Origin of the sequence: Cardinium endosymbiont of Oedothorax gibbosus (assembly GCF_936981045.1) — a bacterium.
Classification (GTDB): domain Bacteria; phylum Bacteroidota; class Bacteroidia; order Cytophagales; family Amoebophilaceae; genus Cardinium.
This window is the reverse complement of the sequence record NZ_OW441264.1, coordinates 1,038,086-1,137,202: the sequence shown is the minus strand read 5'-3', so window position 1 is coordinate 1,137,202 and position 99,117 is coordinate 1,038,086. Positions and strand designations below refer to the sequence as shown.

The 99,117-nt window shown below is 37.2% G+C and carries 89 protein-coding genes, 2 tRNA genes and 16 pseudogenes (1 of these 107 running past the window's edge); 59 read left to right on the top strand and 48 right to left on the bottom strand.

Annotation, left to right across the window (positions count from 1 at the left end):
- Positions 1-259 precede the first annotated feature (259 nt).
- From NBW36_RS05405 to htpG, 4 genes are all read left to right on the top strand, one after another.
- Positions 260-1,027 (top strand): ParA family protein, encoded by a 768-nt coding sequence (locus tag NBW36_RS05405; protein WP_250238263.1) that lies wholly within the window; start codon positions 260-262, stop codon positions 1,025-1,027.
- A gap of 15 nt (positions 1,028-1,042) precedes the next feature.
- On the top strand, positions 1,043-1,939 hold the full coding sequence (locus tag NBW36_RS05400) for a ParB/RepB/Spo0J family partition protein (RefSeq protein ID WP_250238262.1): 897 nt from the start codon (positions 1,043-1,045) through the stop codon (positions 1,937-1,939).
- Positions 1,940-2,014: 75 nt separating this feature from the next.
- Positions 2,015-2,572, top strand: coding sequence for a DUF5683 domain-containing protein (locus tag NBW36_RS05395; RefSeq protein ID WP_250238261.1), 558 nt, complete (start codon positions 2,015-2,017; stop codon positions 2,570-2,572).
- 464 nt (positions 2,573-3,036) lie between these two features.
- Complete coding sequence (gene htpG / locus NBW36_RS05390) at positions 3,037-4,848, top strand: molecular chaperone HtpG (protein ID WP_250238260.1); 1,812 nt, start codon at positions 3,037-3,039, stop codon at positions 4,846-4,848.
- Between the two features lie 301 nt (positions 4,849-5,149).
- Here the strand turns inward: htpG and NBW36_RS05385 are convergent, their stop codons facing one another.
- Both NBW36_RS05385 and NBW36_RS05380 read right to left on the bottom strand, forming a co-directional pair.
- Positions 5,150-5,611, bottom strand: a complete 462-nt coding sequence (locus tag NBW36_RS05385; protein WP_250238259.1) for a type I restriction enzyme HsdR N-terminal domain-containing protein — start codon at positions 5,609-5,611, stop codon at positions 5,150-5,152.
- A 17-nt stretch (positions 5,612-5,628) separates the two neighbouring features.
- On the bottom strand, positions 5,629-6,498 hold the full coding sequence (locus NBW36_RS05380) for a metal ABC transporter permease (RefSeq protein WP_250238258.1): 870 nt from the start codon (positions 6,496-6,498) through the stop codon (positions 5,629-5,631).
- 408 nt (positions 6,499-6,906) lie between these two features.
- Here NBW36_RS05380 and tmk point away from each other — a divergent pair, with 408 nt between their 5' ends.
- Positions 6,907-7,563: a dTMP kinase gene (tmk, locus tag NBW36_RS05375; protein ID WP_250238256.1), complete on the top strand. Its 657-nt coding sequence runs from the start codon at positions 6,907-6,909 to the stop codon at positions 7,561-7,563.
- A 207-nt stretch (positions 7,564-7,770) separates the two neighbouring features.
- A complete protein-coding gene (uppS, locus tag NBW36_RS05370) occupies positions 7,771-8,682 on the top strand; it encodes a polyprenyl diphosphate synthase (protein ID WP_250238254.1) in 912 nt (303 codons plus the stop codon).
- Positions 8,683-8,847: 165 nt separating this feature from the next.
- Here the strand turns inward: uppS and NBW36_RS05365 are convergent, their stop codons facing one another.
- Positions 8,848-9,576: a BPL-N domain-containing protein gene (locus NBW36_RS05365; protein WP_250238252.1), complete on the bottom strand. Its 729-nt coding sequence runs from the start codon at positions 9,574-9,576 to the stop codon at positions 8,848-8,850.
- A gap of 158 nt (positions 9,577-9,734) precedes the next feature.
- Between NBW36_RS05365 and NBW36_RS05360 the strand changes: the two are divergent.
- Positions 9,735-10,064 (top strand): annotated as a pseudogene (locus NBW36_RS05360) (IS982 family transposase); the annotation flags it as partial.
- Between the two features lie 142 nt (positions 10,065-10,206).
- On the opposite strand, the gene NBW36_RS05355 reads toward NBW36_RS05360, so the two are convergent.
- Positions 10,207-10,371: a hypothetical protein gene (locus NBW36_RS05355; RefSeq protein WP_250238250.1), complete on the bottom strand. Its 165-nt coding sequence runs from the start codon at positions 10,369-10,371 to the stop codon at positions 10,207-10,209.
- A 95-nt stretch (positions 10,372-10,466) separates the two neighbouring features.
- A pseudogene (locus tag NBW36_RS05350) lies at positions 10,467-11,162 on the bottom strand (DUF4158 domain-containing protein); the annotation flags it as partial.
- A gap of 290 nt (positions 11,163-11,452) precedes the next feature.
- On the opposite strand from NBW36_RS05350, the gene NBW36_RS05345 reads away from it, so the two are divergent.
- The 4 genes from NBW36_RS05345 (at position 11,453) to NBW36_RS05335 (ending at position 13,152) form a co-directional block, all read left to right on the top strand.
- A complete protein-coding gene (locus NBW36_RS05345) occupies positions 11,453-11,917 on the top strand; it encodes a recombinase family protein (RefSeq protein ID WP_250238248.1) in 465 nt (154 codons plus the stop codon).
- Complete coding sequence (locus NBW36_RS05675; RefSeq protein ID WP_369127319.1) at positions 11,917-12,030, top strand: helix-turn-helix domain-containing protein; 114 nt, start codon at positions 11,917-11,919, stop codon at positions 12,028-12,030. The genes NBW36_RS05345 and NBW36_RS05675 overlap by 1 nt, the downstream gene beginning before the upstream one ends.
- 121 nt (positions 12,031-12,151) lie before the next feature.
- Positions 12,152-12,334: a hypothetical protein gene (locus tag NBW36_RS05340; protein WP_250238246.1), complete on the top strand. Its 183-nt coding sequence runs from the start codon at positions 12,152-12,154 to the stop codon at positions 12,332-12,334.
- 110 nt (positions 12,335-12,444) lie between these two features.
- A complete protein-coding gene (locus NBW36_RS05335) occupies positions 12,445-13,152 on the top strand; it encodes an IS6 family transposase (protein WP_250239027.1) in 708 nt (235 codons plus the stop codon).
- 69 nt (positions 13,153-13,221) lie between these two features.
- Here the strand turns inward: NBW36_RS05335 and NBW36_RS05330 are convergent, their stop codons facing one another.
- Together NBW36_RS05330 and NBW36_RS05325 are read right to left on the bottom strand one after the other, a co-directional pair.
- A complete protein-coding gene (locus NBW36_RS05330; RefSeq protein WP_250238245.1) occupies positions 13,222-14,439 on the bottom strand; it encodes a trans-sulfuration enzyme family protein in 1,218 nt (405 codons plus the stop codon).
- Between the two features lie 88 nt (positions 14,440-14,527).
- On the bottom strand, positions 14,528-15,235 hold the full coding sequence (locus tag NBW36_RS05325) for an IS6 family transposase (protein ID WP_250239181.1): 708 nt from the start codon (positions 15,233-15,235) through the stop codon (positions 14,528-14,530).
- Between the two features lie 61 nt (positions 15,236-15,296).
- On the opposite strand from NBW36_RS05325, the pseudogene NBW36_RS05320 reads away from it, so the two are divergent.
- Both NBW36_RS05320 and NBW36_RS05315 read left to right on the top strand, forming a co-directional pair.
- Positions 15,297-15,485 (top strand): annotated as a pseudogene (locus NBW36_RS05320) (IS4-like element ISWosp8 family transposase); the annotation flags it as partial.
- Between the two features lie 45 nt (positions 15,486-15,530).
- Positions 15,531-16,238 (top strand): IS6 family transposase, encoded by a 708-nt coding sequence (locus NBW36_RS05315; protein WP_250239181.1) that lies wholly within the window; start codon positions 15,531-15,533, stop codon positions 16,236-16,238.
- Positions 16,239-16,494: 256 nt separating this feature from the next.
- On the opposite strand, the gene NBW36_RS05310 is transcribed toward NBW36_RS05315, so the two are convergent.
- Both NBW36_RS05310 and ppa read right to left on the bottom strand, forming a co-directional pair.
- Complete coding sequence (locus tag NBW36_RS05310; protein ID WP_250238244.1) at positions 16,495-18,990, bottom strand: DNA gyrase/topoisomerase IV subunit A; 2,496 nt, start codon at positions 18,988-18,990, stop codon at positions 16,495-16,497.
- A gap of 181 nt (positions 18,991-19,171) precedes the next feature.
- Entirely contained in the window at positions 19,172-19,699 is a 528-nt protein-coding gene (gene ppa / locus NBW36_RS05305; RefSeq protein WP_250238240.1) for an inorganic diphosphatase, read from the bottom strand.
- A 426-nt stretch (positions 19,700-20,125) separates the two neighbouring features.
- Here ppa and NBW36_RS05300 point away from each other — a divergent pair, with 426 nt between their 5' ends.
- From NBW36_RS05300 to lipA, 4 genes are all read left to right on the top strand, one after another.
- Positions 20,126-21,052 carry a deoxyribonuclease IV gene (locus NBW36_RS05300; RefSeq protein ID WP_250238239.1) on the top strand — a complete coding sequence of 309 codons (927 nt, stop codon included), beginning with the start codon at positions 20,126-20,128 and terminating at the stop codon, positions 21,050-21,052.
- Positions 21,053-21,167: 115 nt separating this feature from the next.
- On the top strand, positions 21,168-21,704 hold the full coding sequence (locus tag NBW36_RS05295) for a phosphatase PAP2 family protein (RefSeq protein WP_250238238.1): 537 nt from the start codon (positions 21,168-21,170) through the stop codon (positions 21,702-21,704).
- 204 nt (positions 21,705-21,908) lie between these two features.
- Positions 21,909-22,616: an IS6 family transposase gene (locus tag NBW36_RS05290; protein WP_250239180.1), complete on the top strand. Its 708-nt coding sequence runs from the start codon at positions 21,909-21,911 to the stop codon at positions 22,614-22,616.
- Between the two features lie 67 nt (positions 22,617-22,683).
- The gene (gene lipA / locus NBW36_RS05285) at positions 22,684-23,547 is read left to right on the top strand and encodes a lipoyl synthase (protein WP_250238237.1); all 864 of its coding nucleotides are present in this window, start codon (positions 22,684-22,686) and stop codon (positions 23,545-23,547) included.
- A gap of 96 nt (positions 23,548-23,643) precedes the next feature.
- On the opposite strand, the gene NBW36_RS05280 is transcribed toward lipA, so the two are convergent.
- Complete coding sequence (locus NBW36_RS05280; RefSeq protein ID WP_250239178.1) at positions 23,644-24,351, bottom strand: IS6 family transposase; 708 nt, start codon at positions 24,349-24,351, stop codon at positions 23,644-23,646.
- 300 nt (positions 24,352-24,651) lie between these two features.
- Between NBW36_RS05280 and NBW36_RS05275 the strand changes: the two genes are divergently transcribed.
- The 6 genes from NBW36_RS05275 (at position 24,652) to NBW36_RS05250 (ending at position 30,745) form a co-directional block, all read left to right on the top strand.
- Positions 24,652-24,936, top strand: a complete 285-nt coding sequence (locus tag NBW36_RS05275; RefSeq protein ID WP_256465617.1) for a group II intron maturase-specific domain-containing protein — start codon at positions 24,652-24,654, stop codon at positions 24,934-24,936.
- Positions 24,937-25,465: 529 nt separating this feature from the next.
- A complete protein-coding gene (hisS, locus tag NBW36_RS05270) occupies positions 25,466-26,839 on the top strand; it encodes a histidine--tRNA ligase (RefSeq protein ID WP_250238236.1) in 1,374 nt (457 codons plus the stop codon).
- A gap of 2 nt (positions 26,840-26,841) precedes the next feature.
- Positions 26,842-27,678: a metal ABC transporter permease gene (locus NBW36_RS05265; protein WP_250238235.1), complete on the top strand. Its 837-nt coding sequence runs from the start codon at positions 26,842-26,844 to the stop codon at positions 27,676-27,678.
- A gap of 139 nt (positions 27,679-27,817) precedes the next feature.
- A complete protein-coding gene (locus NBW36_RS05260; RefSeq protein WP_250238234.1) occupies positions 27,818-28,117 on the top strand; it encodes a DUF3127 domain-containing protein in 300 nt (99 codons plus the stop codon).
- A gap of 430 nt (positions 28,118-28,547) precedes the next feature.
- Entirely contained in the window at positions 28,548-29,189 is a 642-nt protein-coding gene (locus NBW36_RS05255; RefSeq protein ID WP_250238233.1) for a peroxiredoxin, read from the top strand.
- A 113-nt stretch (positions 29,190-29,302) separates the two neighbouring features.
- Complete coding sequence (locus tag NBW36_RS05250; RefSeq protein ID WP_250238231.1) at positions 29,303-30,745, top strand: Npt1/Npt2 family nucleotide transporter; 1,443 nt, start codon at positions 29,303-29,305, stop codon at positions 30,743-30,745.
- A 273-nt stretch (positions 30,746-31,018) separates the two neighbouring features.
- Here the strand turns inward: NBW36_RS05250 and NBW36_RS05245 are convergent, their stop codons facing one another.
- The 4 genes from NBW36_RS05245 to mutS all read right to left on the bottom strand — a co-directional run bounded on the left by NBW36_RS05245 (position 31,019) and on the right by mutS (position 34,241).
- The gene (locus tag NBW36_RS05245) at positions 31,019-31,303 is read right to left on the bottom strand and encodes a SemiSWEET family sugar transporter (RefSeq protein ID WP_250238229.1); all 285 of its coding nucleotides are present in this window, start codon (positions 31,301-31,303) and stop codon (positions 31,019-31,021) included.
- A gap of 30 nt (positions 31,304-31,333) precedes the next feature.
- A tRNA-Leu gene (locus tag NBW36_RS05240) sits at positions 31,334-31,416 on the bottom strand.
- A 107-nt stretch (positions 31,417-31,523) separates the two neighbouring features.
- Positions 31,524-31,596: transfer RNA gene (locus tag NBW36_RS05235), tRNA-Gly, on the bottom strand.
- A 71-nt stretch (positions 31,597-31,667) separates the two neighbouring features.
- Positions 31,668-34,241 (bottom strand): DNA mismatch repair protein MutS, encoded by a 2,574-nt coding sequence (gene mutS, locus NBW36_RS05230; RefSeq protein ID WP_439099471.1) that lies wholly within the window; start codon positions 34,239-34,241, stop codon positions 31,668-31,670.
- A gap of 264 nt (positions 34,242-34,505) precedes the next feature.
- Between mutS and NBW36_RS05225 the strand changes: the two genes are divergently transcribed.
- Positions 34,506-35,654: an ankyrin repeat domain-containing protein gene (locus NBW36_RS05225; RefSeq protein ID WP_250238225.1), complete on the top strand. Its 1,149-nt coding sequence runs from the start codon at positions 34,506-34,508 to the stop codon at positions 35,652-35,654.
- A gap of 711 nt (positions 35,655-36,365) precedes the next feature.
- Complete coding sequence (locus NBW36_RS05220) at positions 36,366-37,073, top strand: IS6 family transposase (RefSeq protein ID WP_250239135.1); 708 nt, start codon at positions 36,366-36,368, stop codon at positions 37,071-37,073.
- Positions 37,074-37,161: 88 nt separating this feature from the next.
- On the opposite strand, the gene trhO is transcribed toward NBW36_RS05220, so the two are convergent.
- Positions 37,162-37,968, bottom strand: coding sequence for an oxygen-dependent tRNA uridine(34) hydroxylase TrhO (gene trhO, locus NBW36_RS05215; RefSeq protein WP_250238223.1), 807 nt, complete (start codon positions 37,966-37,968; stop codon positions 37,162-37,164).
- 329 nt (positions 37,969-38,297) lie between these two features.
- Positions 38,298-39,410: a DNA-processing protein DprA gene (dprA, locus tag NBW36_RS05210; RefSeq protein WP_250238221.1), complete on the bottom strand. Its 1,113-nt coding sequence runs from the start codon at positions 39,408-39,410 to the stop codon at positions 38,298-38,300.
- A gap of 218 nt (positions 39,411-39,628) precedes the next feature.
- Here dprA and NBW36_RS05205 point away from each other — a divergent pair, with 218 nt between their 5' ends.
- Positions 39,629-40,162: an SLC5/6 family protein gene (locus NBW36_RS05205; RefSeq protein WP_250238220.1), complete on the top strand. Its 534-nt coding sequence runs from the start codon at positions 39,629-39,631 to the stop codon at positions 40,160-40,162.
- A 228-nt stretch (positions 40,163-40,390) separates the two neighbouring features.
- On the opposite strand, the gene NBW36_RS05200 is transcribed toward NBW36_RS05205, so the two are convergent.
- Positions 40,391-40,729 (bottom strand): reverse transcriptase domain-containing protein, encoded by a 339-nt coding sequence (locus NBW36_RS05200; RefSeq protein WP_250238217.1) that lies wholly within the window; start codon positions 40,727-40,729, stop codon positions 40,391-40,393.
- A gap of 752 nt (positions 40,730-41,481) precedes the next feature.
- Here NBW36_RS05200 and NBW36_RS05195 point away from each other — a divergent pair.
- From NBW36_RS05195 to NBW36_RS05150, 10 genes and pseudogenes are all read left to right on the top strand, one after another.
- Positions 41,482-42,135 carry an ankyrin repeat domain-containing protein gene (locus tag NBW36_RS05195; protein ID WP_250238215.1) on the top strand — a complete coding sequence of 218 codons (654 nt, stop codon included), beginning with the start codon at positions 41,482-41,484 and terminating at the stop codon, positions 42,133-42,135.
- A gap of 725 nt (positions 42,136-42,860) precedes the next feature.
- Positions 42,861-43,580, top strand: coding sequence for an outer membrane lipoprotein periplasmic chaperone LolA1 (gene lolA1, locus NBW36_RS05190; protein WP_250238213.1), 720 nt, complete (start codon positions 42,861-42,863; stop codon positions 43,578-43,580).
- Positions 43,581-43,838: 258 nt separating this feature from the next.
- Entirely contained in the window at positions 43,839-44,399 is a 561-nt protein-coding gene (gene frr / locus NBW36_RS05185) for a ribosome recycling factor (protein ID WP_250238211.1), read from the top strand.
- 81 nt (positions 44,400-44,480) lie between these two features.
- Positions 44,481-45,230, top strand: a complete 750-nt coding sequence (gene sufC / locus NBW36_RS05180) for a Fe-S cluster assembly ATPase SufC (protein WP_250238209.1) — start codon at positions 44,481-44,483, stop codon at positions 45,228-45,230.
- Complete coding sequence (locus tag NBW36_RS05175; RefSeq protein ID WP_250238207.1) at positions 45,227-46,501, top strand: SufB/SufD family protein; 1,275 nt, start codon at positions 45,227-45,229, stop codon at positions 46,499-46,501. The genes sufC and NBW36_RS05175 overlap by 4 nt, the downstream gene beginning before the upstream one ends.
- Before the next feature lie 35 nt (positions 46,502-46,536).
- The gene (locus NBW36_RS05170; protein ID WP_250238205.1) at positions 46,537-47,766 is read left to right on the top strand and encodes an aminotransferase class V-fold PLP-dependent enzyme; all 1,230 of its coding nucleotides are present in this window, start codon (positions 46,537-46,539) and stop codon (positions 47,764-47,766) included.
- 1 nt (position 47,767) lies between these two features.
- Complete coding sequence (locus tag NBW36_RS05165) at positions 47,768-48,241, top strand: SufE family protein (RefSeq protein WP_250238203.1); 474 nt, start codon at positions 47,768-47,770, stop codon at positions 48,239-48,241.
- 12 nt (positions 48,242-48,253) lie between these two features.
- Positions 48,254-49,735: a replicative DNA helicase gene (dnaB, locus tag NBW36_RS05160; protein ID WP_250238202.1), complete on the top strand. Its 1,482-nt coding sequence runs from the start codon at positions 48,254-48,256 to the stop codon at positions 49,733-49,735.
- A 569-nt stretch (positions 49,736-50,304) separates the two neighbouring features.
- Complete coding sequence (locus tag NBW36_RS05155) at positions 50,305-51,126, top strand: IS982 family transposase (protein WP_439099469.1); 822 nt, start codon at positions 50,305-50,307, stop codon at positions 51,124-51,126.
- Positions 51,127-51,251: 125 nt separating this feature from the next.
- A pseudogene (locus NBW36_RS05150) lies at positions 51,252-52,489 on the top strand (IS256 family transposase).
- Positions 52,490-52,523: 34 nt separating this feature from the next.
- On the opposite strand, the pseudogene NBW36_RS05145 reads toward NBW36_RS05150, so the two are convergent.
- A pseudogene (locus tag NBW36_RS05145) lies at positions 52,524-52,876 on the bottom strand (IS5-like element ISCca5 family transposase); the annotation flags it as partial.
- A gap of 64 nt (positions 52,877-52,940) precedes the next feature.
- On the opposite strand from NBW36_RS05145, the pseudogene NBW36_RS05140 reads away from it, so the two are divergent.
- The 13 genes and pseudogenes from NBW36_RS05140 to rnr all read left to right on the top strand — a co-directional run.
- Positions 52,941-53,474, top strand: a pseudogene (locus NBW36_RS05140) (IS6 family transposase); the annotation flags it as partial.
- Positions 53,475-53,548: 74 nt separating this feature from the next.
- Entirely contained in the window at positions 53,549-54,574 is a 1,026-nt protein-coding gene (locus tag NBW36_RS05135; RefSeq protein ID WP_250238200.1) for an IS5 family transposase, read from the top strand.
- 136 nt (positions 54,575-54,710) lie between these two features.
- Positions 54,711-54,932: pseudogene (locus NBW36_RS05130) on the top strand (DDE-type integrase/transposase/recombinase); the annotation flags it as partial.
- A gap of 153 nt (positions 54,933-55,085) precedes the next feature.
- Positions 55,086-55,967: pseudogene (locus NBW36_RS05125) on the top strand (IS982 family transposase).
- Positions 55,968-56,058: 91 nt separating this feature from the next.
- Positions 56,059-56,295 (top strand): DDE-type integrase/transposase/recombinase, encoded by a 237-nt coding sequence (locus NBW36_RS05120; RefSeq protein WP_439099468.1) that lies wholly within the window; start codon positions 56,059-56,061, stop codon positions 56,293-56,295.
- A gap of 108 nt (positions 56,296-56,403) precedes the next feature.
- A complete protein-coding gene (locus NBW36_RS05115; protein WP_320412886.1) occupies positions 56,404-57,222 on the top strand; it encodes an IS256 family transposase in 819 nt (272 codons plus the stop codon).
- Positions 57,223-57,473: 251 nt separating this feature from the next.
- On the top strand, positions 57,474-57,608 hold the full coding sequence (locus tag NBW36_RS05110) for a transposase (RefSeq protein ID WP_250238198.1): 135 nt from the start codon (positions 57,474-57,476) through the stop codon (positions 57,606-57,608).
- 140 nt (positions 57,609-57,748) lie between these two features.
- Positions 57,749-57,889: a hypothetical protein gene (locus NBW36_RS05670; protein ID WP_369127318.1), complete on the top strand. Its 141-nt coding sequence runs from the start codon at positions 57,749-57,751 to the stop codon at positions 57,887-57,889.
- 90 nt (positions 57,890-57,979) lie between these two features.
- Positions 57,980-58,087 (top strand): annotated as a pseudogene (locus tag NBW36_RS05105) (IS6 family transposase); the annotation flags it as partial.
- An 80-nt stretch (positions 58,088-58,167) separates the two neighbouring features.
- Positions 58,168-59,178 (top strand): DNA polymerase III subunit delta, encoded by a 1,011-nt coding sequence (gene holA, locus NBW36_RS05100; RefSeq protein ID WP_250238196.1) that lies wholly within the window; start codon positions 58,168-58,170, stop codon positions 59,176-59,178.
- A 78-nt stretch (positions 59,179-59,256) separates the two neighbouring features.
- Positions 59,257-59,667, top strand: a pseudogene (locus tag NBW36_RS05095) (IS6 family transposase); the annotation flags it as partial.
- A gap of 201 nt (positions 59,668-59,868) precedes the next feature.
- Positions 59,869-60,210 (top strand): DDE-type integrase/transposase/recombinase, encoded by a 342-nt coding sequence (locus NBW36_RS05090; protein ID WP_256465616.1) that lies wholly within the window; start codon positions 59,869-59,871, stop codon positions 60,208-60,210.
- Between the two features lie 106 nt (positions 60,211-60,316).
- Positions 60,317-62,410, top strand: coding sequence for a ribonuclease R (rnr, locus tag NBW36_RS05085; protein ID WP_250238194.1), 2,094 nt, complete (start codon positions 60,317-60,319; stop codon positions 62,408-62,410).
- Positions 62,411-62,593: 183 nt separating this feature from the next.
- Here the strand turns inward: rnr and NBW36_RS05080 are convergent, their stop codons facing one another.
- The 4 genes from NBW36_RS05080 to NBW36_RS05065 form a co-directional block, all read right to left on the bottom strand.
- Complete coding sequence (locus NBW36_RS05080; protein WP_250238192.1) at positions 62,594-63,715, bottom strand: DNA polymerase III subunit; 1,122 nt, start codon at positions 63,713-63,715, stop codon at positions 62,594-62,596.
- A gap of 278 nt (positions 63,716-63,993) precedes the next feature.
- A complete protein-coding gene (locus NBW36_RS05075) occupies positions 63,994-64,263 on the bottom strand; it encodes a type B 50S ribosomal protein L31 (RefSeq protein WP_250238190.1) in 270 nt (89 codons plus the stop codon).
- Positions 64,264-64,592: 329 nt separating this feature from the next.
- Positions 64,593-65,333, bottom strand: a complete 741-nt coding sequence (locus tag NBW36_RS05070) for an adhesin (protein WP_250238189.1) — start codon at positions 65,331-65,333, stop codon at positions 64,593-64,595.
- Positions 65,320-69,096, bottom strand: coding sequence for a baseplate J/gp47 family protein (locus NBW36_RS05065; protein WP_250238188.1), 3,777 nt, complete (start codon positions 69,094-69,096; stop codon positions 65,320-65,322). Before NBW36_RS05065 ends, NBW36_RS05070 begins: the two co-directional genes overlap by 14 nt.
- Positions 69,097-69,286: 190 nt before the next feature.
- Between NBW36_RS05065 and NBW36_RS05060 the strand changes: the two genes are divergently transcribed.
- A complete protein-coding gene (locus NBW36_RS05060; protein ID WP_250238185.1) occupies positions 69,287-69,793 on the top strand; it encodes a hypothetical protein in 507 nt (168 codons plus the stop codon).
- A 186-nt stretch (positions 69,794-69,979) separates the two neighbouring features.
- Here the strand turns inward: NBW36_RS05060 and NBW36_RS05055 are convergent.
- The 3 genes and pseudogenes from NBW36_RS05055 to NBW36_RS05045 all read right to left on the bottom strand — a co-directional run.
- Positions 69,980-70,087, bottom strand: a pseudogene (locus NBW36_RS05055) (IS6 family transposase); the annotation flags it as partial.
- A gap of 164 nt (positions 70,088-70,251) precedes the next feature.
- Positions 70,252-70,836, bottom strand: coding sequence for a group II intron maturase-specific domain-containing protein (locus NBW36_RS05050; protein ID WP_250238134.1), 585 nt, complete (start codon positions 70,834-70,836; stop codon positions 70,252-70,254).
- Positions 70,787-71,563, bottom strand: a complete 777-nt coding sequence (locus NBW36_RS05045; RefSeq protein ID WP_250237548.1) for a reverse transcriptase domain-containing protein — start codon at positions 71,561-71,563, stop codon at positions 70,787-70,789. Before NBW36_RS05045 ends, NBW36_RS05050 begins: the two co-directional genes overlap by 50 nt.
- A 166-nt stretch (positions 71,564-71,729) precedes the next feature.
- On the opposite strand from NBW36_RS05045, the gene NBW36_RS05040 reads away from it, so the two are divergent.
- Positions 71,730-72,437 (top strand): IS6 family transposase, encoded by a 708-nt coding sequence (locus NBW36_RS05040; RefSeq protein ID WP_250239174.1) that lies wholly within the window; start codon positions 71,730-71,732, stop codon positions 72,435-72,437.
- 57 nt (positions 72,438-72,494) lie between these two features.
- Here the strand turns inward: NBW36_RS05040 and NBW36_RS05035 are convergent.
- The 7 genes and pseudogenes from NBW36_RS05035 to NBW36_RS05005 all read right to left on the bottom strand — a co-directional run.
- Positions 72,495-72,635, bottom strand: a pseudogene (locus NBW36_RS05035) (IS256 family transposase); the annotation flags it as partial.
- Positions 72,636-72,874: 239 nt separating this feature from the next.
- Positions 72,875-73,243 carry a 30S ribosome-binding factor RbfA gene (gene rbfA / locus NBW36_RS05030; protein ID WP_256465578.1) on the bottom strand — a complete coding sequence of 123 codons (369 nt, stop codon included), beginning with the start codon at positions 73,241-73,243 and terminating at the stop codon, positions 72,875-72,877.
- Positions 73,224-74,003, bottom strand: a complete 780-nt coding sequence (tpiA, locus tag NBW36_RS05025; protein ID WP_250238181.1) for a triose-phosphate isomerase — start codon at positions 74,001-74,003, stop codon at positions 73,224-73,226. Before tpiA ends, rbfA begins: the two co-directional genes overlap by 20 nt.
- A 16-nt stretch (positions 74,004-74,019) precedes the next feature.
- On the bottom strand, positions 74,020-75,000 hold the full coding sequence (locus NBW36_RS05020; protein WP_250238180.1) for a pyruvate dehydrogenase complex E1 component subunit beta: 981 nt from the start codon (positions 74,998-75,000) through the stop codon (positions 74,020-74,022).
- 84 nt (positions 75,001-75,084) lie between these two features.
- On the bottom strand, positions 75,085-75,600 hold the full coding sequence (locus NBW36_RS05015) for a diadenylate cyclase (RefSeq protein WP_250239173.1): 516 nt from the start codon (positions 75,598-75,600) through the stop codon (positions 75,085-75,087).
- A 30-nt stretch (positions 75,601-75,630) separates the two neighbouring features.
- Positions 75,631-75,876 (bottom strand): annotated as a pseudogene (locus NBW36_RS05480) (TIGR00159 family protein); the annotation flags it as partial.
- 106 nt (positions 75,877-75,982) lie between these two features.
- Entirely contained in the window at positions 75,983-76,183 is a 201-nt protein-coding gene (locus NBW36_RS05005) for a hypothetical protein (protein WP_250238179.1), read from the bottom strand.
- A gap of 142 nt (positions 76,184-76,325) precedes the next feature.
- On the opposite strand from NBW36_RS05005, the gene NBW36_RS05000 reads away from it, so the two are divergent.
- The gene (locus NBW36_RS05000) at positions 76,326-77,396 is read left to right on the top strand and encodes a ubiquitin carboxyl-terminal hydrolase family protein (RefSeq protein WP_250238178.1); all 1,071 of its coding nucleotides are present in this window, start codon (positions 76,326-76,328) and stop codon (positions 77,394-77,396) included.
- 40 nt (positions 77,397-77,436) lie between these two features.
- Here NBW36_RS05000 and NBW36_RS04995 read toward each other — a convergent pair whose 3' ends face one another.
- The 4 genes from NBW36_RS04995 to rpsF form a co-directional block, all read right to left on the bottom strand.
- Positions 77,437-78,201, bottom strand: a complete 765-nt coding sequence (locus NBW36_RS04995; protein WP_250238177.1) for an RNA methyltransferase — start codon at positions 78,199-78,201, stop codon at positions 77,437-77,439.
- A gap of 392 nt (positions 78,202-78,593) precedes the next feature.
- A complete protein-coding gene (rplI, locus tag NBW36_RS04990) occupies positions 78,594-79,037 on the bottom strand; it encodes a 50S ribosomal protein L9 (RefSeq protein WP_250238176.1) in 444 nt (147 codons plus the stop codon).
- A gap of 7 nt (positions 79,038-79,044) precedes the next feature.
- A complete protein-coding gene (gene rpsR / locus NBW36_RS04985) occupies positions 79,045-79,296 on the bottom strand; it encodes a 30S ribosomal protein S18 (RefSeq protein WP_144086916.1) in 252 nt (83 codons plus the stop codon).
- Complete coding sequence (rpsF, locus tag NBW36_RS04980; RefSeq protein ID WP_250238174.1) at positions 79,293-79,652, bottom strand: 30S ribosomal protein S6; 360 nt, start codon at positions 79,650-79,652, stop codon at positions 79,293-79,295. Before rpsF ends, rpsR begins: the two co-directional genes overlap by 4 nt.
- A gap of 160 nt (positions 79,653-79,812) precedes the next feature.
- Here rpsF and NBW36_RS04975 point away from each other — a divergent pair, with 160 nt between their 5' ends.
- A complete protein-coding gene (locus NBW36_RS04975) occupies positions 79,813-80,475 on the top strand; it encodes a uracil-DNA glycosylase (RefSeq protein ID WP_250238172.1) in 663 nt (220 codons plus the stop codon).
- A 13-nt stretch (positions 80,476-80,488) separates the two neighbouring features.
- On the opposite strand, the gene argS is transcribed toward NBW36_RS04975, so the two are convergent.
- The 3 genes from argS to lptB form a co-directional block, all read right to left on the bottom strand.
- Positions 80,489-82,273, bottom strand: a complete 1,785-nt coding sequence (gene argS / locus NBW36_RS04970; RefSeq protein ID WP_250238171.1) for an arginine--tRNA ligase — start codon at positions 82,271-82,273, stop codon at positions 80,489-80,491.
- Between the two features lie 161 nt (positions 82,274-82,434).
- Positions 82,435-83,892, bottom strand: coding sequence for an Asp-tRNA(Asn)/Glu-tRNA(Gln) amidotransferase subunit GatB (gatB, locus tag NBW36_RS04965; RefSeq protein WP_250238170.1), 1,458 nt, complete (start codon positions 83,890-83,892; stop codon positions 82,435-82,437).
- Positions 83,893-84,082: 190 nt separating this feature from the next.
- Positions 84,083-84,814 (bottom strand): LPS export ABC transporter ATP-binding protein, encoded by a 732-nt coding sequence (gene lptB, locus NBW36_RS04960; protein ID WP_250239172.1) that lies wholly within the window; start codon positions 84,812-84,814, stop codon positions 84,083-84,085.
- 352 nt (positions 84,815-85,166) lie between these two features.
- Here lptB and tgt point away from each other — a divergent pair, with 352 nt between their 5' ends.
- The 5 genes and pseudogenes from tgt (at position 85,167) to NBW36_RS04935 (ending at position 89,379) form a co-directional block, all read left to right on the top strand.
- Positions 85,167-86,291, top strand: coding sequence for a tRNA guanosine(34) transglycosylase Tgt (tgt, locus tag NBW36_RS04955; RefSeq protein WP_250238168.1), 1,125 nt, complete (start codon positions 85,167-85,169; stop codon positions 86,289-86,291).
- 5 nt (positions 86,292-86,296) lie between these two features.
- The gene (locus NBW36_RS04950; protein ID WP_256465577.1) at positions 86,297-87,370 is read left to right on the top strand and encodes an LptF/LptG family permease; all 1,074 of its coding nucleotides are present in this window, start codon (positions 86,297-86,299) and stop codon (positions 87,368-87,370) included.
- 432 nt (positions 87,371-87,802) lie between these two features.
- Positions 87,803-88,333 carry an NAD(P)H-dependent oxidoreductase gene (locus NBW36_RS04945; protein WP_250238164.1) on the top strand — a complete coding sequence of 177 codons (531 nt, stop codon included), beginning with the start codon at positions 87,803-87,805 and terminating at the stop codon, positions 88,331-88,333.
- Between the two features lie 80 nt (positions 88,334-88,413).
- Positions 88,414-88,632: pseudogene (locus NBW36_RS04940) on the top strand (IS6 family transposase); the annotation flags it as partial.
- A 246-nt stretch (positions 88,633-88,878) separates the two neighbouring features.
- Entirely contained in the window at positions 88,879-89,379 is a 501-nt protein-coding gene (locus tag NBW36_RS04935; RefSeq protein WP_250238162.1) for a pyrimidine dimer DNA glycosylase/endonuclease V, read from the top strand.
- A gap of 249 nt (positions 89,380-89,628) precedes the next feature.
- Here NBW36_RS04935 and NBW36_RS04930 read toward each other — a convergent pair whose 3' ends face one another.
- The 4 genes from NBW36_RS04930 to NBW36_RS04915 form a co-directional block, all read right to left on the bottom strand.
- Positions 89,629-90,336: an IS6 family transposase gene (locus NBW36_RS04930; protein WP_250239072.1), complete on the bottom strand. Its 708-nt coding sequence runs from the start codon at positions 90,334-90,336 to the stop codon at positions 89,629-89,631.
- Positions 90,337-90,483: 147 nt separating this feature from the next.
- Positions 90,484-92,715 carry an ankyrin repeat domain-containing protein gene (locus NBW36_RS04925; protein ID WP_250238160.1) on the bottom strand — a complete coding sequence of 744 codons (2,232 nt, stop codon included), beginning with the start codon at positions 92,713-92,715 and terminating at the stop codon, positions 90,484-90,486.
- Between the two features lie 129 nt (positions 92,716-92,844).
- Positions 92,845-94,029: a phosphoglycerate kinase gene (locus tag NBW36_RS04920; RefSeq protein ID WP_250238158.1), complete on the bottom strand. Its 1,185-nt coding sequence runs from the start codon at positions 94,027-94,029 to the stop codon at positions 92,845-92,847.
- 55 nt (positions 94,030-94,084) lie between these two features.
- Positions 94,085-94,432 carry a hypothetical protein gene (locus tag NBW36_RS04915; RefSeq protein WP_250238156.1) on the bottom strand — a complete coding sequence of 116 codons (348 nt, stop codon included), beginning with the start codon at positions 94,430-94,432 and terminating at the stop codon, positions 94,085-94,087.
- Positions 94,433-94,628: 196 nt separating this feature from the next.
- Here NBW36_RS04915 and NBW36_RS04910 point away from each other — a divergent pair.
- Positions 94,629-95,450: pseudogene (locus NBW36_RS04910) on the top strand (IS982 family transposase).
- Between the two features lie 8 nt (positions 95,451-95,458).
- On the opposite strand, the pseudogene NBW36_RS04905 reads toward NBW36_RS04910, so the two are convergent.
- The 5 genes and pseudogenes from NBW36_RS04905 to prfB form a co-directional block, all read right to left on the bottom strand.
- Positions 95,459-95,943 (bottom strand): annotated as a pseudogene (locus NBW36_RS04905) (transposase); the annotation flags it as partial.
- 143 nt (positions 95,944-96,086) lie between these two features.
- On the bottom strand, positions 96,087-96,380 hold the full coding sequence (locus NBW36_RS04900) for a DciA family protein (protein ID WP_250238154.1): 294 nt from the start codon (positions 96,378-96,380) through the stop codon (positions 96,087-96,089).
- Positions 96,381-96,547: 167 nt separating this feature from the next.
- Complete coding sequence (locus NBW36_RS04895; protein WP_250238152.1) at positions 96,548-97,927, bottom strand: LysM peptidoglycan-binding domain-containing protein; 1,380 nt, start codon at positions 97,925-97,927, stop codon at positions 96,548-96,550.
- A gap of 181 nt (positions 97,928-98,108) precedes the next feature.
- Entirely contained in the window at positions 98,109-98,816 is a 708-nt protein-coding gene (locus NBW36_RS04890) for an IS6 family transposase (RefSeq protein ID WP_250239171.1), read from the bottom strand.
- A gap of 42 nt (positions 98,817-98,858) precedes the next feature.
- Positions 98,859-99,117 (bottom strand): peptide chain release factor 2 gene (prfB, locus tag NBW36_RS04885; RefSeq protein ID WP_250238150.1) (it continues 831 nt past the right edge of the window). Within the gene, positions 98,859-99,117 belong to an annotated coding region that runs on past the window's edge; the region does not span the whole gene.

Here is a 99,117-nt window from a genome sequence, read left to right as displayed (position 1 = left end):
TTTTTGATATATTTTTATTTTTTCATAGATTGGGGTGATTAACACAGCATATGGTATGATAATCATAAGGTAATGAGATCCCTTTATGGTTTAATGCCCATTTTATTTTTTCGATATGTTTATAACATTGGTTTTATTTTTTTTACTTGATTTTTATTTTTTCAGGTACTGAATGCCCTTGTAATCGGGAAATAGAAAAACGGGGATTTGGGAATAATCTGATCATTAGTAAAATTTATGCGAGTAAATCGCAGTGTTTATGGGAAAAATCGTAGCGATTGTAAATCAGAAAGGTGGCGTTGGCAAAACTACTACTGCTATAAACCTGGCAGCAAGTCTTGCCATATTAGAAAAGAAAACCCTTCTTATTGATATTGATCCACAGGCAAACGCAACTTCTGGAGTAGGTATTAAGCCGGAAGAAGTGGAACACAGCATCTACGAATGCATTGTGGAGGCTGTAGACCCCAAACTATTGATTCAACCAACCAGTATACCTAATTTGGATCTTTTGCCTTCCCATATCAACTTAGTGGGTGCAGAAGTGGAAATGGTCAACTTTAAGAATAGAGAAGGTCGCATCAGAGAAGCCCTAAAGCCTATAATGCGAACTTATGACTACATTATAGTGGACTGTGCGCCCTCCTTGGGCTTAATCACCATCAATGCGCTTACCGCTGCAGATTCTTTAATCATACCGGTTCAGTGTGAATACTTTGCATTAGAAGGGTTAGGAAAGCTATTAAATACAACTAAGATCATCCAATCTCGGCTGAATCCTAATCTGGAAATCGAGGGTATATTGATGACGATGTATGATGCGAGGCTCCGTCTGGCCAACCAAATTGTAGCAGAGGTTAAGAAGCATTTTCAAAGCATGGTCTTTGAAACCATTATTCCAAGAAATATCAAATTAAGTGAAGCACCAAGCTTTGGTATGCCGGCCATTATTTATGATTCGGATAGTAAAGGAGCGGTTAGTTATCTTAGTCTTGCTGAAGAAATTGCTAGCAGCGCTAAGAAGTAATTTATGATTTAAAATATGGAGCCTACAAAAGGAAAGCGAGTCCTAGGTAGAGGGTTAAGTGCTCTGTTGCAGGGGGCACATACAGAAGCCCCTTCTGATGCTACTGAGCATTTTTTTAAAATGATTCAGATCGCATCCATTGCCATCAATCCTTTCCAACCTCGACAAGACTTTAACCAAGCAACACTCAATGAATTAAGCTCATCCATAAAATTACATGGCATTATACAACCGCTTACTGTACGCAAAATAGACCATCACGTCTACCAGTTAATATCTGGAGAACGACGCTTACGTGCTGCTAAATTAGCGGGCTTAGAAGAGGTACCAGCTTATATACGTACTACTGAAGATCTGCATATGCTAGAGGTAGCACTTATTGAAAACATCCAACGTCAATCATTAAATGCAATTGAAATCGCGCTGAGCTATCAACGCTTGCTAACAGACTGTAAACTAACGCAGGAAGCATTAGCAGAACGGGTGGGCAAAGATAGAACAACTGTTAACAATTACCTTCGGTTGCTTAAATTGCCTCCTGATATTCAAATTGCGCTTCGAGACCAAAAAATTTCTATGGGTCATGCAAGGGCTCTGATTAATCTTCAGACGCCAGAAACACAGTTAAGTGTATTGAAAAAGATCCTAGAAGGAGCCCTTTCTGTACGAGAAGTGGAAAAATTGGTGCAAGATCTGTCTACTACCAACCATTTGAAAAAGCCAACGATTAAAACACAACTTAATCCTTCTTTTAAAGCCAGTCTAAAAAATACAACCACGCAATTAACCCAACAATTCAATGCAAAGGTAATTATAAAAGCAGATGCACAAAAGCAAGGTGAAATTAAAATTCTATTTGATTCTGAAGAAGAATTAAGAAGAATTGTTGCTATGATTTCGAATACAAAATAAGATATGAAGGTGCGCTATAATTTCTCTTTAATGGTAATAGGATGTTTACACTTTTCCTACCCTAGTCAGGCTGTTATGCTGCCGCACAAGCCTATTGTACCGGATTTTTCCAACGGATCTCCTAGGTTGTATACCATACAAAATGGGTACAATCGTTCAACTTCTAGTAAGGTAGATGAAGTGGAATTATTGCGTAAAACTATGCATATAGAGGCTATGGTACAACGTTCTTGGATTGGTTCCATGGTGGTTCCTGGCTTGGGGCAAGTGTATAACAAAGATTACTGGAAAGTGCCTTGCTTTTATTTGGGTTTTGCCTTGGTTGGCCATAGGATCTATTCAGAACACCAAGAAATGAATAAACATAAGCGAGATTTACTTATAAATGGTGGTGATAAACCAAATCCTGCATACACCGAGAAACGTATTCAAGAATGTAAGCGTACACGTGACCTATTTATTATAATTGCAAGTGCTTGGTACTTATTGAGTATATTGGACGCTTATGCAGGAGGACATGACAAAACGGTTAATTTTAAAGACGATATTGGAACAAAATCCACTTCAAAATCCACTGCTGTTCTGCAGCCAACTGCTACTACGTCAATAGATAAGCGTTCTTTGCCGCAATAGGACCAATCAGGTCATAGATTGGATAACAGCATTTTATAATCCCCCCAAATAGATAGGCTGTCATAAAAGCATGTGTATGATACATTGGCATGGTTTTTGTCGCTCAATAGCTAGTAAGGTTGCGTAAAAGCTAGAAAGTTCACTACTAACGTGAGTTCGGGGTTTATTTGACTGATTTACAACAATTTAATATCAATTATTTAGTTAATATTTGCACCTATTTAACAAGTTTTTATATCTAATTTTATAAATATAATATATATAATAAACTGATTACCAGAATTATTTGTTATTCAACTACCTATTTAACTGTCTATAAAATAAATTTTATAAATTTTTATTGATATTGATTATCAAATGAAAAAATAATCTATCCCGAACTTAGGTTGCTAGTGTAGATACTTAACCAGGCCTCATACTATACAATACAGCATAAATAGATTTAACCTAAATAAATATCAACCATGAACGAAAAAGGAACCATATCGGTACATACTGAGCACATCTTTCCGATTATTAAAAAATTTCTTTATTCCGATCAAGACATTTTCCTAAGGGAATTAGTAGCCAATGGGGTAGACGCGGTTCAAAAGCTTAAAAAGCTAGGCGCTATGGGCCTCTATGAGGGTGCTATAGATACATTACAGGTAGAGGTACTGCTTGACGCATCTGCCAAAACACTGACGATTAAAGACGATGGATTAGGCATGACGGCCGATGAAATCAAGCAATATATCAACCAAATTGCTTTTTCTGGTGCTGCTGCATTTGTAGAAAAATATAAAGAACAAGTAGATCAACACCAACTCATTGGCTTTTTTGGGTTGGGCTTTTACTCAGCCTTTATGGTAGCTAAAAAAGTTGAAATTATTACGAAATCATATCAAGCAAGTTCCCAAGCCACCCATTGGAGCTGTGATGGCAGCACCAATTTTGAAATACATCCTACTGAAAAAAGTGAAGTAGGCACAGAGGTTATTTTGCACCTTGCCGAAGATGGCGAAGAATTTTTGAAACCAAAGCGCATTCACGCTATTTTAGATAAACATTGCCGCTTTTTACCGATAGAAATCGTATTCGATAAAAAAGTGATCAATGATACCATGCCATTATGGATCAAACGACCATCAGATTTACAACCAGAAGACTATCTTAAATTTTATAAAGAACTCTATCCTTTTGCAGAAGAGCCGCTTTTCTGGATTCACCTAAGCATTGACTACCCATTTACATTAACAGGCATACTTTATTTTCCTAAAGCGGCCAATTATTTTACGCAAAAAGAAACCATTCAACTTTATGCAAGACAGGTGTTTATTACCAATGATGTAAAAGAAGTTATTCCAGACTTTTTACGCTTGCTACATGGTATTATTGACTCACCTGATATACCGCTAAACGTATCCAGAAGTGCTTTACAAGCAGATAGCAATGTTAAAAAAATTAATACATACATTGCTAAAAAGGTAGCAGAAAAGCTCGAAACACTTTTTGGGAAAGATCGTAAAGCTTACGAAGCCAAATGGAATGATATCTCCCTATTTATCAAATATGGTATGATAACCGATCCTAAGTTTGATGAAAGGATAAGGGAAATTGTACTATTGCAAAACACAACGGACCACTACTATACCATAGCCGAGTACAAAGATAAAATAGCTAAAAATCAAGTTGATAAAGACGGAAATTTGGTCTTACTCTATACAACAGATCCTAACAAACATGCTACCTATTTACAATCCGCACAACAAAAAGGATATGATGTGTTGGTCCTGAATGGCCAGATTGATGCAAACTTTATTAATTTTTCTGAACACAAATTAGACAAGGTTATATTCAAAGGTATTGACACCGATACCATCGGTAACCTCATTCAAAAAGAAGAAGTAGTTGCACATACCCTTACAGAAGAAGAAAGAGAAAGGTTAAAATCTATTTATGAAACCACTATTGGCACTGAGCAAACTACTTGGAATGTAGCCGCCATGTTACCAGAGGAGCTACCTGTGGCCTTTATAACTTCCGAGCATTTGAAGCGTATGGCACAATTTACACGAGGAAATGAGGGTAAACAAAAGACTTTCCGTTCCATACATGCAGCCATTAACGGAAATCATCCTTTGGCAAAAAAAATCCTCACTATTAGTGATCAAACTGTACAAAAAGCATTGGTAGAACAGGCCTATCACTTAGGCCTACTGGCACAGGGTCTTTTAGAAGGTGCATCGCTTGCTGCGTTTATAAAAGGTTATACAGATAGCTTACTAAATGCATAGCCATCAGTGGATAGATTAACTTTTCGAAGCCTGCGTACCTATTATAGCCCCTTTTTTCCAAGGGGCGTTTTTGCACCTTATTTTGTAGGATTGCCATGTAGCTGAATGGATCCTTAACTTTTTATTGAATTATTTTTTAATTTCGATCAAAAAGTATTAAACTTGATAGGGCAAGCCGGTACGGCTAGCTCCTACTGAATCCCCCAGGTCTGGAAAGAAGCAATGGTAAGGTGGTTGTAGCAGCGCGATACTCGGCTTGTTTTTTATGCACCCATATAGTACTCGTTCAGCTATAAGCAGGCTAACCAGTCATTGCACAGGTTTGATAGGTTGGAATATTTCTTATTGCCTGAAATTGGCCTCGGTTTGCTTCCCACTTCCAACAAAAATGGTCTATACCATTGGTAACTAGTAGATAATCTACAGCAAGCTGTCGATTGTATTGCATCATTTGCCCTAGGGTTTTGTTGGTCAGTGTGATGTAGGGGGCTTTACATTCTACAACCATTTTAGCAACTCCAAGTTTATCGCGCAGTATGATATCAGGTCTATAATACCTTGTGCCTCTATATATTCTTTTTTCCAAACAGCACAATCCCTTGGGATATGAACGGTGATGAATCAAGTAATGCAACATATGCTGGCGTACCCATTCTTCTGGGGTAAGCAATACATATTTTTTACGCACCAGGTCTAAAATATACGTTTTATCTAATACTTGTTTGGTCTTATAATCAAAGCAAGGCAAGGTAAGTAGCATCATATACAATTACAATATATTTACGCATTTTTTCTGGACACTCGACAATACCAAGAAATAAGAAAAGAAAAATAGGCTATCAGTGACATAATGAGTACAATCCAAGGCCCAGTAGGCATAGAAGGTATCATATAGGAAATAAAGGTGCCTGCTAAGGAAGAAAGCAGCGCCATCAAAGTAGCAAATAGCATGATGTAGGCCATCTTAACCGTCCAGAATCGTGCAGTAGCAGCTGGCGTAATGAGCATAGCACTCATCAATACTACACCTACCGCCCTTATGCCAATTACAATGGCAAGCACCATTAAACTAGTAAACAAAAAATCTATTTTTTTAACAGGCAGTCCTATCGACTGGGCAAAAAGGCGATCAAAGGCAATGACCATAAATTCCTTGAAAAACAAAAATAAAACTAAAACGATGATGCAACTCAACCAGAGCAATACAATAACATCCTCCTGCAGTAGGGTGGCGGCACTGCCTAATAAAAATGATTTCAACCCTCCTTGATTTGCTTGACCACTATTTTGCAACATAGATAGTAAAAAACTACCAAATCCAAAAGCTACGGAAGACACAATAGCAATGGCTGCATCTTGCTTTATTTTTGAATGAGCTGTGATTTGATTGATCACTATGGAGGCCAACCAACCTGTAACAAAAGCACTTATAATAAGCCAAATGGAATTTTTCTCTCCGGTTAGCAAAAAAGCCAAACAGATACCGGGCAGTACGGCATGCGCAATGGCATCACTGATTAAGGTCTTTCTTTTTAGAAGGGCGAATGCACCAATCATAGCGCTACTAGTACTCAGCAAAATGGTTCCCAATAACACGTTGCGCACATTAGGGTCAGAAAGGGAAAAAAAATCTTGAATAGCGCTCATCATTTATAAAATTATTCCCGCACTACTTTATCACTGAATGGCCGGGCTACAATATACCTAATTTTAAGGGAAACTGAATTTTTTAATAGGTAGTGGATTTATTTGTATTTTTAGGTGGTACATTTTTAGCCTTAATCGTAAAACTAGTATATGGGTATCTATTCAGCGGTATGGCCATGCTACGAAAAAAATAAAAAACGCCCCTTGTAAAAAGTTGCAATCAGAAAGCATACCTTGCAGCTGATCAAAAAAACAGTTTAATGAAGGCCACAGGGTCGCTTCTGTTTTTCCAGCTGTAAGGGGGGATTGTAGCAACTTTTTGCACAGGGCTTGATTTTTCGCACACTTCTTTATCAAGAAAAAAGTGTGATATAAATGCCTTTTTTACCACTGACTTGAACAGATACGTATATGGGACATTTAATAAACCGTAAACGACGTGACCAATTTATTCTAGTTATTGAAGGCGTAGACTTTTCTGGGAAAACGACTTTGGCGCACCAAATCCAATCTATCTTAACCAATCAATCTTATCGTGTAAAGTTGCTACACGACCCTAAAGGGAGTAAAAATTCGGAAGTGATTTGGGAAACCATCTTAGCCCTTAAAAATAAAGATGCCCATCCTATTACAGAATTCTTTCTCTTTTTAGCAGCACGCCATGAACTGATCTACAAAGAAGCATTGGTAGCTGATGTAGATGTAATCATATTCGATCGATTTATTTTTTCTACTATAGCCTATCAACTAACGCATAAACCTGATTATTGGGAGCCCTTTTTAACAATGCACCGTATTTTTTCTGGCTTAATACCAGATCTATGTATATACTGTGATATCGGCTTTAATAGCTTCCAATCGCGCAACCAGATCAGAAACAAGCAGGACTCATTTGATCAAATGTCCCAAAAGCGCTTTGAATCCATTAAACAGGCTTACAAGCAAGCGCTCCAACTGAAACTATGTCCCTATCTTCAGATCAATCAAGAGGAGGATGATATTTCTGAATTCATCAAAACCATTATAGCACATATTTCAATGCAACGACCACACTTACGATCAAGCTAAATCATTCTTCCTATCAACTACTGTGCACAATTATACAGGAAAATATATCAAATTACCTTTTGGCCGCATTATATTTTTTATTAAATTGCGCCTGCTTCCTCACCAGTAGTTCATGAGACCCTACCTCTATACTTTTTTTGTGTTGGATAATGTTGATTTAAGATAAAAAGAAGATACTTATATTAGATGCGTAACCCGTTTCCTATCATGGCAGATAAAAAAAAATCATTTTCCCTTATTTCAGCGAATCTATTTAGCAAAATTTTTATAATTTGCATATTACCACTCACACTACTGCCTGGGTATACCTCTTCTTCTAAATGTGATGCAAACCCATCACACAGCTTACAAAAAAAGCCAAAACATATTGCGATTATTATGGATGGTAATGGCAGATGGGGAAAAAAAGAAACAGGAGATAGATCTTATGGACATAAAAACGCAAAAAAGGCTGTAAATGAGGTAATAACTGCATGTTTAGAAGAAGGCATTTCCTATTTAACGCTCTATGCTTTTTCTACTGAAAATTGGAACCGACCAGAGCAAGAAATAAATACCATTTTTAGAGTGATTACTGAAGGTATTGATGAGAATATCGACCTTTTTACTGAACATAACATTAAATTTCGTGTTGTAGGAGATACAGAAGGGATACCTAGTTTTTGCTGGAGTAAATTAAAAGAGGCAATAGAACTTACAAAGGATAATACTAAGTTACACTTAACGGTTGCCATCAACTACGGAGGGCAAGCAGAAGCAGTAGCTGCCTCAGAGGCTATAGCAAAGGATTGCTTAATGAAAACAATTCATGCATTTCTAAATAAGGGATTTAATCGTAATGCTCGTTTTGAAGACTTTATACAATTTGCACATGATTATCATGTTAAGATTACACCAGATATATATAAGGAACATTTAAATACAGGAGAATTACCCGATATTGACCTACTAATACGTACAGGTGGGCAAAAACGCATAAGTAATTTTTTACCCTGGCAATCTGCTTATGCAGAGCTATATTTTACAGATGAATATTGGCCGGCCTTCACAAAAGAGCGACTGACAAAAGCGGTAATCTTCTACCAAAAGCAGAAGCGGAACTTCGGTCGCGTGTTGTAAAATACTCCAGCAAAAAATAAAGCCCTGTGCAAAGCCGCGCAGTTTTTCAAAAAATTACCCAGGGGCCGCAAAGATATCGTGTTGTTTTGCAGCTTTTAGATGGATTGGTGTTTTTGCTTATTGCTTGGGTAGTGTTTCCCGAAGGTTGAATAGAATACAGTAGGATTACCCAACGGACAATAGGGCCAATATATGTTTAAACAGCTTCACTCTTTGTTCATTATACTGCTTTAAGGTGTTCCGAATATGCTTAAGGGCTTGGTGTTGCATCATACAAGGATCATACTCCAGGTGGACACCGCTTAAAACTACGCTACCTAGACCATAACTGCACTTGATTATAGCTGCTTTTCCATTTGTATAACCAGCTATGACTACTGTATCTGTTATGTTTTCCGCATCAACAAAATAGCCTCCACCATTATAATAGACATAACAATCTTTTTCATCTGTACTATAAGTGATTAGAACACGTGCAGCAGATGCGCCTTTATGCGATCCATAATAATAGGGCGCTAATACGGGTCCCTTTACGACGCCTTGAAATAAACCAAGCGCTCTGGGACCTACTACCTCAATTGGGGTAGCTTCCGCAAACACTACATATGTCCCACTATAATAACCACCTGCACAGATTCCTAGAAAGTTGCCACCACCTGACACATAATCTTGTATGCGTTTGTTACCTTTACCTGCTAAGCTTTCTATATAACAGAGATCTCTTCCTCCTGGCAGAATGAACAAACGGGTACCTTCAAGCCCATTCCCTTCTATAATTTCTAACGCAGAAACATACTCTACTGAATAACTTTTAGGTATATAAAACTTTAGGCTATATAAACAATGCTGCGCACTTTCTTTAGAAACCCCTATATCATTATAGATTTTTATCACCTTACCTCAAGATCAATCTCTATAGCCTACATAGACTTGCATCATGCTTATAACCTAAGTTCGGGATTAGCTTGTTAAAAAATAGCTTTAAAAAGCTCCTTTGTGTTTTAAATTTGGAGATAAAAAAATACTAACCAGATTATCCAAAGGAGCCAGTTATGAATGTAGAAAAATTAGTTGAAATATATTATGCTGTTGATGAATTTTTCATAAAGTTTATGCCGTATATGGAAAAACAACTGTTAACCAACTCTAAAAGAAAACCCACTAGAACTTGTTCATTAACTTTGGGTGAAATAATGACTGTTCTTATTGCCTTTCATGTGATTGGTTTTAGAAATTTTAAGTCTTATTATATTCATTTACAGCAATTTCATTCTAGTAAATTTGGAAAGTTAGTAAGCTAGAATAGATTTATAGAACTGATCCAAAGAACGTTAGTTCCCTTGTACTGTTTTACACAAAGTCTTTCTAAAACAAAAACAGGTTATTAACGTGAGTTCGGGATTAGATTATTTTTTCATTTGATAATCAATATTAATAAAAATTTATAAAATTTGTTTTATAGACAGTTAAATAGGTAGTTGAATAATAAATAATTCTGATAATCAGTTTATTATATTTATAAAATTAGATATAAAAACTTGTTAAATAGGTGCAAATATTAACTAAATAATTGATATTAAATTTTTGTAAATCAATTAAATAAATCCCGAACTCACGTATATACGGCATAAACTTTATGAAAAATTCATCAACAGCATAATATATTTCAACTAATTTTTCTACATTCATAACTGGCTCCTTTGGATAATCTGGTTAGTATTTTTTTATCTCCAAATTTAAAACACAAAGGAGCTTTTTAAAGCTATTTTTTAACAAGCTAATCCCGAACTTAGGTTATTAATATGTTCGAGCATATGACGTGAATTCGGCTTGGATGGAGATTTCCGTAACCAAGACAGCCAAGTCATTTTACTCTCCTCTTTGCGCTTTAGCAGTTCATCCAAACGAAGGAGATGAGATGGCAGTAAAGAATCAGTTAACGATGCATAAATACGCCGGTTAGCACGAGATACAGATTCTGAGCAAATTCGGTCTATAGCGTTTATAACTGGCAGGATTATGCTCTTTTTCCGAAGAGTTTCGATCAACAAGCTGGCCAAAATGATCCCTTTGTCTGTCTGAAGGGCTAACTCCGTTAAGGTATCCAACGATTCTCTATAGTGACTCATCTTGAAAGGTTTAAATCTAAAAATAACTTGTAAATCAATCAAATGATCCCTTCTTGTCTGTTCGCTCTTACCATACTTATTCCAATTTTCTTCTGAAATCTTCAGTTGAGATGCAACTATTTGCAATAAGGTGTTAGACGGGCGCTCACCAACTCCCAAAATGATGCCAGGAAATCGCAAGTAAAAAAGTTGTACAGCGAAACCCAGTCGATTAGCCGAACCACGATGGTGATGGATAACAGATAAGTCATGAGTATCCAACGTATAATACTGGATCAGTGTTTCTTTGTCATCTGGAAGTGCCAGAAGAGTTTCACGATCAATGGTAGAAAGGATTGAGCGGCGTGGCATGTTTAGTTTGATTAAATATACTGGAATAAGGTTTCTCAACTGATATCAAATTGACCAACTAGGAATAGAGGGACAAAATCAGCCAAAAATTATAATTTCTACTGCATCCCTAAATTCATTATAGATTCCTGAATAAGCTTCCCTATTTTGCGAATAGATTTATCTTAACAAACGAGCGTTTATTGAGACACCTAAAACAGCCTCCTAAAATAGCTCATTAGTTGTATCATATTGCGATCGTAAAAAAAAAAATACTATAAACTCATTTTTTTTAGTATTTTTAAGAAAATATGGCAAAATTAGTTGGCTATGTCAGAGTCAGCACCCAAGATCAGGAAGTGCATCCTCAAGTTGACGCGCTTGCAAAAGCAGGTTCTGCAACAAATATGATTTTTATAGAAAAAATCTCAGGTGCTAAAGCGGAACGTCCAGGGTTAAAGAAATGTTTGGCCAGTTTAACTTCGGGTGATACCCTATTAGTCTGGCGATTAGATCGGCTTGGTCGCTCGATGCCTCATTTAGTTCATCTTATTGAACACTTATGTCAAAAAGGTATTGGATTTAGATTCTTGTGTGACGGGGCTATTGATACGACAACCGCTTCTGGAGAGTTAATCTTCAATATCTTTTCCTCTTTAACGCAATTCGAACGCCGTCTTGTCCAGGAACGAACGCGAGCAGGTTTAGAGCAGCACAAGCGCGTGGCAAGCAAGGTGGCCGAAAAAAAGTATCCTCTACAGATCCTAAAGTATTGATGGCTAAAAACATGCACAAGAATCATGGTATGGCCATTAATGATATCTGTAAAACATTAAAAATGTCTAGAGCAAGTTTTTATAGATATATTAATATCTATGATAATCAATAATATTGTTCAATAAATATATAACACTTTCAATTTCGTTGGCTATATAACACAAACTCACTTTTAATAAAAGTACCATATCTAAGGAAATTTAGGCGGATAAGAATATTAGCAGCTCCTTAACGTGCTTTATTTTCCTTTTTCTGAGGGGACCCCAAAAAGAAAGAGTCCAACAAGTGGCAGAAATAGCATTTATGTATTTCCAACGAAACAATCCCAACAAAGCATCCGTAATAGACTAAAATACCTGACTTGTAGAAGAGCACCAATCAAATCTCAAGCATTCATCGAGCAAATAAAACAGTAGTGTTACGATGGGTTAACTATTTTAAACATACGAATGCGAGTGAAGCGGTTCTGTCGCGTTTATTCTAAAAAATGATTATTTTAGTATCGATATTTAAAAAAGTAGTTATTATGTTTAATATTTCTCCCGAGTTATTACCATATTTTAAAGGTTATTGTTCTTCATCAGAAGTCATCCTGTTATTTGTATACATGAAGTGTCGTTTTTCCTTGAGCTATAGAGATTTGGAAGAGATGATGCGTATGAGAGGCGCAAGAGTTGATCATTCTACGCTACAGAGATGGGTTATTAAGTTTGTTCCTCTGATAGATAAAGCAGTAAGAAAAAGAAAACGACCAGTTGGTAGTAGTTGGAGAATGGATGAAACCTATGTTAAACTAAACGGGAAGTGGATCTATTTATATAGAGCAGTAGATCGTTATGGTGATACAGTTGACTTTTTTCTATCTGATCATAGAGACAAGTCTTCAACGCTTTCTTTTTTTCGCAAGGCGATCACAGAAAATAATATTCCTAAGAAAGTAGTAATTGACAAAAGCGGTAGTAATAAAGCTGCCCTTGATGCGATCAATACAGATCTTGATCAAGATCATACCATTCAAATATTGCAAAACAAATATTTGAATAATAGAGTTGAACAAGATCATAGGTTTATCAAAAAACGGATAAAACCTATGCTGGGTTTTAAGAATTTTTATTCTGCTTCCATTACTATTTCAGGGATAGAAAACATTCGTATGATTCAAAAAGGACAAGTAAGAGGAGCTAAAAATCATCTTTCTACTTTTGAGAACTTTGCTATCTTAATGGCCGCATAATATCCAAAATTTGACTTAAACGAAAAACCTATACTAAGAAAACTATAGACGCGACAGAACCCATCTCTTTTAGCATGCATTAAAGGTTGCTTCAAGTGCATCAATAAGATCTTGGATATCTTCAATCCCACAAGATACGCGTACAAAACCCTCGCTTATACCAATGGATTGAAGTTGTATAGCATCCATTGTCCCATTAGACATTACAGCAGGATAAGTAATCAAACTCTCTACTCCACCTAAATTGGCACCAAAACTCCATGGACGACGCAGTGCCTTCATAAATTTGCTGCTTGCATCCGCTCCTCCTTTCAGTACAAAGTATAACATACCACCATGTAGCCCATTACTATGTTGTCTATCTGCCAATGATTTTTGCGGAAAATCCGCCAATCCCGGATACCCCACCTTTGCTACCTTAGCATGTCCTGCTAAAAATATGGCAATCTGCGCGGCATTTATAGACTGTTCCCGTATGCGTAAGTGCATGGTCTTGATAGATTGTAAGGTCAAAAAGGCAACCATAGGACTCATAATACTCCCATGCCTATTCCTATAAGAAAAAATTGAAAGACCATCTTCTGCAGATGCACAAGCTGCTGCGCCACCAATAGTCATATTATGTCCGTCATAGTATTTAGTGGTAGATTGAATCACTATATCTGCACCAAATGTTAATGGACAAATCACCATAGGCGAGGCCAGTGTACTATCACAAACATGTTTCGCACCTACTTGCTGGGCCAATGTACTAACCGCAGCTAAATCGGTTAAAGTAAGCGTTGGATTGGTCGGATACTCTGAAAAAAGTACTTTCGTATTGGGTTGTATGGCAGCTTCTATTACAGCTAGATTGGTAAAATCTACAAAAGAACAGGTTACGCCAAGTTGGCCAAAAAGGTCACGTGCCACTTCTTGTGTAGTGGCATAACAACTATTTGAGAGTATACAGTGGTCCCTATGGCGTAAAAAAGTTGCCATGGTCGTGACAATGGCAGCCACCCCTGAACCAAAACAATAGGCAGTTTGTGCTTTTTCCAAAGTAGCAATCTTGGCTTCAAGTACTGCAACAGTAGGATTTCTTGAACCAGAATAGGAATGCCCCTTTGCTAGATAGGTTTCAATTGATTCTTGTACAAATACGGATGATTGAAAAATAGGTGTAAGAATGGCACCGGTATGTGATTCTGGACTAACACCAGCATGTACTACTTCAGTAGCTACCTGTAAATCGCTACTAGCCCATCTGTGCGTGCCAGAAGTGGAAGGTGGTAATGGATTGGACATGGCAAAAAAATAAAGTGAAATAAGATCGGTTCTGTCGCGTCTATAGTTTTCTTAGTATAGGTTTTTCGTTTAAGTCAAATTTTGGATATTATGCGGCCATTAAGATAGCAAAGTTCCCAAAAGTAGAAAGATGATTTTTAGCTCCTCTTACTTGTCCTTTTTGAATCATACGAATGTTTTCTATCCCTGAAATAGTAATGGAAGCAGAATAAAAATTCTTAAAACCCAGCATAGGTTTTATCCGTTTTTTGATAAACCTATGATCTTGTTCAACTCTATTATTCAAATATTTGTTTTGCAATATTTGAATGGTATGATCTTGATCAAGATCTGTATTGATCGCATCAAGGGCAGCTTTATTACTACCGCTTTTGTCAATTACTACTTTCTTAGGAATATTATTTTCTGTGATCGCCTTGCGAAAAAAAGAAAGCGTTGAAGACTTGTCTCTATGATCAGATAGAAAAAAGTCAACTGTATCACCATAACGATCTACTGCTCTATATAAATAGATCCACTTCCCGTTTAGTTTAACATAGGTTTCATCCATTTTCCAACTACTACCAATTGGTCGTTTTCTTTTTCTTACTGCTTTATCTATCAGAGGAACAAACTTAATAACCCATCTCTGTAGCGTAGAATGATCAACTCTTGCGCCTCTCATACGCATCATCTCTTCCAAATCTCTATAGCTCAAGGAAAAACGACACTTCATGTATACAAATAACAGGATGACTTCTGATGAAGAACAATAACCTTTAAAATATGGTAATAACTCGGGAGAAATATTAAACATAATAACTACTTTTTTAAATATCGATACTAAAATAATCATTTTTTAGAATAAACGCGACAGAACCGGATTTAAAGAATTATTGAATTTAAGCCTTCAAACAGCTTATCAAGGTGATACCTCATATGGAACATGGAGAGGTTATAGAGTTATTGCTGGAGATGGCTTCTCAGTTCGCTTGCCTGGTTCTCAAGAAATCGTCTCTAAGTTTGGTCGCCTTAACCCGAATGGAACGGTTCTGTCGCGTTTATTCTAAAAAATGATTATTTTAGTATCGGTATTTAAAAAAGTAGTTATTATGTTTAATATTTCTCCCGAGTTATTACCATATTTTAAAGGTTATTGTTCTTCATCAGAAGTTATCCTGTTATTTGTATACATGAAGTGTCGTTTTTCCTTGAGCTATAGAGATTTGGAAGAGATGATGCGTATGAGAGGCGCAAGAGTTGATCATTCTACGCTACAGAGATGGGTTATTAAGTTTGTTCCTCTGATAGATAAAGCAGTAAGAAAAAGAAAACGACCAATTGGTAGTAGTTGGAAAATGGATGAAACCTATGTTAAACTAAACGGGAAGTGGATCTATTTATATAGAGCAGTAGATCGTTATGGTGATACAGTTGACTTTTTTCTATCTGATCATAGAGACAAGTCTTCAACGCTTTCTTTTTTTCGCAAGGCGATCACAGAAAATAATATTCCTAAGAAAGTAGTAATTGACAAAAGCGGTAGTAATAAAGCTGCCCTTGATGCGATCAATACAGATCTTGATCAAGATCATACCATTCAAATATTGCAAAACAAATATTTGAATAATAGAGTTGAACAAGATCATAGGTTTATCAAAAAACGGATAAAACCTATGCTGGGTTTTAAGAATTTTTATTCTGCTTCCATTACTATTTCAGGGATAGAAAACATTCGTATGATTCAAAAAGGACAAGTAAGAGGAGCTAAAAATCATCTTTCTACTTTTGGGAACTTTGCTATCTTAATGGCCGCATAATATCCAAAATTTGACTTAAACGAAAAACCTATACTAAGAAAACTATAGACGCGACAGAACCCAAAAGACCCGCGACAGAACCACTCAGGTTATTAAGTTATTAATATTTAACGTAAACACCTAAGCACATAGGACATTTTTCTTTTCAAAATAGCGTGAGAAACGTTGTGTTTACATTAGATACTAGGCTAGATAGCGATTTCTATATCAATATCAAAACTGAGTTGGCTTAAACCACATTTACTGAATATACAAATCACTCATTCCATAAATCTACTGCTGTAATCTTATATTTAGAAAGCAAGGCTCCCTTTGCTCTAATGGTTTTAACAGCAACTTTTTCTAAATCATAGATAATCGATCGTTTGTCATTACCAGTAGCATCTACTAAATAGTGCAATTGTAATTTAGGCGTTTCAGAAGACGTAACCAATTTTAAAATGCAACCATGTGGTTCTGAAAGAAATAGATTATATTTTTTATCTAAAACCCCCATCTCTACCATAAAACGTTTTACAAAATAGTTTTGCTGTAGATTGTTGTAATAGACAACCGAAAGCAGATGGGTATTTCTTAATGGCTCTATAAGGGCAATGCGATCAGGGATTGGTTGAAAGGAGAAAGTAGTTACCAGATAGTACCCCTCCTTAAAGACCAAAAGGATTTTATCCGTTGGACCCAAAACGCCTAGTAATTTTCCTTTTCCACGAGGCGCTATTTGACCTGTAGACGCATCATACCAGAGCTCCACTTTAGCTAGTGTAGAACCGTCTTTTCCTTTTTGTTGCACCTTATAAATGGCATGCTTAGTCAGGATATTGCCTCTGGTAGCACGTCCTTTTATGGATAAATCAGCAAAATTAAATTCAAATTTCTTTTTAGTCGTCCTACTGATAGGAGAAAGTAAAATGGTAACAGTTTCTGTCGCTCCATTGGGCTCTGCACTTAAATAAACTACTCTAGAGCCGGGTGTGCCTAAGGTTAAATCATAGGTTTTATCACGTGTAATCGCCAATACTTGAAACCGTTTGACAAAGGAAATACCAGTAGCACCATCTACATAAATTACATTATAATAACGTTTAGTATCTTTTTTATCATAAACAGAAACATATATAATGTCTTTTCCTACAAAGAGCTTATCTGCTATTTTAGTAATGACATATTTGCCATCTTTTCTTATTACAATGATATCATCTATATCTGAGCAAGCCTGGACAAATTCTTCTCCTTTAAGCCTGTAACCTATAAAACCTTGTTTACGATTTACATAAAGCTTATAATGTTTTACCATTACATCATGTAGCGGAATAGGATCAAAGCTGGTTAAAATGGTTTTTCTTTCTCGGCCCTTTCCATATTTTTGAAGCAGGCCGCTATACCAGGCTATGGTGTAATCCTTTAGGTGCTGTAAATGATGTATGGTAGTAGCTAAATGGGTTTGAAGTTGGGTTAATGTTTCCTGCGCACGGAGGCTATCATATTGTGAGATGCGTTTGATCTTAATCTCTGTTAAACGGACTAAATCTTCTTCTACAATGGGCCGATAAAAATCATAGGGTTTAAGATGGTCTGCTATGGTCATCAGTAGCTCCTCCCAGGTTGTACATGCTTCTATCTCCCTATAGATACGGTTTTCAATAAATATTTTTTCCAAACTGGCAAAAAATAATTTTTCTTTTAATGCCTGCTGTTCTAAAAGCAACTCTTGTTCCAACAAATCGGTCGTACGGGCTACCGCATAGGCCAAGAGCTCATGAACCGTTACAAAAACAGGTTTTTCATCCTGAATCACACAAGCATTAGGCGCATAACTTCCTTCACAATCTGTGAAAAGATAGAGTGCATCTATAACGGTTTCTGCTGGTTGACCAGAGAGCAAGTGCACAAGGATTTCAATATCCTCTGCCGTGTTATCCACCACATTTTTAATTTTTATTTTCCCTTTTTCATGTGCCTTTAGGATAGAATCAATTAAACTAGTAGTAGTAGCCGCGTAAGGTATTTCGGTTATAGCCAATGTTTGCTTCTCTCGGGCTACTATACGGGCACGTACCCGCACCTTCCCTCCCCTTTTTCCCTCATTATAATGGGTACAATCTGCTAATCCACCTGTGGCAAAATCTGGAAATAAGCTAACAGGTTTACCCTTAAGCAGATCTATAGCGGCTTCTACCAGTTCTATAAAATTATGGGGTAAAATTTTAGTCGCCAGTCCTACCGCAATGCCCTCTACACCTTGGGCAAGCAATAGCGGAAATTTAACCGGTAAGGTACGGGGCTCTTTTTTTCTGCCATCGTAAGAGAGTTGCCAGGTTGTAATCTGTGGACTATACAAAATCTCCTTACTGAATGGAGCTAGACGGGCTTCTATATAGCGGGCAGCAGCCGCACTATCCCCGGTCCGCAAGTCTCCCCAATTCCCCTGCGTATCTATCAACAATTCTTTTTGGCCTATAGCTACAATGGCCTCTGTAATAGATGCATCTCCATGGGGATGGTATTGCATCGTTTGCCCTACAATATTGGCTACTTTATTGTAACGACCATCGTCAATCAGCTGCATGGCATGGAGAATCCGACGCTGCACAGGCTTAAGACCATCTTCTATAGCAGGCACAGCTCGCTCCAAAATTACATAAGAAGCATATTCTAAAAACCACTGTTCATACATTTCCTCCATAGGAGGTAGGTCAGACGCTTTATGATCCGGACCATTAGAGCCGTTTGCAGCGTCGCATGTTTGGTGCATAATTTTCAAGAAAGTAACACTATTATTCGACTGATTAGACCTCTTTGGGAACTCGATTTCTAATGGCAATTTTTTGGTTAAAGTTTGTCTATACTCCTGAAATACATCTGAGTATGATGCGGTGCTCAACTGCTCTTCTCCTAAAAATTGGTCATCACAAATAGGTTTCGAAACAGTTCTATTAGCTTTTAACCCTTTGCGCGGCTTCTGTTAAAAGTTCCATAGCCTTTCCCTTCCCTTCAAATCCCTTTACTTTAACCCATTTTGCCGCATCTAAATCCTTATAGTGACTAAAAAAGTGTATAATACGCCCTTGTAAAAGCGTATTTAATTGTTCAATATGATCAATATGCGCAAATTCAGGCGCTACTTTTTTGATAGGTAGTGCAATAACTTTTTCATCAAAACCAGATTCATCTTCCATCAATAATACGCCAATAGGTCTAGCTTTAATCACCGCACCGGATATAATAGGGTAGGTGGTTACCACCAAGACATCAGCAGGATCCCCATCTCCAGAAGAGGTATGTGGGACAAATCCATAGTTACAAGGATAATACATAGCCGTTGGCATAAATCTATCTACAAATAAAGTACCAGAGGATTTATCCATTTCATACTTTACAGGATCATGATGCATCGGAATTTCAATGATGACATGCAGCTCATTTGGAAAATCATCCCCTAATGATATCTTTTCTATATTCATTCCCTTTCAGATTTAAATACATAATTAGCAATATGCCTATTAGACCTCATCGTCTAATGGGCTAGACAATACATAAATTACAAATTTGCTAGCAATCTAGTAACAAACCTAAGCCAGTGCTTAAATTTTTCCTACTAACGTGAGTTCGGGATTAGATTATTTTTTCATTTGAAAATCAATATTAATAAAAATTTATAAAATTTGTTTTATAGACAGTTAAATAGGTAGTTGAATAAAAAATAATTCTGATAATCAGTTTATTATATATATTATATTTATAAAATTAGATATAAAAACTTGTTAAATAGGTGCAAATATTAACTAAATAATTGATATTAAATTGTTGTAAATCAGTCAAATAAATCCCGAACTCACGTTACTACAACAGATTAGATAGGTTGTGTATAATGGTGTATCTTTATCTTCATGCTTCTAGATATCACTAAACCCACACCCTATATGGTAGAGATAACGACAGAAATAGATGCCACTGTACCATTGATTGGTGCCCATACCTCTACCCAAGGGGGGCTCCACAATGCGTTACTGCATGGTGCAGCAATAGGTGCGACTACTATACAACTTTTTACCAATAATCAACGCCAATGGGTAGGTAAACTACCGAATAAAGTAGCGCTAGAGGGATGGCACCATGCACTAGAGACTACCTCTATGAAACAGGTGATGAGCCATGCGAGTTATCTGATCAACCTTGGTTCTAACAAAGAACCGTTGTTGGCAAAAAGTCGTAACGCTTTTGTGGAAGAAGTAACACGTTGTTTAGCTTTAAAAATCAATTATTTAAACTTTCATCCAGGTGCTGCAACGGGCGATAGCATGGAAGCTTGTTTAGACCGAATTGTGGAAAGTTTATGGGCACTTAAGCCACTTTTCCAACAAGAAACGACTTTACGTTTGCTGGTAGAAACCACCGCAGGTCAAGGCTCTACGGTTGGCCATTCCTTTGAACAGTTGGCCTATATAATCGATCGAGTCAAAGAAGTAGTTCCTATTGGGGTTTGTATCGATACTTGTCATATTTTTGCAGCAGGGTATGACATTCGTACCCTTGATAGATGGGAGGATACATTGACCAAATTTGAATCAATCGTTGGTCTACACCATCTCTATGCCCTACATGTGAATGACTCTATGACGCCACTTGGTTCAAGAAAGGACCGACATGCTAACTTAGGCAATGGGGAAATAGGGATGGCTTGTTTTCAAACCATCATGCAGCATCCAAAACTTCGGATGATTCCTAAATATTTAGAAACACCCAATGGTGCAACCATGTGGACAAAAGAAATACAACGCTTGCAAAGTTTTTATTTGCAGCCGGATGTAATATAAATACTTTATTACTGCCTAGGTGGCGGAATTGGCAGATGGGCTGGTCGCAAAGGCCAATGATAGTGACATCGTGCCGGTTCAATCCCGGACCTGGGTACTTTGCATATTGTCGATGATGCTTACACCTATCAAAGCGTTAGACCAGGCATTATTTTTTATATTAAATAACGTTTCTCATCCATCTATGGACCTACTTTTTAAGTGGATCACCTGTACAACTTTTTGGATCCCGTTGTATCTTTTTTTATTTTTTTTCATCAAAACAAATCTAGGGTGGCGGGGCCTCTTATCATTGAGCCTAGCCATTCTTATTGCTGACCAATCTACTTCTTCTTTATTGAAGCCTTTTTTTGCAAGGTATCGTCCATGTTATGCACCCAACTTACCACCTATTCACTTAGTGGGAGCACATATAGGCCTGTATGGATTTCCTTCATCTCACGCAAGCAATACTTTTGCATTTGCAATATTTTTCTGGAAATCTTTAAGAAAAAGGTATAAATATACCTATTTATTCTTTCCATGGGCTACGCTTATCTCTTACGGAAGAATCTATGGAGGCATGCATTACCCTTTGGATGTGATTTGTGGTGCATTATTGGGCATAGCAATAGGCTTATTGTCTGCTACCATACTGTCTGGGGATAGATAACTTCAATTTGCGATATAACCTGAGTTCGGGATTAGCTTGTTAAAAAATAGCTTTAAAAAGCTCCTTTGTGTTTTAAATTTGGAGATAAAAAAATACTAACCAGATTATCCAAAGGAGCCAGTTATGAATGTAGAAAAATTGGTTCTGTCGCGTTTATTCTAAAAAATGATTATTTTAGTATCGGTATTTAAAAAAGTAGTTATTATGTTTAATATTTCTCCCGAGTTATTACCATATTTTAAAGGTTATTGTTCTTCATCAGAAGTCATCCTGTTATTTGTATACATGAAGTGTCGTTTTTCCTTGAGCTATAGAGATTTGGAAGAGATGATGCGTATGAGAGGCGCAAGAGTTGATCATTCTACGCTACAGAGATGGGTTATTAAGTTTGTTCCTCTGATAGATAAAGCAGTAAGAAAAAGAAAACGACCAGTTGGTAGTAGTTGGAGAATGGATGAAACCTATGTTAAACTAAACGGGAAGTGGATCTATTTATATAGAGCAGTAGATCGTTATGGTGATACAGTTGACTTTTTTCTATCTGATCATAGAGACAAGTCTTCAACGCTTTCTTTTTTTCGCAAGGCGATCACAGAAAATAATATTCCTAAGAAAGTAGTAATTGACAAAAGCGGTAGTAATAAAGCTGCCCTTGATGCGATCAATACAGATCTTGATCAAGATCATACCATTCAAATATTGCAAAACAAATATTTGAATAATAGAGTTGAACAAGATCATAGGTTTATCAAAAAACGGATAAAACCTATGCTGGGTTTTAAGAATTTTTATTCTGCTTCCATTACTATTTCAGGGATAGAAAACATTCGTATGATTCAAAAAGGACAAGTAAGAGGAGTTAAAAATCATCTTTCTACTTTTGAGAACTTTGCTATCTTAATGGCCGCATAATATCCAAAATTTGACTTAAACGAAAAACCTATACTAAGAAAACTATAGACGCGACAGAACCATTGTCATGAAACAAAAAACCTCACCGACTACAACTACTCAACGTCCAGATTGGTTGCGGGTTAAATTACCGATAGGTAAGCACTATATCACTGTACGTGATATAGTAGATCAACACAAGCTACACACCATTTGCACCAGTGGTAACTGTCCCAATATGGGTGAATGTTGGGGAGTAGGTACGGCTACTTTTATGATATTGGGTAATATTTGCACGCGAAGTTGTGGCTTTTGTGCGGTAGCTACTGGCAGACCTACTGTTTATGATAAGGAAGAACCGAAACGAGTTGCACAAGCGATTCATCTAATGGGGGTTAAACATGCGGTTATTACTTCGGTAAATAGAGACGAACTAAAGGACTGTGGCGCAGAAATTTGGTATCAAACCGTTAAGGAGGTCAAGGCCTTGAATCCCTCGATCACTATAGAAACCTTAATTCCAGATGTTAAGGCGATTTGGTGGGCACTAGAGCGGATGATTAGTTCGGGTCAAGAGGTTGTCTCTCACAATATGGAAACTGTAGAAAGACTGTATAAAACAGTCCGTCCACAGGCTAAGTATGCACGCAGCTTAGAGCAACTTAGACGAATTAAAGCATATGGCAAACGATCTAAATCGGGTATTATGCTCGGATTAGGCGAAACAGATGCGGAGGTCTATCAAGTTATGGATGACCTTCTGGAGAATGGTTTGGATGTTTTAACGCTAGGTCAATATCTACAACCTACTAAGCAACATCTTGAAGTGGCTACTTTCGTACATCCAGATAAATTTGCGCATTTTAAAAATGAGGCGCTCAAGCGTGGCTTTTCTTATGTGGAGTCAGGTCCACTTGTACGTTCCTCTTACCATGCAGAACGGCATATTTAAAATGCTAAAGTCCTAAACTATACGTCTGGCATTAGGGTTCTGTCGCGTCTATAGTTTTCTTAGTATAGGTTTTTCGTTTAAGTCAAATTTTGGATATTATGCGGCCATTAAGATAGCAAAGTTCTCAAAAGTAGAAAGATGATTTTTAGCTCCTCTTACTTGTCCTTTTTGAATCATACGAATGTTTTCTATCCCTGAAATAGTAATGGAAGCAGAATAAAAATTCTTAAAACCCAGCATAGGTTTTATCCGTTTTTTGATAAACCTATGATCTTGTTCAACTCTATTATTCAAATATTTGTTTTGCAATATTTGAATGGTATGATCTTGATCAAGATCTGTATTGATCGCATCAAGGGCAGCTTTATTACTACCGCTTTTGTCAATTACTACTTTCTTAGGAATATTATTTTCTGTGATCGCCTTTCGAAAAAAAGAAAGCGTTGAAGACTTGTCTCTATGCTCAGATAGAAAAAAGTCAACTGTATCACCATAACGATCTACTGCTCTATATAAATAGATCCACTTCCCGTTTAGTTTAACATAGGTTTCATCCATTCTCCAACTACTACCAACTGGTCGTTTTCTTTTTCTTACTGCTTTATCTATCAGAGGAACAAACTTAATAACCCATCTCTGTAGCGTAGAATGATCAACTTTTGCGCCTCTCATACGCATCATCTCTTCCAAATCTCTATAGCTCAAGGAAAAACGACACTTCATGTATACAAATAACAGGATGACTTCTGATGAAGAACAATAACCTTTAAAATATGGTAATAACTCGGGAGAAATATTAAACATAATAACTACTTTTTTAAATACCGATACTAAAATAATCATTTTTTAGAATAAACGCGACAGAACCGTTTTACTCGTTACTCCCTATTTGGACGATAATTCAACTAGTGTTCAATCTTCTTTTAGTAAAGCGAATACTATTTTAGTCTTTTCTTCCGAACTAAAATTTCTAATCTTATTTCTGACCATTAGATAGCTCTATTTTAATATCATTAAACTAAAATATACAGAAACAAATTATCATCTTTTTTGTCCGAATTTTTCAGTCCAGTATAATAGACGCGACAGAACCGACTAAAATACCTGACTTGTAGAAAAGCACCAATCAAACCTCAAGCATTCATCGAGCAAATAAAACCAGTAGTGTTAGGATGGGTTAACTATTTTAAACATATGAATTCCAGTGAAGCTTTTGTTAGATTGCAGGACTTTATTAATAACCGATTTCGCAGATACTTAACCCATAGAAGAAAAGGCCGTGGGTGTGGGTGGCAAAGCTATCCCAATAGCAAACTCTATACAATGGGGATGTTGTACATTGGTAGTGGAATGATTAAGTATCCTGAGAAAGTTGTGCAAGGTTTATGAAGAAGACTGTCGGACCGCCGTATTCGGGAAAACTGAACGTACCTTGGGATGAGAAGGGAATGGGTAAACAATGAACGTGAGTTCAGGATTTATTTGACTGATTTACAACAATTTAATATCAATTATTTAGTTAATATTTGCACCTATTTAACAAGTTTTTATATCTAATTTTATAAATATAATATATATAATAAACTGATTATCAGAATTATTTGTTATTCAACTACCTATTTAACTGTCTATAAAACAAATTTTATAAATTTTTATTAATATTGATTATCAAATGAAAAAATAATATAATCCCGAACTCACGTTTAAAAGAAAAGACGTTACTAACGAAAATATAGACGCGACAGAACCAAGTTTATCATAATTTTATGTTATGGCAAAATCATTGTAGGGGTATTTCGTTTAAATGGCCCGCCCATCAATGGTTGATCAACTATTGTGAATCATCCAATGATCCTGTAAATTAGCAGCTGTTGTAGGTCCAAATGGAAACCTATCTTTCACCCATTCGCAAAAGTAGATGGCCCTATTACCCAGTCTTGTAAAAGGTATGCGCGACTACAGCACCCTGCAGGTCTACCGGCGCAATTATATGTTTTCCATTATACAATCTATCTATGCACGCTATGGTTTTGAGCCACTGGAGACCCCTGCACTGGAACAGCGTGCTACCCTTACAGAAAAATATGGCCAGGAAGGAGAGCAATTGATGTTTAACGTACTTAAATCTGGTAACTTCCTAGAAGGAATGGAGTCAGGTATAAACGCCATAGATTACAAAAAACTGAAACCGCTGATCAGTGACAAAGGGCTGCGCTATGATTTAACCGTGCCCTTAATGCGGTATATTGTAGCGAACCAACATCAAATATGCTTCCCATTTAGACGCTACCAAATGCAACCCGTATGGCGGGCAGACAGGCCTCAAAGAGGTCGCTATAGAGAGTTTTTACAGTGTGATGCGGATATTATTGGAAGTAGCGCTTTATTATGTGAAGCGGAAATTTTAAAATTAATTTATGACGTATCTACCGAGTTGCAGATACGAGATTTCTGCATCAAAATCAACCATAGAGGAATACTATCCGCTATTGCTGACCCTGAAAAAGAAAAGGTATTTTGTACCATTGTAGATAAATTAGAGAAAATGGGTCTTGAAAAAGTTATGACTGCCTTACAAGCAGCAGACTTTAGCAGCCAAACCATTGCATCACTGGCTCTATTGCAAAACTTTAAAGGGAACAATAGTGAACTTTTGATGCAATTACAAGCAGCTATTGGTCACACAGATCAAGGATCCAAGGCAATAGAAGCCTTGACAGGCATACTCACACAAGCCCATGGTCTTGGTTTACCAGATGGCATATGTTGTATTGAACCAACCTTAGCACGAGGCTTGGCCTATTACACCGGGCTCATTATGGAATTAACCGTAGCCCATACACCTATAGGAAGCCTAGGTGGAGGGGGCAGGTATGAACATCTTGGAGATCTATTCGGGACAACTGGATTGGTTGGCGTAGGATTTTCTTTTGGGATAGATAGGCTGTACGACCTTATGGAGACGCAAAATCGCTTTGAATCTATTACCACCTACACAACAGAGGTATTGTTAACCAACATCGAAGCAAAAGTAGAAATGCAACTGCTTCATCTATTAAATCAGTTGCGTGTAGATGGATTTAAGGCAGAACTATACCCTGATCAGGTAAAAATCAAAAAACAATTAAGCTATGCCCATAAAAAAAATATCCCTTTTGTGATTATACTAGGAGCAACAGAATGTGCTATGAACCATTACACACTAAAAAATATGCAAACAGGCGCACAAAATAGTTATAGTTGGTCTGATCTCTGTGGCCTATTAAGGGCAGCCTTAGTCGCAAGATCTTAGCTATGGATGTACTCTGGACCATTATTATTGCTGCACTCGCCAGTATAAATTGTGCCTTAGTAGGTACCTATTTGGTATTGCGGAAAATAGCCATGATGGGAGATGCCATTGCGCATTCTACACTACCAGGCATTGTATTGGCCCTCCTGATCACTGGATCTAAAAATTCCCCTGTACTCATCGCTGGAGCGGGTATAACAGGCCTATTGGTCACCTTCCTAATCGCATTTTTAGAAAAAAAAATAAGCATACAAGCAGATGCGGCCATAGGGATCAATTTCACCTTTCTCTTCGCTTTAGGGGTCATTTTAATCTCTTTTTTTAGCAGAAAAATAGACTTAGACCCCGAATGCAGTTTATATGGGGAATTGGCAACTGTTCCATTAGATTTGTGGCGTACAGCTAGTGGCATCAACCTAGGACCCAAAGCATTTTACATTTTATTAACCGCTTTAAGCGTCAATGTAACCTTTTTGATCATGGGCTATAAACAGCTATTTGTAAGCACCTTTGATCCACAATTTGCCCAAAGCATTGGCGTGCACACGACCCGTTGGCACTATTGCTTAATGGCCATAACCTCATTGACAACCGTTTCTGCATTTGAAGTAGCAGGAGCGATTTTAGTGGTGGCCCTTTTAATTGTTCCAGCTGCAAGCATCTATTTGGTTACAAAATGTCTTAAACGTTTGTTATTTTACAATATACTCTTTGCTATATTAACGTCTATTAGCGGATATTATATCAGTTTCTGGTTGAATAGCTCTATGGCGGCTACAATGGTTACCATAGCAGGGCTATTATTCTTAGTTGCTTTTGTATTTTCCAAAAATAATTAAGATAATCACTAGTAGACTGCATAAAGAAGCGATCTGGATCATCCAGTCTGTTTGAGAGACGTATCATTTTTATTTCACTAAACCCATACATACCATGCATATAACTGGAAGATTATTTGAAATTAGTCCGCCACAGCAAGTGTCTGAATCATTTAAAAAAAGAAATTTTGTGGTAGAATATGTAGAGAATCCACAATATCCAGAATACATCTCCTTTGAGTTGATTCAGGACAAATGTGATCTACTAGATGGATTCATGGAGCAAGAAGAGATAACCGTTCATTTCAATCTACGGGGTAGAAAATGGACCAATCCAGAAGGAGTCGTAAAATACTTTAATGCGTTGCAAGCATGGCGTTTAGAAAAAGGCAATAAATTAAACGAATCACCTCCATCCAATCCATCTCCTGCCGATGTAGAAGATGATTTACCGTTTTAAACATAAGACGTTTTGATCTTACTTTTTGACGGATTAAAAGGAAGTGCTATGCTACTTTTTGCTGGATCAAAAAACAAGCAAAAAATCAAGCGCTGTGCAAAAAGCTGTTGTAAGTTTACGCTGAAAGCTGGGAAATCAGCAGCCGCCTCGCGGCCCCATTAAACTGATTTTCTGCTCAGCTTTCAGCGTAGACCTGCCAGTTGCAATTTTCTACAATGCAGGGTCTTTTTGATAGGAATGGCTATTAGATGCCTAGAGTAGGATATGGTAAACCAATCTTTATTTCTTAATTTAAAGGTATGGTACTATTAGGATTTATTAAAAAAAGTATAAATTTGCAGTGTAAGGCTTAGCCTCATCTAAGCTTCTAAAAATGATAAGGTTAGAAGCATAGACGGCGCATTTTATTTTTTAATTATTCGTATATACCGTGCATTTATTAGGAACAAAGGCCCCTATTTTTAAGGCGCCTGCTGTCGTAGATGGTGGAAACGTCACAACTGACTTTTCACTGGAGCAGTTTTTAGGAAAAAAAGAAGTACTCTTTTTCTTTTACCCAAAAGATTTCACTTTTGTTTGTCCCACTGAATTATTGTCCTTCCAACAACATTTACCCCAACTTATAGAACGCAACGTAGCACTGGTAGGTTGCTCTACCGATACAGAAGAAACGCATGTGGCTTGGTTACATACACCCAAAACAAAAGGGGGCATTGCTGGCCTAACCTATCCATTGGTTGCAGATACCAGTAAGGCCATTGCTTCCAACTATGGTGTATTAGGAGGCAACTGGAGCTATAATGAACATAACCAGTTGATTTTCACGGGTATTCCTGTAGCGTATCGTGGAACTTTTTTAATTGATAAAGAAGGTATCATACGTTATATGGCCATTAATGATTTGCCATTAGGTAGAAATATTAATGAAATACTACGCATTATTGATATGTGGCAACATGTCGTCAAATTTGGAGAGGTTTGTCCAGCTAACTGGGCAAAAGGCGATATGGCTATGGAAGCTACCCCTGAGGGCGTATGCAACTACCTAACCCTAAATTCAGAACAACTATGAAAACAGCATGATTAATATTTTCCAAAAGCATTTCATAACACTATAAAGTATATGATTGACCTATCATTTTATTTTATACTTTATATTTTAACTAAATTAAAAACACAATGAGCATGAAAAAAGAATTTGGTGACACACGTGGGATCGTATTTCCCATTCACAAAAGTGAGCTACGTAAATTTTTGCCAATGGCCTTTATATTTATTCTTATATCTTTCTGTTACGCGCTTACACGCTCCCTTAAAGATATGAATCTCATTAAAGAAATAAATGTTACAGCTATTTACTGGTTAAAAGCAGTAGCCATCACGCCTAGTATGATTTTCTTTACCATTCTTTATGGAAAAGTGAGTCGTGCTACAGGAAGGGATGGAAGGTTCAATGCAGTTATGATTTACTTTCTTGCCTTTTTTACCCTTTCATTGGTTTTTTTGCTCCCTAAAAAAGAGTTATTGCAACTAAATAGCCTCTCTAAAATGCTTGAAGCAAAATTTCCAAGCCTTATAGGACTGTGGGGAGCTATTTGCCATTGGCCTATTTCCCTCTTCTATATCCATGCTGAAGCTTGGGGAACTTTTGCATTAAGTGTAGTATTTTGGACCTTTGTAAATGAGATTACTACTGTAAATCAAGCTAAAAGATTTTACAGCTTCTTAAGTATGTTTGCTGCCGTTGGCAGCATCTTGGCTGGACTCATTCTTAAGCTGGATAGTGTGCGTACCAACTTCGATCAGGGTTTACAGTTTGTGATTACAGCGATTATTTTGATTCTAGTAGTGTACAACTACTTTACTTCAGATATAAAAGCGAATCCAGCCTACTATCAGATTGAACAAAAGCCTAAAAAAGCAAAGGTAAAAATGTCTTTTATGGATTCTATAAAGTTCCTAGCTCGCTCTAGGTATTTGACGTTGCTTTCCATATTGGTAATTGGTTACGGATTAGTGATTGCGCTTTTTGAAGCCGTACAAAAAGAGCAAATTAAGCAATATGTAAAGGTTGCTGGGGATGATACCATTTTGGCAAGTATATACTCAGATCAACAAGTTGCAGTAGGGATCATCTCTATTTTAGTAACACTTTTCCTTGCCACACCTATACGAAAAAGAGGATGGCGTTTTGCTGCATCTGCCACACCCGTTACGGCATTGGTGATGACAGCCTTATTTTTCACCTTCCTTCGATTTGGTGATGTTTTGGATAATTTTTTAAAGAGCTTTAATCTCACGGCTTTGCATCTCTCTGTTCAAGTAGGTCTCTACAATGTGGTGTTGATTAAGTCGGTTAAATATGTCCTTTTTGATCCCACCAAAGAAGCGGTGTATATTCCATTAGATGAAGAAACTAAAGTGCGTGGAAAAGCAGCTGTAGATGGGGTAGGTTCTCGTTTGGGAAAGAGTTTAGCATCTGTATTGGTTACAGGTATGGCCACCTTAGTGGGTGGTGGGAATATTGCAAATATTCGTACGCCAATTGTGCTCATGATCATAGCTGTGATTGTGCTTTGGTTAATAGCTGTTCGAACTCTAGCAAAGTTAAAAGCAGCAGCTGAGTAAAAACATGAAGCAGAACTTGCAGATGCACATAAAGTGCAGGTAAGTAAATAAATAGAAGGGTTGTGTATGTTACTTTTTGATCAAACAAAAAGTGTATCCATTCAAGTCAGTGGTAAAAAAGGCATTTATAGCACACTTTTTTCTTGATCAAAAAGTGTGCAAAAAGTCAAGCCCTGTACAAGAAGTTGAGCAACTTTTTACAAGGGGCGCTTTTTTATTTTTTTGCATGGCCGTACCGCTCAATAGATAGGTAAAAAGTAGCATACAAAGTCCTTATGGACGTTCAGCTGAACAGTATTTTCGTTTGAGCCACACCATAATCAAAGAACCAATTGTGAGCAACAAATTGGTTAGCAACAATGGTTTATCAGCGGTCATTGCTCCATAAAGGGTCCAGCTGACCGAAGAAACGGTTAGGTTTAAGAGCATCAACATGGAAACATCATGAACAGATTTGGTTCTATATGACTGTATAATCTGCGGAAGAAGAGAAAGTACTGCTGTAGATGAAGCGATGCATGACACAACATCTAAAAAGGAAATAGCGCAAAAGTCCATCAATACAACAAGCAAAAAGAGTAGAATGTGTACCAGGAGCGGGAATCGAACCCGCATGGCCAAAAGCCACAAGATTTTAAGTCTTGCGTGTATACCAGTTCCACCATCCTGGCAAAGCTGCATGGCTGTGAAGACAGCACACACAAAAATAAGTGCACCATCCGCTCAACTACTAGTAATAGCAAGAAATAGTTGATGGTTTACCCAAATAGATCAGACGAGCGAGAAACGGGACTCGAACCCGCGACCCCGACCTTGGCAAGGTCGTGCTCTACCAACTGAGCTATTCTCGCTTATACACTACATAATAGGTCGAATTTACTTAAAGATTCTTTGTTTTCAAAATAGTTATCCACTTTTGTGGCTAGCTTTTAAAACCTTTAACCATATTTTTGAGGTCATTCAATTTTAACAAGGCTTCTATTGGAGAAAGGGCACTGATATCAATAGCTTCTAAGAGTGCTTTGAGGCCACTTAAGTCCTCATCTGGACCAAAAAGTTTGAGCTGATATTGCCCTTTTGGAAACGCTTCTATCTTTGCATGCATCTTACCGCCTACTTGCGATAGGTGCGCCAATACTTCCCTGGCCCTTTCCAAAATCATAGAGGGCATACCAGCCATTTGAGCAACATGAATGCCAAAGCTATGCGCACTACCTCCAGCCACCAATTTATGGAGAAATAGAATCTTTCGATCTATTTCTTGCACCGCAACATTAAAGTTTTTAACCCTAGGAAGTTCTTTTGCAAGCTCATTCAACTCATGGTAATGGCTAGCAAAAAGGGTTTTAGGCCTATACTGTGGGTGATTGTGCAAATATTCTACCAATGCCCAGGCAATAGAAATGCCATCATAGGTACTGGTACCACGGCCTATCTCATCCATCAATACCAAACTACGGTCACTAAGGTTGTGCATAATACTGGCAGTTTCGACCATTTCCATCATAAAAGTAGATTCTCCTTGGGCCAAGTTATCCGATGCACCTACTCTTGTAAATATTTTATCTACCACCCCAATATGGGCCCAGGCCGCTGGTACAAAAGAACCCATTTGCGCCATTAATACGGTTAGCGCAACCTGACGCAAGAGGGCTGATTTACCAGCCATATTAGGCCCTGTAATCACTATGATTTGCTGTTCTGATGGGTCTAAACAAATATCATTGGGCGTATAGGTTTTGTCTACAGGTAGTCGCTGCTCAATAACAGGATGCCGGTTCCCTTTAAGATGCAGCAGGGTACCCTCATCTATGATAGGCTTGCTATAATGCTGCTCACAGGCCTGTTTGGCAAAGGAAAGATAGCAATCCAATTGTGCGATATGCTTTGCATTTTCTTGAATCTGTGGAATATATGCTACTGCCTCCTCTACCAATGCTTGATAGAGTTGTTGTTCCAACAGCTGCGCCTCTTCCCCTGCATGTAAGATCTTTTCTTCATACTGTTTTAACGTGTCGGTAATATAGCGTTCTACACCAGCTAAGGTTTGTTTGCGAATCCAATCTGGGGGCACTTTGTTTTTATGCGCATTAGGTACTTCAAGGTAATAGCCAAATACGCGGTTATAAGAGACTTTGAGGGAAGGAATATTGGTACGCTTGCTTTCTTTTTGTTGCAGCTGGACTAAATAATCTTTACCCTCGTAAATAATTTTATTTAACACATCCAGCTGATCGTTGACATGCGGCCGAATGAGTCCCCCTTGATGGGTAAGGATAGGCGGATCTTCCTGAAGGGTATGGTGGATACTTTCCACCAAAGAGGGACATCCATGGAGCTGTGCATTCAGTTTTTGTAATAAAGAAGACGAAGTCGCTTGCAGCGTTTTTTGTATGCATTGTACTTGTTCCAATGCCCTTTTTAAGGCCACCATTTCCCGTGGATTCACTCTACCCACCGCTACTTTGGAAATAAGCCGTTCTATATCACCTATTTTTTTCAAATAGCTGACTAATGATGCTGCCCATTCAGCATCTTCTGAAAGGTATTCCACTATAGCCAGCCGTTTTTGAATCGGTACCACCGCCTTAAGCGGAAACAGCAACCATTTTTTAAGCAGTCGTGCCCCCATAGGGGTCACCGTTCTATCTAATATTTCAATCAATGCGGTTCCCCCTACTTGCTGCGGCACCATCAACTCCAAGGCCTTAACAGTAAATGGATCCATCCAAACATACTGGTGTTCTTGTAGTCGGACAATCGAACGAATATGTTTGATTTCTTTATGTTCCGTTTCAGATAAATAGTGTAAAACAACACCAGCTGCTACAATAGCGGCAGGATAGTCTGCGATGCCAAAACCTTTTAAGGAGTGGGTTCCAAAATGGCTATTCAGCAAACCATAGGCATACTCCAACTGAAATACCCACTCATCTAGGGCATAGGTATGAAACAGATTCTGCGTAAAATTATTCCATACATTTTGCTGTTTTTTATTAAAAATAACTTCAGATGGCGCCAAATGATGCAAGACTTTCTGTATGTAATCAGAGGCGCCTTGCGTTACAAAAAATTCCCCTGTAGAAAGATCCAAGAAGGCCATACCCAGTATCCCTTTGTCAAAAAAAATGGATGCTAGGTAATGATTAGCCCTTTTATCTAAAACTGCTTCACTAAAAGAAAGACCAGGCGTAACCAATTCGGTAACCCCCCTCTGTACAATGCCCTTGGCTTGTTTAGGATCCTCTAATTGATCACAAATGGCTACCCGATAGCCTGCTTTTACCAGTTTGGGTAAATAAAGATCCAAAGCATGGTGGGGAAAACCAGCCAGTTCCACACTAGCAGCCGAGCCATTAGATCGCTTCGTAAGCGCAATACCTAAGACTTTACTAGTCTTAACCGCATCTTCTAAAAAAGTTTCGTAAAAATCACCCACTCGAAACAATAACAATGCCCCAGGATATTTTCCCTTAATGGCAAAATACTGCCGCATTAATGGTGTTGGCTCAACTGGTTTTGACATAGGACATAAAATAATAGCATCTAAATATATTAAAAACTTTAACGTTTTGATCCAGATGCAAGCACCCTAAAATCAAATGCGCAACCGCAATCTACCTTACAATTGCAAAATAATTAGATACAATCTAGTTTTTTTAGAATGGATTGCTTATTAATGAAGTAAAGGAAAGTAAGCTTCCCTTGATCTAAAGAGGAAGCAGGGGGGTTATCAAAAAACAATTAAACAAATTTAGATATGAAAGAGGTTAATGTAAATAGTAAAAATAAACGATCTGGCCTATTTGTACAAGGGATTACCGCTTTATCGCTATCACTTGCTTTGCAAGGCAGGGCTTGCCACTCAGGTGGAACATATAATTACACATTAAATCATACAAATGACAACCAATTCTTGAAAGAAATAGAGGATAGAAAAGATATTAGTAAAACAGATGAAACAGGCAAGAACTGGCTATACGTTGCAGTAGAACACAACGATCTTCAAAAAGTGAAAGGCATTGTAGCACGCATTAATAAGGATTTGGAGGACCATGCAAGTCATAGTGATCCTAACTTCCCAAATTCATATAATACCAGTAGCAAAACAACTGCATTGGGTATAGCTATAATAAATGGTTATACAGAAATTGTCAAACTGCTCGCTACATGCCCATACATTGACATCAATAAAGCAACAACAACTTCAAAATCACTTTTCGTAGCCCTATCTAGGGGCAAGAAAAATATAGCTGGGATCTTATTGAAGCATCCCAAGATAAAGATTGGGGAAAAAGACTTACCTTCAGGTGCCTATCCACTACACTTGGCAATTGAAAAAAAGTTTGAAGATATAACTCTATTACTAATTGATAAGCTCCCTGAGGAAGGTTTAAAGGTAAAAAATAAAAAATTAGAGACACCTCTCTACTTAGCAACTAAACATGGTCTTAACACTGTAGTAACACGTCTAGTCAGCAAGCTTACTACCTTAAACGATTTCTATGTGATGGATCAAAAAGGAAAGGGACTACTACATATAGCTGCGCGTGATAATAATCAAAATGCATTTAAGGCATTATTTGAAAAAATATGTAGTTTAAGTAATAAGACAACGGCCATTACTAAACTTTTTGATAAAGATAAAAAAGGGTATACTGTGTTGGCTAGTGCTTATTTACCTAAGCATATTAAACAAAAATGGGTCCACATCCCTAACGAAAACCGCAATATGTTCAAAATTGTCTTATGGGCTGTAAAAGATAATTTGAATAGAAACCAGTGGGCAATTATTACTAATGAAATTAATGTATTAGAAAATAATGGCACAATCAAGAAAGGCTATGCTGATATATTGCGCGGGATAGTAGATTCAATAGCTTCTTCTGGAGGAGCAGCATCTGCATAAATCTAACACAATTTCAATAGATAAAAACAAACACCCACGTTGCTACGTAATGGAAAAAGCGCGTTATTTGAACTGAAAGGACAGACAGCAGGTTTATGCCTATAACCCTGCTGCTGTTCTTCCAGCCTTTCCTTCCTTATTTTAAGCCTCTGGGAGGTTACCGTTCTTGCTTTAATAAAATGCAATATAAAGAAAAGGTGTACCCGTCCAACCTTGTGGCAATGGTATCTATGCAGCAGTATGGCAAGACTACCCCAAAACAAGAAAACCGCTGCTTGTAAAAAGGTGCGATCAGAACGCACACCTTGCAGCCAAGTCTTTTGTTTTAAGTGTGTAAATATATTTCGGGTTATATATTTAGATAAACTAAAATACTTAAAACAATGAAAAGAAAAGAGACAGTTAAAGATGGGATAAGCAAGGGTTCTGTCGCGTCTATTATACTGGACTGAAAAATTCGGACAAAAAAGATGATAATTTGTTTCTGTATATTTTAGTTTAATGATATTAAAATAGAGCTATCTAATGGTCAGAAATAAGATTAGAAATTTTAGTTCGGAAGAAAAGACTAAAATAGTATTCGCTTTACTAAAAGAAGATTGAACACTAGTTGAATTATCGTCCAAATAGGGAGTAACGAGTAAAACGGTTCTGTCGCGTTTATTCTAAAAAATGATTATTTTAGTATCGGTATTTAAAAAAGTAGTTATTATGTTTAATATTTCTCCCGAGTTATTACCATATTTTAAAGGTTATTGTTCTTCATCAGAAGTCATCCTGTTATTTGTATACATGAAGTGTCGTTTTTCCTTGAGCTATAGAGATTTGGAAGAGATGATGCGTATGAGAGGCGCAAGAGTTGATCATTCTACGCTACAGAGATGGGTTATTAAGTTTGTTCCTCTGATAGATAAAGCAGTAAGAAAAAGAAAACGACCAATTGGTAGTAGTTGGAAAATGGATGAAACCTATGTTAAACTAAACGGGAAGTGGATCTATTTATATAGAGCAGTAGATCGTTATGGTGATACAGTTGACTTTTTTCTATCTGATCATAGAGACAAGTCTTCAACGCTTTCTTTTTTTCGCAAGGCGATCACAGAAAATAATATTCCTAAGAAAGTAGTAATTGACAAAAGCGGTAGTAATAAAGCTGCCCTTGATGCGATCAATACAGATCTTGATCAAGATCATACCATTCAAATATTTCAAAACAAATATTTGAATAATAGAGTTGAACAAGATCATAGGTTTATCAAAAAACGGATAAAACCTATGCTGGGTTTTAAGAATTTTTATTCTGCTTCCATTACTATTTCAGGGATAGAAAACATTCGTATGATTCAAAAAGGACAAGTAAGAGGAGCTAAAAATCATCTTTCTACTTTTGAGAACTTTGCTATCTTAATGGCCGCATAATATCCAAAATTTGACTTAAACGAAAAACCTATACTAAGAAAACTATAGACGCGACAGAACCAGCAAAAATGTAATATAAGTGCCTGATCTATTTGTCTTTTAGACAAAATTTGCATCGAATACCAGATTGGTAATTTTCATCTAGATCTTCTGTAGTTAAAGGCATACGGCAGCCATAGCAAAGCAGGCTACTGCCTTTTTTTAATCCATGACCTAGGGATATGCGTTCGTCAAAAACAAAACATTCCCCTTTCCATCTGGATAGCGCTTCTTGCGTATGGGCTAAATATTGTAGAATGCCACCACTTAGTTGATACACCTCTTTGAAGCCACTAGAAAGCATATAAGCAGAGGCCTTTTCACATCTGATCCCTCCCGTACAAAACATAGCAATAGGCTGATCTTTATAGGGGGTTAAATTTTGTTCAACAAAGGCAGGGAATTGGCTAAAGTAGGTTGTTTTAGGATTTAATGCCCCTTCAAAACTTCCCAATCGATGTTCGTAATCGTTGCGAACGTCAATTACAACAGCTGACTGATCCATCCTATTGTTCCAGTCTGAAGCTAAGACGCAGTGGCCACGTCGTAGCATGGATGGGACCTCCGGTTGGTGCATGGCTATAATTTCCTTTTTAATCCTAACCTTTAAGAGACGAAATGGCTTATGGTTAGCTTTGGAATATTGATACCACAAGTCACCAAATGATGGAATGGCTTCTATCTGGGCGATGGCATCGTCTAGTAGATCAGGCAGGCCAGCAATGGTACCATTAATCCCTTCTGAAGCAATCAGCAGTGTGCCGGTTAGTGCTTTGCATATAGATTGAAGTTTCTTCTGTAGCGCTACTAGGTCATCTAGGGGCACAAATTTGTATAAGGTAGCTACTTTAAACATATATACGTGAGTTCGGGATTAGATTATTTTTTCATTTGATAATCAATATTAACAAAAATTTATAAAATTTGTTTTATAGACAGTTAAATAGGTAGTTGAATAAAAAATAATTCTGATAATCAGTTTATTATATATATTATATTTATAAAATTAGATATAAAAACTTATTAAATAGGTGTAAATATTAACTAAATAATTGATATTAAATTGTTGTAAATCAGTCAAATAAATCCCGAACTCACGTTATATGGATGGTGTTGATTCTATTTTAGATGCTTCAAATTTAGCTAAATTCTTGCCATAAATCATACTTTATGCTTTGGTAACATCTATTGTTTATAGATAGGGGCTAATGTAAAACGGTTACCTGGTAGTGCACGTAATAAGCCTTGTAATTCTAGTGACAATAATGCTGCTTGTAATGTACCGGGTGGCAAAGCAGTAGTAAAGGTTAGCGTCTCAATAGTGATGGGTTCAATGGCTTGCTGCAGCTGTTTTAAGACCATTTGTTCTGATGCTGTAAGTGGATAGTTCGCGTAAGCATCTGCTTGGCGTTGATGGTGCACTGTCCAGTTCATGATATAAGCTAAGTCATCTATATGGGTCAGGAGGTGTGCTTGATTTCTTTTAATCAATCGATGGCATCCTGCAGAAGTAGCTGCGTAAATACTACCCGGCAATGCAAAAACCTCCCGGTGGTAATTATTGGCATGGTAGGCGGTGATTAATGCACCGCTTTTTTCTTTGGCCTCCATAACTATGGTTACATCTGCTAGACCAGCTAAAATTCTATTGCGTGCCACAAAGGTATGGGGGCCTAGTCCACTTTCTATGGGGTACTCTGTGAGTAAGCCACCTTTTACACCACACATTTCCAGGGCTATTTTTTTGTGTGCAGTGGGGTAGATGTGCTGCAAGCTTGTTGGCAATACGGCTACTGTAGTTAGCCCCATTTCCAATGCTTGCTTATGGGCCCATATATCTGTTCCATAGGCTAGGCCACTGACTACAAGCGGATGATAGGGAAGGAGTTGTTCTAAAAATTTGGTAATCGATGCTTGTCCATAGGATGTTAATTGCCTAGTACCTACAACGGTCACGATACGTTGTTGGTTCAATGTCGCTTGCCCTTTATAATAAAGCAGGGAAGGACGATCTGGTAGCTCTAGCAACCGTTTGGGATAGGTCTCTTCCTCTGTTGTCAGCAATTGGATGCCTTCTGTTTCATACAATTGGAGGATCTTTTCTGCTTGGGAAAGGCTACTGCTTGCGGTAATAGATTGGGCTATTTTGTAGGGTAGTAACGTGTTACCTTTATGTGCAGCTGCAAATACTGCTTGGGCACTTCCGAAATAAGCTAATAATTTTCTTAACCAGGCACAGCCTATACCGGGCACTAATGAAAGTGCCAATCGATAGTGTTTTTCAGTGAGGGGAACCATTGTTTTGTATAACTGTAAGATACAATGGCTAATTTAAACTATTTTTGATCCAAAACGGTTGTAATGCCTTCCATTTTATCGCACCATGCCTAGTTGATGCATCACCTAACGCTTAAATGTTTGTACCAAACAACGAAATCACTTGCATGCGTAGTAAAAATTACTCAGTATAATGTTTAATTCAATATTGGTTATTATTTTAGCATGTACATGATATGATGCTACTCAATACACCTTTTCTAAATGAAAAGTACTTGATTACCACTACGTATATGGATTTAATGGATCGTAAAACCGTTACTATATTGTCCACTTTAGTGCTTATTGTTTATGCGACTTTGGGGGGCATTCGTTCTGTTACCAATACCGATGTATGGCAATTTATAACCTTTATTGCTATTATTTTCCTTATTGCTAAGCTTATGTTTATAAAAACAGGTAAATCTGTTTTAGAAATTGTATCCTTGCTGCAAAAGCAAGCAAAATTTCAACTTAGTAGCCTGTGCCATTCTAATGGGCAACTATTGCATTTGCTTTTATTCATCCCATTTCCTTTTTCTGAAGTTTCTGATTGCCGAACTATACATAGGGTCTACATGTGTTCTGGTCCCATTGAAACCAAAAAAGTTTTCTTGTATAGCAGTTTTTGTCATCTCATTATAGTATCTTTTATATGCATAATGGGCCTATTTGTTTTTGTAGGCGATGCAATGTTACCAGTAGCAGAAATTTGGAACTATATAATAACGTGAGTTCGGGATTAGATTATTTTTTCATTTGATAATCAATATTAATAAAAATTTATAAAATTTGTTTTATAGACAGTTAAATAGGTAGTTGAATAAAAAATAATTCTGATAATCAGTTTATTATATATATTATATTTATAAAATTAGATATAAAAACTTGTTAAATAGGTGCAAATATTAACTAAATAATTGATATTAAATTGTTGTAAATCAGTAAAATAAATCCCGAACTCACGTTATGAAGTTAAAACCTTCTTTCAGTTTCGTTATTCGTGTCTTTCGGTGGTTAATAATGAGCGATAACCTCTTTGCTAATTCTGTGAATTTCTCCAGCGCTAAGCTAGCACTCTTACGACATACCAAAATTGCATCATCACAATACCTATGCAAGGTTGCGCTTAGCTTTTCTGGATACCCCCTTGAGTGCCACACTTGGTCTATAACATTTAGGTAGATATCACTATACAACGGTGATATTGGTGATCCTTGCGGTACTCCAACTTTCTTGCATGTAATTTTACCTTGTTTTGCTATTGACGTTGTTAGGGTTTGTTTAATTAGCTTCAACATACTGCCATTTGCTATCCTTTTAACGTGAGTTCGGGATTTATTTGACTGATTTACAACAATTTAATATCAATTATTTAGTTAATATTTGCACCTATTTAACAAGTTTTTATATCTAATTTTATAAATATAATATATATAATAAACTGATTACCACAATTATTTATTATTCAACTACCTATTTAACTGTCTAATAAAACAAATTTTATAAATTTTTATTAATATTGATTATCAAATGAAAAAATAATCTAATCCCGAACTCACGTTGATAGGTTTCATATAAAGACAACAATGGCCCTATGGATATTAAACAAAAAAATATATACGGATCATTATATTACCAATGTTTCGGTACCCATTCAGCCTTTTGGCCATACTGCCTAAAAACAAGAAAAATCGTCCCTTGCAAAAAATTAGGACTAGAAAGTGCAGCTTATAGCTGAACAGAAAAACAGTTGAAGTGGAAGCTGTAGGACTACTGGCCTGAACAGATACTAGATGGGTGGCCTCTATAGGCTTGATCCAATTTAATCTGATTGTATTTTAATGCCATAAAAGGATTTTTTATAAAGATTTACTAAATTAAAAGCACTAACCAAATGCGTAAGTTATTTTGCTAATGTTTACTAGTGCACAAAATAGGCATAGGGATAGGTTAGTTGCCTTTGACATTTTTCAAGTTGCTAGCTTAGGTTGTTATACTTAGGGAATGTACCCATTAATAATTTAATGCAGTGTAAACTATTGAACATATTTTGGAACAAAATTCAGGTATCGATATGAGTATAGATCAAAGGAATAAATATGGAGACACTCCCCTGCATGTGGCAGCTTTTGAAGGTGATTGGCAAAAAGTTCAATTGTTGTTGCAAGACAAAAGAAATGATGTAAATGCAAAAAATAACTATGATAACACGCCAATACATTATGCCGTGGTTGAGGAGCATGTAGAGGTACTTAAAGTACTGCTAGCAGGGTCAACTACTATTAATGTAAATGCAATAGATAAAGATACCTATGCCCCACTTCATTATACATCATACACAGGTCATTTAGAGATGACACAAGCGTTGTTGAAGGATGTAAAGATTAATGTGAATGTCAAAGATAAGTACAAAAACGCTCCGTTGCATTATGCAGCATTTGAAGGTCATGTAGAGGTGCTTAAGGCGTTATTGGCCAACAAAGGCATTGATGTCAATATAAAAAATCAGCATGACAACACCCCATTATACTATGCAGCCTCTAAAGGTCATCTGGATGTCGTTAAAACATTAGTGGATGCTACAGGTATTCAGATAATGATAAAAAATAAGTATGGGAACAGCCCACTTGATACAGCTAACTGGAATAACCACCCTAGGTGTCTTGATGTATTATATAATGCAGTTCATAAAAACGAGGTATAACGAAGCCTATATGCTCCTTTTGCATTAGAAGTGTTTTCTCTTGTTTCGTGTTGCCAGAAGGCTGAAGGGGTGTTTTTTATTTTGTTTTGAAAAGCAAGTTATTAAGTCTAAGTCTTAATTTATTATATCTGGCTCGCCCTTTAAGGGCACAATTTTGGAAACTTTTTGCACTAGGACTTGATTTTTTGCTTACTTGTTGATCAATCAAAAAGTAAGCAAAAACGTTCCTTTAAATCCCTCAAAAAATTTCTATAACTTAAGGTTTACAATTAACTTTATATGAATGGCTTTGGTTTGTAAGCTACTTTACATCTATACTTAGCGCATTGTTTGATGGCACCTCTTCTTTTATGAAATATGTATAAGTATGGAGGGGTTGAAACTTCAGAAAATAAACTTATAAAGTTGCAATTATTTGATAGAAAGAGGGGCTGACCATTGGGATCTGGTTGGGGTGCGCAAGTACCATTAATGGTGTGTACGGTTTAGGTATAATTTTAAAAAACAGCTACCTATACCATGCGATTGGCACATTTTATGCGTCAAGATATTTTAATAGGTATAGCGTGTGTAGTACTTAGCATAAAGCCTCATGCCAAGACCAATAATGGGTCCCGCCTATTATAATTTTAGAGTGCAGGAGTCTAGAAAATAGTATAATGGAGTTTTGCATTGTTTAGATGCAGCTTTTTTCCTTATACCTGGTAATAAATTATGTTGTATGAATGGTTATGCTCATCGCTAAGCTTTGGCACTTTCTAGTAGTACTATTTAGGTCGCTGTTATGGTGGTTTGTTGCAATGACCCCTATTTTTGCAGCGATAGATGAAAAAGCACTTGAAATTCTCGAGAAAACTTCTGCCTACTACCAAGGACTAGAAAATTTTAGTGCCATCTATAATTTGACCATTAAATATCCAGAAGAGGACATGGTTCGGTACGATAAAATGCACATCACAGCTCGAGGGCAACAATATAGGGTATCCTATGACCAAAAAGAGACGATAACAGATGGGGAAACCGTTTGGGTATACGATAAAGCGCTAAAAGAAGTGACCATTAGCGAATATGCTAAAACAGATTCCGATTTGAATTTTGCTGAATTATATAATCTCTATCAACAAGGCTATCTATTCGTTTATATTGGAGAACGTATAGTATATAAAACCAAAAATATAATACGAGATATTGTCCAGTTAACGCCTATTCATGAAGAGAGTAGTTTTAAAAGTATTACCCTTGAAGTTGATCGTGCCACCTCACAAATTCATAGATGGGAAGTAGTACAAAACGAAGAAACAAGGTATATTTGTACAGTTTGTAAGTTCTCTGTCAACATACCTCTATCAGATGGTTATTTTACATTTGACATAGGTGCGCATGGCGACTTGGAGGTAATAGATTTACGGGAAAGTGAAGAAGAGGCTGATTTAGATGAAGTGTAATAGGTACATGATCATCTCGTTGCCTCCATCTAGAATTAAAGGGCTCATTAGACTTCTTTCATAACGCTACCTCTGCTGGTAATTTGCACGTTGATTCGGTGCTCAAATCCTCACGTACATCTAGTACGCTCCGGTTTTGCGCTCCGTGTTTCCTACAAATTCCAGAGCATAAGCGCATTATGCAAAAAGTCTACTGTAGAGTAACGGATCGAATAACCTATTCAGACGGGTTTTTTAGTGCTATATAATTTAACGTTTATGGAAGTCATTCAACAATATTTAGATCAAGCTGAGCGCAGTATGGATAAGGCTTATAGCCATGCACAAGATGCTTTTGCAAAAGTTAATGTGGGGCGTGCATTACCTACCATATTGCACCATTTGATGGTGGTCTACTATGGGAATCCAACACCACTCCACCAAGTAGCTGCTATTACTACCGCTGATCCGCGTACTTTGACTGTTCAACCATGGGAGCAAAGTATGATTCCCCATATAGAAAAAGCGATTGCAGAAAGTCAGCTTGGATTTTCTACTAGAAATGATGGACGCACCGTTATGGTTACCTTTCCTCCTCCCTCTGAAGAGCGGCGCAAGAGTTTGGTAAAGCTCATTAAAAGTGAAGCAGAAAAAGGAAGGGTGGTGATTCGCAATCTTCGCCGTGACTATAAAGAAATACTAAAAGCTATGCAAAAGGATGGCATACCAGAAGATGTCATCAAAAGGGCAGAGCAAAAATTACAAGACCTGACAGATGGCTACATTGATAAAATCAACCATCTTTTAACTTTGAAAGAGGCAGATGTGATGGCTATATAGTACTTCTTCTACCTTGCAGCTTTAAGGAAACCCAACAGCTACATCATCTGATTTACTTTAAACCAATTAAGACAATAGATCATGCTCACAATAGAAGATTTACATGTAAGCATAGGCGGTAAAAAAGTACTGAATGGCATAAATCTTCAAGTATATGCAGGTCAGGTACATGCCATTATGGGGCCCAATGGTGCAGGTAAAAGTACCTTAGCGGCTGTTTTAGCTGGTAAAGCAGGTTATGAAATTACAAAAGGGCGTGTCCTGTTGCATGATCAGGATCTGTTGCAGCTAGCGCCAGAAACTAGAGCGGCACTTGGTCTTTTTTTAGCCTTTCAATATCCAGTTGAAATTCCAGGCGTCACGACCACTAATTTTCTGAAAACAGCTATCAACCAAATAAGAAAACAGAGGACATTGCCCCCTTTAGATGCCGTTGCTTTTTTAGAACGTTTAAAAGAGAAGCGCAAGCTATTGGGTATGGATCACGCCTTGGTACAGCGTTCACTCAATGAAGGCTTTTCAGGAGGTGAAAAAAAAAGAAATGAAATGTTACAAATGGCCATATTGGATCCATCTTTGGCTATTTTGGATGAGACCGATTCTGGTTTGGATATTGATGCCTTGACCATTGTAGGACAAGCCATCAATCAGTTGCGCCGGGCAAACAATGCTATGGTATTGATTACCCATTACCAAAGGCTATTGGATCATGTTGTGCCAGATGTTGTGCATGTTTTCTATGATGGGAAGATTATGCAATCCGGCGATCATGCACTTGCCAGGCGGTTGGAAAAAGAAGGGTATGCCTGGATTACACAACTTCATCTATGATGGCATTTATAAATTGGTTGGCAGAGGCCTTTGCAACCTTTTCTGCTACGGATCCTTTTTATATAGGGCGCCTATGGGCATTTAATAAGTTGAACCAGCCTACTTTTATAGCCAACCAAAAAGAAAACTATAACAGCCTTCGTGAAATCCTTCAGTTATTGACGCGCCAGGCCTACCATTTTAATATGCCCAATCAGCCTTTTCCACCGGTGGAAGTGGGTGGTTATCGCTATGTTCCTGAGGGAGTGACCTTAACCTTTGTGAATGGCATAGGGTCCCCATCTAATAGTGTCCATCAGGGGATTCAGTTGCGCAGGCTAGCAGATCTACCACTGTTGGAACAAAAAGAGGTATTGACCCCTTATATGACTGATGTTGAATCAAGCGATGATCTTTTTGTTATGTTGAATAGGCTGTTGGCTCAAGAAAGCCATCTACTGGAGATTGCAGCAGATAGGCAGCAAGTGATTACCCTGCAACATATTGTAACCGATTCTGTGGGCCATGTAATGCCCCAGCTAATGGTTAAAGTAGGTGGGGCCAGCCCAGTAACCATAATAGAAAACTGGTATATTGTACCGTACAAAGTGCAGCCTTTTGTAAACAATTTTACCCATATCCTACTAGAAGAAGGTACGCATCTAGCTTACCATACCCTGTATACCGATGATCCATCATGTTATCAAGTCAATACCCTCTATTGTCATCAAAAGGACCATAGCACCTTTAGCCACCATACTTTTGCCTTTGGTGCTGCTATGTTGCGTATGTACATTAGGGCTCAAATAAATGGCAGTCATGCGTGTGCTAGCCTATATGGTTTGTCTACGCTTGCTGCAACAGAAAAAGTAGAACAGCAGATCCAAATAATCCATAGTGCGCCCCATAGTCTTAGCAAACAACATTACAAATCCATCTTAGGCGGTCAGTCAATAGGCAGTTTTAGTGGTAAAATTTACCTTACATCTGCTGCACAGCAAACCAATGCCTATCAAACTAATAATGTATTGCTTCTATCTGATGCAGCCCACCATTATGCCAAACCACAATTGGAAATTTATGCAGATGATGTCAAATGTTCCCATGGTGCAACAGCTGGACAGTTAAATGAAGAACAACTATTCTATTTGCAAACACGTGGTATAGCAACGCCCTTAGCTAAAAGGTTATTATTGGAAGCTTTTGGTAACGAAATCATTGACTCCATTACGCTAACCACATTACAGGATTATTTATACGATCAGCTCATAGCAAAGCTTGTAAAATTGTAGTATCTTCAGCCTATTAACCTAATAAACTGCCCTTGATGTTTGTTGCGCGTCCTTTAGATATAGGTCAGATTAGGCCTTTTTTCCCTATTCTCAATCAACAAGTGTATAACAAGGCCTTGGTCTATTTTGACAATGCGGCTACGGTCCACAAACCTCTTTCAGTCATAGATCGTGCCACCCACTTTTATCAGCGCGATAATGCCAACATTCATCGTGGTATGCATGCCTTAGCGGCTCGTTCTACTGGAGCTTTAGAGCAGACACGTCTGGCGGTACAACAATTTATACATGCTCCTGAGATAGAAACCATTGTTTTTACCTCAGGTACTACAGAAGGGATTAACTTAATTGCGGCCACCTATGGTGCGATGGTGGTGGGTGAAGGGGATGAAGTAGTCATTTCTGAAATGGAACATCATGCCAACCTCGTTCCTTGGCAATGGCTTTGTAAGCAGCAAAAAGCCATTTTAAGGGTGATCCCCATAGATGATAAAGGGAAATTGGATCTAACCCATTTTTCCTTTACGAACCGCACTAAGATCGTTGCATTAAGTTATGTGTCTAATATATTGGGCACCATTAATCCCATTAAAACTATTATAGGCCAAGCACATCAAAAAGGTGCCATTGTAGTCATCGATGGGGCACAAGCAGTAGCCCATATGCCCATTGATGTTACCGATTTAGATTGTGATTTTTTTGTCTTTTCTGCCCATAAAATGTATGGGCTTACGGGGCTAGGCATTTTATATGGTAAAAAAAAGTGGTTAGAAGCCATGCCACCCTATCAAACTGGTGGTGCAATGGTCAAACAAGTTACCCTAGCAGAGACCATCTATCATGGTCCGCCCTATAAATTTGAAGCAGGAACCCCACCATTGGCTGCTATTATCTCTTTTCCAGAAGCACTCAAATTTATTGTAGGGATAGGCTACGCCAAACTAGCTGCCCATGAAGAAAGTTTGTTGGTCTATGCATTGGCTGGCTTGGCCCGTATGCCAGCAGTAAAATTGGTGGGTACCACTACTCATAAGGTAGCGATTATTGCTTTTAATGTGGCCAATATGCACCATTTAGATGTAGGTCTATTTTTAGATGCCAAAGGGATTGCCGTTCGTACAGGTCATTGTTGTACCCAGCCACTTATGGAAAGATTTGGTATAGAAGGTGTAGTACGTATTTCTTTTGCGGTCTATAATACCATTGAAGAAATAGATCTATTTTTAGAGGCATTGCAAGAGATTATTGATCAAGGAAACCGCTAATATGGTACAAATAGCATTTAAGACAGTTGATCAACACCAAGACGAAATCATAGATGCCTTTGCTATGTTGTCTGGTGATAGAGTCGCTACGCTGGACTATCTTATTGATTTAGGAAACACATTAGCTCCCATGGATCCCTTGTATAAGACGGATGCCTATTTGGTGCAAGGCTGTATGTCTAAAGTATGGGTAGTGGATACACTTATACAAGAACGACTATTTTTTCAAGCCGATAGCAATACAGTCATTACAAAGGGATTAATTAGTTTATTATTGAAGGTATTTTCTGGCCAGTCTGTACAAGCTATTGTAGAGGCTAAGCTCTATTTTACAGAAGCCATTGGCATAAGCGCGTTGATTGGATTTCAGCGCGCCAACGGGTTGGCACACATGATTAAAACCTTGAAAATAAGAGGTTTATCTAGATTTAGTAGAAGCAATTCATCTATCATGCCTGATTTTGGGCTAGTTTAAGTATCACCTAGTATGAAAACATATACTAAAGACTTAGAAGCGGCACCATCTAATCCGTCTGACACGTTTGCGATCAATGCAAAATATCCTCCACATGCCTTAGATTTAGAAGAGGGCGTATTGGGTGCATTGATGTTAGAGAAAGAGGCGTTAGTGAGCGTCATTGATCTTTTACGGCCTGAGAGTTTTTATAAAGAATCCCATCAAGAAATTTATCGAGCCATCGTACAACTGTTTAATGATTCAGAGCCCATAGATATGCTTACGGTAGTCAATCAGTTGCGCAAAGATGGTAAATTGGATGCAGTAGGCGGAAGTTATTATGTAAGTTATCTAACGACGCGCATTAGCTCTTCAGCCAATATTGAATTTCATGCTAGGGCTATTCTAGAATATGCCATGCGCAGAAAGTTAATAGAGATTTCCACTATGGTTCAGAAGTATGCCTATGATCCTACTATGGATGTTTTCAATACTTTAGATCGTACTGAACAGGCACTATTTGAGATTTCGGATGGCAATATGCGCAAGCGTTATCTAGAGATACGTTCATTATTGGTAGAAGCCTTTGATAGTTTACATAACCGTCGCATGCGCACTAATGGGCTGACTGGTATTCCAAGTGGGTTTACCGCTTTAGACCGTATTACCTCTGGTTGGCAAAAGTTTGATTTGATTATTATTGCAGCTAGACCTGGTATGGGTAAAACCGCTTTTGTACTCTCTGCTTTACGCAATGCAGCTATAGACCATAAGTTACCCGTAGCTATTTTTTCCTTAGAAATGGGTGCATTACAATTGGTCAATCGATTGATATCAGCTGAAGCAGAGTTAGCGGGTGAAAAAATAAAGCAAGGTAAATTAATGGACCATGAGTGGGAACAATTGCTTCATAAAACGGCCGAACTCTCCAATGCTCCGATCTACGTAGATGATACACCTGCCCTCTCTGTTTTTGAACTACGCACCAAATGTAGAAGGCTTAAGGCCAAACATGATATTCAACTGGTTGTTATTGACTATTTGCAGCTTATGTCAGGCGATCCTAATAGAGGAGGGGGCAACCGTGAACAAGAGATTGCTTCGATTTCACGTGCGCTTAAAAACATTGCCAAAGAGTTGGACATTGCAGTGGTGGCACTTTCTCAATTAAGTAGGGCAGTAGAGACACGTGGAGGGAGCAAACGGCCTCAATTATCTGATTTACGTGAGTCGGGTTCTATTGAACAAGATGCGGATCTAGTCCTATTCTTATATAGACCAGAATATTATGGCTTAACAGAGGATGAGTTGGGTAATCCTACACAGGGGCTAGCAGAGGTTATTGTTGCCAAGCATCGGAATGGTGCATTAGATCAGGTTCATCTGCAATTTATGGGCCGATATATGAAGTTTATAGATGCGGATATGTCCCCTTCTACCGCTCAACCGGAACAGTTTGTCATTCATTCGAGCAAGGCCAATGCGTTAAATGATTCATTTGAATTGTCTTGATGGATTTGTATGCTATTTTTTGCTGGATCAAAAACTAGCCAAAAAATCAAGCCCTATGGCAAAAAGTTGCTGAAACCACACCTTACTGCTGGAAAAACAGAACTTGCCCTCTGCGCGGGCTTCAAACATGCTGTTTTTCTGATCAACTGCAAGATGTGATTTCTCATCGTAACTTTTTACAAGGGGTGGTTTTATTCGTGGGCCACGTTCTAATCAACCTGGCCTTTGGGAAGGTGTATATTACCCTGATACGTACCCTTCGTCTACTTCGCCAACACGACTTCCTCCACCATATTGGCCCTAGATACCAGCGACAAGGCGTTTGTCCCGGCCTCTACACTCCTGAACTTCTTTTGAAGTGCGACCATATTTCTGCTCGATATAGGGGAGGTTTCTTTCATAACCTGAGTTCGGGATTAGCTTGTTAAAAAATAGCTTTAAAAAGCTCCTTTGTGTTTTAAATTTGGAGATAAAAAAATACTAACCAGATTATCCAAAGGAGCCAGTTATGAATGTAGAAATAATTAGTTGAAATATATTATGTTGTTGATGAATTTCTCATAAAGTTTATGCCGTATATGGAAAAACAACTGTTAACCAACTCTAAAAGAAAACCCACTAGAACTTGTTCATTAACTTTGAGTGAAATAATGACTGTTCTTATTACCTTTCATGTGATTGGTTTTAGAAATTTTAAGTCTTATTATATTCATTTACAGCAATTTTATTCTAGTGAATTTGGAAAGTTAGTAAGCTACAATAGATTTATAGAACTGATCCAAAGAACGTTAGTTCCCTTGTACTGTTTTACACAAAGTCTTTCTAAAACAAAAACAAGTTGTTATTTTATGGATGCAACAGCCATCAAGGTTTGCCATATCAAAAGAGCCTATACGCACAGGGTTTTTAAATCGATTGCTACTAAAGGTAAAACCAGCATCGGTTGGTTTTTTGGATTAAAGTTGCACTTGATAGTCAATGATTTAGGAGAAATTATGAATTTTCAACTGACCACAGGTAAAACTAATGATAGGCTTCCTGTAGAAAATTTATGTAAACACTTGATGGGTAAAATGTTTGCCGATAAAGGTTACATAAGCAAAGATTTATTTGAAAAACTGATCGAGAAAGGCGTGGAACTCATTACCCAGATTAGAAAAAATATGAAAAATGCTTTTATGCCACTCTGGGATAAACTGATGCTTAGAAAACGATCTATAATTGAAACTATTATAGATCATCTCAAAAATATTAGCCAGATAGAACATTCCAGGAATAGAAGCATACCTAATTTTCTAGTCAATTTGATAACTGGAATTACAGCTTATGCACTAAAAGAGAAAAAACCTTCTATAACTAATATATATATGACTGGTTCACAATACGTCTAATCCCGAACTGAGGTTGACAGACTCATACCTTTAGCATATAAAGATTAAGATGGAAGTGTTCTATAAACTGTGTCAAGGCGATAAAAAGTTATAAATTAATTAAATAAACATTAAAGGTTTTAGACATGGAAGAAAATAAGAACAATTCCTATGTTGGTTTAGTAGATTACAAATTTCTGGAGGAAAATATTTTGTGCTCCATCCGTTTAGGTAAGCCTTTAACAGGAAAAGGTGGTGCTTTAACGCCTCTGATAAAAAAGCTTCTAGAGGCAAGTCTAGAAGGTGAAATGGCACACCATTTATCTAGTGATTCAACAGAAAATAATAGAAGAAATGGCAAAAGCTCTAAAACTTTACGTACAAGTTCTGGTTCCTTTGATCTGCTAACTCCTAGGGATAGGACAGGTAGTTTCGATCCACAAATAGTTAAAAAGCGTCAAACAAGCCTACATCCTGAGCTGGAAAGCAAGATCTTAAGCATGTTTTCTAGTGGTATGAGCTATAAATCTATAGCCGTTCATGTTGAAGAGATCTATGATCATAAAGTATCAGCTGCTGAAATATCATCTATTACAGATAGCTTGTTACCGATAATAAATGAATGGCGTAACCGCCCTCTTCAATCAGTTTATCCGATAGTTTTCATGGATAGGATGTTTTTTAAGGTAAAAGAAGATGGCAGATGTGTAAGCAAATGCATGTATACCTTATTAGGCATAGATCAAGAGGGTAAAAAAGAAGTATTGGGATTTATTTGTCTGAAAGTGAGTGGGCTAACTTCTGGTTGGGTGTACTTAACGAGCTTAAGGAAAGAGGTGTAGAAGATATCCTTATTGCCTGTGTTGATGGCCTAAAAAGCTTTCCTTCAGCCATAAATAGCGTTTTCCCTAATGCACAAGTGCAGGTCTGTGTAGTACATCAGATACGAAACTCACTCAAGTATGTAGCTATCAAAGACGTAAAACGTTTTTTAACTGATTTAAAGCAAATATATCAAGCTTCAAGTAAGGAAGTTGCTGAGCATTATCTATTGGAATTAGAAGAAAAATGGGAGGGGAAGTATCCAATGGTTACCAAATCTCGGCAAAATAATTGGGAACATTTGTCTGGTTATTTTAAGTATTCAGATTCTGTCAGAAGGCTAATTTATACCACCAATCCTATAGAAAGCTTGCATAGGCAGATTAGGAAGTTTACTAAGACAAAAGGAGCGTTTACCAGTATAAATGCTTTGTATAAATTAGTATATTGTGCCATAAAGAAGATCGAGGATAAATGGACTATGCCGCTGCGAAACTGGGCGTTGACCATATCTCAGATAGACATCTTTTTTTCCGGTAGATTAAAAGAGACGTTGAGATGAACAGGAGATGTGACACAGTTTATAGAACACTTCCAGCAGGTGTTATCCCTTTTTTAGAGCCGCTTATAAATATAGTACATGCATTACTAGGTATATTATGTCCTTTATAGCCCTTATCTACAAAGGCACATTTCACCTTAGTACCATATAGTTTTTCTGCTTGTAATAAACTCCTCTGCAAGGTATGTCCATCATATACATTAGGATGTAAAGCTTCCGTGGATACAATTAATCCCTGTTTATGGGTTAGTGTAAATTGTACCTTGCAACCATATTCATAGAGATGGGAAGCCTTACCTTTACTGACACAGTAGACAGCAGGCTCATGGATACTATAAACTTTATTTTTACTTTTTTTGATTGGTTGATAATTCTTTTGCTTAGAGAGGTTTTGTCGCGTTTATTCTAAAAAATCATTATTTTAGCATCTGCAGTTAAAAAAGTAGTTATTATGTTTAATATTTCGCCCAAATTATTACCTTATTTTAAGGGCTATTGTTCTTCAGCAGAAGTCATCCTGTTATTTGTCTAGATGAAGTGTCGTTTTTCCTTGAGCTATAGAGATTTGGAAGAGATGATGCGTATGAGAGGCGCAAGAGTTGATCATTCTACGCTACAAAGATGGGTTATTAAGTTTGTTCCTCTTATAGATGAAGCAGTAAGAAAAAGAAAGCGACCAGTTGGTGGTAGTTGGAGAATGGATGAAACCTATGTTAAACTAAACGGGAAGTGAATCTATTTATATAGAGCAGTAGATCGTTATGGTGATACAGTTGACTTTTTTCTATCTGAGCATAGAGACAAGTCTGCAGCTTTTTCTTTTTTTCGTAAGGCGATCACAGAAAATAATATTCCTAAGAAAGTAGTAATTGACAAAAACGGTAGTAATAAAGCTGCCCTTGATACGATCAATACAGAACTTGATCAAGATCATACCATTCGAGGTTGTTGCAATAGAGTTTTAAGCTTTGTTATAAAAAGTGACTTTTAGTGTTATACAATGGTTAAATTAGGTTGATTCTTTAATCGTTTAAACTTAAGCTTTTTAATAATATTGTTATGGCCGTCAAAACAAATAATCAATTAAGTTTTGCAGATATTTCAGCCAGTCGACGTAAGTGTAAGCATACTTTTTTCGATCAGCTTAATAAGCTGATTACTTGGAAAGTAATAGAAAAAGAACTTTTCTTGTATTATCCTAAAGGTTTGTGTTTATCAGGAAAGGCAGCTTATAGCCCGCTTCTTTTATTTAAAATGCTGTTGCTTCAAACATGGTATGCTCTGAGTGACTATCAAGTAGAAGAAGAAGTAAATGATCGTATCACTTTCAGCAGATTTTGTCGTATTTCCATGGATAGTTCTGTTCCAGATCATAGCGTATTAAGCAGGTTTAGGACTGCGCTTACGGAGAAGCAGGTCCTAGAAAGGTTATTGAAAATAATTAACGATCAACTATCTAGTCATGGTGTATTAGTTCAACATGGTGCAGTTGTTGATGCCTCTATTACGCCTACCGCTAGGCGCCCTAAAGGTAAAAAAAGCTATGATCTCCATGAAGATGGCACTATAACTGTAGCCGAAAGTTATCAAAAAGGTGTAGATCCAGAAGCGAGTTGGACAAAAAAAGGAGATAATCTCTACTATGGGTATAAGCGTCACATCCTTGTGGAAAGTAAAGAAGGCTTAGTCCTAGCAGTCAGTACCACAAAAGCATCTAGTCATGATAGTGCTCATTTACAAGTCTTATTGGATAAAGTAGAGCTAAAAGTAGGTAGTAGGCTATATGCAGATAAGGGCTATAGCGGATCACCTAATGAAACCTTATTAAAGAATAAAGCCTTAAAATCAGCTATTCAGAAGAAAGCTACTAGAAATAATCCTTTATCACCTACTGCTAAACGGTTTAATACATTGGTAGCTAAAACCAGGTATAAAGTAGAACGTGTATTTGGAAGTATTAAAAGTTGGTTCCGAAGCTCAGGAGCTCGCTACATAGGACTTGCTAAAACTCATACGCAACACATTATCGAAGCAATAGCCTATAACTTATACAGGTCGCCAAATATCATATTAAGAGGTCTTTAGGGGAATGGTCTGTCTAAAATGCAATAAAAGTACATAAAAATCAATAAATAATAAAATTAATACCACTTTAATACCAAAAATCAGTCTAAACAACCCTAAAAATATTATAATAGAAATCTATCACAACGGCCTCACTATTCAAATATTTCAAAACAAATACTTGAATAATAGAGTTGAACAAGATCATAGGTTTATCAAAAAACGGCTAAAACCTATGCTTAGTTTTAAGTGTTTTAAGTCTGCAGCCATTACCATTGCAGGGATAGAAAACATTCGTATGATTCAAAAAGGACAAGTAATCGGAGCTAAAAATCATCTTTCTGCTTTTGAGAATTTTGTTATGCTAATGGCCGAATAATACCCAATATATATCCAAAACTTCACTTAAAAGAAAAGACGCTACTAACGTGAGTTCGGGATTAGCTTGTTAAAAAATAGCTTTAAAAAGCTCCTTTGTGTTTTAAATTTGGAGATAAAAAAATACTAACCAGATTACCCAAAGGAGCTAGTTATGAATGTAGAAAAGTTAGTTGAAATATATTATGCTGTTGATGAATTTCTCATAAAGTTTATGCCGTATATGGAAAAACAACTGTTAACCAACTCTAAAAGAAAACCCACTAGAACTTGTTCATTAACTTTGAGTGAAATAATGACTATTCTTATTGCCTTTCATGTGATTGGTTTTAGAAATTTTAAGTCTTATTATATTCATTTACGGCAATTTCATTCTAGTAAATTTGGAAAGTTAGTAAGCTAGAATAGATTTATAGAACTGATCCAAAGAACGTTAGCTCCCTTGTACTGTTTTACACAAAGTCTTGCTAAAACAAAAACAGGTTGTTATTTTATGGATGCAACAGCCATCAAGGTTTGCCATATCAAAAGAGCCTATACGCACAGGGTTTTTAAATCGATTGCTACTAAAGGTAAAACCAGCACCGGTTGGTTTTTTGGATTAAAGTTGCACTTGATAGTCAATGATTTAGGAGAAATTATGAATTTTCAACTGACCACAGGTAAAACTAATGATAGGCTTCCTGTAGAAAATTTATGTAAACACTTCATGGGTAAAATGTTTGCCGATAAAGGTTACATAAGCAAAGATTTATTTGAAAAACTGATCGAGAAAGGCGTGGAACTCATTACCCAGATCAGAAAAAATATGAAAAATGCTTTTATGCCACTCTGGGATAAACTGATGCTTAGAAAACGATCTATAATTGAAACTATTATAGATCAGCTCAAAAATATTAGCCAGATAGAACATTCCAGGCATAGAAGCATACCTAATTTTCCAGTCAATTTGATAGCTGGAATTACAGCTTATGCACTAAAAGAGAAAAAACCTTCTATAACTAATATATATATGACTGGTTCACAATACGTCTAATCCCGAACTGAGGTTAGTAGTAAAAAGAAAATAGAAAGAAATAGTAAATTTTAAACAAAATGCTGATAATCAGTAAATATTAATTCAATAGATGCTCAAAAAGAACAGAAAAAAATCAGTTAGTACTAGTTGGAGGCTAGATGAAACTTATGTCAAGTTAAAAGGGAAATGGGTCTATTTATATAGAGCAATAGATAGTGCTGATAATACGATAGATTTTTTATTTCGTGAACATAGAAACAAAGAAGCGGCACTTGAGTTTTTCCGTAAAACGCTCGGAGCGCATAAACTTATTGATAAATTAGTAAATGGTAAAAAGAAGAAATAATAAGGACGCTGTAGAAGCTATACAAGATCCTGCATCTGAGTACGAGATAAACCGGTGGGTCTTTTGTTTTAAGTGTGTAAATATTTTTTAGGATTTATCTTTACCTAAATCATAACACTTAAAACAATAAAAAGAAAAGAGACAGTTAAAGATGGGATAAGCAAGGCCATAGATGTACTGATAGAATCAGGTGTAGACCTTTCCAGACTTTTTGATCAAGACGGCTTACTCAAACAATTAAGTAAGCGTCTTGTAGAAAAAGCATTACAGTCAGAAATGGATGACCATTTAGGTTATAATAAGTATGCACGTAGTGATTCAGAGAATGTACGTAATGGATTATCCAGTAAGCACGTTATTACTGATAATGGCGTTATATCGGTTGAAGTACCCAGAGGTAGAGCATCGACTTTTGAACCTATTTTATTGCCTAATCGTCAAACAAGAATTTCTGGTTTGGATGATAAGATCTTATCTTTATATGCTAAAGGTATGAGTCTGTCAGATATTCAGATTCAAATACAGGGATTATATGGCGCAGAAGTAAGTGAAAGCCTGATAAGTAACGTCACAGACTCTGTTATTGAAGATGTTAAGATATGGCAAAATCGTCCCTTAGAATCAGTCTATTCTATTGTTTTTTTTGATTGCTTTGTAGTTAAAGTTAGACAAGATAAGCGTATCATCAACAAGGCAGTCTATGTCGCTTTAGGTATAGATAGATCTGGCATAAAGGATGTTTTAGGGCTTTGGATGAGTGAAAATGAAGGGGCTAAATTTTGGTTAGGCAATTTAACAGAACTCAAAAATCGGGGTATGAACGATATGCTCATTGCATGTACAGATAATTTGTCAGGCATGTCTGAGGCCATTGCTGCTGTATACCCAAAAAACCTGAGTTCGGGATTAGATTATTTTTTCATTTGATAATCAATATCAATGAAAATTTATAAAATTTGTTTTATAGACAGTTAAATAGGTAGTTGAATAACAAATAATTCTGGTAATCAGTTTATTATATATATTATTTTTATAAAATTAGGTATAAAAACTTGTTAAATAGGTGCAAATATTAACTAAATAATTGATATTAAATTTTTGTAAATCAGTCAAATAAATCCCGAACTCACGTTAAAACGGAACATCAGCTCTGTATTGTTCATGCAATTAGGGGTAGTTTGCAGTATGTTTCTTATAAACATAGAAAGGTATTAGTTGCTGATTTAAAACCAATTTATACAGCAGTTACCGAGCAAGAAGCATTGATGGCCTTAGAAGCTTTTGCTACTAAGTGGAATCAACAATACCCATAAATAGCCCAATCTTGGTATGCTAACTGGGATAATCTGATGGTATTTTTACAGTACCCTAATGCCATACGTAAGGTCATTTACACAACAAATGTTTGGAATCTGTAAATAGCCAATTTCGTAGAGTTACCAAAAATAAAAGAGTGTTCCCTAACGATCTAGCTGTTTTTAAAACATTATATCTAACTATTAACTACATGACTAGAAAATGGACCACCTCTATTCATAACTGGAGCGAGGCTATGGCACATTTTTTAATTAAATTTGAAAACAGAATTGAATAAAACCAAAAAATAATTTACACACTTAAGTGGACAGAGCCGAAGCAATAGATATGCTTAATTTTAAGTGGTCCAACCATTTCTTTACTCTAGACCATTGCAGGGATAGAAAACATTCCTATGATTCAAAAAGGACAAGTAATCGGAGCTAAAAATCATCTTTCTACTTTTGAGAATTTTGTTATGCTAATGGCCGAATAGTACCCAATATATATCCAAAACTTCACTTAAAAGAAAAGACGTTACTAACGAAAATATAGAAGCGACAGAACCTACGCCATATGATGCAATCCGCACAAACTGTTTTAGACAACTTGCAAAAAAGCATATATGTCCCTATTTATTTTTTACAGAGTGAAGAAGCATACTATATTGATGCAATTACACAATATATCGAAGAAAAACTGCTCACACCAGCTGAAAAAAACTTTAACCTCACCATTGCCTATGGAAAAGAATGCAGCATGGCCACATTGCTTACCCAAGCACGTCGTTTTCCAATGGCCGCTGCGCTACAAGTGGTTATTGTCAAAGAAGCACAAGAGATGGCAGATTTAAAAAACACTGCGGGTCAACAGTTATTGTTGCATTACTTACAACATCCACAGCCTACTACTTTATTGGTTTTTGCACACAAATATAAAACAATAGATGGCCGAAGTACTTTTGGCAAAGCATTAAGCAAACACAATGTCCTGGTTACTGCTAAAAAGCTATATGATCAACAATTGCCTGCTTTTATCAAATCCTTCGTGCAAAACTTGGAATTGTCTATAACAGAAAAAGCCATTTGCTTAGTCGAAGCCTATATCGGTAATGATTTAACAAGAATCGCTAGTGAACTTCATAAGTTGCGTATCAACCTTAGGCCAGGTAGCACCATTACGGATAACATGGTAGAGGCCTATATAGGCTTACATAAACCCTTCAATGTATTTGAACTACAAAAGGCCATTATGCAAAAAGATTACCCAAAGAGCTACCAAATCATTAGTGTTTCCCTGGAACATGCTGCCCTGCCCATGGTAACCATTTTATACAATCTTTTCTCTAAGCTACTTGTATTGCATCAAACAAAAGAAACCCTTCCTACTAAAATTGCCCAGCAAATTGATATAAATCCCTACTTTATACAAGGGTATCTGCATGCGGTTCAAGCCTATACCTTGCATCAAACCATGAAAAATATAACTTATCTACATCAAGCTGATCTACAATTAAAAGGCATTGATTCTAATATAAGTGATGACCAGATTATGAAAGAATTAATCTTTAAGTTAATGCACCCCTAAAGGGATTTATAAAAGGTTCTGTCGCGTTTATTCTAAAAAATCATTATTTTAGTATCTGCAGTTAAAAAAGTAGTTATTATGTTTAATATTTCGCCCAAATTATTACCTTATTTTAAGGGCTATTGTTCTTCAGCAGAAGTTATCCTGTTATTTGTCTAGATGAAGTGTCGTTTTTCCTTGAGCTATAGAGATTTGGAAGAGATGATGCGTATGAGAGGCGCAAGAGTTGATCATTCTACTCTACAGAGATGGGTTATTAAGTTTGTTCCTCTTATAGATGAAGCAGTAAGCAAAAGAAAACGACCAGTTGGTGGTAGTTGGAGAATGGATGAAACCTATGTTAAACTAAACGGGAAGTAGATCTATTTATATAGAGTAGTAGATCGTTATGGTGATACAGTTGACTTTTTTCTATCTGAGCATAGAGAGAAGTCTGCAGCTTTTTCTTTTTTTCATAAGGCGATCACAGAAAATAATATTCCTAAGAAACGTGAATTCGGGATTAGATTATTTTTTCATTTGATAATCAATATTAATAAAAATTTATAAAATTTGTTTTATAGACAGTTAAATAGGTAGTTGAATAAAAAATAATTCTGATAATCAGTTTATTATATATATTATATTTATAAAATTAGATATAAAAACTTGTTAAATAGGTGCAAATATTAACTAAATAATTGATATTAAATTTTTGTAAATCAGTCAAATAAATCCCGAACTCACGTAAAGAAAGTAGTAATTGACAAAAGCGGTAGTAATAAAGCTGCCCTTGATGCGATCAATACAGAACTTGATCAAGATCATACCATTCAAATATTTCAAAACAAATACTTGAATAATAGAGTTGAACAAGATCATAGGTTTATCAAAAAACGGCTAAAACCTATTCTTAGTTTTAAGTGTTTTAAGTCTGCAGCCATTACCATTGCGGGGATAGAAAACATTCGTATGATTCAAAAAGGACAAGTAATTGGAGCTAAAAATCATCTTTCTACTTTTGAGAATTTTGTTATGCTAATGGCCAGATAATACCCAATATATATCCAACTTCACTTAAAAGAAAAGACGTTACTAACGAAAATATAGAAGCGACAGAACCCTATCCCCTACTCATAAGACCAAACGTACAAGAGCAGTGCAAAACTATACTACACCTATTGTTACTACCTTACAACAGGATCCAAATCAAGCCTACACCCTACAACAACTCTATAGGGTGCTAAAGGTCACAGGCAAATCAGATAGAGCAAAAGTGAAAAAGGCTTTATTAGATCTTTTACATGAGGGTACCATTAAAAAAGTAAGCAAAGGAGGTTATCTACATGCTGGCGCACCTATTTACATCACAGGCCGAGTAGATTATGTGCGTGCTGAATATGCTTATATTGTGGCACCGGATCAACCCAAAGATGTATTGGTACGTCAAAAAGACCTGCTATCTGCATTAGACAAAGATTTGGTTAAAGTTTGCTTGTTTCCAAGCCGACGTGGTAAGCGACCAGAGGGTGTGGTAGTGGAAATTATTGAACGCAACACGGCATCTGTAATTGGGCGCATCACTGTTTCTGGAAACCAACCCCAAGCCATAGTTCAACAAAAACGCACTGCTTACACCGTTTTATTAGAACAGGAAAATAGCTCTATGCTTCAAGAAAATGATAAAGTGGTCATTGCGTTCACTTCTTTTCCTAATGCCCATAATCAATTGACGGGTAAAGTAGTGCAACATCTAGGTGAGGCTGGTCTACATGAGGTAGAGATGCATGCCATTATGGCTGAGTTTGGTTTAAAGGATACCTTTCCAGAAAGTGTTCTTGAACATACCAAAAACATACCTACGGTTATTACTGAAGCGGAAATAAGTAAAAGAAGAGACCTTCGGCATATACCTACCTTTACCATAGACCCAGTAGACGCCAAGGATTTTGATGATGCCCTCTCCTACCAACCATTAGCCAATGGCGCCCATCAAGTAGGGATTCATATTGCAGACGTAAGTTATTATGTTTTACCAGACAGTCCCCTAGATCGGGAAGCCTATGCGCGCAATACCTCTGTTTATCTAGTAGATCGTTGTATTCCGATGCTTCCAGAACTACTTTCTAATGAACTATGTTCTTTACGCCCAAACGAAACTAAATTAACCTTTTCAGCAATTTTCGAATTGGATGCACAAGGAAAAATTTATGACAAATGGTTGGGAGAAACCATTATTTATTCTAATAAAAGATTTACTTACGAAGAAGCCCAAGCGGCAATAGATGCACAAACGAGAGATTGTTACCAAGCGCTTACAGTATTGAATAACCTAGCCAAACAGCTTCGAGCAAAACGCTTACAAAAAGGAGCGATTAATTTTGAAACCAGAGAACTAGTGTTCGAACTGGATGCCAATGGCAAACCACTAGATATGGTGCCAAAGGTCCGTACAGATGCGCATAAGCTTATTGAGGAGTTTATGTTACTGGCTAATAAAGAAGTAGCCACCTATGTAGCCAAACTAAAACAAAAACAGGAAAAACTAGGACCTACTTTTATATATAGAACCCATGACCATCCGGATCCAGATAAGTTAGATGAATTCTTTTTATTTGTAATTCAACTAGGCTATAAAATAAATACAGCACCTATATATAAAGCCATGCATGATCTAGAACGGGCCATTCAGGGCAAGCAAGAAGAGAATATTATACAATCACTAGCCATTCGGTCTATGGCCAAGGCGCTCTACACTACAAAACCCAATCCGCACTTTGCATTGGCCTTTGCACATTATACCCATTTTACTTCCCCGATTAGAAGATACTCAGACGTATTGGTACACCGTCTTTTGAAAAAATATTTAAAAGGTGAACGCATCTATGATGTAGCATTCTATGAAAAAAAATGTCAATATGCTGTAGAACGAGAATACCTTGCTGCAAATGCAGAAAGGGCATCTATAAAGTATAAGCAAGTAGAGTTTATACAAAACCTAAAAGACGAAATATTTGAAGGCATCATCAGCGGCCTAACCGAATGGAATATCTACATAGAAATCCTATCTAATGGCTGTGAAGGTATGGTGCGCTTATCAGACCTTACTGATGATAGCTATACCTTTAAAGAAAACAACTTTCAAGTAATTGGAAAACACACTAAAAAATGTTACCGATTAGGGGATATCGTAAAGGTCAAAGTCAAAAATTGCGATTTGGACAAACGACATATTAATTTTTGGTTATGCTAGTGGAAGGGCTTATAAAAAAGGAATTTATATCACACTTTTTTCTTGATAAAGAAGTATGCAAAAAATCAAGTCCTGTGCAAAAAGTTGCTGAAAGTGTTCCCTTAAAGCTGGAAAATCAGCAGCCGCCCCGGGGCCCCATTAAATTGATTTTCTATGCCTTTCTAAGTGTAGCCTTTCTAAAGGCTACACAGAACCAAAAATATTTACGATTTGAATAGAGGCATGGGCATAAACCATTTTTGCATTGGCATTTCGTTCTAAATAAGCATAGGCCTGAGCCAATTCTGCTATAATATCTTTTAGTTGACTCATGGTCACATTAAGGCCAAATTTTTTGCTAAACGCTTCCTCAGCGGTTAAATGTATTGGCAGAAGGGGGCACTCCAACTTGCTTAATAAAGTAACCCTGGTCAGTTGTAGTGCGTAAGTAAAAAAACTTTTTTGTGTATCAACAGATAGCTTGTAAAATGTTTCAGACTGTTCCACCAACTTAATCAAATCACCACTATAGCAACTACGCATCCAATGGCTAAAACGTTCAAAATTATCCTCAACGCCTTGGTTGATCAATTGAAAAGCTTTAGACAGATTTCCTTGAGCCAAAAATGTGATTTCTTTGCATCGATGCACGTCTAAGTCTCTATATTTATGCTGCAGCACCTGCTGAATAGCTTCTTCGGAACACGGAGGAATGGTGTGCTGTTGACTGCGGGACCTAATGGTGGATAAAATTTTGTCTCTATTGGAACTGACCAACAAAAAGACAGTATCTATAGGTGGCTCTTCTAGGGTTTTCAACAGTGCATTAGCCGCTGTATGATGAAGATATTCTGGTAGCCATATGCAGACGATTTTATAGGGCCCCATAAAAGGTTTTAAGCTAAGTTGTTGGATAATCTTACTGACCTCTTGTCTACTAATTTGGCACTGTTTACGATCATAATGCATGGCACTAACCCACTCCTCTAGGGTCAAAAAAGGATTTTCCTTAAGGCAATTACGGAATGCTTCTAAATAGGTTGATTGCGTTTCCGAAACAGCACTACTCGCCTTTTTAGGAAATACGAGTTGCAAATCTGGATGGGTAAACTGCGCCATGCTCGCACAAGAAAAACAATTCCCACAGGCATCAGCTTCCTGGCGGCCACTGCAATTTAAATAAGTAGCAAAAGCTAATGCTAAAGCAAGACTTGCAGAACCAGCAGGACCTGCAAAAAGCTGTGCATGAGCCACCTTACCTGTAACCGCCATTCTTATTAAAGTGTTTTTAAAAGCATGGTGCTTAGGTATCTCTGCAAATTGCATTTCAAATGATAACTTTAAGGCATCTGTTTAGGCAAGTGGTTTTGTACTGATTCAGCTACCTGGCCACACTGCGTAAAAACAAGAAAAATATCCTCTGTAAAAATTGCCAGTAGGAAGGTTATCCTTAAAGATAAGTAGAAAACCAGTTTAATGGGGCCCCGGGGCGACTTTTGATTTTCCAACTTTAAGGACAGCTTGTCAGAAAATTCTTGCATAGGGCTTGATCTTTTAGCTAATTTTTGATCCAGCAAAAAGTAGCATATAAATGACTGCATTGTTTACTGCTCTATTTTAATGGCAACATTTTTCTTTTTGTATTTTTGATTGAAACGTTCAATCCTACCTGCTGTATCTACAAAAATTTTCTTACCTGTATAAAAAGGATGGGAAACATAGCTAACTTCCACTTTGAATAAAGGATATATTTTTTTATCCTCCCACTCAATAGTTTCTGAGGTAGATATAGTAGAACGGGTCATAAACTTGGCACCGCTAGAAGTATCCAAAAAAACAACTGGCCTATATTCCGGATGAATCTCTTTTTTCATGGGTGTATAAAAATAGTATAATTTCTTACATAGAACGATACCGGTAATTTAAGAAAGTTTCTTAGTTTTCTAAATAGCTCTTTATCTAGAAAATAAGTGTTTACCTATCTTATTTTTTATTACCCGTTCACGAAATGGTGCCAGAAACATAGTATCTGTTGAAGTCAGTGGTAGACACGGGGGCCGTTCGGCGGGTTCTGATTTTCCAGCCTTCTGGGTAGACTTGCAACAGTTTTTTACATTAAGGATTTATTTTTTGTTCTTTGTCAAGAAAAAAGTAGCATACAAATGCCTTTGATCAAACAAAAAGTAAGGCAAAAATTCCTTTGTTATTGATGTACGGCCTCATGCTCTTCTTCTTCCCACCATAAATTGGTCACATAATATTTAATCATACTATTTTCTCCATAATCACGTTGTGTTCTTATTTGCAACGTGTAATTAAAGGTATCGCCCGTCCAGCGAAGGTTAATTTTATTTCTGAAACTGCCATAATAGGCCTTTACAGTATTAATCTTATTATTGGAATCTCCAAATGTACTCAGTGCTATAGCGTGGGTCATAGCATATAACCCACGCCCCTGTTTACCAATTTTAGCAATTACTTCAAATGCATGGCATGCATTTAATGGAGGCGTAATATTATACCAATTACCATCACCGGGGACTGTACCAGCAGCATAAGCGCCCCTACGTCCATGTATGCTGATGTTACCATTTACGGTTAATCTTTCGAATGGATTGGTAGTACCTATACCAACATATCCATTTGTTTGAATAAGCAGCTTACTCTCTCCTTGCTTATCCACAAGATTAAATCCAAAATTTGGCGTGTTTTTAGGATATTGTTCAATACTCCAAGTAGGTTTAAAATCATTCAAATTATTGAAAAACGTTATCAACTTAGCGGAGCTCCCTTTAGGAGATAAACTTAAGCCATGATCCTGAGAAATAATCTTATCATCTTGTTTGTGAAACATTGAGTCTATCAAATCCTCAAAATCACGTTGGGTAGGGATAGATCCTTTTTCAAAGCTTTTCTTTAGTGCCTCTCTACTAGTGATTGCCATGATCGGTGCTAATATATTTTTTAGTGATTAAACAGTATTCTGCTAAACTTGGTATGGCTGCATCTTTATCCACGCATGGTGTAGATTCCTCTTCCTTAGGATACTCCCATGGACCTACTATAAAATCTTCAGAAATAGCCATATCGCCTATACTACCATGACGTAATTTGACAGCAGCATCGAATTTATCCACAACAGACATCTTATGATTTTTTGAAGAAACCATAACAGACCACGGATACCCGGCAAATAAATGACTATCATAGGTTGTCACCTTATCTAGCTTTAAGTCTGGGGGCTTACCAGAATACTTTAATATAGAAAAATTTCCTATGCCTTCTACATAATAACGGTTATTAATGAAGTCTATAATTTTAGAAGTAGGTATATTCCCACCCAACTGGACATCCGCTGATGGATTAAATATCCATGGAGAAAAAAAGTTATGTAAATCCTGGTATAGCAAGTTTAGGAATAATCCTTTTTCATATCCCGGTTTGAACTTAACGGTAACGTTAACTTTAACATCTTCATAAACAGGATTTATTACTTCACATTTTATAAATGGTGTACTTACACTTTGGATATAAGTTTTAATTTCAGTTAACAGCTGTCTACTAACGAAAGGCATACCTAGACTAGGATCTGTTTTAGCCATGACCACAAGGGTTATATGGCCAGGATTGACCATATTATTTGTGCTTTTTGATGTATGGTTAATACATTTTACCTTGAAAATTTCTGGAAATCTTTCAAGAACCATTCGTTCATAATCCCACACCGATATGGCTCTATTTTTATGTCTTAAGCGCTCACTCACCCGTCTGTAAAAAGCTTGATGATTTTCGAACTGCCTTCCACCAAAGGTTTGAAAAGGTTGTTGGACCCATTCAATACCCTCTATAGGATCCTGAAGTTCTTGAATTGCTTTTGCAGGTAGTACCGGAGCAGAAAAAACACCATTTTTATCCATAACCCTTGAGACAGCAACTGCTTGCGTATAGACCCCAACTATAGTAGGCAATGCGCCTTTTTTATCCATAAATTGTGCTTTAACCCAGGTTAATCCTGGGGTCATACGGGTATTGTTGCCATTAACCTGGCCGGGTAAATTAGATAAATCAAAAATTATAATACCAGATTTAGATAATCCATTGGTGCCATCTACAACAATTGCCTCCTCAAACGGTAACCAAACATTCTCAGACAAATAAAACCATTTTGGTCGCTGGGTTTCTTGATCTGGGTTGTTTTCACCAATAGCTACATGCATAAACAGATGGGTGCTATTTAGATATGCTATGCCAAAAGCTATAAATGATTGTTTCTGTTCTACCAATGGCAACAATGTAGCTGGAGTAGCTAACTTGCTGGGAAATGTCTTTAAATAGCCAAAAGAAGAAATATGAAAAAAGCTGTTTAAGTACTTTTCTTCCTCTTCCCCAGGAGGGGACGTTAATACCATAGACTCCTCTGCCTCGTAATCAACCGTAATGGATTTGATACGAGGGGTGTAGGGCTCATTCAATACAGTTATAGCTTCGTTTTCCTTTTTCTGAGCATTTTTAACTAGTACACTGCTCATCAAGCTGGGGTAAATGGCATGGCCAAAGGCTTGTTCTGGTGCACATAATTGTAATTTTAAAAAGCCAGCTACTGTTTTAGGGTCATAGACGGAAACATCTAATGGATGGTTTGATTTAGTGACCCGTAATGCAGCTACGTCAATATCACTAATGGTTCTAAGGCAATCCAATTGCTCACTACCTTGGTTACTTTTTGTAACCTGAAAAAGAGGTACAGTTTGTCTCTTTTGGGCATAAAATGGATTCCAATGCTGATGATTTAAGTAAGCAATATTTACGTTGAAGTCATGGTTATTTACCTTGGTAGGATAAGCATCATAATAAGCCTTAAAGCCCCCTTCTACGGTAGGAATGCTATCCCATTTGATATGTATTTTTAAATCAGTTAGGTTCTTAGAGAAAATTTCTCCACTACCTATATAAAAACTACTGTCCAGTTTGGCTAATGGACCAAAAGGTTCAAAAATTTGACTATTATCAATAATACCGAGTTGATTCTGAAGCACTAATCCACGATACCCCTGCACACTAACCTTTAGATCTATTGTTTCAAGCAATAAACCGTTTAAGAGATACAAGCCAGTAAGTGATGTTTCATTACGTAGGCCAACAGATACGGCAGGGGTACCAGGATTCATTACTTCACCCTTGTATCCAGGAGGCAGCATTTCTATTGGAGGTACTGCTGTATTTAAAGATATAGTCATATGTAGGCAACGCGCTTCATCAATAAATTCCAATGTTACAGACGCTTCTGGTATGCTTAACCATCCATCTTTAGTAGTAATTTGTATCTGTGACATGGTATACAGCATACCTGCCACTTGTTTTAAAAACTTTGCAGTAGGAATCTTCTTATTTGGGTTACGATTGATTAATACCTGAAAGGATTCAAAGGTAAATTTCCATTTTACATAAATGGTACGCATACCTTCAGAAAGGAAAAATAATGGTGAGCCTACTAATACGGCCAATTGTTCGTTCGACTGTGTTTTGACTATTTCATGATTGTTTGGCGTAGGGAACAACTGAAAAGGAAGCGCTTTTAGTAGCTTTCCATCATAGGTAGTAGTAGATATTTCAACTGTTTTATAACCTTCTTGATCAAACTTTTTAGTAATCAATAGGGTATTAATCTGAGCAATCTTAGCCTTATTAACCGTTATACTTCTTTGTGTTTCAAATAAAATATCCTCCCCATTAACTGGATGTTTTGCAACTAAAAGAGTCCCCTCTCGTACAAAAGCAAAGGGATGATTAGGACTAAGCAAAAAATGGACATAAGCCTGATCCGGCATGGAAGGATTATTATTAAATTTTAGTACATGTCTATAATAGTGATCTAGTGTTCTTTGTGGAATATAATTAAGATGCGCATCTGCATACTGAAGTAGCTGTAGAAAAGCGATCAAAAGTGCCACATGTGGTTCTTTATTTTGAGAGGAAAGGGTATCAAAATAATCACTAGCAGATAGCTCCTTTAACTTATAAATAGTATTAAAAACAGCATCAAAAAAATCATCAAAGATATCGATCACTTGTTCATCATTAGGTTCTGTACCATTGATTTCATCATAAATTAAATCGGTTCTTAATCGCCATAAGGAAGCGTTATGACACTTCTGATAGAGAAAAACAGAAAAGTTTATAAAAGGTTGCATAGAACTGGCTTTACGATGCTGTTGTAGAACCTTATATATTTTACTGATATTGGTATTGATTTCTTCATGTATAATGGCATCTAATTTTGCGCGCACCACATCTTCATTAGACAAATTCTTATACCAATAATCCAACAATATGATTAATTCTTGAGCCACTACCAAGATAGTATTCATAGAGTGGGTATCTGAAATCCCTGTAGCATTCTTGCGTAGTGTTAAAAAATGTTTATGGATACTTTTTTTTAAAGTATCGATATTGGTGTGTAGAATTAGAGACCGTATAACGGTATCATCCTGCTCTAAAAACTTTCGCCAGACATTTTGATCTATGCGTTGATTATTGTTGTCATAGTAGGCTAGTAAGTCGGTGTATAAATAGAGGAATCGAAGGTGATCACTAAATTGTCTATCACTAATCAATAGGTTATTTTCTACCAATTCAGGCAGTAATCGTTCAGTGTGGCAAGTGCCTCTTCCGGCAAATAAAATGTTAAGCTTTTCTTGAATATTCATATACCTAAACTATGATTTTTTTCCAAAAATTAAGATATTGAGCAAAGGAACGTGATCAAGTAGACAATCGACATGCCTTGACATTAATCTAACCTAAAAACCACTTATAAAAAATTAATTAAGCTTAAAACTTATGCGTTTCTTATCCTATTTATTCAGTACGGTTGTGTTTATAACAACCAATTTTAAATTGAATCATGCTGGTGCATGTTGGTACAAGGGAGAGGTAGTGGCCCAAACCTTGCAAGCTACAGAGCCGGACACTACTCATGAGACAGATAGGCCCTCTGATTCGCTAGACGAGATACTAAAAAAAGATATCCATTCAGAGGGAGCCATTCAAAACATATTAGGTGGGTTGGCACTTTGCTATAATGTTTTAGCCAATCTTCTTTTGTATCCAATATTTTCTTTTTTATTGTTGCTATTGTCATTGGGTGGTATTGTACTGGTTGGCCTTTGGATTAAAAAAATAAAGGATGACAAATCGCTTTCCACAGTGTGGATTTTATGTACTTGTTTGTATTTTCTTTTTTACTTGGATCTATTTTTAGTAGTCTACCAGAAAAGAGAAGTGCTTTTTTTATTTCTAGCATTAGAAAAGGATCTGTTTTTAACGGTAGTTGCAGCATGCATTGGTTACGTGGTCGGTAAGTTCTTTTCTAGTAAATTCTTTGAAGAAAAAAAACTGCCTTAGTATGCATATCCAATTGTTTACTACTATCATTCGCAGATTAATCTAAGCTATTTGCCTATGTTTGAGTATCTGTTCAGGCCAACGGTAAAAAAGGCATTTATATCACACTCTTTTCTGGATAAAAGGTTCTGTCGCGTCTATAATTTCTTTTTGTATAGCTCTTCTCTTTACCTTAAACTTTGAATATTATTCGGCCATTAGCATAACAAAATTCTCAAAAGTAGAAAGATGATTTTTAGCTCCGATTACTTGTCCTTTTTGAATCATAGGAATGTTTTCTATCTCTACAATGGTCTAGAGTAAAGAAATGGTTGGACCACTTAAAATTAAGCATATCTATTGCTTCTGATTGCTCGCAATACAGTAGCTGACTAACTTGATTCTTCATTGTTTACCCATTCCCTTCTCATCCTAAGGTACGTTCAGTTTTCCCGAATAGGGCGGTCCGACAGTCTTCTTCATAAACTTTGCACAACTCTCTCAGGATACTTAATCATTCCACTACCAATGTACAACATCCCCATTGTATAGAGTTTGCTATTGGGATAGCTTTGCCACCCACACCCACGGCCTTTTCTTCTATGGGTTAAGTATCTGCGAAATCGGTTATTAATAAAGTCCTGCAATCTAACAAAAGCTTCACTCGCATTCGTATGTTTAAAATAGTTAACCCATCCTAACACTACTGGTTTTATTTGCTCGATGAATGTTTGAGGTTTGATTAGTGCTCTTCTACAAGTCAGGTATTTTAGTCTGTTACGGATGCTTTGTTGGGATTGTTTCGTTGGAAATACATAAATGCTATTTCTGCCACTTGTTGGACTCTTTCTTTTTACAAAGTAAAAACCTATGAAGTTAAAGCCTTCTTTCAGTTTCGTTATTCGTGTCTTTTGGTGGTTAATAATGAGCGATAACCTCTTTACTAATTCTGTGAATTTCTCCAGCGCTAAGCTAGCACTCTTACGACATACCAAAATTGCATCATCACAATACCTATGCAAGGTTGCGCTTAGCTTTTCTGGATACCCCCTTGAGTGCCACACTTGGTCTATAACATTTAGGTAGATTACTATACAACGGTGATATTGGTGATCCTTGCGGTACTCCAACTTTCTTGCATGTAATTTTACCTTGTTTTACTATTGACGTTGTTAGGGTTTGTTTAATTAGCTTCAACATACTGCCATCTGCTATCCTTTTACTAATAAGTTTTAATAACTTTTCGTGTGAGATGCTAGTAAAGTATGATTGAAAATCAATCTCAACTACGCCCCATGCCTGCTGGTATAGATCTTCTCGGATCACTAAACTCGCTTGTTTGGCTCCTCGTTTCGGTCTATAGCCGTATGAACATTCATGAAAATCAGCTTCGAAGATCGGTTCAATGACTATTTTCATTGCTGTGAGCACTATGAGATCTTCTACGGTCATTACCTCTAGTGGCCTTGTTCCACCTTTAGCTTTGGGTATTTCTACCAACCTGCTTGAGGTAAATTTGTATAGCTTTGCGCGTAGTTGCTGCTGCAATTTATTGATAATCTTTGCCTCACCTTGATCTATTATATCACTTATGCTTTTACCATCAATCCCTGCTGAACCTTGATTTGCTTTGACTTGACGCCAAGCTTCCCAAAGTACATCTTTTAGATAAATTTTATCATATATACTATAAAATCTGACTTCCTTACATTGCTTGGATTTGAGATATAGAGTTCTTTGGAGTTGCTGAACTTTTAATGTTCCGTTCATAGCTTTAGGGCAATCAGACATTCTCAACTCTTTTAAACTCGTTAACTGAAGTAGGGTCCCTTTCCTCTTGAGTGGTTTCCCAATCAATACGAACGGTATTATAGACCCCGCGGACTTCTGATAGGTTCTGTCGCGTTTATTCTAAAAAATGATTATTTTAGTATCGGTATTTAAAAAAGTAGTTATTATGTTTAATATTTCTCCCGAGTTATTACCATATTTTAAAGGTTATTGTTCTTCATCAGAAGTCATCCTGTTATTTGTATACATGAAGTGTCGTTTTTCCTTGAGCTATAGAGATTTGGGAGAGATGATGCGTATGAGAGGCGCAAGAGTTGATCATTCTACGCTACAGAGATGGGTTATTAAGTTTGTTCCTCTGATAGATAAAGCAGTAAGAAAAAGAAAACGACCAGTTGGTAGTAGTTGGAGAATGGATGAAACCTATGTTAAACTAAACGGGAAGTGGATCTATTTATATAGAGCAGTAGATCGTTATGGTGATACAGTTGACTTTTTTCTATCTGAGCATAGAGACAAGTCTTCAACGCTTTCTTTTTTTCGAAAGGTGATCACAGAAAATAATATTCCTAAGAAAGTAGTAATTGACAAAAGCGGTAGTAATAAAGCTGCCCTTGACGCGATCAATACAGATCTTGATCAAGATCATACCATTCAAATATTGCAAAACAAATATTTGAATAATAGAGTTGAACAAGATCATAGGTTTATCAAAAAACGGATAAAACCTATGCTGGGTTTTAAGAATTTTTATTCTGCTTCCATTACTATTTCAGGGATAGAAAACATTCGTATGATTCAAAAAGGACAAGTAAGAGGAGCTAAAAATCATCTTTCTACTTTTGAGAACTTTGCTATCTTAATGGCCGCATAATATCCAAAATTTGACTTAAACGAAAAACCTATACTAAGAAAACTATAGACGCGACAGAACCAGCTTTTTTATCAGAGGCGTTAAAGCACCACCTTTTCCTGTTAAAGGCTTACCTAAACGGATAGAGCACAAAATATTTTCCTCCAGAAATTTGTAATCTACTAAACCAACATAGGAATTGTTCTTATTTTCTTCCATGTCTAAAACCTTTAATGTTTATTTAATTAATTTATAACTTTTTATCGCCTTGACACAGTTTATAGAACACTTCCGAACAATCTCTTTTTTCCATATTCTTGTAAGTCACAAGTAATAATTCTTTTGCATTAAAGTGCTTTTTATAGAAATGTATGGCTTCTTGTGCCCTACCATTCATGGAAAGAAAAATAGCAATTTCTAGTGTTATACTCATATTATGAATCTATCTTTTTATATTCTTATGTTTCAATACAATCCAATTGGTCAATCAAATCGGTAACATGCGCACCTTCCAGAACCGAACGATCGACCATAAACGTTAAATTTGGTATCTTATGCATTTTACCACCGACACTTTTTCCTAATAACCTTCTAATGGTATGCTTATGACCATCAATCTTTTGTAATAATGCTTCCTGGTCGTCATGAAGGACAAAACTTAAATAAACTTTTGCCAAACTCAAATCACTACTTAAGTCAACTGCTGTAACCGAGATGAACGCATTACCAAATAACCTAGCTGTTTCTGTTAAAAAAAGCATGCCTAGCTCTTTTTGAAGCATCTTAGCAATTTGCTTTAGTCTAATACTATCGGTGGCCTGTACCATCTTTTCCAAGTAATGCAATAACTATTTTCATAAATTGATCTACCTTCAGTGAAGCACTCCCAATAAGTCCACCCGCTACATTAGGAGCGTCAAATATAGCTTTTACATTTTGTGCATTACAGCTCCCGCCATATAGAATGGGGACTTTTGCGCCTTCACATTGGTCCGATAAGATTTCCCTTATAAGGGTATGCATTTCTATGATCACTTCTAGACTAGCTACTTGTCCGGTACCAATTGCCCAAACCGGTTCGTAAGCAATGCCTAATTGTTCGATTTCCTTTGGTGTGAGGCCAACCAAACTTTCCAGCAATTGTTGTTGAACCATTGCTTTATGTCTACCGCTCCTGCGCGCTTCTAAACTTTCTCCACAACAAAGTAAGGGTTGCATACCTACCTCCAATACCCTTTTAATTTTTTTAGCTAAAAGTAGATTATCCTCTTTTTGATAGCTTCTTCGTTCACTATGCCCAATCAATACACCCCCTACACCTATAGCCGCCAGCATAGCAGCAGATACTTCGCCTGTAAAAGCACCTTCCGTCTCATGATGACAATTTTGAGCAACCAATTGAATAGATTTGTAATCGTCTATTAAGGCTGCTATAGTCGACAAATGCACAAAAGAAGGCGCAATAGATAATGCTAATGGACGGGTATCAATAGCTTGCAACTGAGGCAATAATTGTTGCATAAAAATAATGGCTTCTTGTACCGTTTTGTACATTTTCCAATTACCTATAAGGTATTTTTTTTGCATCGCTTCTCTTAACTTATTACGTTAGATACAAAACCGTTTTAAGTGCATCCACAGTTTTGGCTGCATTGGGTAAAATAGCCTCTATTAAAGTAGGAGCATAGGCAAGCGGTACATCCAAGCTATTGACTTTTTGAATGGGCGCATCTAAATAATCAAACGCATTCTTTTGCACCTGGTAGGCTATTTCAGAGGCGATGGAAGCCAGTGGCCAGGCTTCTTCTACAATTACCAAACGATTGGTTTTTTTTACCGACTGAATAATGGTAGATAAATCTAGTGGGCGAACGGTACGCAAATCAATTAATTCTACTGTAATACCTTGCGTTTTCATGACTTGTGCTGCTTCACTTGCCACCTTAATCATTTTACCAAAAGAAACCAAGGTTACATCAGTTCCCTCCTGTATCAGATTGGCTTTACCTATTGGCAGTAAATAGGTTTCTGTAGGCACCTCTCCCAAGTCGCCATACATTAATTCTGATTCCATAAATACCACAGGATCGTCATCTCTAATGGCACTTTTAAGCAACCCTTTCGCATCATAAGGATTAGAAGGAACGATCACTTTTAGTCCTGGACAATTGGCATACCAATTTTCAAAATTTTGAGCGTGTTGAGCGCCTAACATACCAGCATTACCAGTTGGACCTCTGAATACAATAGGCACATGGTATTGCCCACCCGACATGGCATACATTTTAGCAGCTCCGTTTACAATCTGATCTATCGCTACTAAGGAAAAATTAAAAGTCATAAACTCTATAATAGGACGCAAGCCATTCATAGCAGCACCTACACCTAGGCCCGTAAAGCCTGATTCGCTAATAGGGGTATCTATCACCCTTTTAGGCCCAAAACGTTCCAGCATACCTTGACTTACCTTATAGGCACCGTTGTATGCAGCTACTTCCTCACCCATTAAAAAGATCATTTCGTCTCTTTGCATTTCCTCTACCATTGCCTCTCGCAATGCTTCTCTAAATTGTATGGTCCGCATCTCCTAGCATTTTATTAAATAGAATAAATCCTATCAAAGTAGGACGCATCAAGAAAAAAACACCGCACCCTTAAGCATTGGATTTCAATCATTACTGAGATAATCTTTTAGGGCACTTCTAATTTCTTGAGCAGATAAATTGTTTTCCATTACGCCCTTTCTAGCTATGGATATCTGGCCAGATTCTTCTGAAACGACCAAAACTAAGGTATCTGTTATTTCGGTCAGCCCAATAGCTGCCTTATGGCGTAATCCAAAACGGTCAGCCATATTGGGACGCTCCGTCACAGGTAAGATGCACCTTGCTGCTACGATCCTATTGCCGTGAATAATCACTGCACCATCATGCAATGGGCTATATTTATTGAATATAGCAATCAATAATCGAGCGGAAACTACTGCATTAATCAAATCACCAGATTCTTCATAATATCGCAGATCTGCATCTTTTGTAAAAACGATAAGCGCACCTGTATTACTGCCTCCCAATGCTTGAACAGCTTTTACCACCGGTGTTACATCCACCTCATCCATTTTACGAGCCAACCAAGGAATCATCTGTATAATCATTGCCTTACCACCCACAAGGCTTGTGCTCAAGCTAAACAAAAAATGGCGAATCTCCCTTTGAAATAGAATAATCGGTACTATAGGACTTGTCAATATGCTCAAAATAGACCCTAGTACTTTCAGATGTAAGGTTTGAACGATCGAGTAAAAAAGATATACGATCAAGAAACCGAAGATGCGCTTTACAGCTATACTACCCTTCACCAATTTATATACCCAATAGACCAAGCAACCCACTAATGCCATATCAACGACAAGCCTAAAACTAATGTCCAAGCTCCCAAGATATAATAGGTTAAATGGCATGGATTAAATGGTTTTTAAGTTTATAATCAAAACAATTTACATAAATTAGGCGTGTAAAAATCTATAGTTCCGTATGATCATCAAGCTATTTTAGACTAATTTTGTGTTAAAAAAATTTTGTTAGCAAAAAAGCAAATTTAAAAATAATTAAAACCTTCACACCAATCTGCCCAATACAGTCATTGAACGCCATACTGGTTTGCCCATCTTGTTTTCGAACCGCAACGCTTTTACCAACTATTTCTTTTTCCCGAACCGCTGCAATATAGGGGACTTTGTGCAATATAGCCTCACGATTTTTTCCCAATCGTTTTATTTCGGATAGCTAATAAGGAGCTTTTTTAGTAATTTAGTATTACTTGCCAAGTAGAGTAAGATTTAAAAATTATTTTTTACAATAAAGTAATACGCTGGTGTTTAAAAATTTCATATTCAACCAAACAACCTGGTTGAGCATACTCATTGTAACCTATACAACAACAAGTAGTTGTACACCCAAAAAAGCACGACCTTTTTCTAAATCATCTACTGCTACTACGGCTCCTGCTGCTTCTTCAACAGATAGCATTCAGCCAGACTTGAATGGCTCTACAGGTAGTCTTAATTCTGACTCCTCAAGTGTTTCTAGTGGGAATGCTTCCCCAGGCGTTTCTAGTGGGAGTGCTTCCTCAGACGTTTCTAGTGGGAGTGCTTCCTCAGCTCTATCACCACCTCCTGCTCCTACCGCGTTTGCTGGTCTTCCCAATATTATGGGAAAAACTTGCTATATGAATGCAGTATTGCAAATTATTGCAGCGTTGTACGCAGATAAGGTGCAGACTCCTTTAAAGGATATCATTACTAAAATAAACACTACGCACCAGCCATTAAAGGAAGAGGATATAATGCTATTTATACGCTCTTTACCAGAGGAAAAGGCGAAAAAAATGGCAATATCAGGTAGGCAGCAGGATGCTGAAGAATTTATTAGTCCTCTTAATAGTCTATACAAGTTTCTAGACCCTATCACGATTATTCCATGTGACTATATACTAACGAAACTTAATGCCAAAAATTGCATAAGCGCGTCCCCCTTATACCACAACAAAAGAACAGTATCTTTCTTGACTATACTGTTTCGAAAGGAACACTCCCTGAGTGAAATGATTAACCGGTGCTCAATAACGGCCTCTATGTCAGACTGTGATTGTGCTGAGAGAGATATATATAAACTTCCTGATAGATTATTTATAAAATTAAACCGAGTCACAGAGTCTGGCTCCAAAATAATCTGTGAGGTTAATGACACAATGCATATTACTATTCAGTCAGATTTTAGCAAGCAGTCTACTAATGCGTTTGATTTAAACGGATTTATTGTACACCAAGGAAATGAGAGTGGGGGCCACTATATTGCCTATGTAAAGCGTGAAGGAAAATGGTATGAAGCAAACGATCTCAGCGTAACAGAAATTCGGGAGCCAGAGGTGCGCCAACAATCTCAACAAGCTTATCTATTGTTTTATACAAAAGTAAAATAGACGACCGGTTTTAATGCACTTACATTTTTTTATTCACAGATTATCCAGCACATATGCGTTTCCAATTGTCACATAAAATGGCCGTAGCAGTGGCTGCATTTAAGGAATTAGCATGGCCATATCTAGGAATTGAAATAGCGGCTGTAAGGGTTTCTTTTACGGCAGGCTGAATTCCATGGGACTCGTTCCCAATAACCAATACCCCATAGTTTGGAAATAAAAAATCATGTAAGGGCTTTCCATCCAACGTAGCACCTAGAATAGGTAGGTTTAAACCTTGTAAATAGTGGGGTAAATCTACATAATGTAGGTTGACCTTTACAAAAGATCCCATACTGGCTTGTAGTACCTTTGGGTTGTATAGGTCTACGGTTGTTTGGGAACAAAGTATGGTAGCTATACCATACCAATCTGCTATACGGATGATCGTGCCTAAATTCCCAGGGTCTTGGATACTATCTAATGCAAGGGTCATACCACTGGGTGATAAACATGGTGCAGTGGGCCTGGGTATAGCAGCTACTGCTAGTACTTCATGGTTGTGAACAAAGGAGCCTAACCTAGAAAGTAGCTCTTTTTTGACCTCAAATAGCTCTGTTTCTTTACGAATAGAAGCAGGAATATCCTGATTCTCTTCAAAAAAAGTAGATGTCCCTACTATATATTTTATAGCATAATCAGAAGCCAACAATGCTTGAATACCTTTTTTCCCCTCTAAGACAAAAGCAGCCTGGGCTAGGCGGTATTTTTTAAGCGCGAACTGACGGATGGCTGTAGCTTTTTTTTTGCTTAAAGTAGAATACATATGATAGACATACGCTCAGGCATTTGCATGATCGCTTATAAAAAAAACAATCAAAAAACTCAAGTACTGATATAAAAAGTTGCCACTAGCCTAAAGAACAAGGCTTGCCTTACGTTTGGCCTGCTTGCTTACGCTTACACCTATCTTTTACGTAGTGCAATAACAAATAATGCATTGCCACCACTCATGGCACCATTATAAGCTTCAGTAACATCGAATATATAGGTATTGATTTATCAAAAAGTAGCATATAAATTCTTTAACAACAAGTAGGGAAGGGGCCCCTATAGCTTTTATCAAAAAAAACAAAAAAAAATGATACTGCAAAAGAGTTCCTAGCAACAAACCCCCTTTCACACGCTATACGAAGCCCCAAGATTACAGCAGTTCCCCTAAGCAGGAACTACATCAAAAGTTAATGTATAGGAAACCGTTTCATGCAAAGACAACACCGCCTGATAAGTCCCTATTTGCTTAATAGGTGATTCAATAGCTATTCTAGTATAGTCTACTATAATACCCTGTGCTTTAAGCGATTTAGCAATTTGCAAAGGAGTGACAGAACCAAATATTTTACTACCCTCACCTACCTTTGCAGCCACTACTACTTTAGCAGCTGTTAAAAGAGGCAAAAGTGCTTCAGCATCGGCTTTTAATTTTAACATTTTGTGGGCTGCTTGTTTTGCATTTTCACGTGCAACCTTTGTATGCACAGCATTAGCCACAACAGCAAGCCCTTCAGGAATCAGATGATTCCTAGCATAACCAGCTTTAACCGAAACGATATCACCTTTGTTCCCTAATGTTTTATGTGCACGCTTTAATATTACTTCCATCTTTGGTTTACTTTAAGTTATCTGCTACATAAGGAAGCAAAGCAAGCTGCCTGGCACGCTTTACCGCACAAGCCACTTTTTTTTGATACTTTAAACTATTACCACTAATGCGTCTAGGTAGTATTTTCCCTTGCTCATTGAGAAACTTCATTAAAAACTCAACGCACTTATAGTCCACATACTTGATGCCATACCGCTTGAAGCGACAAAATTTCTTAGTGATCGTTTTTTTTTGTATCGATTCGTTTACTAAAGTCATAGCGCTACTGCTTTCTTAGGTTCTTCTTTCCCAGCATCCGACCTCCTTGCCATATTATGCGCCAAGGCATGCTTGTCTAAAGCAAATGTTAAAAAACGCAACACCTGCTCATCTCGTGCATAAGTAATTTCCAACTCCTTAATCAAGCTGGGATCACTTGCAAATTCTATCAGGTGATATACACCGCTTTTTTTATGCTTTATTGGGTAAGCTAATGGCTTTAAACCCATCTCCTCTTCATGTACTATTGTTGCATTACGCCCCACTAAAAAAGATCTGTACCTACTTATAGATGCTTTTATTTGATTGTTAGAAAGTACTGGTGATAGTATAAATACGGTTTCGTAATGTCTCATGTTATCATTAAATAATCCCTAACCTTAGATCCTGGGTAACAAAAGCGAAGCTATAAAAAGAAATGGATAAAGTCAAGTTATTTGTATAATTTTAATGCATTGTATTGTATCCATGTTATAAGTTTTATAAGCTTATGCGTATGATTGAACGCTTACAAACATGAACGTACGAATAGAATCATCCTGGAAAGACGCACTTACCACAGAGTTTGAAAAGCCTTATTTTAAAAAGCTAACGGATTATGTAAGAACAGCCTACCGAAATCGTATGGTTTACCCAGCAGCTAAAAATATATTTAGGGCCTTTGAGCTCTCTACTTTTACCCATACAAAAGTGGTGATTTTAGGGCAAGACCCCTATCACGGCCCAGGTCAGGCAGATGGATTGGCTTTTTCTGTTCCTTTGGGCATCTCTTTTCCACCTTCGTTGAGGAATATTTTTTCGGAACTACAAGCAGATGTTGGGACCCCAAAGCCAACATCTGGCGCATTAGATGATTGGGCCAAGCAGGGCGTATTGTTATTAAATGCCACTTTAACTGTAGAAGCGCATAAAGCAGGGTCTCATCAAAACCAAGGCTGGGAACTTTTTACTGACGCAGTGATAAAAGCCATTGCGAAAGGTAAACAACAGGTTGTCTTCATACTATGGGGGAGTTATGCCGGGCAAAAGGAGGGGTTGATTGATGCCCAGAAACATCTCATACTCAAATCGGCACATCCTTCTTCGCTATCTGCGCATAGGGGATTTTTTCAATGCAAACATTTTAGCAAAGCTAATGCCTATCTATTGGCTACAGGCCAAACGCCTATTGCATGGTAGAAGGAATTGGGTACTACATTTTCTCTGGCAGTTCAATGGTTAAGAGTGTCATGCTCTTTTTCAGTACCCTACCCACACAAATGGAAAGCCATAGCCTAACTGCACTCATATTAAGATTAGGCTCCCGCAATATCGGACAACTTGCATAAAATCTATTATAGGCTTTGGCTAATTCTAAAGCGTAATTGGCGATTACAGAAGGCATGTAGGTGGTTGCCGCCTCCTCTATTGCTTCTGGTAACCTATACAGTTGGAAAATAAGGGCCTGCTCCAGCTGACTTAGTGGAGCGCTTAGGGGATCCAATGAAAGGGCTTGGTCTTCCTTAGCCTTTCGCGCTAGTGAAGAGATTCTAGCATAGGTGTATTGAATAAATATACCCGTATCACCTTGAAAATCAATAGATTCATTAGGATTGAATAACATCCTTTTTTGAGGTGCTACCCGTAGTAAGAAGAATTTTAAAGCGCCCATTGCTAAGGTATGATGCAATTTTTCTAGTTCCTCTCGAGATAATCCTTCAATCTTATGGGTGTTTCCCATATAGTGGCGCACCGTACCCACCATTTCTTCTATCAGGTAATCGGCATCTACTACGTTTCCCTCTCTGGATTTCATTTTACCATCTGGGAGATCAACCATGCCATAGGGAAAATGGTGCATAAAAGATGCATATGGCCTATCCAATTGGGCCATAATGGCAAATAAAACCTTAAAGTGATAGGCTTGCTCATTGCCCACGACATAAATCATTTGATCAAAATAGTAATCTGCATAACGAAAATCGGCTATACCTAGGTCTTGTGTAATATAGACAGCTGTTCCATCGCTGCGCAAGAGCACCTTTTCTCCTAAACCTTGTTTAGATAAATCAACTGCAATTGCGCCATCTGTTCTTCTATAGAATATTTTTTTATGCAACCCCTCTTTTACAATGGTTTTACCAAGCAGATAGGCCTCAGATTCATAATAGGTCTTATCAAAAGTGATGCCCAATTGGGCATAGGTCACGTTGAATCCATCATAGACCCATCGATTCATTTTTTTCCATAAAGCCATCACAGCAGGGTCCCCTTTTTCCCATTCCACCAACATTTTTTGTGCCTGTTGCAAAATAGGAGGGATCTTCTCCCCATTTTTTTCCATAAGGGCCAGTTCTGCTTTATATACTTGGTCAAATTTTACATAGTACTTTCCTACTAAGTGATCGCCCTTTACGCCAGTACTTTCTGGTGTTTCATCCCTACCAAATTGTTGGTAAGCAACCATAGACTTGCAAATATGAATGCCGCGGTCATTGATCAGGTTCACTGTATTTACAGTATAGCCAGCGGAATCTAAGATAGCTCCCAAAGAGCTGCCTAAAAAGTTATTACGCAAATGGCCCAAATGTTGAGGTTTATTGGTATTAGGGCATGAAAATTCTACCACTACATGCCGCCTTTGTTTAGGCAAACGGCCATGGGTTGGATCTTGTGCAATAGATCTTAAAATAGTTATCCAGATGGCATCATCTATCACAAGGTTTAAAAAACCACCCATAACATTATAACTGGCTATTAGATCGGTATGGGTTTGCAGCCATTGGCCTATTTTTTCTGCTAATTCGGCCGGTTGTGCATTGCATCTTTTACAAAAAGGAAATACAGGAAGTGAAAAGGTACCGTGGAATTCTTTTCTGGTAACTTGTAAGCTGCATGCGGCTTCTGATAAGGGTAGATTGTAGAGTTCTAAAAATGCTTCCTGTATGGCTAATTTAAGTTTGGGTTCGAGCTGTATGGAGTCTGTGGGCAAAGGCATAGGTTAAAATTTTGTCTGATAAAACTTAAAATTAAAAATTTATAAGCATAATCTAGTTTGGTCAGCTCATGCAGGTAAAGGATTTTACAATTAATTAAGAAGCAATATAGTTGGTTCTCCGAAAGATCTAAGTATAACAAATATAAAATCAAGGCTTAAGACTAATTATTTAAAGCTTCTTCTAATAACTTACTTACCAGTGGTGCGTTGGCTTTTCCCTGGCTCTTTTTCATAATTTCTCCCATAAACATGGCCAGTAGCCCTGACTTGCCATTTTTATATGCTTCTACTTTGTCTGGATAGGCTGCTAATACTTCTGTAACCAGTGCTTTTAAGTTGGCTTCATCACTGTCCTGTATCAGGTCTATCTTTTTTGCCAGTTCCATAGGTGTTATATCTAATTGTTGTAGCAATAGGGGAAAGATTTGGCTGGCCGCAACGGAAAAACTAACCATGCCACTTTCTACTAATGTGATCAGTGCAACGAAACGGTCTATCGTAAGGGGAAAATCTTCCAAGGAAAGAGATAGCTCATTAAGATAGCCTTTGACAGGGCCCAGCAACCAATTGGCTGCAGCTGTATAGTAAGTGGTATGCTGGCATAGCGCATCAAATAACATGGCAAAGGCTTTATTTTCAGTAAGAACAGAAGCGGTATAGTGCGAAAGACCATATTCTTCTATAAATTTTTTGAAATAGGCTCTTGGCAATAAAGGCATGGTCTTGCGAATGCTTTCTATCCATTCCTGCGAAACCCATATAGGGGGAATATCTGGCTCTGGGAAATAACGGTACTCACTGGCTGTTTCTTTGGCACGAAGGCTAACCGTTTCCCCTGAAGCAGCTTGAAAATTTCTGGTTTCTGCAATCACTGATTCACCTGCTTCTAATCGTGCGATTTGTCGATCGATCTCATAGGCTATGGCCAGCTGAACGTTGCGCATAGAATTCATATTTTTAACCTCTACTCTAGTGCCAAGGCGCTGAGATCCTTTGGATGCTACTGAAATATTGGCATCACAACGCAAAGAAGCCTCTTCCATATTACCGTCACAGATGTCTAAATAGCGAAGCAATTTCCGGATTTCAGCTAAAAATTGATAGGCTTCCGCTCCTGTGGTGATCTCTGGAGCTGTTACCAACTCTAATAAAGGGGTACCTGCTCGGTTATAATCCAATAAAGTAATATCCTCCACTATACCATGTAAAGATTTACCTGTGTCTTCTTCTAAGTGCATTCGAATCAGTGGAATTTTTTTCCCCCCCCCCCCATTAGAATAAATGGTTACAAATCCACCTCGGCAAATAGGGGTGGTATCTTGTGTAATTTGAAAGCCTTTGGGTAAATCTGGATAGAAATAGCTTTTTCTTGCAAAAAAGTTTAAATCTGTAATGGTGGATGCACACGCTAATCCTAACTTTATAGCATAGTCAAATGCTTTTTTATTTACCCTAGGCAACGCACCAGGGTAGGCCAATGTTATAGGACTCAGGTTCGTGTTAGGAAGGGCACCATATTCAGCTCTATCTGAGGAAAACATTTTGCTATCGGTAAGCAATTGAATATGGATCTCTAACCCAATAACGACTTGATACTGCTCTTTTATAATCTCATGCATAGGTTTTTTTCAATATGCTATACGCTGCAGTAATCACAAATATTTTTTCTTAACTTAGTGCCATTGACTGCACGTATACATTAGATTGCGTATAAAACGCAGTATATATCTAATATAGATCGTAGAACGACTTTTTTACTGCTACTGTTTTGCCACTTACAAAGTGTCTATGCAGGTTGTATCATACAGGTTATTCGTAACGCTTTAATTCAAATTTTTCGCCAAGATAAAGCCTCCGTACCTGTTCGTCTTCTGCCAATTCTTCTGCAGTACCTGCTTTAAGCAATGTACCCGCAAACATCAAATAAGCCCTATTCGTAATGGAAAGCGTTTCATCTACGTTATGGTCTGTAATCAAGACGCCAATATTATTACGCTTCAGTTTGACGATAAGCAATTGGATTTCTTCTACAGCAATAGGATCTACACCTGCAAAAGGTTCATCTAGTAACACAAACTTAGGGTCCGTAGCCAATGCTCTAGCTATTTCCGTTCGACGACGTTCTCCACCAGAAAGTACATTGCTTTTGCTTTTTCGTATATGCGTAATACTAAACTCTTCTAATAAACCATCTAATTTTTCTTTGCGTTCCTGTTTGGAAAGACCACGCATTTCCAATACTGCCATGATGTTTTCCTCTACCGTTAATTGTCTAAAGACAGAGGCCTCCTGAGGCAAGTAACTAATACCTTTTTGGGCACGCTTGTATAGGGGTAAGGGGGTGATGCATGTTTCATCTAAATAAATATTTCCACTATTTGGCTTTATAAGCCCAACCATCATATAGAAGGTAGTGGTTTTGCCTGCCCCATTGGGACCTAGTAACCCTACAATTTCACCAGACGCCACCGTAAGTGAGATGTCTTTTACTACCTTACGGCCCTTGTATTCTTTGATTAATGAATCAGCACGAAGTTGCATAGAAATGTTTGTATTGAATGTATCCTCTGCCATTGTGGTTCCCTTCACCCCCTTCCCCGCTAGATTAAATGGTATGGCCGTTTAACTGAATGATAAAAAGCAAATGCACCATCACATCATTTGTTGCAATGATGACATAGACATGTACGATACGTAGATCTGCTCAAAGCGCTAATTTAAGGGAAAATATGGATTTATTACTACTTTACAGATGGCCCTAGCAACACTTCATGCAGGATAAAGGTAAAAAAGCATATATTTGACCTGAAATCCAAAAGGGATGCTAAGTAAGTAGGGATTGCCTACGTTTTTTATAGATACCTATATTTTAAATATATTCATCCATACTTCATTGCAATTTTTAGTAGAACATGAAGACCCCCATTCCAAAGCTAGGGCAGGGCTGATCACTACTAGTAAAGGAACCATTCGTACCCCTATCTTTATGCCAGTAGGTACAATCGGATCGGTAAAATCCATTCCACAGCAAGTATTACAGGACCAGGTCGATGCGGATATTATCTTGGGCAATACCTATCATCTCTATCTGCGTCCAGGCACCAAGGTATTGGATGCAGCAGGAGGGCTCCACGCCTTTATGGGATGGCATCGTCCGATATTAACCGATAGTGGGGGCTATCAGGTCTACTCTCTGGCAGGCAATCGTAAACTTACAGAAGCAGGTGTTACCTTTCGTTCGCATATAGATGGATCCAAGCATCTATTTACACCAGAAGGTGTCGTAGATATTCAACGCAGTATTGGTTCTGATGTGATGATGGTATTGGATGAATGTACACCTTACCCTTGTAGTTATAACTATGCCAAAGATTCTATGGAACGTACCCATCGCTGGCTCAAAAGGAGCATAGATTATTTTGATGCTACCTTAACGGAGCAGTATGCGCATCAAACCCTTTTCCCAATTGTGCAAGGCAGCATTTATAAAGATTTACGTATCCAATCTTCGGAAACCATCGCTGCAGCGGATAGGCCTGGTAATGCGATAGGGGGGGTATGCCATCCTACTGGTCAACTCTATGAAATTACAGCATTGGTTTGTTCGATTTTGCCCAGATCCAAGCCGCGCTATTTAATGGGGGTTGGTACACCGCTGGATCTTTTGGAATGCATTGCCTTAGGTGTAGACATGTTTGACTGTGTGATGCCGACTCGAAATGGGCGCAATGGTACTTTATTTACCACGCAAGGCATATTAAACATTAAAAACAAAAAATGGACGTATGACTTTAGTCCCATAGATGCGGCACTAGGCGGCCCAGTTAGTGGCTATTATTCAAAAGCCTACTTGCGCCACTTGATTACTTCTAAAGAACTATTAGGCGCTCAATTGGCCAGTGTGCATAACTTAACTTTTTATCTATGGTTGGTTCGTCAAGCTAGGACGCAAATTCAGCAGGATAACTTTGTTGCATGGAAAAACCATATACTTAGAACCATCATGGAAAAAATCTAATCAAAATGAAGTTACTAGATCGATACATTTTCAAGAAGTTCTTTTCCACTTTTTTTGTTGTGCTTATCATCGTTACCTTAGTGATTATCGTTATTCACGCAGCGGAACATGTAAGTGATTTTAAAAAACACCACCTGCCCTTTTATCAGGTATTTAACTATTACTGTGTACTGATTCCTTACATAGTGAACCTTTTAGCACCTATTATTGTCTTTTGGACAACCATCTGGGTGACGACTAGACTTGCAAAGCGGTCAGAGATTATTGCCCTATTAAGCAGTGGTGTTAGTTTAGATCGTATCATCACACCTTATATAATCATTGCATTGCTACTTGCTGGAGCCAACTTTTATCTAACGGGTTGGTTATTGGCTAGTGGGAATAAGCCACGTGTTCAGTTTGAAACAGAGTATCTCGACATGGGTTTCTTTGCTCGATCAGACTACCTACAGCTCAAGGTAGGCGCTGATCAATATCTCCATATCACTAAATACCATAGTTACAATAATACGGGCTATGATGTAACCTTAGACACTTTTAAAAATAATGCTCTAATAGAGCGATTGCATGCTGAAAAGATACAATGGCGTACAACGGACCAAACTTGGATGGTGCGATCTTGGCAAAAGCGGGTCCTTTTCCCAAGACATGAAGAACTTACCGCAGGGGATCGCCTAATCATTGCTTTAGCAGTACATCCAGAAGATTTTTCCATTAACCCCAATCTAAAAGACGGGCTGACCTTACCTGAACTAGAGTTACATATTCAAAAATTGATCTATAAGGGTAACGAAACTGTACGTTTTTTCACAGCAGAGAAACATATTCGGTATATGGCACCTTTTGCCATTATCATTCTTATTGTCTTGGGTTTCTTGGTGGCATCACATAAGCTTAGGGGTAGTGTGGGAAGGCGTATTACTTTAGGTAGTATACTCGCTTGTTTGTATATAGTGCTCTTTTTATCTGCCAAAATTGTAGTAGAAACGCAAAGTGAACACCCACTACTTAACATATGGCTCCCTAATATTATCTTTTTTATCTTATGTATGGCCTTCTATCGCCTAGTACCTAAATAATCGTGCTGAGGCCATTGACTATATAGTATAGCATACCAAAGCAAAACGCCTAATAACTAAGGATATTACGTTATTTGCACAAATAATTGCTATATTCGTGCAAATCTTGTTGCTTCCGGGTTATTTTTTAATGGTCTACCATTTGTGTCTATCAACGTGAGTTCGGGATTTATTTGACTGATTTAGAACAATTTAATATCAATTATTTAGTTAATATTTGCACCTATTTAACAAGTTTTTATATCTAATTTTATAAATATAATATATATAATAAACTGATTATCAGAATTATTTATTATTCAACTACCTATTTAACTGTCTATAAAACAAATTTTATTAATTTTTATTAATATTGATTATCAAATGAAAAAATAATATAATCCCCAACTCACGTTATCAAGTTTAAAGAAATGCCGCAGCATGAAAACTAAGGTGCTTATTCTCACTACAACCGAGCCTGGTAATCCCTTTCCAGAAAATTTTAGTTGTTGGTGTGCTGGTGCATTGGAAGCAAAGGGGTGTGATACAGCATTAGAAACCATCAGCTTAGAAAAGTTAATACAATGTTCGTCTAGCGAACCTTTAGAAATTCAACAAGAAAAGTTAACAGCATTACAAGATACCCTGTCCATAATAGAAAAGTTAGTGCTCATTCTTCCTGAACATAACCATATGATACCAGTTGGTTTAGATAACTTTATGGAATTGGCTTCTACCATGAAAAATAAATATAAGTTATGTAAGTTAATAGCCATTGTGATGGATCTCACTACTGATAAAGATAAAGATAAGGATGGCCATTTGTTGTTTCGTTATCCACTCCACAAATTGGACACGCTTTTTGGTTCAACCTTTAGTGCCAACCGTATACAAATTAAAAATAGTCCAACTGGAAATATGTGTCCGCTCTTTGCAGAATCTTATAGCGATCTTTGTCAACTGATTCAACAAATTTTAGCGTAATTCCTTAGTATCTACTCAGCGGTATGGCCATGCTACGAAAAAAATACAAAACCGCCCCTTGTAAAAAGTGGTTCTGTCGCGTTTATTCTAAAAGCGGTAGTAATAAAGCTGCCCTTGATGCGATCAATACAGATCTTGATCAAGATCATACCATTCAAATATTGCAAAACAAATATTTGAATAATAGAGTTGAACAAGATCATAGGTTTATCAAACGTATGATTCAAAAAGGACAAGTAAGAGGAGCTAAAAATCATCTTTCTACTTTTGAGAACTTTGCTATCTTAATGGCCGCATAATATCCAAAATTTGACTTAAACGAAAAACCTATACTAAGAAAACTATAGACGCGACAGAACCCACTTACGTCGACTGGCTGAAATATCTGCAAAACTTAATTGATTATTTGTTTTGATGGCCATAACAATATTATTAAAAAGCTTAAGTTTAAACGATTAAAGAATCAACCTAATTTAACCATTGTATAACACTAAAAGTCACTTTTTATAACAAAGCTTAAAACTCTATTGCAACAACTTCAATTTATGAATATTTTTGTTACTAATAACTGTCCTATAATATCTGCCCAAGCCTTGGATAACAAACGTGTAATTAAAATGGTCTTAGAGACGGCACAGTTGTTAAGTACCGCAATATTCATTAATAGTGGCGTTAGTTATGATAATATTTATAAACCAACTCACATCAAACACCCATGTACTATTTGGGCTGCATTGAATATTGGTAATTGGAACTGGTTATTCCACCATTTTGTAGCATTATGTGAAGAGTATAGTTTTCGTTATAACAAAAAACATGTTTCCACAAATTTATTACCATATTTGTTAGAACACAGCTCTGATATTCAAGATGGTATAATAACTCCATTTCCTAATTGTACTAAATCAGAAATCATGCAGGTAGATTTTAAGCATATTAGCGATCCTTGTGAAGCTTATAAAAAATATCTCAATGCAAAATGGCACCATGATAAATTATCACCTAAATGGATTAACAGAGAACCACCTTTATGGTATAATCACTGATTTTATAGTATAAATATTATACTGGACTGAAAAAATCGGAAGTGTTCTATAAACTGTGTCACATCTCCTGTTCATCTCAACGTCTCTTTTAATCTACCGGGAAAAAAGATGTCTATCTGAGATATGGTCAACGCCCAGTTTCGCAGCGGCATAGTCCATTTATCCTCGATCTTCTTTATGGCACAATAAGTTCTGTCGCGTCTATAGTTTTCTTAGTATAGGTTTTTCGTTTAAGTCAAATTTTGGATATTATGCGGCCATTAAGATAGCAAAGTTCTCAAAAGTAGAAAGATGATTTTTAGCTCCTCTTACTTGTCCTTTTTGAATCATACGAATGTTTTCTATCCCTGAAATAGTAATGGAAGCAGAATAAAAATTCTTAAAACCCAGCATAGGTTTTATCCGTTTTTTGATAAACCTATGATCTTGTTCAACTCTATTATTCAAATATTTGTTTTGCAATATTTGAATGGTATGATCTTGATCAAGATCTGTATTGATCGCGTCAAGGGCAGCTTTATTACTACCGCTTTTGTCAATTACTACTTTCTTAGGAATATTATTTTCTGTGATCGCCTTTCGAAAAAAAGAAAGCGTTGAAGACTTGTCTCTATGCTCAGATAGAAAAAAGTCAACTGTATCACCATAACGATCTACTGCTCTATATAAATAGATCCACTTCCCGTTTAGTTTAACATAGGTTTCATCCATTCTCCAACTACTACCAATTGGTCGTTTTCTTTTTCTTACTGCTTTATCTATCAGAGGAACAAACTTAATAACCCATCTCTGTAGCGTAGAATGATCAACTCTTGCGCCTCTCATACGCATCATCTCTTCCAAATCTCTATAGCTCAAGGAAAAACGACACTTCATGTATACAAATAACAGGATGACTTCTGATGAAGAACAATAACCTTTAAAATATGGTAATAACTCGGGAGAAATATTAAACATAATAACTACTTTTTTAAATACCGATACTAAAATAATCATTTTTTAGAATAAACGCGACAGAATCCCCACATGTGGTCGAGTTGCTCCAAAGAGAAGGTATAAGTTGCAAGTAGAAAGTGTCCCCTTAAAAATGAGTAGAAAGTTCGTTTAATTGAAGCAGCATGGCGGCTTTTGATTTTCCAGTTTTTTTTCTTGATGTGCAAAGTAAACGTTTAACAATTGATAACACTTTATATATCCATTCTGTAGCGCCAAATAACCAGGTGTCTTATTAAACTTATTTTTCTTTAATAAAGCACCTGCTTGTATGAGCTCTTGTACCACTTTAATATGGCCATTTTGAGCAGCAAGATGTAAAGGTGTGTTTTTATGCTGGTCTAATGCATTAATTTCTGATTTTGCACCTAGAATAGCCCTTAGACAGACTTCACAACCATTTTGAGCAGCAAGGTGTAAAAGGGGCTTCCCCTTCTTTTTTTTAATATTTACCTTTGCACCATAACGTATAAGCAATAAAACACAATCAACATGTCCATTCTTGACTGCAGCATACAAAGGGGTCTCATTAAATTGATTGGCCATATCTAGTTTAGGCTTGCTTTTAATAACCTTATTCAGGAGCGGTTGACCTGAAACTTTGCTTTTGAGCTTTTTAGTTATAGAATGCTCATTCTGATCGGCTTCAATCAATGCCTCTACACAATCCAAATGGCCATTAGCAGCTGCTAGATAGAGAGGGGTTTCCTTAGCCTTATTGTAGACTCTAACCTTTCCACCTGCTTGTATCAATGCTTTCAAACAAGCTATGTATCCTCTTTTTGCCACTACATGCATGGCTGTAGCACCTGATTTTTTTGCAACATTCACTTTAGACTTTGCTTGGATAAGTGCTTGCAAAGCAATCAAGTTCCCCGCTTTTGCAGCTATATGCAGGGGTATTACCCCCCATTGATTGGCTGTATTTACTGGCGCACCAGATTTTATAAGCTCTAAACTAGCATCTATATTTTGATATGCAATAGATAAATGAAGGGGGGTGTTTTTAAACCTATCGACAATAGAAGGGTTGACACCAGCTTCTAGAAGTGCTTTTAAACACCTTATATTACCGCTTTGGGTAGCCATATGTAATGGTGTACATCCTATGTGGGTTGTGGCATGGGGATTTGCACCAGCTTGTAACAACCTACCTAGACAGGCATCGTGTCCATAGAAAGCACTTAGATGAAGAGGGATTTTGTTGTGGAAATCTGGAACATTTATAGCCGCTCCTGCCTGAATAAGCTGCTCCACACAAGCAAAATGGCCTGATCGAGCAGCCCAATGCAAAGGGGTACGCTTCTTTTCACCCATTAGCTGTACATATGTTTCATTGATGGCTATCAACGCTTTTAAACAATCGCTTTTACCATACCGAGCCGCTAAGTGTAAAGGGGTATTTTCGCCTTTATCGCGAACAGATGGATTACCACCTGCCTTTAACAATAGATTTAAACAATCCAAATGACCACCTAACACGGCAGCATGTAAGGGTGTATTGAGCCCTTCTACTGCATGGATATCTGCCTTATGATGTAGTAGCTCCTTTAACGCGGCCAGTTTGCCATGTTGAGCGGCTAAGTAAAGGGGTGAAATGCCACTGGGTGTTAAGGCACTTACATTAGCATAGTGATGGACTAATAAACGTATAGAGGCCACATTACCACTTTGCGCAGCAGCATGTAGCGGGGTTAACTTATGCTGCTTGGTAAATACCTGCACTTTTGCACCTGCCTTTATTAGGGCTTGAACAGATAAAGGTGAACCTGATAAAGCAGCACAATGCAAAGGTGTACAATCATCCTTATCAAATCCATTTACATTTGCTCCTTTTCGAATGAAGTAGTAGATAGCTGGCGCTTGGCCAGCTTCTGCAGCAACGTGAAGGGGGGTCCTACCTTGATAATCGGAGAGCTGAATGGTGGCACCAACCGCAATAAGCTCTCGAATAACGGGCAGGTGTCCATTCTGAGCAGCAAGATAGAGCGGTGTTCTACCCAGATAATCAACTATATTTACCTTAGCACCTACATTAATAAGCTCTTGTAGACAAAGCAAAGAACCTCTGGCGGCGGCAATATGCAATGCACTAATGTTATTTTTGTCCAATACCTGAATATTTTTACCAGAAGCAATTAAAGAACGAATATGGGCTACATTCCGCTTGGCAGCTGCTAGGTGCACCTCTATAGGCGATATATGCTTTATAGGTATGGATTTAGCTATTGTAATCTGATCAACTGATTGGACCGCTTGTGGTCTATTTCCATAAGCAGAATATATGCCACTCATACACAACCCCATACAAATTCCAAATAGTAGGATTTTTTTGTTAAGCATATAATAATTCTGTTTTTGTAAATGGCTAGATTGTAGCTATGGTACTTCAAAAAATTAAACAGTATACTGTACCACAACCATGACTCTACAAACCAGCTACAGGTGTAAAGCAATAAAAATATTGCTGAGCTATTCCTTAAGTGCCTCTAAGCTTGGTAGTTTTCTATCTGCTGCAATATAGGCCAACAATGCCCCTCCTCCTGTAGAAATATAGGAAACCTGATTTTCATATCCTATTTGCTTAATAGCAGCAGAGGTATCTCCACCCCCTACTATGCTGTAGGCACCATGCTGAGTGGCTTGTGCAATGGCCTGGGCAATAGCCACTGTACCAGCGGCACATTGATCCCATTCAAATACCCCCATAGGCCCTGCCCATAATATGGTCTTAGCCTCTAGAATCCACGCAGAAAAACGTGCTTGCGTAGCTGGCCCAATATCTAAAATATTGGCACCACATGGCATATCTGCAAGCGATAAGGTAGATGGCGCAACCTGTGCATGCATTTCAGGGGCCGTTAGGGCATCTGTTGGCAACCATAACTGACAGTGGCTATTGCACATTAGCGCATCAAACAACCTACTGGCAATCGCCTCTGGTTCGGTATAGGAAAGGTATCTAGCCTGTTTTGCATGGTAAAAAGGTAGTACAAGCCCTCCGCCAATCAATATATGGTCTACGTAACGCATTAAGCCTTCAATAGGTTTTGCCTTATCTACCAGTTTATTGCCACCCATAATGGCTACAACGGGAGATTGTTCTTTTGAAAAAAGCTTATCAATAGCCGCTATCTCTTGCTGCAATAAGTAGCCCGCATATCGTTCTTTAAAATAAGCAGGTAGCAAACTAGTAGAAACATGCTTTCTATGAATGGTTCCAAAAGCTTCATTAATATATACATCTGCCAATGCAGCCAATGCTTGCGCAAAGTGCTTATCCTCTAATGTTTCTTCTGCATGAAAACGAACATTTTCGAGTAATAAGATGCCACCTGGCGCTAGCGTGTTTATCTGTTCTTGTACCGCTGCTCCTATACAATTGGGCGCAAACTGAATAGGTTGTTTCAATAAACTAGATAATGTAGGTAAGAGCCTGCTTAACGAATAACGTGCTGCATATCCATGTTTAGGCCTTCCAAAATGAGAGAGTAAAATGGCTATGCCGCCATCCTTTATTACTTTTTGAATGGTTGGTACACTCCTTCGAATACGTCGGTCATCAATAATGACACCTTGGTCCGTTATGGGTACGTTAAAATCAACCCGTATAAGGACTTTTTTATCCTGAAAAGAAACGTCTTGAATACCAACCACAAAATTTATATTTTAATAGTCTAGTAGGTGCTAGAACATTTGCTTACAGGCCCAATTAGAATCTTCGATTTATATGTTCCAGAATATCGTCCAACTGCGTGGAATAATCTAATCGATGACAGTATCCCCAAAGGGCAAACACATCTCCTCCTTTGCCCGTTTGATAGCATATAAATTGACATGTTTTACTTACCTTTCCAAAATAAACGAATACTCTCAAAGAGGATCTAGATTGGTAATTTCCTTCTATATTAACGGGATCAAAGCCAGAAACAAGAGATCCAATTAAAGATACTTCACTGATTCTTTGGAGAATCATTTCTTTTGTTATTCGCTTCTTTACTTTACCCTCTACCACAGGATTTTTCTCTTTTTCTACTACTGGTGCTTTTTCTACTGGCATACTCATTCTTTTAAAATTCAGCATTGGTAACCTGAGTTCGGGATTAGCTTGTTAAAAAATAGCTTTAAAAAGCTTCTTTGTGTTTTAAATTTGGAGATAAAAAAATACTAACCAGATTATCCAAAGGAGCCAGTTATGAATGTAGAAATAATTAGTTGAAATATATTATGCTGTTGATGAATTTCTCATAAAGTTTATGCCATATATGGAAAAACAACTGTTAACCAACTCTAAAAGAAAACCCACTAGAACTTGTTCATTAACTTTGAGTGAAATAATGACTGTTCTTATTGCCTTTCATGTGATTGGTTTTAGAAGTTTTAAGTCTTATTATATTCATTTACAGCAATTTCATTCTAGTGAATTTGGAAAGTTAGTAAGCTACAATAGATTTATAGAACTGATCCAAAGAACGTTAGTTCCCTTGTACTGTTTTACACAAAGTCTTTCTAAAACAAAAACAGGTTGTTATTTTATGGATGCAACAGCCATCAAGGTTTGCCATATCAAAAGAGCCTATACGCACAGGGTTTTTAAATCGATTGCTACTAAAGGTAAAACCAGCATCGGTTGGTTTTTTGGATTAAAGTTGCACTTGATAGTCAATTATTTAGGAGAAATCATGAATTTTCAACTGACCACAGGTAAAACTAATGATAGGCTTCCTGTAGAAAATTTATGTAAACACTTGATGGGTAAAATGTTTGCCGATAAAGGTTACATAAGCAAAGATTTATTTTAAAAACTGATCGAGAAAGGCGTGGAACTCATTACCCAAATCAGAAAAAATATGAAAAATGCTTTTATGCCACTCTGGGATAAACTGATGCTTAGAAAACGATCTATAATTGAAACTATTATAGATCAGCTCAAAAATATTAGCCAGATAGAACATTCCAGGCATAGAAGCATACCTAATTTTCTAGTCAATTTGATAGCTGGAATTACAGCTTATGCACTAAAAGAGAAAAAACCTTCTATAACTAATATATATATGACTGGTTCACAATACGTCTAATCCCGAACTGAGGTAGTTATAGTGCGATCTTCATGGAGATCATAGCTTTTTTTACCTTTAGGCCGTCTAGGCGTAGGGGTAATAGAGACATCAACAACTGCACCATGTTGAACGAGTACTCCATGTGCAGCTAGCTGATCATTAATGATTTTCAATAACTTTTCTAGGGCCTTTTGTTCGGTAAGGGAAGTCCTAAATCTGCTTAATACACTATGATCTGGAACACAACTATCCATCGAAATACCACAAAATCTGCTAAAAGTAATACGATCATTTACTTCTTCTTCTACTTGATAGTCACTGAGTGAATACCAGGTCTGAAGCAAGAGCATTTTAAACAAAAGCAGCGGATAGGGTAATATGAGCGGAGTAATTTTTCTACTGATGACCAATTAACTAGCTTATTAATTTGATCAAAAAAGGTATGTTTGCATTTACCCCTGTTCGCTGAAATATCTGCCAAACTTAACTGACCACTTGTTTGAATTGCCATAACAATACTATTAAAAAGCTTAAGTATAAACGATTAAAGAAGTAACATAATTTAACCATTGTATAACACTAAAAGTCACTTTTTATACCAAAGCTTAAAACTCTATTGCAACGGCCTCATCACTTAGATCAATAAGATGGTCATTACAAAAAAACAACATCCCGCAACAGCGTATTAGGCATGTCTGCATGAAGCATCATAAGGATTTTATCTTTATTAAACTTTAACTCATGCCGTAAAGGTGCAGAAGTTATTTTTAAAAAAATCTTGTTATGGTGCACATAAAGATTTTCCGTTCTATCACAAACTACCTTAGGCATCGTTTTATGCCATGCAGAACGTACCATAGCCGCTGTTAGTTGTTTCTGAAAAGGAGAAGTTTCAAGAAATATGTTCATCAATTCCTTAAGACTTCTTGTCTGATGCGCATCATGCATAATGAATAGAATTTTAAAATATAGCCCTGACAATGATCAGAAAATCATATTCGTTCAACCAATGGTGTCAACTTAAGGATGATACCCCTCAGCAAATCCAAGCCATAAGGCATTTGTATACTACCTTACTTATCAAGCAAAAAGTAGCCTTCTGACCATTTCTCCCTTTAAAGTGGATCTACATTATAGTATTCCACTGGGACCTTACGAGGTCTAATAAACCGCAACCATAGTACACGCCCCTTTTCCAACGGTTCTACTTGCTTCATACGATTTTTTTCCAAAAGAGCAGATTGCTTCATACCATATCGTTGTGCAATACTCCATATATCTTCTCCCGATGCTACAACGTGATAGTGTGTGCCGCCTTTACGTCCTTTTGAACTATAATAATATATAGCCCCTGGCATCAGCTGGTGAGTTTTTTCAATCTCATTTATAAGAAGAAATGGATCTATACCCAAGCCGACTAACTTGGCCAAATAGGGAATGGTATCTCCTTTTTTTGCTACAATAGCCAATCTTCCATTGGCTTTAACCAATCTAGCAGAACGGGCATCTTTTAAAGGCATAATTTCAGGAAAAGTAGGCTTTAAATACTTGGCATAATCTATACTATAAGGTTGGGAGGTCTGTTGTCTGGGTGATACTACGGTTTGTTTCTGTTTAAGTGATCTATTGTTTAATGGTCGAGTAAGGTTTAGCACAGGATAGATATGGGCATGGGAATGCGTATGAAGCAATGGCACCAACAAAGAACACTTTGTATTATGTGGTACCACAGCCGTCCTAAGCCACTGATTATGTTCGGATAATAACTTTTTATCTACCTTTAAGTGGGCCGCAATATCTTCTAATCTTTGGCCATCGTGCCCTTGGTCATAGATAACCAGCTGTAACTTTGAATGCTTTTTTTTTCCAGCCATCTTTCCAAATGCCAGCTTAGTAGCTATAACAGAAATGATATAATGATCCGTCTTATCATCTAATCGTACTACTTCAGCCCCATAGCATTTTTCAGGGAATAGCTTTACTGCTCCTGCCCTACCCCTATTATAAGCCAGTAACGCGCCCAGCCAACTATTAAAATATTGGTTATGGATTTTTAAAAAACGAGCTGCCGCTTTTGTGGACTGAATTAAATGCATTCTTTCATCTACAAGATGATCTATAGTTAATTGTAACCCCAGACCAGTTGCCTTTTGAATTTGCCAAAAGCCTACATCTTGAGTATGACTTACTGCACCCCCTATCAGCATACTTTCATGCACAGCTTGGAATTTAAAATCATCTGGAACTTTTTCCTCGGCCAAGATTTTTTCTATAAGTGGAAAAAAAAGATGGGTTCTTTCTAATATTTTATTAAACAACCTTTCTGATCGGGTCAGCTGGTTTACTTTTTCTTGCACACGCTTACGAGCACCATTTGTAAGCTTCAACTGTATGTTTGCAAACCGCACTACTTTTGGCACAACAATTGATTGCGATACATCAACAGCCGATCCACTGAATGGTACTAAGGAAATAACAAAAAAAGCCCAACGCATAGATCCAAATCAAAAAATAAGCAAACCACAAAGCCTTAGCGCAACAAATGCTAAAAAGCTACCCTTAAGCTAGCAAATCAGAACTTACCCGCTATGCGGGCTGCAAACATGTTGATTTTCGGTTCTGTTGCGTCTATAGTTTTCTTAGTATAGGTTTTTCGTTTAAGTCAAATTTTGGATATTATGCGGCCATTAAGATAGCAAAGTTCTCAAAAGTAGAAAGATGATTTTTAGCTCCTCTTACTTGTCCTTTTTGAATCATACGAATGTTTTCTATCCCTGAAATAGTAATGGAAGCAGAATAAAAATTCTTAAAACCCAGCATAGGTTTTATCCGTTTTTTGATAAACCTATGATCTCGTTCAACTCTATTATTCAAATATTTGTTTTGCAATATTTGAATGGTATGATCTTGATCAAGATCTGTATTGATCGCATCAAGGGCAACTTTATTACTACCGCTTTTGTCAATTACTACTTTCTTAGGAATATTATTTTCTGTGATCGCCTTGCGAAAAAAAGAAAGCGTTGAAGACTTGTCTCTATGATCAGATAGAAAAAAGTCAACTGTATCACCATAACGATCTACTGCTCTATATAAATAGATCCACTTCCCGTTTAGTTTAACATAGGTTTCATCCATTTTCCAACTACTACCAACTGGTCGTTTTCTTTTTCTTACTGCTTTATCTATCAGAGGAACAAACTTAATAACCCATCTCTGTAGCGTAGAATGATCAACTCTTGCGCCTCTCATACGCATCATCTCTTCCAAATCTCTATAGCTCAAGGAAAAACGACACTTCATGTATACAAATAACAGGATGACTTCTGATGAAGAACAATAACCTTTAAAATATGGTAATAACTCGGGAGAAATATTAAACATAATAACTACTTTTTTAAATACCGATAGTAAAATAATCATTTTTTAGAATAAACGCGACAGAACCACAAATAAATACCTTTTTATAAACCCATCAAGATCTCCATCTAAAACATTTTCTACATCTTTTCGTTCATATCCTGTTCGGTTGTCTTTAATAATTTTATAAGGATGTAATACATAGCTCCTAATTTGAGCGCCAAATTCAATCTTTTTTTTGCTCTGTTCTATTTGTTGCTGTTTTGCCCTTCTCTTTTCTAATGCTTGTTGGTAAAGCTTAGATTTAAGCAGTTGCAAAGCTTTA

What these genes read in the sequence shown, in the direction of transcription:
- NBW36_RS05405 (WP_250238263.1), top strand. Translation starts at nt 260, where the DNA reads ATGGGAAAAATCGTAGCGATTGTAAATCAGAAAGGTGGCGTTGGCAAA.
- NBW36_RS05400 (WP_250238262.1), top strand. Translation starts at nt 1,043, where the DNA reads ATGGAGCCTACAAAAGGAAAGCGAGTCCTAGGTAGAGGGTTAAGTGCT.
- NBW36_RS05395 (WP_250238261.1), top strand. Translation starts at nt 2,015, where the DNA reads ATGCTGCCGCACAAGCCTATTGTACCGGATTTTTCCAACGGATCTCCT.
- htpG (WP_250238260.1), top strand. Translation starts at nt 3,037, where the DNA reads ATGAACGAAAAAGGAACCATATCGGTACATACTGAGCACATCTTTCCG.
- NBW36_RS05385 (WP_250238259.1), bottom strand. Translation starts at nt 5,611, where the DNA reads ATGATGCTACTTACCTTGCCTTGCTTTGATTATAAGACCAAACAAGTA.
- NBW36_RS05380 (WP_250238258.1), bottom strand. Translation starts at nt 6,498, where the DNA reads ATGATGAGCGCTATTCAAGATTTTTTTTCCCTTTCTGACCCTAATGTG.
- tmk (WP_250238256.1), top strand. Translation starts at nt 6,907, where the DNA reads ATGGGACATTTAATAAACCGTAAACGACGTGACCAATTTATTCTAGTT.
- uppS (WP_250238254.1), top strand. Translation starts at nt 7,771, where the DNA reads ATGGCAGATAAAAAAAAATCATTTTCCCTTATTTCAGCGAATCTATTT.
- NBW36_RS05355 (WP_250238250.1), bottom strand. Translation starts at nt 10,371, where the DNA reads ATGAATGTAGAAAAATTAGTTGAAATATATTATGCTGTTGATGAATTT.
- NBW36_RS05345 (WP_250238248.1), top strand. Translation starts at nt 11,453, where the DNA reads ATGGCAAAATTAGTTGGCTATGTCAGAGTCAGCACCCAAGATCAGGAA.
- NBW36_RS05675 (WP_369127319.1), top strand. Translation starts at nt 11,917, where the DNA reads ATGGCTAAAAACATGCACAAGAATCATGGTATGGCCATTAATGATATC.
- NBW36_RS05335 (WP_250239027.1), top strand. Translation starts at nt 12,445, where the DNA reads ATGTTTAATATTTCTCCCGAGTTATTACCATATTTTAAAGGTTATTGT.
- NBW36_RS05330 (WP_250238245.1), bottom strand. Translation starts at nt 14,439, where the DNA reads ATGTCCAATCCATTACCACCTTCCACTTCTGGCACGCACAGATGGGCT.
- NBW36_RS05325 (WP_250239181.1), bottom strand. Translation starts at nt 15,235, where the DNA reads ATGTTTAATATTTCTCCCGAGTTATTACCATATTTTAAAGGTTATTGT.
- NBW36_RS05315 (WP_250239181.1), top strand. Translation starts at nt 15,531, where the DNA reads ATGTTTAATATTTCTCCCGAGTTATTACCATATTTTAAAGGTTATTGT.
- NBW36_RS05310 (WP_250238244.1), bottom strand. Translation starts at nt 18,990, where the DNA reads ATGCACCAAACATGCGACGCTGCAAACGGCTCTAATGGTCCGGATCAT.
- ppa (WP_250238240.1), bottom strand. Translation starts at nt 19,699, where the DNA reads ATGAATATAGAAAAGATATCATTAGGGGATGATTTTCCAAATGAGCTG.
- NBW36_RS05300 (WP_250238239.1), top strand. Translation starts at nt 20,126, where the DNA reads ATGCTTCTAGATATCACTAAACCCACACCCTATATGGTAGAGATAACG.
- NBW36_RS05295 (WP_250238238.1), top strand. Translation starts at nt 21,168, where the DNA reads ATGCTTACACCTATCAAAGCGTTAGACCAGGCATTATTTTTTATATTA.
- NBW36_RS05290 (WP_250239180.1), top strand. Translation starts at nt 21,909, where the DNA reads ATGTTTAATATTTCTCCCGAGTTATTACCATATTTTAAAGGTTATTGT.
- lipA (WP_250238237.1), top strand. Translation starts at nt 22,684, where the DNA reads ATGAAACAAAAAACCTCACCGACTACAACTACTCAACGTCCAGATTGG.
- NBW36_RS05280 (WP_250239178.1), bottom strand. Translation starts at nt 24,351, where the DNA reads ATGTTTAATATTTCTCCCGAGTTATTACCATATTTTAAAGGTTATTGT.
- hisS (WP_250238236.1), top strand. Translation starts at nt 25,466, where the DNA reads ATGGCCCTATTACCCAGTCTTGTAAAAGGTATGCGCGACTACAGCACC.
- NBW36_RS05265 (WP_250238235.1), top strand. Translation starts at nt 26,842, where the DNA reads ATGGATGTACTCTGGACCATTATTATTGCTGCACTCGCCAGTATAAAT.
- NBW36_RS05250 (WP_250238231.1), top strand. Translation starts at nt 29,303, where the DNA reads ATGAAAAAAGAATTTGGTGACACACGTGGGATCGTATTTCCCATTCAC.
- NBW36_RS05245 (WP_250238229.1), bottom strand. Translation starts at nt 31,303, where the DNA reads ATGGACTTTTGCGCTATTTCCTTTTTAGATGTTGTGTCATGCATCGCT.
- mutS (WP_439099471.1), bottom strand. Translation starts at nt 34,241, where the DNA reads ATGCGGCAGTATTTTGCCATTAAGGGAAAATATCCTGGGGCATTGTTA.
- NBW36_RS05225 (WP_250238225.1), top strand. Translation starts at nt 34,506, where the DNA reads ATGAAAGAGGTTAATGTAAATAGTAAAAATAAACGATCTGGCCTATTT.
- NBW36_RS05220 (WP_250239135.1), top strand. Translation starts at nt 36,366, where the DNA reads ATGTTTAATATTTCTCCCGAGTTATTACCATATTTTAAAGGTTATTGT.
- trhO (WP_250238223.1), bottom strand. Translation starts at nt 37,968, where the DNA reads ATGTTTAAAGTAGCTACCTTATACAAATTTGTGCCCCTAGATGACCTA.
- dprA (WP_250238221.1), bottom strand. Translation starts at nt 39,410, where the DNA reads ATGGTTCCCCTCACTGAAAAACACTATCGATTGGCACTTTCATTAGTG.
- NBW36_RS05205 (WP_250238220.1), top strand. Translation starts at nt 39,629, where the DNA reads ATGCTACTCAATACACCTTTTCTAAATGAAAAGTACTTGATTACCACT.
- NBW36_RS05200 (WP_250238217.1), bottom strand. Translation starts at nt 40,729, where the DNA reads ATGTTGAAGCTAATTAAACAAACCCTAACAACGTCAATAGCAAAACAA.
- lolA1 (WP_250238213.1), top strand. Translation starts at nt 42,861, where the DNA reads ATGGTTATGCTCATCGCTAAGCTTTGGCACTTTCTAGTAGTACTATTT.
- frr (WP_250238211.1), top strand. Translation starts at nt 43,839, where the DNA reads ATGGAAGTCATTCAACAATATTTAGATCAAGCTGAGCGCAGTATGGAT.
- sufC (WP_250238209.1), top strand. Translation starts at nt 44,481, where the DNA reads ATGCTCACAATAGAAGATTTACATGTAAGCATAGGCGGTAAAAAAGTA.
- NBW36_RS05175 (WP_250238207.1), top strand. Translation starts at nt 45,227, where the DNA reads ATGATGGCATTTATAAATTGGTTGGCAGAGGCCTTTGCAACCTTTTCT.
- NBW36_RS05170 (WP_250238205.1), top strand. Translation starts at nt 46,537, where the DNA reads ATGTTTGTTGCGCGTCCTTTAGATATAGGTCAGATTAGGCCTTTTTTC.
- NBW36_RS05165 (WP_250238203.1), top strand. Translation starts at nt 47,768, where the DNA reads ATGGTACAAATAGCATTTAAGACAGTTGATCAACACCAAGACGAAATC.
- dnaB (WP_250238202.1), top strand. Translation starts at nt 48,254, where the DNA reads ATGAAAACATATACTAAAGACTTAGAAGCGGCACCATCTAATCCGTCT.
- NBW36_RS05155 (WP_439099469.1), top strand. Translation starts at nt 50,305, where the DNA reads ATGCCGTATATGGAAAAACAACTGTTAACCAACTCTAAAAGAAAACCC.
- NBW36_RS05135 (WP_250238200.1), top strand. Translation starts at nt 53,549, where the DNA reads ATGGCCGTCAAAACAAATAATCAATTAAGTTTTGCAGATATTTCAGCC.
- NBW36_RS05120 (WP_439099468.1), top strand. Translation starts at nt 56,059, where the DNA reads ATGCTCAAAAAGAACAGAAAAAAATCAGTTAGTACTAGTTGGAGGCTA.
- holA (WP_250238196.1), top strand. Translation starts at nt 58,168, where the DNA reads ATGATGCAATCCGCACAAACTGTTTTAGACAACTTGCAAAAAAGCATA.
- NBW36_RS05080 (WP_250238192.1), bottom strand. Translation starts at nt 63,715, where the DNA reads ATGCAATTTGCAGAGATACCTAAGCACCATGCTTTTAAAAACACTTTA.
- NBW36_RS05075 (WP_250238190.1), bottom strand. Translation starts at nt 64,263, where the DNA reads ATGAAAAAAGAGATTCATCCGGAATATAGGCCAGTTGTTTTTTTGGAT.
- NBW36_RS05070 (WP_250238189.1), bottom strand. Translation starts at nt 65,333, where the DNA reads ATGGCAATCACTAGTAGAGAGGCACTAAAGAAAAGCTTTGAAAAAGGA.
- NBW36_RS05065 (WP_250238188.1), bottom strand. Translation starts at nt 69,096, where the DNA reads ATGAATATTCAAGAAAAGCTTAACATTTTATTTGCCGGAAGAGGCACT.
- NBW36_RS05045 (WP_250237548.1), bottom strand. Translation starts at nt 71,563, where the DNA reads ATGTCTGATTGCCCTAAAGCTATGAACGGAACATTAAAAGTTCAGCAA.
- NBW36_RS05040 (WP_250239174.1), top strand. Translation starts at nt 71,730, where the DNA reads ATGTTTAATATTTCTCCCGAGTTATTACCATATTTTAAAGGTTATTGT.
- rbfA (WP_256465578.1), bottom strand. Translation starts at nt 73,243, where the DNA reads ATGGTACAGGCCACCGATAGTATTAGACTAAAGCAAATTGCTAAGATG.
- tpiA (WP_250238181.1), bottom strand. Translation starts at nt 74,003, where the DNA reads ATGCAAAAAAAATACCTTATAGGTAATTGGAAAATGTACAAAACGGTA.
- NBW36_RS05020 (WP_250238180.1), bottom strand. Translation starts at nt 75,000, where the DNA reads ATGCGGACCATACAATTTAGAGAAGCATTGCGAGAGGCAATGGTAGAG.
- NBW36_RS04995 (WP_250238177.1), bottom strand. Translation starts at nt 78,201, where the DNA reads ATGTATTCTACTTTAAGCAAAAAAAAAGCTACAGCCATCCGTCAGTTC.
- rplI (WP_250238176.1), bottom strand. Translation starts at nt 79,037, where the DNA reads ATGGAAGTAATATTAAAGCGTGCACATAAAACATTAGGGAACAAAGGT.
- rpsR (WP_144086916.1), bottom strand. Translation starts at nt 79,296, where the DNA reads ATGACTTTAGTAAACGAATCGATACAAAAAAAAACGATCACTAAGAAA.
- rpsF (WP_250238174.1), bottom strand. Translation starts at nt 79,652, where the DNA reads ATGAGACATTACGAAACCGTATTTATACTATCACCAGTACTTTCTAAC.
- NBW36_RS04975 (WP_250238172.1), top strand. Translation starts at nt 79,813, where the DNA reads ATGAACGTACGAATAGAATCATCCTGGAAAGACGCACTTACCACAGAG.
- argS (WP_250238171.1), bottom strand. Translation starts at nt 82,273, where the DNA reads ATGCCTTTGCCCACAGACTCCATACAGCTCGAACCCAAACTTAAATTA.
- gatB (WP_250238170.1), bottom strand. Translation starts at nt 83,892, where the DNA reads ATGCATGAGATTATAAAAGAGCAGTATCAAGTCGTTATTGGGTTAGAG.
- lptB (WP_250239172.1), bottom strand. Translation starts at nt 84,814, where the DNA reads ATGCAACTTCGTGCTGATTCATTAATCAAAGAATACAAGGGCCGTAAG.
- NBW36_RS04950 (WP_256465577.1), top strand. Translation starts at nt 86,297, where the DNA reads ATGAAGTTACTAGATCGATACATTTTCAAGAAGTTCTTTTCCACTTTT.
- NBW36_RS04935 (WP_250238162.1), top strand. Translation starts at nt 88,879, where the DNA reads ATGAATATTTTTGTTACTAATAACTGTCCTATAATATCTGCCCAAGCC.
- NBW36_RS04930 (WP_250239072.1), bottom strand. Translation starts at nt 90,336, where the DNA reads ATGTTTAATATTTCTCCCGAGTTATTACCATATTTTAAAGGTTATTGT.
- NBW36_RS04925 (WP_250238160.1), bottom strand. Translation starts at nt 92,715, where the DNA reads ATGCTTAACAAAAAAATCCTACTATTTGGAATTTGTATGGGGTTGTGT.
- NBW36_RS04915 (WP_250238156.1), bottom strand. Translation starts at nt 94,432, where the DNA reads ATGCCAGTAGAAAAAGCACCAGTAGTAGAAAAAGAGAAAAATCCTGTG.
- NBW36_RS04900 (WP_250238154.1), bottom strand. Translation starts at nt 96,380, where the DNA reads ATGCATGATGCGCATCAGACAAGAAGTCTTAAGGAATTGATGAACATA.
- NBW36_RS04895 (WP_250238152.1), bottom strand. Translation starts at nt 97,927, where the DNA reads ATGCGTTGGGCTTTTTTTGTTATTTCCTTAGTACCATTCAGTGGATCG.
- NBW36_RS04890 (WP_250239171.1), bottom strand. Translation starts at nt 98,816, where the DNA reads ATGTTTAATATTTCTCCCGAGTTATTACCATATTTTAAAGGTTATTGT.